The organism is Serratia sp. B501 (assembly GCF_051172315.1).
Taxonomy (GTDB): Bacteria; Pseudomonadota; Gammaproteobacteria; order Enterobacterales; family Enterobacteriaceae; genus Serratia; species Serratia ureilytica.
The window spans coordinates 1-114558 of the sequence record NZ_JBPIZB010000008.1; the positions used below are offsets into that span (position 1 = coordinate 1).

The 114558-nt window shown below is 59.5% G+C and carries 105 protein-coding genes, 1 tRNA gene, 1 other RNA gene and 2 pseudogenes (1 of these 109 only partly in view); 73 read left to right on the top strand and 36 right to left on the bottom strand.

Annotated features, from left to right (window positions below):
• Positions 1-73 (top strand): annotated as a pseudogene (locus ACSBQV_RS20335) (transketolase-like TK C-terminal-containing protein); the annotation flags it as partial.
• Between the two features lie 69 nt (positions 74-142).
• Here the strand turns inward: ACSBQV_RS20335 and brnQ are convergent.
• Positions 143-1465 carry a branched-chain amino acid transport system II carrier protein gene (gene brnQ, locus ACSBQV_RS20340; RefSeq protein WP_099783383.1) on the bottom strand — a complete coding sequence of 441 codons (1323 nt, stop codon included), beginning with the start codon at positions 1463-1465 and terminating at the stop codon, positions 143-145.
• Positions 1466-2034: 569 nt separating this feature from the next.
• On the opposite strand from brnQ, the gene ACSBQV_RS20345 reads away from it, so the two are divergent.
• The 3 genes from ACSBQV_RS20345 to ACSBQV_RS20355 all read left to right on the top strand — a co-directional run bounded on the left by ACSBQV_RS20345 (position 2035) and on the right by ACSBQV_RS20355 (position 6034).
• Positions 2035-3123, top strand: a complete 1089-nt coding sequence (locus ACSBQV_RS20345) for an ABC transporter substrate-binding protein (protein ID WP_033644933.1) — start codon at positions 2035-2037, stop codon at positions 3121-3123.
• A 78-nt stretch (positions 3124-3201) separates the two neighbouring features.
• Positions 3202-4971, top strand: a complete 1770-nt coding sequence (locus tag ACSBQV_RS20350) for an ABC transporter permease (protein ID WP_099783385.1) — start codon at positions 3202-3204, stop codon at positions 4969-4971.
• Complete coding sequence (locus ACSBQV_RS20355; RefSeq protein ID WP_033652192.1) at positions 4964-6034, top strand: ABC transporter ATP-binding protein; 1071 nt, start codon at positions 4964-4966, stop codon at positions 6032-6034. The genes ACSBQV_RS20350 and ACSBQV_RS20355 overlap by 8 nt, the downstream gene beginning before the upstream one ends.
• A 30-nt stretch (positions 6035-6064) precedes the next feature.
• On the opposite strand, the gene ACSBQV_RS20360 is transcribed toward ACSBQV_RS20355, so the two are convergent.
• From ACSBQV_RS20360 to ACSBQV_RS20380, 5 genes are all read right to left on the bottom strand, one after another.
• Positions 6065-7030, bottom strand: a complete 966-nt coding sequence (locus ACSBQV_RS20360; RefSeq protein WP_099783387.1) for a PDR/VanB family oxidoreductase — start codon at positions 7028-7030, stop codon at positions 6065-6067.
• 41 nt (positions 7031-7071) lie between these two features.
• Complete coding sequence (locus ACSBQV_RS20365; protein ID WP_193160567.1) at positions 7072-8520, bottom strand: NAD-dependent succinate-semialdehyde dehydrogenase; 1449 nt, start codon at positions 8518-8520, stop codon at positions 7072-7074.
• A 46-nt stretch (positions 8521-8566) separates the two neighbouring features.
• Positions 8567-9691: an aromatic ring-hydroxylating oxygenase subunit alpha gene (locus ACSBQV_RS20370; protein WP_099783391.1), complete on the bottom strand. Its 1125-nt coding sequence runs from the start codon at positions 9689-9691 to the stop codon at positions 8567-8569.
• Positions 9692-9717: 26 nt separating this feature from the next.
• Entirely contained in the window at positions 9718-11328 is a 1611-nt protein-coding gene (locus ACSBQV_RS20375) for a BCCT family transporter (protein ID WP_033644733.1), read from the bottom strand.
• Between the two features lie 364 nt (positions 11329-11692).
• Positions 11693-12778, bottom strand: a complete 1086-nt coding sequence (locus ACSBQV_RS20380; RefSeq protein WP_033652189.1) for a tartrate dehydrogenase — start codon at positions 12776-12778, stop codon at positions 11693-11695.
• A gap of 82 nt (positions 12779-12860) precedes the next feature.
• Here ACSBQV_RS20380 and ACSBQV_RS20385 point away from each other — a divergent pair, with 82 nt between their 5' ends.
• From ACSBQV_RS20385 to fbaA, 4 genes are all read left to right on the top strand, one after another.
• Complete coding sequence (locus ACSBQV_RS20385; RefSeq protein ID WP_162493839.1) at positions 12861-13820, top strand: LysR substrate-binding domain-containing protein; 960 nt, start codon at positions 12861-12863, stop codon at positions 13818-13820.
• A gap of 312 nt (positions 13821-14132) precedes the next feature.
• Entirely contained in the window at positions 14133-15149 is a 1017-nt protein-coding gene (epd, locus tag ACSBQV_RS20390) for an erythrose-4-phosphate dehydrogenase (protein WP_004931582.1), read from the top strand.
• Between the two features lie 70 nt (positions 15150-15219).
• Positions 15220-16383 (top strand): phosphoglycerate kinase, encoded by a 1164-nt coding sequence (gene pgk / locus ACSBQV_RS20395; RefSeq protein ID WP_025160206.1) that lies wholly within the window; start codon positions 15220-15222, stop codon positions 16381-16383.
• 116 nt (positions 16384-16499) lie between these two features.
• On the top strand, positions 16500-17579 hold the full coding sequence (fbaA, locus tag ACSBQV_RS20400) for a class II fructose-bisphosphate aldolase (protein ID WP_025304179.1): 1080 nt from the start codon (positions 16500-16502) through the stop codon (positions 17577-17579).
• Positions 17580-17638: 59 nt separating this feature from the next.
• On the opposite strand, the gene ACSBQV_RS20405 is transcribed toward fbaA, so the two are convergent.
• Positions 17639-18307 carry a DUF1345 domain-containing protein gene (locus tag ACSBQV_RS20405; protein WP_096242579.1) on the bottom strand — a complete coding sequence of 223 codons (669 nt, stop codon included), beginning with the start codon at positions 18305-18307 and terminating at the stop codon, positions 17639-17641.
• 204 nt (positions 18308-18511) lie between these two features.
• Between ACSBQV_RS20405 and mscS the strand changes: the two genes are divergently transcribed.
• Together mscS and ACSBQV_RS20415 are read left to right on the top strand one after the other, a co-directional pair.
• The gene (mscS, locus tag ACSBQV_RS20410; RefSeq protein ID WP_015378992.1) at positions 18512-19378 is read left to right on the top strand and encodes a small-conductance mechanosensitive channel MscS; all 867 of its coding nucleotides are present in this window, start codon (positions 18512-18514) and stop codon (positions 19376-19378) included.
• A gap of 366 nt (positions 19379-19744) precedes the next feature.
• On the top strand, positions 19745-20761 hold the full coding sequence (locus ACSBQV_RS20415; RefSeq protein WP_241900204.1) for a hypothetical protein: 1017 nt from the start codon (positions 19745-19747) through the stop codon (positions 20759-20761).
• A gap of 97 nt (positions 20762-20858) precedes the next feature.
• On the opposite strand, the gene ACSBQV_RS20420 is transcribed toward ACSBQV_RS20415, so the two are convergent.
• From ACSBQV_RS20420 to ACSBQV_RS20430, 3 genes are all read right to left on the bottom strand, one after another.
• Complete coding sequence (locus ACSBQV_RS20420) at positions 20859-22208, bottom strand: MFS transporter (protein WP_099783393.1); 1350 nt, start codon at positions 22206-22208, stop codon at positions 20859-20861.
• A 187-nt stretch (positions 22209-22395) separates the two neighbouring features.
• Positions 22396-23427 carry a methionine synthase gene (locus ACSBQV_RS20425; RefSeq protein ID WP_033644741.1) on the bottom strand — a complete coding sequence of 344 codons (1032 nt, stop codon included), beginning with the start codon at positions 23425-23427 and terminating at the stop codon, positions 22396-22398.
• A gap of 25 nt (positions 23428-23452) precedes the next feature.
• Positions 23453-24430: a DUF1852 domain-containing protein gene (locus tag ACSBQV_RS20430; RefSeq protein ID WP_033644742.1), complete on the bottom strand. Its 978-nt coding sequence runs from the start codon at positions 24428-24430 to the stop codon at positions 23453-23455.
• A 316-nt stretch (positions 24431-24746) separates the two neighbouring features.
• Between ACSBQV_RS20430 and ACSBQV_RS20435 the strand changes: the two genes are divergently transcribed.
• Positions 24747-25286, top strand: a complete 540-nt coding sequence (locus ACSBQV_RS20435; protein WP_033644743.1) for a DUF2058 domain-containing protein — start codon at positions 24747-24749, stop codon at positions 25284-25286.
• 7 nt (positions 25287-25293) lie between these two features.
• On the opposite strand, the gene ACSBQV_RS20440 is transcribed toward ACSBQV_RS20435, so the two are convergent.
• On the bottom strand, positions 25294-25992 hold the full coding sequence (locus tag ACSBQV_RS20440; protein ID WP_099783395.1) for an RluA family pseudouridine synthase: 699 nt from the start codon (positions 25990-25992) through the stop codon (positions 25294-25296).
• Between the two features lie 214 nt (positions 25993-26206).
• Between ACSBQV_RS20440 and argO the strand changes: the two genes are divergently transcribed.
• Together argO and ACSBQV_RS20450 are read left to right on the top strand one after the other, a co-directional pair.
• Positions 26207-26824 (top strand): arginine exporter ArgO, encoded by a 618-nt coding sequence (argO, locus tag ACSBQV_RS20445; protein WP_025304159.1) that lies wholly within the window; start codon positions 26207-26209, stop codon positions 26822-26824.
• A 121-nt stretch (positions 26825-26945) separates the two neighbouring features.
• A complete protein-coding gene (locus tag ACSBQV_RS20450) occupies positions 26946-27677 on the top strand; it encodes an oxidative stress defense protein (RefSeq protein WP_099783397.1) in 732 nt (243 codons plus the stop codon).
• A 48-nt stretch (positions 27678-27725) separates the two neighbouring features.
• Here the strand turns inward: ACSBQV_RS20450 and ACSBQV_RS20455 are convergent, their stop codons facing one another.
• The gene (locus tag ACSBQV_RS20455; RefSeq protein ID WP_004931613.1) at positions 27726-28619 is read right to left on the bottom strand and encodes a LysR family transcriptional regulator ArgP; all 894 of its coding nucleotides are present in this window, start codon (positions 28617-28619) and stop codon (positions 27726-27728) included.
• Positions 28620-28823: 204 nt separating this feature from the next.
• Here ACSBQV_RS20455 and rpiA point away from each other — a divergent pair, with 204 nt between their 5' ends.
• Together rpiA and serA are read left to right on the top strand one after the other, a co-directional pair.
• The gene (gene rpiA, locus ACSBQV_RS20460; RefSeq protein WP_099783399.1) at positions 28824-29480 is read left to right on the top strand and encodes a ribose-5-phosphate isomerase RpiA; all 657 of its coding nucleotides are present in this window, start codon (positions 28824-28826) and stop codon (positions 29478-29480) included.
• A 292-nt stretch (positions 29481-29772) separates the two neighbouring features.
• Positions 29773-31011: a phosphoglycerate dehydrogenase gene (gene serA, locus ACSBQV_RS20465; protein WP_025304156.1), complete on the top strand. Its 1239-nt coding sequence runs from the start codon at positions 29773-29775 to the stop codon at positions 31009-31011.
• A 48-nt stretch (positions 31012-31059) separates the two neighbouring features.
• On the opposite strand, the gene ACSBQV_RS20470 is transcribed toward serA, so the two are convergent.
• From ACSBQV_RS20470 to zapA, 3 genes are all read right to left on the bottom strand, one after another.
• A complete protein-coding gene (locus ACSBQV_RS20470; RefSeq protein ID WP_033644747.1) occupies positions 31060-31668 on the bottom strand; it encodes a 5-formyltetrahydrofolate cyclo-ligase in 609 nt (202 codons plus the stop codon).
• Positions 31669-31719: 51 nt separating this feature from the next.
• A non-coding RNA gene (gene ssrS, locus ACSBQV_RS20475) (6S RNA) lies at positions 31720-31902 on the bottom strand.
• Between the two features lie 41 nt (positions 31903-31943).
• Positions 31944-32273 (bottom strand): cell division protein ZapA, encoded by a 330-nt coding sequence (gene zapA, locus ACSBQV_RS20480; protein ID WP_004931621.1) that lies wholly within the window; start codon positions 32271-32273, stop codon positions 31944-31946.
• 319 nt (positions 32274-32592) lie between these two features.
• Here zapA and ACSBQV_RS20485 point away from each other — a divergent pair, with 319 nt between their 5' ends.
• The 8 genes from ACSBQV_RS20485 to ACSBQV_RS20520 all read left to right on the top strand — a co-directional run bounded on the left by ACSBQV_RS20485 (position 32593) and on the right by ACSBQV_RS20520 (position 43086).
• Positions 32593-33171, top strand: coding sequence for a YecA family protein (locus ACSBQV_RS20485; RefSeq protein WP_004931622.1), 579 nt, complete (start codon positions 32593-32595; stop codon positions 33169-33171).
• A gap of 55 nt (positions 33172-33226) precedes the next feature.
• Entirely contained in the window at positions 33227-34543 is a 1317-nt protein-coding gene (pepP, locus tag ACSBQV_RS20490) for a Xaa-Pro aminopeptidase (RefSeq protein WP_033652182.1), read from the top strand.
• Between the two features lies 1 nt (position 34544).
• Positions 34545-35723, top strand: coding sequence for a 2-octaprenyl-6-methoxyphenyl hydroxylase (ubiH, locus tag ACSBQV_RS20495; RefSeq protein ID WP_047573764.1), 1179 nt, complete (start codon positions 34545-34547; stop codon positions 35721-35723).
• A gap of 78 nt (positions 35724-35801) precedes the next feature.
• Positions 35802-37004, top strand: coding sequence for an FAD-dependent 2-octaprenylphenol hydroxylase (ubiI, locus tag ACSBQV_RS20500; RefSeq protein ID WP_099783401.1), 1203 nt, complete (start codon positions 35802-35804; stop codon positions 37002-37004).
• Between the two features lie 505 nt (positions 37005-37509).
• Positions 37510-38607, top strand: a complete 1098-nt coding sequence (gcvT, locus tag ACSBQV_RS20505; protein ID WP_004931631.1) for a glycine cleavage system aminomethyltransferase GcvT — start codon at positions 37510-37512, stop codon at positions 38605-38607.
• A 46-nt stretch (positions 38608-38653) separates the two neighbouring features.
• The gene (gene gcvH / locus ACSBQV_RS20510; protein ID WP_025304150.1) at positions 38654-39040 is read left to right on the top strand and encodes a glycine cleavage system protein GcvH; all 387 of its coding nucleotides are present in this window, start codon (positions 38654-38656) and stop codon (positions 39038-39040) included.
• A gap of 92 nt (positions 39041-39132) precedes the next feature.
• Entirely contained in the window at positions 39133-42012 is a 2880-nt protein-coding gene (gene gcvP / locus ACSBQV_RS20515; RefSeq protein WP_015378983.1) for an aminomethyl-transferring glycine dehydrogenase, read from the top strand.
• A 108-nt stretch (positions 42013-42120) separates the two neighbouring features.
• Entirely contained in the window at positions 42121-43086 is a 966-nt protein-coding gene (locus ACSBQV_RS20520; protein ID WP_033652179.1) for a quinone oxidoreductase family protein, read from the top strand.
• 9 nt (positions 43087-43095) lie between these two features.
• Here ACSBQV_RS20520 and ACSBQV_RS20525 read toward each other — a convergent pair whose 3' ends face one another.
• From ACSBQV_RS20525 to ACSBQV_RS20535, 3 genes are read right to left on the bottom strand one after another with little or no spacing between them, the layout of a single operon-like run.
• Positions 43096-43623: a GNAT family N-acetyltransferase gene (locus ACSBQV_RS20525; RefSeq protein WP_241900205.1), complete on the bottom strand. Its 528-nt coding sequence runs from the start codon at positions 43621-43623 to the stop codon at positions 43096-43098.
• On the bottom strand, positions 43623-45041 hold the full coding sequence (locus tag ACSBQV_RS20530) for an ATP-binding protein (protein ID WP_099783405.1): 1419 nt from the start codon (positions 45039-45041) through the stop codon (positions 43623-43625). The genes ACSBQV_RS20525 and ACSBQV_RS20530 overlap by 1 nt, the downstream gene beginning before the upstream one ends.
• A gap of 4 nt (positions 45042-45045) precedes the next feature.
• Positions 45046-45705, bottom strand: a complete 660-nt coding sequence (locus ACSBQV_RS20535) for a response regulator (RefSeq protein WP_033652176.1) — start codon at positions 45703-45705, stop codon at positions 45046-45048.
• Between the two features lie 189 nt (positions 45706-45894).
• Between ACSBQV_RS20535 and ACSBQV_RS20540 the strand changes: the two genes are divergently transcribed.
• From ACSBQV_RS20540 to rbsK, 12 genes are all read left to right on the top strand, one after another.
• Positions 45895-46128 carry a hypothetical protein gene (locus ACSBQV_RS20540; RefSeq protein WP_046687757.1) on the top strand — a complete coding sequence of 78 codons (234 nt, stop codon included), beginning with the start codon at positions 45895-45897 and terminating at the stop codon, positions 46126-46128.
• Between the two features lie 97 nt (positions 46129-46225).
• On the top strand, positions 46226-46969 hold the full coding sequence (locus ACSBQV_RS20545; protein WP_042785790.1) for an SDR family oxidoreductase: 744 nt from the start codon (positions 46226-46228) through the stop codon (positions 46967-46969).
• A 77-nt stretch (positions 46970-47046) separates the two neighbouring features.
• Positions 47047-47412: a BrnT family toxin gene (locus tag ACSBQV_RS20550; protein ID WP_434991515.1), complete on the top strand. Its 366-nt coding sequence runs from the start codon at positions 47047-47049 to the stop codon at positions 47410-47412.
• The gene (locus ACSBQV_RS20555; RefSeq protein WP_016929995.1) at positions 47375-47692 is read left to right on the top strand and encodes a BrnA antitoxin family protein; all 318 of its coding nucleotides are present in this window, start codon (positions 47375-47377) and stop codon (positions 47690-47692) included. The genes ACSBQV_RS20550 and ACSBQV_RS20555 overlap by 38 nt, the downstream gene beginning before the upstream one ends.
• A 381-nt stretch (positions 47693-48073) precedes the next feature.
• Positions 48074-48892: a DeoR/GlpR family DNA-binding transcription regulator gene (locus ACSBQV_RS20560; protein WP_033644759.1), complete on the top strand. Its 819-nt coding sequence runs from the start codon at positions 48074-48076 to the stop codon at positions 48890-48892.
• Between the two features lie 48 nt (positions 48893-48940).
• On the top strand, positions 48941-49924 hold the full coding sequence (locus ACSBQV_RS20565; RefSeq protein ID WP_025304134.1) for a substrate-binding domain-containing protein: 984 nt from the start codon (positions 48941-48943) through the stop codon (positions 49922-49924).
• Between the two features lie 2 nt (positions 49925-49926).
• Positions 49927-51444, top strand: coding sequence for a sugar ABC transporter ATP-binding protein (locus ACSBQV_RS20570; RefSeq protein ID WP_434991518.1), 1518 nt, complete (start codon positions 49927-49929; stop codon positions 51442-51444).
• The gene (locus ACSBQV_RS20575) at positions 51437-52423 is read left to right on the top strand and encodes an ABC transporter permease (protein WP_099789488.1); all 987 of its coding nucleotides are present in this window, start codon (positions 51437-51439) and stop codon (positions 52421-52423) included. Before ACSBQV_RS20570 ends, ACSBQV_RS20575 begins: the two co-directional genes overlap by 8 nt.
• A gap of 10 nt (positions 52424-52433) precedes the next feature.
• A complete protein-coding gene (locus ACSBQV_RS20580; protein ID WP_047026643.1) occupies positions 52434-53468 on the top strand; it encodes an ABC transporter permease in 1035 nt (344 codons plus the stop codon).
• A gap of 30 nt (positions 53469-53498) precedes the next feature.
• On the top strand, positions 53499-54170 hold the full coding sequence (gene alsE / locus ACSBQV_RS20585; protein WP_033644765.1) for a D-allulose 6-phosphate 3-epimerase: 672 nt from the start codon (positions 53499-53501) through the stop codon (positions 54168-54170).
• 10 nt (positions 54171-54180) lie between these two features.
• Positions 54181-55089 carry an allose kinase gene (alsK, locus tag ACSBQV_RS20590; RefSeq protein WP_033652171.1) on the top strand — a complete coding sequence of 303 codons (909 nt, stop codon included), beginning with the start codon at positions 54181-54183 and terminating at the stop codon, positions 55087-55089.
• Positions 55086-56012, top strand: coding sequence for a ribokinase (rbsK, locus tag ACSBQV_RS20595; protein ID WP_033644768.1), 927 nt, complete (start codon positions 55086-55088; stop codon positions 56010-56012). The genes alsK and rbsK overlap by 4 nt, the downstream gene beginning before the upstream one ends.
• A 40-nt stretch (positions 56013-56052) precedes the next feature.
• On the opposite strand, the gene ACSBQV_RS20600 is transcribed toward rbsK, so the two are convergent.
• The gene (locus tag ACSBQV_RS20600) at positions 56053-56661 is read right to left on the bottom strand and encodes an HD domain-containing protein (RefSeq protein WP_047573791.1); all 609 of its coding nucleotides are present in this window, start codon (positions 56659-56661) and stop codon (positions 56053-56055) included.
• Positions 56662-56844: 183 nt separating this feature from the next.
• Here ACSBQV_RS20600 and trhA point away from each other — a divergent pair, with 183 nt between their 5' ends.
• Both trhA and ACSBQV_RS20610 read left to right on the top strand, forming a co-directional pair.
• A complete protein-coding gene (gene trhA, locus ACSBQV_RS20605; protein ID WP_099783411.1) occupies positions 56845-57519 on the top strand; it encodes a PAQR family membrane homeostasis protein TrhA in 675 nt (224 codons plus the stop codon).
• A 150-nt stretch (positions 57520-57669) separates the two neighbouring features.
• Positions 57670-58167 carry a DUF2165 family protein gene (locus tag ACSBQV_RS20610; RefSeq protein WP_033644774.1) on the top strand — a complete coding sequence of 166 codons (498 nt, stop codon included), beginning with the start codon at positions 57670-57672 and terminating at the stop codon, positions 58165-58167.
• Positions 58168-58205: 38 nt separating this feature from the next.
• Here the strand turns inward: ACSBQV_RS20610 and ygfZ are convergent, their stop codons facing one another.
• Complete coding sequence (ygfZ, locus tag ACSBQV_RS20615) at positions 58206-59198, bottom strand: tRNA-modifying protein YgfZ (RefSeq protein ID WP_099783413.1); 993 nt, start codon at positions 59196-59198, stop codon at positions 58206-58208.
• A 320-nt stretch (positions 59199-59518) separates the two neighbouring features.
• Here ygfZ and sdhE point away from each other — a divergent pair, with 320 nt between their 5' ends.
• The 5 genes from sdhE to creD all read left to right on the top strand — a co-directional run bounded on the left by sdhE (position 59519) and on the right by creD (position 63743).
• On the top strand, positions 59519-59785 hold the full coding sequence (sdhE, locus tag ACSBQV_RS20620) for an FAD assembly factor SdhE (protein WP_019455657.1): 267 nt from the start codon (positions 59519-59521) through the stop codon (positions 59783-59785).
• The gene (locus tag ACSBQV_RS20625; RefSeq protein WP_099783414.1) at positions 59766-60188 is read left to right on the top strand and encodes a protein YgfX; all 423 of its coding nucleotides are present in this window, start codon (positions 59766-59768) and stop codon (positions 60186-60188) included. Before sdhE ends, ACSBQV_RS20625 begins: the two co-directional genes overlap by 20 nt.
• A complete protein-coding gene (gene creB / locus ACSBQV_RS20630) occupies positions 60188-60883 on the top strand; it encodes a two-component system response regulator CreB (protein ID WP_025304122.1) in 696 nt (231 codons plus the stop codon). Before ACSBQV_RS20625 ends, creB begins: the two co-directional genes overlap by 1 nt.
• Positions 60880-62298, top strand: a complete 1419-nt coding sequence (creC, locus tag ACSBQV_RS20635) for a two-component system sensor histidine kinase CreC (RefSeq protein WP_099783416.1) — start codon at positions 60880-60882, stop codon at positions 62296-62298. The genes creB and creC overlap by 4 nt, the downstream gene beginning before the upstream one ends.
• A gap of 80 nt (positions 62299-62378) precedes the next feature.
• Positions 62379-63743 (top strand): cell envelope integrity protein CreD, encoded by a 1365-nt coding sequence (gene creD / locus ACSBQV_RS20640; RefSeq protein WP_033652165.1) that lies wholly within the window; start codon positions 62379-62381, stop codon positions 63741-63743.
• A 37-nt stretch (positions 63744-63780) separates the two neighbouring features.
• Here the strand turns inward: creD and fldB are convergent, their stop codons facing one another.
• On the bottom strand, positions 63781-64299 hold the full coding sequence (fldB, locus tag ACSBQV_RS20645; RefSeq protein WP_033635825.1) for a flavodoxin FldB: 519 nt from the start codon (positions 64297-64299) through the stop codon (positions 63781-63783).
• Between the two features lie 106 nt (positions 64300-64405).
• On the opposite strand from fldB, the gene xerD reads away from it, so the two are divergent.
• The 6 genes from xerD to ACSBQV_RS20675 all read left to right on the top strand — a co-directional run bounded on the left by xerD (position 64406) and on the right by ACSBQV_RS20675 (position 70803).
• Complete coding sequence (gene xerD / locus ACSBQV_RS20650; protein WP_033644935.1) at positions 64406-65305, top strand: site-specific tyrosine recombinase XerD; 900 nt, start codon at positions 64406-64408, stop codon at positions 65303-65305.
• A 26-nt stretch (positions 65306-65331) separates the two neighbouring features.
• Positions 65332-66048 (top strand): bifunctional protein-disulfide isomerase/oxidoreductase DsbC, encoded by a 717-nt coding sequence (dsbC, locus tag ACSBQV_RS20655; RefSeq protein ID WP_042785306.1) that lies wholly within the window; start codon positions 65332-65334, stop codon positions 66046-66048.
• Between the two features lie 6 nt (positions 66049-66054).
• Complete coding sequence (recJ, locus tag ACSBQV_RS20660; protein ID WP_099783418.1) at positions 66055-67788, top strand: single-stranded-DNA-specific exonuclease RecJ; 1734 nt, start codon at positions 66055-66057, stop codon at positions 67786-67788.
• Positions 67789-67956: 168 nt separating this feature from the next.
• Positions 67957-69055 (top strand): peptide chain release factor 2 gene (gene prfB / locus ACSBQV_RS20665; RefSeq protein ID WP_099783420.1). Its coding sequence is split into 2 segments (ribosomal slippage): positions 67957-68031 and positions 68033-69055, totalling 1098 coding nucleotides; the frame shifts between segments, so codons are not numbered across the junction.
• A 9-nt stretch (positions 69056-69064) separates the two neighbouring features.
• The gene (gene lysS / locus ACSBQV_RS20670; protein WP_004931697.1) at positions 69065-70582 is read left to right on the top strand and encodes a lysine--tRNA ligase; all 1518 of its coding nucleotides are present in this window, start codon (positions 69065-69067) and stop codon (positions 70580-70582) included.
• Between the two features lie 147 nt (positions 70583-70729).
• Positions 70730-70803: transfer RNA gene (locus tag ACSBQV_RS20675), tRNA-Gly, on the top strand.
• Between the two features lie 171 nt (positions 70804-70974).
• Here ACSBQV_RS20675 and ACSBQV_RS20680 read toward each other — a convergent pair.
• From ACSBQV_RS20680 to ACSBQV_RS20705, 6 genes and pseudogenes are all read right to left on the bottom strand, one after another.
• A pseudogene (locus ACSBQV_RS20680) lies at positions 70975-72971 on the bottom strand (BCCT family transporter).
• Positions 72972-73135: 164 nt separating this feature from the next.
• Positions 73136-73483 carry a hypothetical protein gene (locus ACSBQV_RS20685; RefSeq protein WP_232094424.1) on the bottom strand — a complete coding sequence of 116 codons (348 nt, stop codon included), beginning with the start codon at positions 73481-73483 and terminating at the stop codon, positions 73136-73138.
• A gap of 149 nt (positions 73484-73632) precedes the next feature.
• A complete protein-coding gene (locus tag ACSBQV_RS20690; protein WP_099783422.1) occupies positions 73633-74865 on the bottom strand; it encodes a cysteine desulfurase-like protein in 1233 nt (410 codons plus the stop codon).
• Complete coding sequence (locus ACSBQV_RS20695) at positions 74862-75476, bottom strand: 2OG-Fe dioxygenase family protein (RefSeq protein ID WP_223524591.1); 615 nt, start codon at positions 75474-75476, stop codon at positions 74862-74864. Before ACSBQV_RS20695 ends, ACSBQV_RS20690 begins: the two co-directional genes overlap by 4 nt.
• Positions 75477-75735: 259 nt before the next feature.
• Complete coding sequence (locus ACSBQV_RS20700; protein ID WP_033644790.1) at positions 75736-76074, bottom strand: hypothetical protein; 339 nt, start codon at positions 76072-76074, stop codon at positions 75736-75738.
• Between the two features lie 136 nt (positions 76075-76210).
• Positions 76211-76780, bottom strand: a complete 570-nt coding sequence (locus tag ACSBQV_RS20705) for an HdeD family acid-resistance protein (RefSeq protein WP_099783424.1) — start codon at positions 76778-76780, stop codon at positions 76211-76213.
• Between the two features lie 148 nt (positions 76781-76928).
• Between ACSBQV_RS20705 and actS the strand changes: the two genes are divergently transcribed.
• A complete protein-coding gene (actS, locus tag ACSBQV_RS20710; protein ID WP_033644792.1) occupies positions 76929-77684 on the top strand; it encodes an amidase activator ActS in 756 nt (251 codons plus the stop codon).
• Between the two features lie 34 nt (positions 77685-77718).
• On the opposite strand, the gene ACSBQV_RS20715 is transcribed toward actS, so the two are convergent.
• A complete protein-coding gene (locus ACSBQV_RS20715) occupies positions 77719-78576 on the bottom strand; it encodes an AraC family transcriptional regulator (RefSeq protein WP_033652160.1) in 858 nt (285 codons plus the stop codon).
• A gap of 181 nt (positions 78577-78757) precedes the next feature.
• Between ACSBQV_RS20715 and ACSBQV_RS20720 the strand changes: the two genes are divergently transcribed.
• The gene (locus tag ACSBQV_RS20720) at positions 78758-80527 is read left to right on the top strand and encodes an ABCB family ABC transporter ATP-binding protein/permease (protein ID WP_099783526.1); all 1770 of its coding nucleotides are present in this window, start codon (positions 78758-78760) and stop codon (positions 80525-80527) included.
• Positions 80528-80536: 9 nt separating this feature from the next.
• Here the strand turns inward: ACSBQV_RS20720 and betI are convergent, their stop codons facing one another.
• Entirely contained in the window at positions 80537-81133 is a 597-nt protein-coding gene (betI, locus tag ACSBQV_RS20725; RefSeq protein ID WP_033644794.1) for a transcriptional regulator BetI, read from the bottom strand.
• 158 nt (positions 81134-81291) lie between these two features.
• Between betI and ACSBQV_RS20730 the strand changes: the two genes are divergently transcribed.
• On the top strand, positions 81292-82836 hold the full coding sequence (locus ACSBQV_RS20730) for a BCCT family transporter (protein ID WP_042785300.1): 1545 nt from the start codon (positions 81292-81294) through the stop codon (positions 82834-82836).
• Positions 82837-82842: 6 nt separating this feature from the next.
• On the opposite strand, the gene ACSBQV_RS20735 is transcribed toward ACSBQV_RS20730, so the two are convergent.
• Complete coding sequence (locus ACSBQV_RS20735) at positions 82843-83274, bottom strand: VOC family protein (protein ID WP_099783426.1); 432 nt, start codon at positions 83272-83274, stop codon at positions 82843-82845.
• 158 nt (positions 83275-83432) lie between these two features.
• Positions 83433-84350: a TIGR03571 family LLM class oxidoreductase gene (locus tag ACSBQV_RS20740; protein WP_099783428.1), complete on the bottom strand. Its 918-nt coding sequence runs from the start codon at positions 84348-84350 to the stop codon at positions 83433-83435.
• 670 nt (positions 84351-85020) lie between these two features.
• On the opposite strand from ACSBQV_RS20740, the gene ACSBQV_RS20745 reads away from it, so the two are divergent.
• Complete coding sequence (locus tag ACSBQV_RS20745) at positions 85021-86286, top strand: MFS transporter (RefSeq protein ID WP_434991525.1); 1266 nt, start codon at positions 85021-85023, stop codon at positions 86284-86286.
• 36 nt (positions 86287-86322) lie between these two features.
• Positions 86323-87132: a MoaF C-terminal domain-containing protein gene (locus tag ACSBQV_RS20750; protein WP_060660288.1), complete on the top strand. Its 810-nt coding sequence runs from the start codon at positions 86323-86325 to the stop codon at positions 87130-87132.
• Position 87133: 1 nt separating this feature from the next.
• Here the strand turns inward: ACSBQV_RS20750 and lldD are convergent, their stop codons facing one another.
• The 3 genes from lldD to ACSBQV_RS20765 all read right to left on the bottom strand — a co-directional run bounded on the left by lldD (position 87134) and on the right by ACSBQV_RS20765 (position 91142).
• Positions 87134-88273 carry an FMN-dependent L-lactate dehydrogenase LldD gene (gene lldD, locus ACSBQV_RS20755; protein WP_033632193.1) on the bottom strand — a complete coding sequence of 380 codons (1140 nt, stop codon included), beginning with the start codon at positions 88271-88273 and terminating at the stop codon, positions 87134-87136.
• A 42-nt stretch (positions 88274-88315) separates the two neighbouring features.
• Positions 88316-89899, bottom strand: coding sequence for an L-lactate permease (locus ACSBQV_RS20760; RefSeq protein ID WP_099783432.1), 1584 nt, complete (start codon positions 89897-89899; stop codon positions 88316-88318).
• A gap of 322 nt (positions 89900-90221) precedes the next feature.
• The gene (locus ACSBQV_RS20765; RefSeq protein ID WP_099783434.1) at positions 90222-91142 is read right to left on the bottom strand and encodes a LysR family transcriptional regulator; all 921 of its coding nucleotides are present in this window, start codon (positions 91140-91142) and stop codon (positions 90222-90224) included.
• 425 nt (positions 91143-91567) lie between these two features.
• Between ACSBQV_RS20765 and ACSBQV_RS20770 the strand changes: the two genes are divergently transcribed.
• From ACSBQV_RS20770 to ACSBQV_RS20850, 17 genes are all read left to right on the top strand, one after another.
• Complete coding sequence (locus ACSBQV_RS20770; protein WP_055313389.1) at positions 91568-91771, top strand: DUF4762 family protein; 204 nt, start codon at positions 91568-91570, stop codon at positions 91769-91771.
• 293 nt (positions 91772-92064) lie between these two features.
• The gene (locus tag ACSBQV_RS20775; protein WP_226886111.1) at positions 92065-92613 is read left to right on the top strand and encodes a DsbA family protein; all 549 of its coding nucleotides are present in this window, start codon (positions 92065-92067) and stop codon (positions 92611-92613) included.
• The gene (locus ACSBQV_RS20780) at positions 92613-93557 is read left to right on the top strand and encodes an ABC transporter (RefSeq protein WP_099783438.1); all 945 of its coding nucleotides are present in this window, start codon (positions 92613-92615) and stop codon (positions 93555-93557) included. The genes ACSBQV_RS20775 and ACSBQV_RS20780 overlap by 1 nt, the downstream gene beginning before the upstream one ends.
• 19 nt (positions 93558-93576) lie before the next feature.
• Complete coding sequence (locus ACSBQV_RS20785) at positions 93577-95694, top strand: peptidase domain-containing ABC transporter (RefSeq protein WP_099783440.1); 2118 nt, start codon at positions 93577-93579, stop codon at positions 95692-95694.
• 70 nt (positions 95695-95764) lie between these two features.
• Entirely contained in the window at positions 95765-96859 is a 1095-nt protein-coding gene (locus tag ACSBQV_RS20790) for an efflux RND transporter periplasmic adaptor subunit (protein ID WP_232095690.1), read from the top strand.
• The gene (locus ACSBQV_RS20795; RefSeq protein WP_099783444.1) at positions 96849-98807 is read left to right on the top strand and encodes an ABC transporter permease; all 1959 of its coding nucleotides are present in this window, start codon (positions 96849-96851) and stop codon (positions 98805-98807) included. Before ACSBQV_RS20790 ends, ACSBQV_RS20795 begins: the two co-directional genes overlap by 11 nt.
• The gene (locus tag ACSBQV_RS20800; protein ID WP_415640562.1) at positions 98804-100183 is read left to right on the top strand and encodes an efflux transporter outer membrane subunit; all 1380 of its coding nucleotides are present in this window, start codon (positions 98804-98806) and stop codon (positions 100181-100183) included. Before ACSBQV_RS20795 ends, ACSBQV_RS20800 begins: the two co-directional genes overlap by 4 nt.
• 2 nt (positions 100184-100185) lie before the next feature.
• Positions 100186-101448, top strand: a complete 1263-nt coding sequence (locus ACSBQV_RS20805) for a beta-ketoacyl-[acyl-carrier-protein] synthase family protein (protein WP_099783446.1) — start codon at positions 100186-100188, stop codon at positions 101446-101448.
• A gap of 11 nt (positions 101449-101459) precedes the next feature.
• A complete protein-coding gene (locus ACSBQV_RS20810; protein ID WP_099783448.1) occupies positions 101460-101702 on the top strand; it encodes an acyl carrier protein in 243 nt (80 codons plus the stop codon).
• A 530-nt stretch (positions 101703-102232) separates the two neighbouring features.
• Entirely contained in the window at positions 102233-102781 is a 549-nt protein-coding gene (locus ACSBQV_RS20815; RefSeq protein WP_099783450.1) for a tyrosine-type DNA invertase, read from the top strand.
• 480 nt (positions 102782-103261) lie between these two features.
• Positions 103262-103783: a fimbrial protein gene (locus tag ACSBQV_RS20820; RefSeq protein WP_099783452.1), complete on the top strand. Its 522-nt coding sequence runs from the start codon at positions 103262-103264 to the stop codon at positions 103781-103783.
• Between the two features lie 98 nt (positions 103784-103881).
• Positions 103882-104559 carry a fimbrial biogenesis chaperone gene (locus ACSBQV_RS20825; RefSeq protein ID WP_099783454.1) on the top strand — a complete coding sequence of 226 codons (678 nt, stop codon included), beginning with the start codon at positions 103882-103884 and terminating at the stop codon, positions 104557-104559.
• Positions 104560-104664: 105 nt separating this feature from the next.
• Positions 104665-107214, top strand: coding sequence for a fimbria/pilus outer membrane usher protein (locus ACSBQV_RS20830; RefSeq protein ID WP_099783456.1), 2550 nt, complete (start codon positions 104665-104667; stop codon positions 107212-107214).
• A 10-nt stretch (positions 107215-107224) separates the two neighbouring features.
• Complete coding sequence (locus ACSBQV_RS20835) at positions 107225-108283, top strand: fimbrial protein (RefSeq protein WP_232100095.1); 1059 nt, start codon at positions 107225-107227, stop codon at positions 108281-108283.
• Positions 108284-108343: 60 nt separating this feature from the next.
• Positions 108344-108871, top strand: a complete 528-nt coding sequence (locus ACSBQV_RS20840) for a fimbrial protein (protein WP_226886109.1) — start codon at positions 108344-108346, stop codon at positions 108869-108871.
• Between the two features lie 51 nt (positions 108872-108922).
• Positions 108923-109618, top strand: a complete 696-nt coding sequence (locus tag ACSBQV_RS20845) for a response regulator transcription factor (RefSeq protein ID WP_099783458.1) — start codon at positions 108923-108925, stop codon at positions 109616-109618.
• A 46-nt stretch (positions 109619-109664) separates the two neighbouring features.
• Positions 109665-110348 carry a response regulator transcription factor gene (locus ACSBQV_RS20850; RefSeq protein WP_099783460.1) on the top strand — a complete coding sequence of 228 codons (684 nt, stop codon included), beginning with the start codon at positions 109665-109667 and terminating at the stop codon, positions 110346-110348.
• 224 nt (positions 110349-110572) lie between these two features.
• On the opposite strand, the gene ACSBQV_RS20855 is transcribed toward ACSBQV_RS20850, so the two are convergent.
• Entirely contained in the window at positions 110573-111124 is a 552-nt protein-coding gene (locus ACSBQV_RS20855; RefSeq protein ID WP_099783462.1) for a tyrosine-type DNA invertase, read from the bottom strand.
• 379 nt (positions 111125-111503) lie between these two features.
• Here ACSBQV_RS20855 and ACSBQV_RS20860 point away from each other — a divergent pair, with 379 nt between their 5' ends.
• The 3 genes from ACSBQV_RS20860 to ACSBQV_RS20870 all read left to right on the top strand — a co-directional run bounded on the left by ACSBQV_RS20860 (position 111504) and on the right by ACSBQV_RS20870 (position 113844).
• The gene (locus ACSBQV_RS20860) at positions 111504-113156 is read left to right on the top strand and encodes a multidrug ABC transporter permease/ATP-binding protein (protein WP_099783464.1); all 1653 of its coding nucleotides are present in this window, start codon (positions 111504-111506) and stop codon (positions 113154-113156) included.
• A gap of 389 nt (positions 113157-113545) precedes the next feature.
• Positions 113546-113659 carry a YmiA family putative membrane protein gene (locus ACSBQV_RS20865; RefSeq protein WP_071845171.1) on the top strand — a complete coding sequence of 38 codons (114 nt, stop codon included), beginning with the start codon at positions 113546-113548 and terminating at the stop codon, positions 113657-113659.
• Between the two features lie 23 nt (positions 113660-113682).
• Positions 113683-113844: a hypothetical protein gene (locus ACSBQV_RS20870; RefSeq protein ID WP_162997249.1), complete on the top strand. Its 162-nt coding sequence runs from the start codon at positions 113683-113685 to the stop codon at positions 113842-113844.
• On the opposite strand, the gene ACSBQV_RS20875 is transcribed toward ACSBQV_RS20870, so the two are convergent.
• Positions 113841-114558, bottom strand: the 3' portion of a protein-coding gene (locus tag ACSBQV_RS20875) for a CynX/NimT family MFS transporter (RefSeq protein WP_099783466.1). Its footprint extends 506 nt past the window's final position; the window shows 718 of its 1224 coding nt (coding positions 507-1224); its start codon lies off the right edge, out of view; it ends in the stop codon at positions 113841-113843. The genes ACSBQV_RS20870 and ACSBQV_RS20875 overlap by 4 nt on opposite strands.

Sequence of the window (114558 nt, forward strand, 5' to 3'; positions counted from 1 at the left end):
GGAGCAGCTGTTCGCCGAGTTCGGCTTCACCGTGGACAACGTGGTGGCCAAGGCGCAGGCGCTGCTGAAGTAAGCCGCCGGGCGCAAGCCGATAAAAAAGCCGGTCATCATGACCGGCTTTTTTTATGGGCGGAAATCGCGATTACGACGCGGCCTTGACGTTTTCGGCGCTGCGCAACCGGTCGTAAGCCGCCGCCAGCAACAGCACCAACAGCGTAGGCTGCAGCCAGACCAGACCCTGCTCGGCCAGCGGCAGCTTATCGAACCCGGCGGGCAGCAGGCTGCTGAAGCTGGAGGCTTTCAGGCCGTCGGCGAGGCCAAACACCAGGCTGGTAGCGATCACCGGCGCGAAGACGCGCTTGGCGCTGCGCCAGCGGTTCTGGCTGAAGCTGAGCAATACCAGCGCGATGCAGGGCGGGTAGATCGCCGTCAGCACCGGCAGCGAGACGCGGATCAGATTGGCCAGCCCCATGTTGGAAACCAGCATGGCGAAGAGGGCGAGGATAACCACCAGCGTGCGGTAAGAGAGCGGCAGGTAGCGGGAGAAGAAGTCCGCGCAGGCACAGGTCATGCCGACCGCCGTCACCAGGCAAGCGATGAACATCAGCACCGCCATAAAGACGCTGCCCAGATCGCCGAAGGTGTGCTGCACATAGGCGTGCAGGATTGCCGCACCATCCTGAGCATCGTTCCCGACCAGGCTGCCGCTGCCGGCGCCCAGCTTGAACATGCAGATATAGACCAGCGTCAGGCCGACGCCGGCGATCAGGCTGGCCCAGAGGGTGTAGCGCAGCAGCAGGCCGCTGTCGCTGACGCCGCGCGAGCGGGCGGCGGTGACGATAATCGAGCCGAACATCAATGCCGACAGCGTGTCCATGGTTTGATAACCCTGAACGAAGCCGGTGGAAAACGCCGCGGCCTGATAGCTGCCGACGGCGGAGACCGGCGCACCGGCGGGCCACACCAGGGCGGCGATGCCGAGCGCGGCCAGCGCCAGAATTTTCAGCGGCGCCAGAATATGGCCTACGTTATCGAGCAAGCGGCCGGGATACAGCGACACAACCATCGCCAGGGTAAAGAACAGCAGGCTGTAGATGAACTGCGGCAGGGCGCCGTCGCCGGTGAAGGGCGCGATGCCGAGGGCGAAAGAAACATTGGCGGTTCGCGGGGTGGCGAACAGCGGGCCGAGCGCCAGATAGCAGACGGTCGCCAACAGCAGGCCGGCGGTGCGGCCGATGGGGCCGGTCAGCAGGCTGATGCTGCCGCCGACGCGCGCCAGCGCGATCACGGCGATCACCGGCAGAGCGACGGCGGTCACCATAAACCCGAGTGCGGCCGGCCACAGATGTTCACCGGACTGCAGCCCCACCAGCGGGGGGAAAATGATGTTGCCGGCGCCGACAAACAGGGCGAAGGTCATAAAGCCCAGGGCGATAATGTCTTTCGGGGATAAACTCTTGGTCATAACGGTATGGCACTGCCTGTATTCGTGAAATAAACGGCCTGGCTGCGAAATGAAGCGCTGCAGAAGGAGGCGCGTGGGGCTGCGTACGCCCGCAAAAATTTTCGTCCGGCAGGATATAATAATTCGGCGATAAAAACCTGATTAATACAGCGCTGTTTATCCTGGCGTGAACCGGCCACACAGAGGGATCATGGCGGCCGACCCGGCAGCGCGTTAGCGCGCCACCCTGTCTATCGACAGCGGAATTTCGATATGCGGCTTGAAAGAGACGTGCCGTCTTCGACCGGTTTACGGGGGAAAAAGATCGGCATATCGCGGGTTGAATGCCGGCTTTGTTCTGACGTTGCCGGGGCGCCATCGTACAGCGAATTCGCCTGCTGCGGCGCTCACGCCTGGCAGAATAGTCTGCGACACGGATGACCGCAAAGCCCGCGCCGCCGGGCGTGGGTATTGACTGAAAAACGTCCAACCTCACAAAACCGAAAGATAACAAGCAACGCCGTTGCCTCGTTGCAATTATTAACTGTATGTTAATTTTTGGTTTATTAAATGTGATCTGGGGATGGATGATGATGAAAAAAATCAGCGCTACCGTGGCTGCAATCACCTTACTGGGCTCCGTTTCCGCCTATGCGGCCTTCCCGGCGGGCTACCCCGCCGACTATCAGAAACTGGTCGACGGCGCGAAGAAAGAAGGCAAGGTGGTGATTTACTCGACCACCGACACCAAGGCGGCGGCGCCGCTGATCCAGGGATTTGAGGCGTTGTATCCGGGCATCAAGGTCGAATACAACGACATGAACAGCACCGAACTGTATAACCGCTTCATCAGCGAGCAGGCGGCCGGCGGCACCAGCGGCGACCTGGTGTGGAGTTCGTCGATGGACACTATTTTGAAACTGGCGGGCGATTACGCGCAGGAGTATGCCTCTCCGGAGCGGGCTCAGCTGCCAAAATGGGCGGTATGGCAAGATAAAGTGTATGGCACCACCTATGAGCCGGTGGTGTTCATCTATAACAAACGCTTGATCCCGCAGGGCGATGTGCCGGATTCGCACGCGGCGTTGGCCAAGCTGATCGCCAGCCAGACGGACAAATTCAAGAAGAAAGTCACCACTTACGACATCGAAAAATCCGGCGTTGGCTTCATGCTGTCGGTGCAGGACTTCAAGGCCGATCCCAACTACTTCAAAACGCTGGCCGACGTGGCCAAGGGCGGGCTGGCGGTGCAATCCTCAACCGGCACCATGATGGAACGCGTTTCCTCCGGTGAAAACCTGATCGGCTTCAACATCCTCGGTTCGTACGCCGAGGCCCGCGCCAAGAGCGATCCGTCGCTCGGCATCGTCTATCCGAAAGACTATACCCTGGTGCTGTCGCGCGTGAGCTTCATCAGCAAAGAAGCCGGTCACCCTAACGCCGCCAAGCTGTGGTTCGACTACGTGCTGTCGGAGAAAGGGCAAAATATTCTCGCCAATCAGGCTGATATCCCTTCGATCCGCAACGATGTCGAAGGCAAGAACGACATCGACGGCATGACCAAGCTGCTGGGCAACGCGCTCAAGCCGATCCCGGTCGACGACAGCCTGCTGGAGTATCTGCAGCCGGCCAAGCGTCTCGACTACATCAAACAATGGCGCGCCGCCGCGGCGAAATAACAGGGACTGCATTCGGACGCGCGCCTGACGTACAGGCGCGCGCCCTTTGGTCGTCGTTTACAACCATAGGGAGCATTTATGCAAGCATGGCGCAGAAAGTGGCAGAGCCTGCCGCGCGGCCTGGTGGTGTTGATAACCGCGCTGGTTATCTATGTCCCCCTGTCGTTTATCATCATTCAAAGCTTCCTCTCGGCTCCGTTTTTCTCTCCCTCCAAGGTCTTCAGCCTGGAGGCCTTCGAGTTCATCTTTACCGATCCGGATTTCTACAAGGCGCTGAGAAGCGGCTTTATTCTGGCATTCGGCCTGGTGATCATCGCTATCCCGCTCGGCGGCATTTTGGCCTTCCTGATGGTGCGCACCGATCTACCGGGGCGGCGGCTCATCGAACCGCTGATTTTGGTGCCGATCTTCGTGTCGCCGATGGTGCTGGGCTTCGGTTACGTGGTGGCGGCGGGGCCGGTGGGCTTCTTCTCGCTATGGGCGAAGGCGCTGCTGGGCTTCGTGCCGTGGAACATCTATTCGATGGCCAGCATCGTGGTTATCGCCGGGTTGACGCACGTGCCCCACGCCTACCTGTACATCTCCTCGGCGCTGCGCAGCGTGGGCTCAGACGTTGAAGAAGCGGCGCGCACCGCCGGCGCTACGCCGCTGCAGGTGATGACCGCCGTCAGCCTGCCGATGGTGCGGCCGTCTATCCTGTACGCCGGGGTGCTGCTGTTCTTCCTCGGGCTGGAGGTGTTCGGCCTGATGCTGGTGCTGGGCGATCCGGAAGGCAACCTGGTGCTGGCGACCTACCTGTATCAGTTGACCAACAAGCTGGGCACGCCGTCTTACCACCTGATGGCGGCGGTAGCGGTGGTGCTGATCTGCATCACCATTCCGTTGGTGATGTTGCAGCGCAGGCTGATGCGTACCGCCAACCGTTTCGTCACCGTCAAGGGCAAAGCCTCGCAGGCGCGCGCGTTGCCGCTGGGCAAATGGCGCTGGGTGGCCGGCGCGGTGGTGATGTTCTGGCTGACCGTGACCATCGGCGTGCCGCTGATCGGCGTGGTGCTGCGAGCCTTTATCTCCAACTGGGGCGTGGGCGTGTCTGTCTGGGACGAACTGTCGATCAACACCTTCCGCACCATCTGGGCGCAGCCCAACCTGCTGCGCGCCATCGTCAACTCGATGGCGATCGGGGTGATCGGCGGGGCGCTGGCGGTCGCGTGCTATCTGTTTATCGGCATCGCGATGCACCGCAAGCCGGACGGCGCCACGCGCTTCCTCGACTACAGCGTGCTGGTGCCGCGCGCGGTGCCGGGGCTGCTGGCCGGTTTGGCGTTCCTGTGGGTGTTCCTGTTCCTGCCGATGTGGCTGGATAAATCGCTCAAGGAAGGCTGGCTGTCCGTGCTGCCGATGGCCGAATGGCTGCGCGAGAACGTGATCGTCTGGCTGCGTTCGCTGCGCAGCACCATCTTCAGCGTCTGGCTGGCCTACACCGTGGTGTGGATGGCCTATGGCCTGCGGCTGATCTCTTCCACGCTGCTGCAGGTGGGACCGGAACTGGAGGAAGCCGCGCGCAGCGCCGGCGCCAGCCGCGGCCAGATCACCCGACACGTTACCATTCCGCTGTCGCGCTACGGCCTGATCGGCTCCTGGCTGCTGATGTTCCTGATCTTTGAACGCGAATATTCCACCGGGGTTTATCTGCTGTCTCCGGGCACGGAAACCATCGGCTCGATGCTGGTTTCCCTGTGGGCCGCGGGCGCCATCGATATCGTCGCCGCGCTGTCGTTCATCAATATCCTGCTGGTGGTGCTGGGGCTGGGGATCGCCTTGCGCTTTGGAGTGAAATTACATGATTGAACTTTCGGTAGAGAACCTGCATTTGACCTATGGCGACAACCCGGTGCTGAAAGGGGTGTCGATGGATCTGAAACGGGGCGAAGTGGTCTCGCTGCTGGGCCCGTCGGGCAGCGGCAAAACCACGCTGCTGCGGGCGGTGGCCGGGCTGGAGAAGCCGAGCCAGGGGCGGATCGTCATCGGCGACAGCGCGGTTTACAACGGCAGCGCGCGCAGCGAAATTCCCGCCGAAGAGCGCAACCTGGGGCTGGTGTTTCAGTCCTACGCCCTGTGGCCGCACAAAACGGTGTTTGAGAACGTCGCTTATCCGCTGAAGCTGCGTAAGACCGCCTCGGCGGAAATCGCCCAACGGGTACAGGCGGTGCTGGATCAGCTCGGGCTGGGGCATTTGGCCAAGCGCCATCCGCACCAGCTCTCCGGCGGCCAGCAGCAGCGCGTGGCGATCGGCCGTGCGCTGGTCTACAACCCGCCGGTGATCCTGCTGGATGAGCCGCTGTCCAACCTCGACGCCAAGCTGCGCGAAGAAGCGCGGGTATTTCTGCGCGAGCTGATCATCAAGCTCGGTCTGTCGGCGCTGATGGTGACCCACGATCAGAACGAGGCGATGGCCATTTCCGATCGCATCCTGCTGCTCAATAACGGCAAAATCGAACAGCAGGGCACGCCGCAGGAGATGTACGGTTCGCCCGCCACGCTGTTCACCGCCGAATTCATGGGCAGCAACAACCGGTTGCCGGGCAAGATCGTGGCGCTGGAAGACGGCCGGGCGCGCATCGAAGGTAAGGATTGGGCGCTGTGGGGCAAAGCGGGCGAAGGCGTGCAGGTCGGACAGGAGGGCACGGCGGTGATCCGCGTGGAGCGCGTGCGGTTGGGTGAAGATCCACAGGGTAATCAGCTTGAGCTGCCGTTGCTGACCAGCATGTATCTCGGCGATCGCTGGGAATACCTGTTCCGCACCGTGGCCGAAGATTTCGTGGTGCGCGCCTATGGCCACGAGGCGCGCGATCGGGCGCTGTGCCGGCTCTCCCTGCCGGCCGAGCATCTGTGGATATTCCCGAAAGCTTAACCAGGACGCCCGCCGTTGCGGGCGCTCCCTTTACAAATCCAGCACCAGCCGGCTGCCTTTGGCGCGCGAGCAGCAGATCAACAGGGTCTGCTGCGCCGCGCGTTCTTCCTCGCTGAGATATTGATCGCGGTGATCGGCTTCCCCTTCGACGATGCGGGTTTCGCAGGTGCCGCAAATGCCTTCGCGGCACAGGCACTCGACCTTGGCCGCCTTGCTGTTTTCCAGCGCCTGCAGGATGGTCATGTCTTGCGCCACTTCAAGCTCAATACCCGATCGAGCCAGCACCAGTGTAAAGGCGCCGCCCGCCGTGTCTTCGGCGGCAAAGGCTTCGCTGTGCAAGCGACCGGCATCGATACCCCGTTCGGCGGCGATCCGGTAGACCGCTTCGTTCAGCGCCGCCGGGCCGCAGACGTAGATATGGGCGCCGGGTTCCACATCGGCCAGCGTGCGCGCCAGATCCAACCGGCCGCCAAGGCTGGAGACATGGCAACTGACGTTGTCTGCGAACGACGCTTGCATCAGCTGCTGCTGGAAGGCGTTGTGCTCTTCACTGTGGAAGCAGTAGTGCAGATGGTAGCGTTGGCCGCTGCGTTGCAGCTCATGCAGATGGGCCATAAACGGCGTGATGCCGATGCCGCCGGCGATCAGCACGTGATGTTGCGCTTCCGGTGCCAGCGCGAACAGGTTATTCGGGGTGCTGATGGTCAGCGTATCGCCGACCGCCAGCCGGTCATGCATGAAGTCGGAACCGCCTTTGGAAGGAGACTCGCGCCGAACGGCGATCTGGTAACGCTCGAGTTCGAACGGTGAGCTGAGCAGCGAATAGGCGTTGCTGTAGCGCTGCTCGCCGTCCTGCATTTGCACGATGATGTGGCTGCCGCCGCTGAAGGCGGGCAGCGGCCGGCCTTGCGGATCCGCCAGGGTAAAGCGCTTGACCCGTGCGGTGACGGTTTCGATGTCGACGACGCGGACATCAAGCATCTGATAGCTGGTCATTCATTGGCTCCAAAGCGCGGGCGTCCCCGCGCATGAAAAAGTTATACCGCCTGGCACAGGTATTTGAGCTCCAGATAGTCTTCGATGCCATATTCGGAGCCTTCACGCCCCAGCCCCGACTGTTTCACCCCGCCGAACGGCGCCACCTCGTTGGAGATAAGCCCGGTATTGATGCCGACCATGCCGTACTCCAGCCGTTCCGAAACGCGCCAGATGCGCGCCGCATCGCGGGTGTAGAAGTAAGCGGCCAAGCCGTAAATGGTGTCGTTGGCCTGGCGGATCGCCTCGGCTTCGTCATCAAACACCACCAGCGGCGCGACCGGGCCGAAGATCTCTTCTTCCAGCAGCAGCGAGCCGGGCTGCACGTCGCCCAGCACCGTCGGGGTGAAGAAATTGCCGCCTAGCGCGTGCGGCGTGGCGCCGGTCAGCACCTGAGCACCTTTGCTCAGCGCGTCATCGAGCAGCTCCAACACCTTATCGCGCGCCTTGCGATTGATCAGCGGGCCAATCTGTACGCCGGCTTCGAAGCCGTTGCCGACCTGCAGCGCCGCCACGCGGGCGACAAACTTCTCGGCGAACTGCGGGTAAACGCCGCGCTGCACGTAGAACCGGTTGACGCAGACGCAGGTCTGCCCGGCGTTGCGATACTTGGCGATCAGCGCGCCTTCCACCGCGGCATCGATGTCCGCATCGTCAAATACGATGAACGGCGCATTGCCGCCCAGCTCCAGCGACACTTTCTTGATGGTGTCCGCGCTCTGGCGCATCAGCAGCCTGCCCACCGGTGTAGAGCCGGTAAAGCTGAGTTTGCGTACCTGCGGGTGGCGAGTCAGCTCGGCGCCGATCGCCTGCGAATTGCCGGTCACCACATTGAATACCCCGGCGGGAATGCCGGCGCGTTCGGCCAGCTCGGCCATCGCCAGCGCCGAATAAGGGGTTTCGTTGGCGGGTTTGACCACCAGCGTACAGCCGGCCGCCAGCGCCGGCGCAGCCTTGCGGGTGATCATCGCCGCCGGGAAGTTCCAGGGCGTGATCGCCGCGCACACGCCGATGCCCTGTTTCAGCACCATCAAGCGTTTATCGCTGCTCGGCGAAGGAATGATGTCGCCGTTGGCGCGCTTGGCCTGTTCGGCGAACCATTCGATAAAGGAGGCGGCGTAGCGGATCTCGCCCAGCGATTCCGCCAGCGGTTTGCCTTGCTCCAGCGTCATCAGGTTGGCCAGATCCTGCTGGTGCTCCAGCATCAGTTCGAACCAGCGCCGCAACAGCTGCGCGCGCTGTTGCGCCGGCAGCGCGCGCCAGCCTTCCAGCGCCTGCTGGGCGGCGTCAATCGCCCGTTGGGTTTCGGCCGTCGCCATGTTGGGCACGCTGCCGATGAGTTGGCCGGTGGCGGGATCGCTCACCGGCAGGGTTTCCTGGTTGTCGGCGTCGCGCCATTGGCCGTAGATATATGCCTGTTGGCGGAATAGCGCCCGATCGGAAATTTTCACAAGAACCTCACAAGTCAGGGGCAAGGGGCCCGCGGGCCCCGTCGCATCAAGGTTGATAAATCTGCGCCAGCAGGTTGTGGAAGTGGGCGATGCCGTGTTCGCTGACGCCGCTGCCGGCGCCGTCGGCCATGATGCGCCCCTGGCCGCGATAGCCGCGCGACTTCAGGCCTTTTTGCACGCTTTCCACCAGCCGCAAATCTTCCGGGCGGAACACGTCGCGGTACCAGTCGATCAGTTTGAGCTGTTCGTCGCTCAAATCGGTGTTGGTGAAGTAGATGTCGTAGTGCTGCAGAGTGGTTTCCGCATCGACCGGGAACTCATAGATCACCGTCATCATGCCTTCCAGCGGCGGCATGTTGAACATGGTGCACGGCCACAGCCAGATGCCGTGGAAGCTGGATTCTTTGCCCTCTTCAAACTTGAACGACTGCTCGGAGGGACGGGCGTAGCCGAACTGCAGCGTCCAGTTGCCGTGCAGGGTGTGCCAGTAGCGATCGACCTGCACCGAGTCGGCGAAACCGGGATGCGCCGGGCCGCAGTGGTAGCACTCGAGGTAGTTGTCGACGATGTTCTTCCAGTTGGCCGGGGTGCGGGTGACGAAACGCGCCGCCAGCTTGAGATCGTCGACCTGCGGGCAGGCTTCGCGCACTTTGGCGCCGAGGCCCGGCAGCTGGTCTTCCACCGTGCCGGCCTGCGAGTCCAGATTGACGTAAATAAACCCGGCGTACTCTTCGACCCGCACCGGCATCAGGTGCGAGTTTTCCTTATCAAAGTTCTGCACGTTTTCGCAGTTGCGCGCGTGCGCCAGTTCGCCGTCCAGCTTGAACGCCCAGGCGTGATAAGGGCAGGTGATGACGTTTTTCGCCCGGCCGTCGCCCGCCAGCAGTTGGTGGCCGCGGTGCGGGCAGACGTTGTAAAAGGCGCGCAGCACGTTGTCGCGGCCGCGCACCACCAGAATGTTTTCACCGATGATCTCGCGGGTGATGTAGTCGTTCGGTTGGGCAAGCTCGCTGCGGTGCGCCACGCAGATCCAACTGGTGGCGAACACCTGCTCTTTTTCGTGCTCGAACGCCGCCTGGTGGGTGTAGAACCGGGCCGGTATGGTGTAAGCCTCACGGGCGTCGGCGCAGAAATCTTTCGGTAAGGTAAATTCAGGGATCAGAGTGCTCATAAGTTAACCTTCCTCTTTTCTTATTGTCATTTCGCCATAGGGCGCGGTTGATACGACGATGGAGCGGAGAGTTCGCCGGCCGGCGGCGCTTCGGGCAGCGTTGGCGGGCTGCTTTCGATCAGGTGCGCCGGGATGGCCGCGTAGTCCTGCTTCAGCCAGCGGGCGAAACCGTAGGTTTTCACCAGCAGCACCAGCAGGAACGGCAGCGCGGTCAGGATCACCGTGGTTTTCATGGTGTCCAGCGAGGCGCCGGTAAACAGGATCGACAGCGGGATCAGGGTGATCACCACGCACCAGAACAGCCGCAGCATCGGGCTGGGATCTTGCCCCTCCTGCAGGTTGCGGGTGCTGGTGGCGGCCATGGTGTAGGCCACGGCGTCCATGTGCGAGGCCAGGAAAATGATCATGATGAACAGATAGGCGGCGAGGAACAGCTTGCCGAGCGGCAGCGCCGTCAGCAGCATCTGCACGGCGGTTTCGCCGCCCTGGGTGCTGAGGATCTCCGGCACGTTGAGCTGCCCGCTGATGAACTGGTGCATGGCGTAGCTTTCCAGCGAGCCGAAGAAGAACCAGCAGCCGAGGGTGCTGCCGAGCAGCAACGCCCAGATCACTTCTTTAATCTTGCGGCCGCGCGAGACGCGGGTGACGAACATCGCCACGCCCGGGGTATAGGAGATCCACCACAGCCAGTAGAACACCGTCCAGCTGCGGCTGAAGCTGCCGTCGCCCATCGGATCGGTGAACAGGCTCATCTGCAGAAAGTTTTGCGCCGTCAGGCCGATGGCGTTGATGGTGTTGTTGATGGTGAATTCGGTCGGGCCGACCAGCAGCACCAGCCCGGCGAAAGCGAATGCGCCCCAGCCGACCATTTTACTCAGGCGCTGCATGCCGCCGTCGATGCCGATGTAAGAGCTGAGACAGAAGATCACCGCTGCCAGCAGGATCACCGTCGCCTGCACCGCGAAGTTGTCCGGGATGCCGGTCAGCGCCGTCAGCCCGCGGGTAAAGGTGGAGGCGGTCAGCACCAGTGAAATGGTGAGGGCGCCGACGGTGGCGACCAGGAAGATCAGATCCACCGCCCGCCCGACCGGGCCGTTGGCGCGCACGCCGGTGATGGCGGAAATGATCCCCGACAGGCTGAGGCCTTTGTTCTTACGCACGTGGAAGTGATAGGCCATGATCAGCGAGGCGAGGGCGTAGGTCGCCCAGGCGCTCAGGCCCCAGTGGAAGAAGGAGTAGCTGATGCTGTATTCCAGCGCCTTCGGGGTGCGCGGCGCGATGTTCAGCCCCGGCGTCTGGTAGTAATACGCCCATTCCATCACCCCCCAGTACAGGGTGGACGAGCCCAGGCCGGCGCAGATGAACATGAACAGCCAGGCCAGCGTGGAGTATTGCGGTTTGCCTTCGCCGAGGCGGATATTGCCGTATTTGCTCAACGCCAGATACAGCACCACCAGCAGGGCGATCAGCACCAGGATTTGAATGGTTGAACCGAACAGCCGGGTGACGCCGTTGAAAATGGTGTTGGCGATAAGCGCGGATTGAGCCGGAAAGAGCATCAGGCAAAGGGCGATCAGCGCAATGCTGCACAGGCTGATGGCGATGAGCGTGACATCCTTTTTGGGATTGCTCTGCATGGGAGTGAACTCCTGTTATCGGTGGTGGGCCGGTGCGCAAAGCGTAGGGTGCGCCCGGGCCTTATTGGCTTGAACCATTTGTTTTGTTACACCGCGAGGAGCAAACCGCCCGGTGGGTCGCTACCGGGAATATTCACTCTTCATTAACATTTTCGAGTGTGCACAAATTACAGGAGGGCCACAATTGGGGCATCTGTAAAAGGATAAAACACAGTATGTAAACAATTTGTTGTGATCTTGACCGGGGTATTGGCGTGCCTTCTGCGGTGGTTTTCAACGGATTTGCGGCAGCGATCGAAGCGGAAAAACGGACGTGGCAAAGCAGGGCGCGGAAGGGCGCCCTGCGCGGGAAAATCTGCGGCGTTCAGCGTTGCAGCAGGGCGGCGATCGCCTGGCCGACTTGCTGGGTGGAGGCGTCGCCGCGCATGTCCGGCGTGCGCGGCCCGTCGGCGATAATGCGCTCAATCGCCTGCAGGATGCCGTCGTGCGCCTGGCGGTAGCGGGCATCGCCGTCGCCGAGGAAGTCCAGCATCATCGCGCCGCTCCAGATCATGGCGATCGGGTTGGCGATGTTTTTGCCGAAAATGTCCGGCGCCGAGCCGTGCACCGGCTCGAACAGCGACGGGAAGTTGCGCTCCGGGTTCAGGTTGGCCGAGGGGGCGATGCCGATGGTGCCGGTGCAGGCCGGGCCGAGATCCGACAAAATATCGCCGAACAGGTTGGAGGCGACCACCACGTCGAAGCGTTCGGGGTTCAGCACGAAACGCGCGCACAGAATATCGATGTGCTGTTTGTCCCAGGCGATATCAGGGTATTGGCGCGCCATCTCCGCCACGCGCTCATCCCAGTACGGCATGCTGATGGCCATGCCGTTGGACTTGGTGGCGGCGGTCAGGCGTTTGCGCGGGCGCTGTTGCGCCAGCTCAAAGGCGTACTTCAGGATGCGGTCCACGCCCTGACGGGTGAAGACCGATTCCTGGATCACCATCTCGCGTTCGGTGCCTTCGAACATCCGTCCGCCGAGCGAGGAGTATTCCCCTTCGGTATTTTCGCGCACCACGTAGAAATCGATATCGCCCGGCTGCTTGTTCGCCAGCGGGCAGGGCACACCGGGAAACAGCCGCACCGGACGCAGGTTGACGTACTGTTCGAAGTCGCGCCGGAATTTCAGCAGAGAACCCCACAGCGAGATATGATCGGGCACCGTGTCCGGCCAACCGACGGCGCCGAAATAGATGGCGTCGAAGCCTTTCAGTTGCTCGAACCAGTCGTCCGGCATCATCTGGCCGTGGTGCTGGTAGTAGTCGCAGCTGGCCCACTCGAAGGTGGCGAATTCCAGCGACAGATCCCAGCGCGCCGCCGCCGCCTGCAATACTCGTATGCCTTCCGGCAACACTTCCCGCCCGATCCCGTCCCCGGGGATGGCGGCAATCTTGTAAGTTTTGCTCATACAGAGGTCTCATTTGTAGGTAGGGGAGATTGACAACACTGTTATCCTATAATTGACTAACTGTTAATCAATCCTGAAAACGGTGAAACATAAAACACGAATCATGAACAATATGCCGATCCTGAGTGACCTGCGGGTGTTCGTGCTGGTGGCGCGCCGCGCCGGGTTTGCCGCCGCCGCCGAAGAGTTGGGCGTTTCGCCGGCCTTTATCAGCAAGCGCATCGCGCTGTTGGAGAAGACGCTGGACGTGTCGTTGCTGCACCGCACCACGCGGCGGGTGGCGATCACCGAAGACGGCGAGCGCATCTACGAATGGGCGCAGCGCATTCTCAACGATGTCGATCAGATGATGGACGAGCTGTCCGAAGTGCGCCAGGCGCCGCAGGGCATGCTGCGGGTGGTCAGCAGCTTCGGCTTTGGCCGGCGTTTCGTCGCGCCGGCGCTGTCGGCGCTGGCGCGGCAGTATCCGCAGCTGGAACTGCGGCTCGACGTTTCCGATCGGCTGGTAGATCTGGTCAGCGAAGGTTTCGATCTGGATATCCGCATCGGCGACGATATCGCCCCCAATCTTATTGCGCGCAAGCTGGCGGACAACCAGCGCATCCTGTGCGCTTCGCCGACGTACCTGCAGCGCCACGGGGCGCCGAAAAACCCGGCGGAGCTGGCGGGCCGTTCCTGTCTGGTGATCAAAGAACGCGATCATCCGTTCGGGCTGTGGCGGCTGCAGGGGCCGAGCGGTGAAGAAACGGTAAAGGTGACGGGCGCGCTGGCGTCGAACCACGGCGAAATCGTGCATCAGTGGTGCCTGGACGGGCAGGGCGTCGCGCTGCGTTCCGCCTGGGACGTGAAAGAGAACATCGACAGCGGCCGACTGGTGCACATCCTGCCGGAGTATTATCAGCCGGCCAATATCTGGGCGGTGTACGTTTCCCGGCTGGCAACGTCGGCGAAAGTGCGGGTGACCGTCGAATTTCTGCGCGACTATTTTCGTGAGCACTACGGCGAAACGGTGCCGGCGAGTGAAAATCCGTCGCGGTCTTAAGGCCAAAAATGTGCGCCAGATCATCTTATGCTCGTAAAATTCCCGTCCGTTACCTGAGGAACTGTCGCACGTGTTCCTTTTGCCAAAACTTTGGTTTATGCTCAGCTGAAGCGTTTCAGTTGAAGCACTCTTCGACAGAAATGCCGATGTGACGGCGGTGAAAAACCGCTGAAGCGCGGGAATAATGCAAACTCGGCGATTCACAGCGGGCGGTACGATCCACTACTCTATGCGGGTTAGTGAGACAACCAGTCAGCGCCGGGCGGCGCCGGTGAGTCAACCCGGCGTGGACGGCCCTTTTTCAGGAGCAGCATGACCATCCGCATAGCGATAAACGGCTTTGGCCGCATCGGCCGCAGCGTATTGCGCGCACTGTACGAATCGGGCCGACGGGCGGAAATCTCCGTGGTGGCGATCAACGAGCTGGCGAACGCCGAAGGCATGGCCCATCTGCTGAAGTACGACTCCAGCCATGGCCGCTTCGCCTGGGATGTGCGGCAGGAGTGCGACACGCTGAGCGTCGGAGACGACGCGATTCGTCTGTTGCATCAGCCGGCGGTGGAGCAGTTGCCCTGGGGCGAACTGGGCGTCGACGTGGTGCTGGACTGCAGCGGCGTGTACGGCAGCCGGGCGGATGGCGAGGCCCATCTGGCGGCGGGGGCGAAGAAAGTGCTGTTCGCCCATCCGGGCGGCAACGATCTGGACGCCACCATCGTGTTCGGCGTCAACCATCAGACGCTGCTGGCGGAACATCGCATCGTGTCCAACGCCTCGTGCACCACCAACTGCATTATTCCGGTGATCAAGCTGCTGGACGACGCCTACAGCATCGAGTCCGGCACCGTGACCACCATTCACTCGGCGATGAACGATCAGCCGGTGATCGACGCGTATCACGCGGATTTGCGGCGCACCCGCGCGGCGAGCCAGTCGATCATTCCGGTCGATACCAAACTGGCCGCGGGCATCACCCGCATCTTCCCGCAGTTTTGCGATCGCTTCGAGGCTATCTCGGTGCGCGTGCCGACCATCAACGTGACGGCTATCGATCTTAGCGTCAGCGTGAGCGCCGCGGTGAAGGTGGCGGAGGTCAACCAGCTGTTGCAAAAGGCCGCACGGGAATCATTTCGTGGTATAGTTGACTACACGGAATTACCATTGGTCTCGATCGATTTTAACCATGACCCGCACAGCGCTATCGTCGACGGTACGCAGACCCGGGTCAGCGGGCAGCACCTGATAAAGACCTTGGTCTGGTGCGACAATGAATGGGGCTTTGCCAATCGGATGTTGGATACAACACGGGCAATGGCCGCCAGCGGTTTCTAGTACGGCGGCGCCGGCGTGATTGGCGCGCTGCTCAGGCAATTTTATAGAGATTCAATAAAGAGGGTTCACCATGTCTGTAATTAAGATGACCGATCTGGATCTGGCGGGTAAACGCGTACTGATCCGCTCCGATCTGAACGTGCCGGTAAAAGACGGTAAAGTGACTTCCGACGCGCGTATCCGCGCTTCCCTGCCGACTATCGAAGCTGCGCTGAAGCAAGGCGCCCGCGTGATGGTAACCTCCCACCTGGGTCGTCCTACCGAAGGCGAGTACAACGAAGAATTCTCCCTGCTGCCTGTGGTCAACTACCTGAAAGATCACCTGAAATCCCCAGTGCGTCTGGCGAAGGATTATCTGGATGGCGTCGACGTCGCCGAAGGTGAACTGGTGGTGCTGGAAAACGTCCGCTTCAACAAGGGCGAGAAGAAAGACGACGAAACCCTGTCCAAGAAATACGCGGCGCTGTGCGACGTGTACGTGATGGACGCGTTCGGCACCGCGCACCGCGCGCAGGCTTCCACCCACGGCGTGGGCAAGTTCGCGCCTGTCGCCTGTGCCGGCCCGCTGCTGTCCGCCGAGCTGGAAGCGCTGGGCAAAGCCCTGGGTAACCCGGCCCGTCCGATGGTCGCCATCGTGGGCGGTTCTAAAGTCTCCACCAAACTGACCGTGCTGGATTCCCTGTCCAAAATCGCCGATCAGCTGATCGTCGGCGGCGGCATCGCTAACACCTTCGTGGCGGCGCAGGGCAACAACGTGGGCCAGTCCCTGTACGAACCGGATCTGATCCCGAACGCGCAGAAACTGCTGGAAACCTGCGACATTCCGGTGCCGACCGACGTGCGCGTGGCGACCGAGTTCTCTGAGACCGCGACCGCGACCGTGAAGCAGGCCAACGAGATCCAGGACAACGAGCAAATTCTGGATATGGGCGACGTCTCTGCCGAGCGTCTGGCCGTTATCCTGAAGAACGCCAAAACCATTCTGTGGAATGGCCCGGTTGGCGTATTCGAGTTCCCTAACTTCCGTAAGGGCACCGAAATTGTCGCCCGCGCGATCGCCGATAGCGACGCTTTCTCTATCGCTGGCGGCGGCGACACTCTGGCAGCCATCGATCTGTTCGGTATCGCTGACAAAATCTCCTACATCTCCACCGGCGGTGGCGCATTCCTGGAATTCGTTGAAGGGAAACCGCTGCCTGCAGTCGTGATGCTGGAAGAGCGCGCTAAACAGTAATTCAGACAACGGGAGGCGAAAGCCGCCCGTTTGTTTTATACCGCACGGCAAATGCTGCGCGGCGTGAAAACATCGATTTACATCCATCTACGGCCGACGAAACAGGACAAAGTAACATGTCTAAAATTTTTGATTTCGTAAAACCGGGTGTCATCACGGGTGATGACGTTCAGAAAGTCTTCGCAGTTGCTAAAGAGAACAACTTTGCGCTGCCAGCGGTAAACTGCGTGGGTACCGACTCCATCAACGCAGTGCTGGAAGCCGCGGCTAAAGTGCGCGCGCCGGTCATCGTTCAGTTCTCCAACGGCGGCGCCGCATTCATCGCCGGCAAAGGCGTGAAGACCGATGTGCCTCAGGGCGCAGCGATTCTGGGCGCTATCTCCGGCGCACACCACGTTCACCAGATGGCTGAACACTACGGCGTGCCGGTGATCCTGCACACCGACCACTGCGCGAAGAAACTGCTGCCATGGCTGGACGGCCTGCTGGACGCCGGCGAGAAACACTTCGCCGCTACCGGCAAACCGCTGTTCTCTTCCCACATGATCGATCTGTCTGAAGAGTCTCTGGAAGAAAACATCGAGATCTGCAGCGCCTACCTGAAGCGCATGGCCAAAATCGGCATGACGCTGGAAATCGAACTGGGCTGCACCGGCGGTGAAGAAGATGGCGTGGACAACAGCCATATGGACGCTTCCGCTCTGTACACCCAGCCGGAAGACGTGGCTTACGCGTACGAAAAACTGAACGCCATCAGCCCGCGCTTCACCATCGCTGCATCGTTCGGTAACGTGCACGGCGTGTACAAGCCAGGCAACGTTAAGCTGACTCCAACCATCCTGCGCGATTCTCAGGATTACGTGTCCAAGAAATTCAACCTGCCGCACAACAGCCTGAACTTCGTGTTCCACGGCGGTTCCGGTTCTACCGACGCAGAGATCAAAGAGTCTGTGGGTTACGGCGTGATCAAGATGAACATCGACACCGACACCCAATGGGCGACCTGGGACGGCATCCTGCAGTACTACAAAGCGAACGAAGCTTACCTGCAGGGCCAGTTGGGCAACCCGAAAGGCGCCGATCAGCCTAACAAGAAATACTACGATCCGCGCGTATGGCTGCGCGCAGCGCAGACCAGCATGGTGACGCGTCTGGAGCAGGCCTTCAAAGATCTGAACGCGGTAGACGTTCTGTAATCTTCGGCACCTGTTGCATGATGTACAAGGCTCCCTCCTGCGGGGAGCCTTTTTCGTTTTCAGCCCAGCAGGCCGGCGCCGACGTTGATCGACAGGCCCAGGATCAGCATGTTGAACACGAACGAAATAACCGACTGCACGAGCGCGATTTTACGTACCTCCGCGGCGCCGACCGCCACATCGGCGGTTTGCGACGCGACCGCGATGGTGAAGGAGAAGTAGGCGAAATCCAGATAGGTGGGATCGGCGAGATTGCCGGGGAACAGCAGCGGCAAAGGATCCTGCTGTGCGCCCTGGCGATAAAACTGATGAGCATAGTGCATGGTGAAGGCGGTCGGCAGAAGCAGCCAGGAGACCGCCAGCGTGGCGCCGGTCAGGAGCAAATGCAGCGTTTTCAGAGAGCCGGCCACCTGTTTGGCGCTGCTCAATTCAAACAGGATCGCCAGTAAGCTGACCAGGCAGCCGAGGCTGACTAACGCCAGCACCATGCTGGCGCTTTCGTCCTGCCGCCGGGCGATTTGGCGAATGTGCTGCGGCGTGCTGACCAGCATCAGCCGCCAGAGAAACAGCAGGTAGAGCCAGGCCAGCGTATTCCAGCCGATCATCAAGCGTTGCAGCAGCGAGAGCTGGGCGGGCAGCAGCAGAAAGCACAGCAGCCCGGCGCCGACGGAAAACAGCAGCCTGGGCCGCACTTGCCAATAGTGTTTGAGCGAAGAGCGAATGTGCATGAAGAACGGATCCCTTGTCGTGAAATGGCCAACGCGCTGTTCTCAGCATAGAAGAAGCGGCGGGCGGTTTCGGCTATTTTTAATGCTGATGGTTGGCATGAGCCTTTAATGTTGGTTACCCTTAGGCGTGGTTTCCTACTGGCCGCCGAGGCCAGTGTATTTTTGCGAGTTTCTCCCGTTAGGGACTGAGTTAGGACGACACGAATGAAAGATTTGAATGTAGTAGACGGCATCAACGGTGCCGGCGACTGGTTGGTGAAGAATCAGGATCTGTTGATCCAGTACGCGGTGAATATCGTCGCCGCCATCGTTATCCTGATCATCGGTTCGATCGTGGCCCGCGTGGTCGGCAATGCGCTGAACCGCGTGATGAAGCTGCGCGGCATCGACGCCACGGTGGCCGACTTCCTGTCGGCGATCGTGCGTTACGGCGTGCTGGCGTTCACCTTCATCGCCGTGCTGGGGCGCGTCGGCGTGCAGACAACCTCGGTGATCGCGGTGCTGGGTGCCGCCGGTTTGGCCGTCGGCCTGGCGCTGCAAGGCTCGCTGTCCAACTTCGCCGCCGGCGTGCTGCTGGTGATCTTCCGTCCGCTGCGCGTGGGTGAATATGTCGATCTGGGCGGCGTGGCCGGTACCGTCGATCAGGTGCAGATTTTCTCCACCACCCTGCGCACCGCCGACAACAAAACCATCGTGGTGCCGAACGGTAAAATCATCGCCGGCAACATCATCAACTACTCCCGCGAACCGAACCGCCGCGTGGATATCGTGGTGGGCGTGGCCTACAACGCCGATATCGACGTGGTGAAGAAGGTGCTGGGCGACGTGATCGCCGCCGACAAACGCATCATGCACGCCAAAGGCGTGACCGTGCGTCTGAACGAGATGGCGCCGTCCTCGCTGAACTTCGTGACCCGTTCCTGGACCACCAATGCGGAATACTGGAACGTGTACTTCGATCTGATGGAAAACTTCAAGCGCGCGCTGGATGCCCACAACATCGGCATTCCGTTCCCGCAGATGGATGTGCACCTGTATCGCACCGAAGACGCTTCCGCCAAGGCGGAATAACACAGAAGGGGGCCTTGCCCCCTTTTTTATTGCTATTTTCCCCGTATTAGCCAGGCAGCCATTCAATCTGTCTCCGCTGTATCGATATTGGCGCCAAGCCGATATGCGCCTTCGGAAATTGCGGCCTATGACAAGTAGATGCGGGCGTAATAACGAGAAGCTCAATAAGTCGCGGTAAAAACGACTTTTCGTTGTTACTGTTTCCTTCTCTGATAGCATAACTTTCTTGTGGATTGTCGATAGGAAAGGGATGAAATGAAAAGGGCTGTTATTGCCGCATTATTGAGCGTCTTGATCTCTGGATGTGGGCCAAAAGCATTGTCGCCTGAATAAATACAGCAAGTAGACGATTTAAAGTCAGAGCTGGTGAGTACGGATGCCGAGATTGAAAACGCAGCTAAACAGCAGGACACGTTAAACGGCGGCTTGATTAAATCTCTGGTGATGGCGCGACTGGAAATTCTGAAAACGAACAAGGCGCTTATTCAGCAACGAATCAATGCGATCGAGTCTGGATCAAAGGTTGAGATTGTCACGAACCAGACCGCGCCAGACCTGAAGCTGGCGGAAAAGCTCACCGCCGAATTGGCAATGCTGACTCGGGAAATATCGACCGCTAAACAAGAGGCTGCACAATACGATGGTGGTCTGGTGGGGTCGATAAAAAAGGCAACGATAGCCACTCAAGAGCAAAGTCTGGCGATGTTGCAGCAAAAATTGCTGTCGGCGAAATATGGCCTGGCCGTTCCGACGATAGCCCATCATGCAACATCAACCGCTTCAAAATCCAATCAGCGGGAAGAACCGGTGGCGAAAGACGCGTTGCTTCCGCCCGGCATTGGGCCGTTTGGACTGCAAATGGGGTTGACGAAAAAGAACGTCGAGGACATGACAGGCGTTACCTTAACGGCAATACCGAATCGTCTTAATATTTATACTACGGAGGTCGTCCCCAAAACGTATTACGCCTTTGAAACCTACATTTTGCTCATCTCTCCCAAGGTTGGTTTATGCCGAATTCGCGCGCTTAGCGGTGATATCAATACAGACAGTTATGGGGTGGAGTTAAAGTCTAGGGTGAAGGACATTACTAAATCATTGACCGCTAATTATGGCAAAGGAAATGCTACTGATTTGCTGCTGCCGGGGTCGTTATGGAAAGAACCTGGTGATTGGATGATGGGGCTGCTTAAAAAAGAACGCTATTTCGGTATTGACTGGGAAGAGAAAAAAGATAAACCGTTCAAGAACGATTTGCAGGGGATTATGCTTGAAGCGACCGCCGTCAATAGTGGGGTTGGGAGCGTTTATCTGCAATATGATTTTAAAAATGTCGATGAGTGCATAAAGGAAGCCAATGACAAGGAAAACAGTGCACTATAGCGGCAAGCGCTTTTGAAAAATAACCGATAGGTTAAGGGTTTCTCATGAGAGGCCGAGATGCTACCGATGGCGTCTCGGCCTTTTATTTTCCGCGAGGTCAGATGCCCGCAGCCGGTTCGGTCAGCGGCGTGCGGCGGCGCAGGCTGAGGCGATAGAGCAGGAAGATGGCGGCGGCGCCCAGCAGCGCCGGCAGCGCCAGCCAGAGGAAGAACACTTCTGTCGAGCCGGCGGCGGCCATCATCCAGGCGCCGAGCATCGAGCCGACGATCGAGCCGAAGCGGCCATTAGCCATGGCCCAACTGACGCCGGTGACGCGGGCTGTGGTCGGATAAAGGGTGGCTGAAACCAGGTTCAGGCCGTTTTGCGCGCCGGCCACACCGAAGCCGATCAGGAACACGACGGCGGCCAGCGTGTAGACGTCGCCCATCAGATACCCGGTCGCGCCGATCACCAGCGCGGCGCCCAGGTAGGAGACGGCCAGTACGCGGTAAGGCCCGATCCGATCCATCAGCAGCGCCATCAGGATGGCACCCAGGGTGCCACCGAGCGGCACCATCGCGCCGATGCGCGAGGCGTGGGCGATGTCGTAACCGGCGTCTTTGAGCAGGGTCGGCAGCCAGCTGGTGAGCAGGTAGAACACGAACAGCGAACAGAAGAACGCCACCCACAGCAGCAGGGTGCGCACGGCGCGGCCTTCGATAAACAGGTGTGATATCGGCGACCTGGCCTGCGCCGGGCGCTCGTCATCGACGATGGTTATCCCCGTCCAACGCTGGCCGGTGATACGCTCAACCACCCGGCGTAGCCGCTCGGCATGTTTGGCGCTGGCGGCCATAAAGCGTACCGATTCGGGCATCTGCCAGGCCAACAGCGGCAGCAGCGTCAATGGCGCAATGCCGCCGACCAGCAGCAGGCCGCGCCAGCCGAACGCCGGGATGATCTGCCCGGCCAGCAGGCCGCCCAGGGCCAACCCGGCGGTAAAGCCGCTCCAGCTCAGGGTGACCATCAGCATGCGGCGGCGCGCCGGTGAGTACTCCGAGCTGAGGGTGATGCAGGTCGGTATCGCGCCTCCGAGGCCAATGCCGGTGATGAAGCGCAGCAGGGTCAGGGATTCGATCGAATGCGTATAGGCCGAAGCCAGAGTACAGCCGCCAAACACCAGCACCGCGACGAGCAGCACGCGTTTGCGGCCGAGGGCGTCGGCGATCGGCCCGAACAGCAGGCTGCCGATCAGCAGGCCGAACAGCCCCGCGCCGAAGGCGGGAGAGAGCTGAGCGGGCAGCAGATCCCACTCTTCGCGCAGCGCCGGCGCGATATAGCCGATGATGGCGGTATCGAAGCCATCCAGCAGGGCAATGAGGAAACACAGGGTCAGGATCAGGATTTGGTAGGGGGAGATCCTGGCGCGATCGATGATTTCGCTGATGCGAGCGGTATTTGGGCTCATGGTTATTCCACTGTTATTCGGCTTGTGTGGGCTGGCTGAGGGCTGTTCAGGCCAGGCCTGAACCAAAACCGCTGTGGCTGGCATCGCGTAGAAATCCGAGTATACACCAGAGCGGGGGCGTTGCGGGGAGGGGGAATTGCTGATAATCGCCCGCCGCAGGAGGTGTCTGTGGCGGGCGCAGGCAAGGTTATTTGGCTAACAGCTCTCGGCGCACGATCTCGGCGCCTGCGCTTAACGCATTCAGCTTGCCGCGGGCGACCTGACGGGGCAGGGGGGCCATGCCGCAGTTGGTCGACGGATAGAGCTTGTCGGCATCGACAAATTGCAGCGCTTTGCGCAGCGTGTCGGCCACTTCCTCCGGCGTCTCAACGGCATGATTCGCTACGTCGATGGCGCCGACCATCACCTTTTTGCCGCGGATCAGTTCAAGCAGATCCATGGGCACGTGCGAGTTATGGCACTCCAGCGAGATGATATCGATGTTAGACGTTTGCAGTTTCGGAAACGCCTCTTCATATTGTCGCCATTCCGAGCCCAGCGTCTTTTTCCAGTCGGTATTGGCTTTAATCCCATATCCATAGCAGATATGTACGGCGGTTTCACACTTAAGCCCTTCAATGGCTCTTTCCAGGGCGGCGATGCCCCAGTCATTCACCTCGTCAAAGAACACGTTAAATGCGGGCTCATCAAACTGAATAATGTCGACGCCTGCGGCCTCGAGCTCTTTGGCTTCCTGATTGAGGATCTTCGCGAACTCCCAGGCTAATTTCTCGCGGCTTTTATAGTGGTTGTCATAGAGTGTGTCGATCATGGTCATCGGCCCCGGCAGGGCCCATTTAATCGGCTGTGTGGTCAACTGGCGTAAAAATTTGGCGTCTTCAACGAAAACGGGTTTTTGACGCGAGACTGCCCCCACGACCGTCGGCACGCTCGCCTCATAGCGATTGCGGATTTTAACCACTTCGCGTTTTTCGAAATCGACGCCGCTGAGATGCTCGATAAACGTCGTGACGAAGTGCTGACGGGTTTGTTCGCCATCGCTGACGATATCGATGCCGGCCTGTTGTTGCTCTGCCAGTGACAAACGAAGGGCGTCCTGTTTCCCTTCGATGAGTTCTTCATTCTGCAATTTCCAGGGCGACCACAGGGTTTCCGGTTGGGCCAGCCAGACCGGCTTGGGCAAGCTGCCGGCGGTCGATGTGGGGAGCAATATTTTCATGATAGGTGACCTGTATTTAAGTGAATCAAAGCGCGTAGTGAGCAGACCATTGCTCAAGAATAGGCTTGTAGGGTTTGATAAATTGCTCTTCCGTAAATTTCCCCTGCTCAATCGCTAACTGGCTACGCTCTTCGCGATCGTAAACAATCTTGGTTAATGAATGATCCTGGTTATTCAGGCTTGGCTGATAGCATTGCCCCGCCGCCGAATTGGCATTGTAAATTTCAGGCCGATAGATTTTCTGGAAGGTCTCCATCGTGCTGATGGTGCCGATCAGTTCCAGGTCGGTGTAATCGCTCAGCAAATCCCCGGGGAAATAAAAGGCCAGGGGCGCAACGCTATTTTTCGGCATGAAATAGCGCACCTGCAGGCCCATTTTTTTAAAATACCGGTCGGTCAATGAAGCGCCGTCTTGCCGATACTCGTCGCCCAAGACCGGGTGTTGATTGCCCGTCCGATGGTAGGTGTCTTTGCTGGATACGCTGAGGCAGATCACCGGCGGTTTGCTGAAATTTTCATGGTATTCGTTTGAATTGACGAAGTGCTTAAAGATATTGCCGTGCAAATCGCCAAAATCATCCGGAATGGTAAATTCCGCCGTGTTTTTATTGTGCGCCGGCAGCAAGACGCTAAAGTCGTAATCGCGCACGTAAGACGAGAAATTGTTCCCGACGATGCCCTCGATACGCTTTTGCGTTTTTTTATCGATGATGTTGGTTTTCAGGATTTCGATAACCGGAAAGCTGGCGCCCTGATCTTCGATGCGCATCTCAACCGAGATGATTTCCAGCTCGACGGAGTAGCGATCGGCCTTGGGGTTATCCCAATAGGCTAATGCATTAAAGCGATTGTCGATCATCACCAACGTGTTGCGCAGGTTCTCCCGGCGGTTTTTCCCTCTGGCCAAATTGGCAAAGTTGGTGGTGATACGCGTATTTTCAGAAGGGTTATAATCTTCGTCGAAAGAACTGCTCTTAATCGTAAAGGTAAAGTCTGTATTCATCGTCTTATAGCATCCTGTTATATGATATGAAGGCTGGATTTATCCATTTCTTTCAATGGCTTGTTTTTCTATTTTTTTATTCAGCCGATTTCATATTGTCTGTCGTTAATGAGGTCTATTTTTGCCAGAGTCCCGGAGGGAGTGAAAGAGACTTAATTTCATTACCACATGAGCGGTATTCATGATCGGGCGTTCGGGCCGTTTTACCGCCGTTGCTCTGCGGCGCAAACCGCCGGTGGGTTGGGCCGGCAACCTGGTGCAGCCTGAAAAATTACGGGTATAATCCCTCCATGATCCCACGGCTTCAGACACGAACATGACAAAACTCACCTTACAAGAGCAGATGCTCAAAGCGGGCTTGGTAACCAGCAAGAAAATGGCCAAAGTCCAAAGAACGGCTAAAAAATCACGCGTTCAGGCCCGCGAGGCCAGAGAGGCGGTGGAAGAGAATAAAAAGGCGCAGCTTGAGCGCGATAAGCAGCTGAACGAGCAGCAAAAGCAAGCCGCGCTGTCCAAAGAATACAAGGCGCAGGTGAAGCAGCTGATCGAGATGAATCGCATCGTGCTGGCGAAAGGCGATATCGGTTTTAACTTTACCGACGGCAACCTGATCAAAAAAATCCTGGTGGATAAGGCGACGCAGACCCAACTGATCAATGGCCGCCTCGCCATTGCGCGTTTGCTGATCGAGAACCGGGAAGAGTGTGAATACGCGATTATCCCCGCGAGCGTCGCCGATAAAATCGCGCAGCGCGATGCGGGCAGCATTGTGTTGCACAGCGCGCTGAGTCAGGAAGAGCAGGATGAAGACGATCCGTACGCCGACTTTAAAGTGCCTGACGATTTGATGTGGTAAGCCGCGTTCAGAACGGCGCGGCGTGACGAGCGGTTATCCGCTCTCCGCGGATGGGGTGCACAAAGTCCAGTTCGCTGGCGTGCAGCATCAGCCGTGGCGTCTGTTCGGTGCCCGGCAGCAGGCGTCCGCCGTAAAGATCGCAGCCTAAAATAGGGTGGCCCAATTGCCGGCTGTGAATACGTAGCTGGTGGGTGCGCCCGGTCTCTGGGGTGAGCTGCACCCGCGTCAGCGGCAGCGAGATCCCGCCTTCCGTTTCACGATAAAAACGCTCGACGACCCGATAGCGGGAGCGGGCGGGCTTGCCGTGGAGGGCGCAAATCGACATCAGCGGGAACAGCGCCGGATCTTTGGCGATCGCCGCGTCTATCACCCCTTCGTCATCCGCCACATGGCCGCAAAGCAGCGCGCTGTACACTTTGCTGACGGTGCGCTCGCTGAACTGCCGGCAGAGCGCGGCGTTGGCGGCTTTGTTGCGGGCCACCACCATCAACCCGGACGTGCCGAAATCCAGGCGATGCACCAGCGTGCAGCCGGGGAAGATCTGCACCAGCCGATAGTGCACCGAGTCGAGATTTTGCGGATTTTTGCCCGAAAGGCTGAGCAATCCGGCGGGTTTATTGATCAGTGCCAGATGATCGTCCTGATAGAGGATCTCTATCTGGTCATGACAGGGCGGGGCGATGAAGGTATCGGTAATCGTAGACATCGGTCGGCCGGCTGGAGGGAGGAGGGGCGGATGATAGCGAATTTTTCGCCGATGGGCGAATCTGGCGGCGCTGGCCTGGCGCCCACAGGGTATTAGTATCTCTGATACTTGATTAGAAACATCAATTTCACCTAATGATCTCTTCCTCGTATGATGCGCGTGTTGACCGATACGCGCCCACGTCCGGCGCCTTTTATCATTCGAGGAATTTCCCATGCTAGCCGTCTTCCTGCAGGGCTTTGCCCTGAGCGCCGCCATGATCCTGCCGCTGGGCCCGCAGAACGTATTCGTGATGAATCAGGGCATTCGCCGTCAGTATCATCTGATGATCGCCTCATTGTGCGCGCTGAGCGATATCGTGCTGATCTGCGCCGGTATTTTCGGCGGCAGCGCGTTGCTGACCCGCTCGCCGCTGCTACTGGCGTTGGTGACCTGGGGCGGGGTGGCGTTTCTGCTGTGGTACGGCTGGGGCGCGTTCCGTTCCGCCTTCAGCCCGCAACCGGCGCAGGCCGCGGCGCAGGAGCTGGCGCAGAGCCGCTGGCGCCTTGTGGTCACCATGCTGGCGGTCACCTGGCTGAATCCGCACGTCTATCTGGATACCTTCGTGGTGCTCGGCAGCCTGGGCGGACAGCTGACGGCGGACGTGCGTTCCTGGTTCGCGCTTGGCGCGGTCAGCGCGTCGGCGGTGTGGTTCTTTGGCCTGGCGCTGCTGGCCTCCTGGCTGGCGCCGTGGCTGAACACCCAGCGGGCGCAGCGCATCATCAACGCGCTGGTCGGTCTGGTGATGTGGGGCATCGCGCTGCAGCTGGCCTGGCAGGGGGCAAATTTATAAGAATTTGTCACTAATCCGAATTCAAAACGCCGTGCGATATGCTACGTTTGATGCCAGGAAACCGGCGGTTCTCGCAGGGAAAAGCCGGCGATCAGAGACAGCCTGTCATTAAGGAGACACTGTGAAGCTAAAAGCATTGGCTATGGCCGCAATGGTCGGATTAGGGACGCTACCGATGGCGCTGCAGGCGGCTGAATTGCCTGAAGGGCCGCACGTCGTCACCTCCGGCACCGCCAGCGTGGACGCCACGCCGGATATCGCCACCCTGGCGATCGAAGTGAGCGTTTCCTCCAAAGACGCCGCCCAGGCGAAGAAGCAGGTGGACGAGCGCGTGGCGCAGTACTTTGATTTCCTGCAGAAAAACAACATCGAGAAGAAAGACATCAGCGCCGCCAACCTGCGCACCCAGCCGGAATACGATTACCTGAAAACCGGCGAGTCGGTGCTGAAGGGCTACCGGGCGGTGCGTCAGGTGCAGGTTACCCTGCGCCAGTTGGACAAGCTGAACGAGCTGCTGGACGGCGCGCTGAAATCCGGCCTGAACGAGATCCGCGCGGTGGAGCTGGGCGTCGCCAAGCCGGACGTGTATCGCGAGCAGGCGCGGCAAAAAGCGATCGAGAACGCGACTCAGCAGGCCGAGTCCCTGGCCAAGGGCTTCCACGCCAAGCTGGGGCCGGTGTACAGCATTCGCTACCGGGTCGCCAACTACCAGCCGATGCCGGTGGCGCGGATGTATAAGACGGCCGGCGCGGCGGCGGAAAACGACGCGGCGCAAACCTATGAACAGCAAAGCATTCACTTCGACGATCAGGTGGATGTGGTGTTCGAGCTGCAGCGCAACGCTGCGCAGTAAGGGTGTTGTCATGAAGAAAAGGTTCGCTGCGGCGAACCTTTTTTCGTTTTAATCCTGGCGCAGCACCTGGTGACCGTGCTCCAGCAACGCGTCGGTTACTTTACGCATCATGCGGCTCTCCGGCGCGAAGCGGTGCCAGTACAGCATGCGGCGCTGGTACAGCCCCGGCGTCAGATCGATCAGTTCGCCGGATGCCAGCTCTTTTTCGATCTGCAGATGCGGGATCATACAGCAGGTGGTGCCCTGACGGGCCAGCTGCACGAAGGCTTCCGATGAGTTCACGATGTGGCAGGGCACGCTGCCTGGCGACAGATCGAAGTTCTGCTGCAGAAATGCCTGGTGCATGTCGTCGAGATGATCGAAGGCCACCGCCGGCGCTTTCAACAGCGCGGAGCGGGTGACGCCGTTCGGGAAATAGCGCTCGGCGAAGCCGCTGGAGGCCACGAACAGGTAGTCTAGCGCCCCCAGCCGATCCACCAGGCAGCTCGGCAGCGGCTGCGGCTGAATACTCACCGCGCCCACCACCTCGCCGCGGCGCAGCCGCTCCTGGGTGCGGGTTTCATCTTCCACCTGCAGATTCAGACGAATGGGGGAGTCCGCCAGCACCGGCTTCAGCGCCGGCAGCAGCCAGGTCGCCAGACTGTCGGCGTTGACCGCCAGCGACAGCAGCAGCGGCGTATCGACGCCGGTGTCGTTGCCCAGCCACTCTTCTTCCAGCAGCTCCACCTGATGCAGCAGCGCCAGCAGCTTTTGCCCCTGTTCGGTCGGGCGCGGCGGCACGGTGCGGACCAGCAGCGGTTGGCCGAACAGGTTTTCCAGCTGTTTGATGCGTTGGGATACCGCCGATTGCGTGATGCAGAGTTTTTGCGCGGCGCGCTCGAAGCCGCGCTCACGGATCACCGCGTCCAGCGCTTGCAGCGTACGATAGTCTGGGCGTTTCATCGGAAAGATATCCCTTAAATTAGAATGATACCGGCACTATGCCACATTTTGCGTGCGGCGCAGGTGGAAAAATCACGCCCCCAGCTCGCCGCCAAGCGGGTAAAAATGCGGGCTGCGGTAAATAAGTGTGATCCTGCCGGCGTGAAAAACAGCGTTTTACCCTATAATACGCACACGTTTTCGTACAGAGGCAAGGGACATATTATGACGCAGGATGAACTGAAAAAAGCGGTGGGCTGGGCGGCGCTGGAATACTTGACGCCGGGCACCATCGTCGGGGTAGGCACCGGCTCTACCGCCGCCCACTTTATTGACGCGCTGGGCTCCATCAAGCACCAGATTGAAGGCGCGGTGTCCAGCTCAGACGCCTCCACCGCCAAGCTGAAAAGCCTCGGCATCCACGTGTTCGACAGCAACGAAGTGGACTCGCTCGATATCTACGTGGACGGCGCGGACGAAATCAACGGCCACATGCAGATGATCAAAGGTGGCGGCGCGGCGCTGACGCGCGAGAAGATCATCGCCGCCATCGCCAAGAAATTCATCTGCATCGTTGACGCCAGCAAGCAGGTGGACGTGCTGGGCAAGTTCCCGCTGCCGGTGGAAGTGATCCCGATGGCCCGTTCCTATGTGGCGCGTGAGCTGGTGAAACTGGGCGGCCTGCCGGAGTATCGCCAGAACGTAGTGACCGACAACGGCAACGTGATCCTCGATGTGCATAACCTGAACATCACCGACGCTATCGCGCTGGAGAACAAGATCAACGGCATCGCCGGCGTGGTGACCGTGGGGCTGTTCGCCAACCGCGGCGCGGACGTGGCGCTGGTCGGCACCCCGGAAGGCGTGAAAGTGGTCAAATAAGCCTCTGCCGTCTGTGGCCCGGCAGTGCCGGGCCGCATAATTCTTCGGTTAAAATATCTTTTCTGAAAAACGGCAAATTTGGTGACTTATGTCACATTGTGAAAACTGACTCCCCAAAGCTTCTGCCGAAAACTTTCCCTATGGCATTTTCTGCCGTAAACCGCCATCAACGCTGCGCCTTGTCCTGCCGGGCAGGCAATCGTTTGTATTGCCGCCTGCGTTATTTTTGTTATGTTGGATGGGAGCTGTGTCGTCACAGCCGCTTCTGAAGTCTGAACATAGGGTCGGGTAAATGGCAAAAGTATCATTGGAGAAAGACAGGATTAAATTCCTGTTGGTGGAAGGGGTTCATCAGAGCACGGTCGATAATTTGCGTGCCGCCGGTTATACCAATATCGAATACCACAAGGGTGCGTTAGACACCGAATCGCTGAAGGCCTCCATCCGCGATGCGCACTTCGTCGGCATCCGATCGCGCACGCATCTGACCGAAGAGGTGTTCGCCGCCGCAGAAAAACTGGTGGCGGTGGGCTGCTTCTGCATCGGCACCAACCAGGTTGACCTGAAAGCGGCGACCAAACGCGGCATTCCGGTCTTCAACGCCCCGTTCTCCAATACCCGATCCGTGGCCGAAATGGTGCTGGGCGAGCTGCTGTTGATGCTGCGCGGCATTCCGGCCGCCAACGCCAAGGCGCACCGCGGCGTGTGGCACAAACTGGCCGTGGGCTCCTATGAAGCGCGCGGCAAAAAACTGGGCATCATCGGCTACGGCCATATCGGCACCCAGCTGGGCATTCTGGCCGAAGGGCTGGGCATGAAGGTGTTCTTCTACGATATCGAGAACAAGCTGCCGCTGGGCAACGCGCAACAGGTGCGTCATCTGTCCGATCTGCTCAATATGAGCGACGTGGTGACGCTGCACGTGCCGGAAACACTGGCGACCAAGAACATGATGGGGGCGGAAGAGCTGGCGCTGATGAAACCGGGCGCTATTCTGATCAACGCCTCGCGCGGCACCGTGGTGGATATCCCCGCGCTGTGCGACGCGCTGGCCAGCAATCACCTGGCGGGGGCGGCGATCGACGTCTTCCCGGAAGAGCCGGCGACCAACAGCGATCCGTTCAACTCGCCGCTGTGTGAGTTCGATAACGTGCTGCTGACGCCGCATATCGGTGGTTCTACGCAGGAAGCGCAGGAGAACATCGGTGACGAAGTGGCCGGCAAGCTGGCGAAATACTCCGACAACGGATCGACTCTGTCGGCGGTCAACTTCCCGGAAGTGTCGCTGCCGGCGCATGGCCCGAACGCCAGCCGTCTGCTGCACATCCACGAAAACCGTCCGGGCGTGCTGACGCAGATTAACCAGATCTTCGCCGAAGAGGGGGTTAACATCGCCGCGCAGTATCTGCAAACCGGGCCGGAAATCGGCTATGTGGTGATCGACATCGAAGCGGAAACCGCGCGCGCCGACGCCGCGCTGCAGCGCATGAAGGCCATCGACGGCACCATTCGCGCCCGTCTGCTGTTCTGATTCGACGGCTCGCCGCAACGAAAAAGGCCGGAGCGATCCGGCCTTTTGCTATTTGGGCTCCCGCCACGCCCAGCTGCAGAGCGGGGTGAGGATTTCCGGCAGCGGGATATCCCAATGCTCGGTCGGCAGGTGCTCCACCTGTTGGCAATCATGGGCCAGGCCGATGGGATAGGGGCCGCCGCTGCGCCAGTTTTGCAGGGTGCGATCGTAAAAACCGCCGCCCATGCCCAGACGCTGTCCGGTATGATCGAATGCCACCAGCGGCGTCAGCACCACCTCCAGTTCACCCAGCGGCAACACCTGGCGCACATCGAGACGCGGCTCGAGAATATTGAAGCGATTGCGCACCAGCGGCGTTTCCGGCGCATAGCGCAGGAACAACAGGTGTCCCGGGCTGAACGGATGCAGCACCGGCAGGTAAACCCGTTTGCCGAGCGTCCACAGACGCTCGATCAGCGGCCCGGTATCGAGTTCGCCGTCAAACGACAGGAAGACCGCGATGTTGTGCGCCGCTTGAATGCGCGCGTGTGCGGTGAGGCGTTCGGTTATCTTTTCTGCGGCAAAGCGTTGCTGCTCGGGCGTAAGCTCGCGCCGACGTTGGCGAATGAGTTGACGAATGGCTTGGCGCTGCTGCGCGAATTGGGATTGAAAAGACATCGTATCAGGCTTGCTTAGTGTGGCGTTCAGCACACAAAACCGCTGAGAAGGGGAATCTCCGAGATGCCGTCGCAGGCTGTAACCCTTGAACCCATGGTTCAAGGTGAACGTGCCGTCGCAATCTTAAGGCTTCTCGGCGCACCGAGCGTGCTCACCGATCGCGGAGCAACACATTCTGTTTGTACTAAATATCGGCTCAGGGGACTGGCCCGCTGGCGAACATCTCAGAGAAATTTTGTACTCGTTGCCGAAAACTTGGATTTCAACAACTTAAGTTATTCGAATTGTGCATCCTGACGTTCAGAGATGCGACCTTGTTCAAGCAGCGCTTGTTCAATGGTCTGCTGCAGCATCCGTATGCGTTGTTCCATATTGGACGCATAGTCACGGGTTTTCAACCGTTCTTGAGCAAGTTCGTGACAGACGTTCAATGCCGCGATGAAAACCAGTTGCTCAGTATTGGAGACTCTAGTGCGAACTTTAAGATCTTGCAACCGTTGGTTAAGATCGTCCGCCGCCATATTCAACGCATCTTGTTGTTCTGGCGGGCAATTGACTCTTAACGAGCGGCCAAAAATTTGAATATCTACCGGTTGTGCAGACATGCCACCTTCCTGCCTAAATTTCGCGCCAGCCTTGTCCGCCCGGGCCGGGCCGTCAAAGCGGGCGCCACTATATATACCTCGGTACCAAGATACAACCCCTTTTTCAGTACCTGGTTGTAATCTACTGTGGCGCACATTGCCAGTCAAAAAAGGGTTTCAAAATGCGTATTTACCGCACTTTCGTCACCCGCCGGCGCAGTGTGAAACCTGCCACATCGCGATTATAACTAGCCACTGAGGTGTCGCGCTTATCTGGTATAGCGACGGACCTTGGTGGTAGCATAACACGAACTTATCCTGCCAACGATGACGAATGCGCATGTCTATACAGAATACATTTCCAAGTTACCAATCTTTGACCGTGGCCCTCAACCAGCAGTCGGTGGCGCTGACCGCGGCAGAAATGCACGGCCTGATCAGCGGCCTGCTGTGCGGCGGCAGCCGTGATGCCGGCTGGCAGGCGCTGGTGCACGATCTGACCAACGAAGGCGTCGCTTTCCCGCAGGCGCTCAGCCAACCGTTGCAGCAGCTGTATGAAGCGACGCGTGACACGCTGGAAGATGACGAATTCCTGTTCCAACTGATGCTGCCTGAAGGGGAGATCGTCAGCGTGTTCGATCGCGCCGACGCGCTGGCCGGTTGGGTCAACCACTTCCTGCTCGGTCTGGGCATGATGCAGCCGAAGCTGGCTCAGGTGAAAGACGAAGTCGGTGAAGCGATCGACGATCTGCGCAACATCGCGCAGCTGGGCTACGACGAAGACGAAGACCAGGAAGAATTGGAACAGTCGTTGGAAGAAGTGGCGGAGTATGTGCGGGTCGCCGCCATCATGTGCCACGGCGAATTCACCCGTCACAAACCGACGGCGCCGGAAAATATCAAACCGACGCTGCACTAAACGTTCTATCGCCCTTCCGCCGGCGGTGCGGATGGCATGATTTCAGGAGAAGGTAATGACTCAGCAGGAATTCAACAACCGCCGCCAGGCGCTGTTGGCGAAAATGGCGCCGGCCAGCGCGGCGGTTATTTTCTCTGCGCCGGAAACGACGCGCAGTGCAGATTCAGACTATCCCTACCGGCAGAACAGCGATTTTTGGTACCTGACCGGCTTCAATGAGCCGGAAGCGGTGCTGGTGCTGATTAAAAGCGATGAAACGCACAACCACAGCGTGTTGTTCAACCGGGTGCGCGATTTGACGGCGGAAATCTGGTTTGGCCGCCGCCTGGGGCAAGACGCCGCACCGGCAAAGCTGGGCGTGGATCGCGCGCTGCCGTTCGATGAAATCAATGACCAACTGCACCTGCTGCTCAACGGCCTGGACGTGGTCTACCACGCGCAGGGCGAATACGCCTATGCCGATCAGATCCTGTTCAGCGCGCTGGACAAGCTGCGCAAGGGGTTCCGCCAGAACCTGCAGGCGCCGGCCACCGTTACCGACTGGCGGCCGTGGCTGCACGACATGCGGCTGTTCAAGTCGCCGGAAGAGCTGGCGGTGATGCGCCGCGCCGGTGAGATCAGCGCGTTGGCGCACACCCGCGCGATGGAAAAATGCCGTCCGGGCATGTTCGAATACCAGCTGGAAGCGGAAATTCATCATGAGTTCACCCGCCTCGGCGCCCGTTACCCGTCTTACAACACCATCGTCGGCAGCGGCGAAAACGGCTGTATCCTGCACTACACCGAGAACGAGAGCCAGATGCGCGATGGCGATCTGGTGTTGATCGACGCGGGCTGCGAGTACCAGGGGTACGCCGGCGACATCACCCGCACCTTCCCGGTCAACGGCAAGTTCAGCCGGCCGCAGCGCGCGGTGTACGACATTGTGCTGGCGTCGCTGCAGCGCGCTTTGGAACTGTTCAAACCCGGCACCAGCATTCGCGAAGTCAATGACGAAGTGGTGCGCATCATGGTGGTCGGGCTGGTGGAGCTGGGCGTATTGAAAGGTGAAGTCGACCTGCTGATCGCCGAGCAGGCGCACCGTCAGTTCTTCATGCACGGGCTGAGCCACTGGCTGGGTCTCGACGTGCACGACGTTGGCCACTACGGCACGCCGAGCCGCGATCGGCTGCTGGAGCCGGGCATGGTGCTGACCGTGGAGCCGGGGCTGTACATCGCGCCGGATGCGGACGTGCCGGCGGAGTACCGCGGCATCGGCATCCGCATCGAGGACGATATCGTGATCACCGCCGACGGCAATGAAAACCTGACCGCCACCGTGGTGAAAGACGCCGATGCCATCGAGGCTTTGATGGCGGCGGCAAGGTCGTAGCATGAGCGTTATTATCGTTGGCGGCGGTATGGCGGGCGCGACGTTGGCGCTGGCCATTTCGTCGCTCACTCAGGGAAGAATGGCGGTGGATCTGGTCGAGGCGACCCGGCCGGACGACCGCAGCCATCCGGGCTTTGACGCCCGCGCCATCGCACTGGCGCAGGGCACCTGCCAACAGCTGGCGCGCATCGGCGTTTGGCCGGCGCTGCGCGATTGCGCTACGCCGATCACTCAGGTGCACGTCAGCGATCGCGGGCACGCCGGGTTTGTGAATCTGCAGGCGCAAGATTATCAGGTCGATGCGCTCGGCCAGGTGATCGAACTGCACGACGCCGGGCAGCGGTTGTTCGCGCTGCTGGCCAAGGCCCCCGGCGTTACGCTGCACTGCCCGGCGCGGGTGGTGGACGTGATTCGCACCGCAGAGCGGGCGGAAGTGCTGCTGGACAACGGCCAGCGTCTGCGCGGGCAATTGCTGGTGGCGGCCGATGGCTCGCGCTCTGCGCTGGCGCAAGCCTGCAATATGCAGTGGCGACAGGAGGACTATCCGCAGTTCGCCACCATCGCCAACGTCACCACGGCGGAAGATCCGCAGGGGCGCGCCTTTGAGCGCTTTACCCGCTATGGGCCGCTGGCGCTGTTGCCGATGTCGCAGGGGCGCAGTTCACTGGTATGGTGCCATGCGCGCGAAGATCGCGCCCAGGTGGATGCCTGGGACGACGAGCGGTTTATCGCCGAGCTGCAACAGGCCTTCGGCTGGCGGCTGGGGCGTATCCTCAAAGCCGGTAAACGGCACAGTTACCCACTCGGTCTGCTGACCGCCGATCGCCATGTCAGCCACCGGCTGGCGCTGGTGGGCAATGCGGCGCAAACGCTGCATCCTATCGCCGGGCAGGGGTTCAACCTTGGCCTGCGCGACGTGATGTCGCTGGCGGAAACGCTGGCGGAAGCGGCAGACAGTGGCGAAGACGCCGGCGGTTACGCACTGCTGAGTCGTTATCAGCAGCGGCGGCAAAACGATCAGCGGGCGACGATCGGCGTGACCGATGGGTTGATTCATCTGTTCGCCAACCGTTATGGCCCGCTGGTGATCGGCCGCAATCTGGGGCTGATGGCGATGGAACGTTTGCCGGCGATACGCGATGCCTTCGCCAAGCGTACGCTGGGCTGGGTGGAACGTTAGAGACATGGTCGGGCGCTTTAACGCGCCCAAAGCGCGGCGCGGCAAGGCGTCGCGCGTTATTTAAGGAAATCGAGCAGCATGCAATCATTTGACGTGATTATCGCCGGTGGCGGTATGGTGGGGCTGGCGTTGGCCTGCGGCCTGCAGGGCAGCGGACTGCGCGTGGCGGTGCTGGAGCAGCGCCAGCCGGAGATGGCGCCGCCGTCGGAACAGCCGGCCCTGCGCGTCTCCGCCATCAATGCCGCCAGCGAGCGGTTGCTGCAGCACATCGGCGTGTGGGACGACATTCTCCAGCTGCGCGCCAGCGCCTATAACGCGATGGAAGTGTGGGATCGCGACAGCTTCGGCAAAATCGCCTTCCGCGGCGACGAGTGCGGCTTCAGCCATCTCGGCCACATCATCGAAAACTCGGTGATCCAGCAGGCGCTGTGGAAACGCGCCGAAAGCCTGTCGGACATCACGCTGATTACCCCGGCCGCGCTCAAGCAGGTGGCGTGGGGCGAGAACGACGCCTTCGTCACGCTGGAGGACGGCCGCATGCTGACCGCCCGGTTGGTGATTGGCGCCGACGGCGCCCAGTCGTGGCTGCGCCAGCATGCCGATATCCCGCTCACCTTCTGGGATTACCGCCACCACGCGCTGGTGGCCACCGTTCGCACCGAAGAACCGCATCAGGCGACGGCGCGGCAAATTTTCCACGGCGACGGCATTCTGGCGTTCCTGCCATTCAGCGATCCGCATTTGAGCTCTATCGTCTGGTCGGTGACGCCGGAAGAAGCCGAAAGGCTCAAACGGCTGGAACCGGCGCAGTTCAACCGCGAACTGGCGATGACCTTCGACATGCGCCTGGGGGCTTGCAGCCTGGAAAGCGAACGGCTGGCCTTCCCGTTGACCGGCCGCTATGCGCGCAGCTTCGCAGCGCACCGCCTGGCGCTGGTGGGCGATGCGGCGCATACCGTGCATCCGTTGGCCGGCCAGGGCGTTAACCTGGGCTTCATGGACGCCGCCGAGCTGATTTCCGAACTGCGCCGCCTGCAGCGGCAGGGCAAGGATATCGGCCAGCACCTCTATCTGCGCCGTTATGAGCGCCGCCGCAAACATGGCGCGGCGGTAATGCTGGCCAGCATGCAGGGTTTCCGCGAACTGTTCGACGGCAATCACCCGGCCAAAAAGCTGCTGCGCGACGTGGGCCTGCGGCTGGCGGACAGCCTGCCGGGCGTCAAACCGAAGCTGGTGCGTCAGGCGATGGGCCTGAACGATCTGCCCGAGTGGCTTGCCTGATCCCTTCCTTTGCGGGCCCGCATCGGGCTCGCGCTTCTCGCCTTATTCCATCGCTTTTCCTTATATAACCCTTCATTTGAAATAATCTAATTTCAGCCGCTTTTTATCATTACTTTTTCTAATTCCATGTTCGGTTATCAAAAGTCCGGATCCCATGTGAGGCCATAGGTTTGTTATATAAGTTCGGTGTTTTGCCGCTTTAATTGTTAATTTTGTGCCTTAAGGCGCATTTTTCCAGTGAAAAACTCTGCACACTAGCCCGGCGTTTTACCGCCCCGGAACGGCAATGAGCCTATTTTAACTTATGGTTAATGTGGTCGTTCGGTGATAAGTTCGAGGGAAAGGTATCGTTTGCGTCACGGCGGTTGCACGCAGTTTCCGCCCGTCCCGGCGCAGCATTTGTGTTGAGCAGTCAGTGCGCCATGGCGATCGGGCCGCGAGCCAGGCTCCGCCGCATTGCGTGGCAGCACCCTAACTTCTAGCGACGAGTGGAAAGAGGGAAAAGATGGCAAAGCAAACCCCACTGTACGACCAGCACGTGGCGTGCGGTGCGCGCATGGTAGACTTTCACGGCTGGATGATGCCGCTGCACTACGGCTCGCAGCTCGATGAGCACCACGCGGTGCGTCAGGATGCCGGCATGTTCGACGTGTCTCACATGACCATTGTGGATCTGCACGGCGCCCGCACCCGCGAGTTCCTGCGCTACCTGCTGGCGAACGACGTCGCCAAACTGACCCAACCCGGCAAAGCGCTGTACACCGGCATGCTGAATGCCTCCGGCGGCGTGATCGACGACCTGATCGTTTATTTCCTCACTGAAGACTATTTCCGCCTGGTGGTGAACTCCGCCACCCGCGACAAAGACCTGGCCTGGATCGAAGAGCACGCCGCGCCGTATGGCGTCGCGCTGACGGTGCGCGACGATCTGGCGCTGATCGCGGTGCAGGGTCCGCAGGCCAAAGAGCGCGCCGGCACCCTGTTCACCCCGGAGCAAAAAAGCGCGGTCGAAGGCATGAAGCCATTCTTCGGCGTGCAGGCCGGCGAGCTGTTCATCGCCACCACCGGTTACACCGGCGAGGCCGGCTATGAGATCGCGCTGCCGAAAGAGCAGGCGGCGGATTTCTGGCAAAAATTGCTGGCCGCGGGCGTCAAGCCGGCCGGTCTGGGCGCGCGCGACACCCTGCGCCTGGAAGCGGGCATGAACCTCTACGGGCAAGAGATGGATGAAGGCGTTTCGCCGCTGGCCGCCAACATGGGCTGGACCATCGCCTGGCAGCCGGAAGATCGCCGTTTCATCGGCCGCGAAGCGCTGGAACAACAGCGCGAGCAGGGCACCGAGCAACTGGTCGGCTTGATCATGACGGAAAAAGGCGTATTACGTAATGAGCTGCCGGTGCGTTTCACCGACGCGGCGGGGCAAACCCACGAAGGCGTGATCACCAGCGGCTCGTTCTCTCCGACGCTGGGCTTCAGCATCGCGCTGGCGCGCGTGCCGGCAGGCATCGGCGAGCAGGCTATCGTGCAGATCCGCAACCGTGAAATGCCGGTCAAAGTGACCAAGCCCGGTTTCGTTCGCGCCGGCAAGCCGCTGACAAATTGATTTTTTATTGATTGATTCTTTTATTTCTTCGAAGGAGTAACCGGCGATGAGCAATGTGCCAACAGAATTGAAATACGCATCCTCCCACGAGTGGGTTCGTGCAGAAGGTAACGGCGTTTACACCGTAGGCATCACCGAACATGCGCAGGAGCTGCTGGGTGATATGGTGTTTGTCGATCTGCCGGAAGTGGGCCGCAGCGTCGCCGCCGGTGAAGATTGCGCCGTGGCGGAATCCGTCAAGGCGGCATCGGACATTTACGCGCCAATCAGCGGCGAAATCGTGGCGGTGAACGGCGAGCTGGAAAGCTCTCCGGAGCTGGTGAACAGCGAACCTTACGGTGACGGCTTCCTGTTCCAGATTAAAGCCTCCGACGAAGGCGAGCTGGCGAACCTGCTGGACGCCGCGGCTTATCAGGCCTCGATCGACGAGTAATCGTGACCACGCCCCAGGCCTTTCGGCCGGGGCGTTTTAGTTACCGTTCAAGCTATATCCCGTATCACGCAAGCATTCAGGAATTTGTAGCAATGACTCAGACACTCAGCCAACTCGAACACAGCGAAGCGTTCATCGAACGCCACATCGGCTCTTCTGCGGAACAACGCCAGGAGTTGCTGGCAGCGGTGGGCGCTCGCTCGCTCAGCGCGCTGATCCAACAGATTGTGCCGGCGGACATTCAGCTGCCGGGGCCGCCGCCGGTCGGCGACGCGGCGACTGAACATCAGGCGTTGGCTGAGCTGAAGGCGATCGCCTCGCAGAATCAGCGCTACAAATCCTATATCGGCATGGGCTACAGCGCCGTGCTGACGCCGCCGGTGATCCTGCGCAACATGCTGGAAAACCCGGGCTGGTACACCGCTTACACCCCCTATCAGCCGGAAGTGTCGCAGGGCCGTCTGGAAGCGCTGCTGAACTTCCAGACCGTGACCCTCGATCTGACCGGTCTGGATCTGGCCTCCGCTTCGCTGCTGGATGAAGCGACCGCCGCCGCCGAGGCGATGGCGTTGGCCAAACGCGCCAGCAAGCTGAAAGACGCCAACCGTTTCTTCGTGGCTGACGACGTGCATCCGCAGACGCTGGACGTGGTGCGCACCCGCGCCGAAACCTTCGGCTTCGACGTCATTGTCGATAAAGCGGAAAAAGTGCTGGAGCTGGACGGCGTGTTCGGCGTGCTGCTGCAGCAGGTGGGCACCACCGGTGAACTGCACGACTACAGCGCGCTGCTGGCCGAACTGAAATCGCGCAAAATCATCACCAGCGTGGCCGCCGACATCATGGCCCTGGTGCTGCTGACCGCGCCGGGCAAGCAGGGCGCCGACGTGGTGTTCGGCTCCGCGCAGCGCTTCGGCGTGCCGATGGGCTACGGCGGCCCGCACGCCGCCTTCTTCGCCTGCCGCGACGAGTTCAAGCGTTCGATGCCGGGCCGCATTATCGGCGTTTCCCGCGATGCCGCCGGCAACACCGCGCTGCGCATGGCGATGCAGACTCGCGAGCAACATATCCGCCGCGAGAAAGCCAACTCGAATATCTGTACCTCGCAGGTGCTGCTGGCCAACATCGCCAGCCTGTACGCGGTGTATCACGGCCCGCAAGGCCTGCAGCGCATCGCCGGGCGCATCCATCGCCTGACCGACATTCTGGCCGCCGGGCTGCAGAAGGCCGGCCTGACGCTGCGTCACCACACCTGGTTCGACACCCTGACCGTCGAAGTGAAGGACAAGGCCGCCGTGCTGGAGCGCGCGCTGAGCTTCGGCATCAACCTGCGTACCGACATTCACGGCGCCGTCGGCATCACGCTGGATGAAGCCACCTCGCGTGAAGACGTGCAAACGCTGTTCGCACTGTTGGCCGGCGACAATCACGGTCTGGACATCGACGCGTTGGACGCGGCGGTGAGCAAAAACAGCCAATCGATCCCGGCCGCCATGCTGCGCCAGGATCCGATCCTGACCCACCCGGTATTCAACCGCTATCACAGCGAAACCGAGATGATGCGCTACATGCATCGCTTGGAGCGCAAGGATCTGGCGTTGAACCAGGCGATGATCCCGCTGGGTTCCTGCACCATGAAATTGAACGCCGCGGCGGAAATGATCCCGATCACCTGGCCTGAATTCTCAGAGTTGCATCCGTTCTGCCCGCCAGAGCAGGCGGCCGGTTACCAGCAGATGATCGGCCAACTGTCCCAGTGGCTGGTGCAGCTGACCGGCTATGACGCGGTGTGCATGCAGCCGAACTCCGGCGCGCAGGGCGAATACGCCGGCCTGCTGGCGATCCGCCGCTACCACGAAAGCCGCAACGAAGCGGGCCGCCACGTCTGTCTGATCCCGAGCTCAGCACACGGCACCAACCCGGCCTCCGCCCAGATGGCGGGCATGAGCGTGGTGGTGGTGGCCTGCGACAAGAACGGCAACATCGATCTGCACGATCTGCGCGTTAAGGCGGAGCAGGCAGGCGAAGAACTCTCTTGCATCATGGTGACCTACCCGTCGACCCACGGCGTGTATGAAGAAACCATCCGTGAAGTGTGCCAGATCGTGCATCAGTTCGGCGGTCAGGTGTATCTGGATGGCGCCAACATGAACGCCCAGGTGGGCATCACCACGCCAGGCTACATCGGCGCGGATGTTTCGCATCTCAACCTGCATAAGACCTTCTGTATCCCGCACGGCGGCGGCGGCCCGGGCATGGGTCCGATCGGCGTGAAAGCGCACCTGGCGCCGTTCGTGCCGGGCCACAGCGTGGTGCAGATCGACGGCGTGACCACCCAGCAGGGCGCGGTCTCCGCGGCGCCGTTCGGCAGCGCCTCCATCCTGCCTATCAGCTGGATGTACATCCGCATGATGGGCGCGGAGGGCCTGAAGCAGGCCAGCCAGATGGCGATCCTGAACGCCAACTACATCGCCACCCGTTTGAAAGACGCGTACCCGATTCTGTATACCGGCCGCGATCACCGCGTGGCGCACGAATGTATCCTCGATATTCGTCCGCTGAAGGAAGAGACCGGCATCAGCGAAATGGACATCGCCAAGCGCCTGATCGACTTCGGTTTCCACGCCCCGACCATGTCGTTCCCGGTGGCGGGCACGCTGATGGTCGAGCCGACCGAGTCGGAAAGCAAGGTGGAGCTGGATCGCTTTATCGATGCGATGCTGGCGATCCGCAGCGAAATCGACCGCGTCGCCAAGGGCGAATGGCCGCTGGAAGACAACCCGCTGGTGAATGCGCCGCACGTGCAGGCGGAGCTGGTCAACGACTGGCAGCATCCGTACAGCCGCGAACTGGCGGTGTTCCCGGTGGCCGGCGTACGCGAGAACAAGTACTGGCCGAGCGTTAAGCGTCTGGACGACGTGTACGGCGACCGTAACCTGTTCTGCTCTTGCGTGCCGATGAGCGATTACGAATAACACGTTCGGCAAAGTTTGTGTTCGGGGGACACCGCATCATGCGGTGTCCCTTTTTATTTTATAGCGGCCTATTCTTTCCTGTACGTTCCCACGATTTGAGGAGTCACCATGCAAGCGGCAATCGTAACAGCGCTGGGGCAACCCCCGGTTTTCGGCACCTTTGAGGAGCCTCAGGCGCAGGCGAATGAAGTGCCGATCGACGTTCTGGCGGCCGGCATCAAACAGCTGGATCGCGCCACCGTCGCCGGGACCCACTATTCCAGCCCGAAGCAATTGCCGATCGTGCCCGGCACCGATGGCGTGGGCCGTACGGCGGACGGGCAACGGGTGTACTTCGCCTCTTTCCGTCGCCCTTACGGCGCGATGGCAGAGCGCAGCGTCGCGTCCTGGACGGTGCCGGTGCCGGCGACGGTGGACGACGCCACGGCGGCCGCGCTGATCAATCCGGCCTTCGCCGCCTGGCTGCCGCTGCGCTGGCGGGCGGATCTGCAGCCCGGTGAAACGGTGCTGATCATCGGCGCCACCGGCACCTCGGGCAAGCTGGCGGTCGCGGCGGCGCGTCAGGCGGGGGCCGGACGCATTGTTGCCGCCGGCCGTCGACTGAGTGTGTTGGAGGCATTGGGTGTAGACGCCACGGTGGATCTGAGCCTGCAGGGCGAGGCGCTGACGCAGGCCTTCGCGGCGGCGGCGGGGCCGGGCGGTTATCAGGTAATCGTCGATTACATCTGGGGCCCGGCGACTGAAGCGCTGCTGGCGACGCTCAATAATCACGATCTCTCGTCTTACGCCGGCGGACGCGGCATTCGCTTGGTCAATGTCGGTTCGATGGCCGCGCCGGACATCCGGCTGCCGGCGGCGGTGTTGCGCAGCAATCAGCTGCAGATCCTCGGCAGCGGTACCGGCAACTTCCCGCCGATCCCGGAGATGCAGCGCTACGCGACCGAGATTTTGGCGCTGGCGGCGACCGGAGCGCTCACTATCGAGACGCAGGAGCACGCGTTGGCGGAGATCGCCGAGGTGTGGGATCTGAACAAGAAAAGCGACGTGCGTTCGGTGATGCGCATCGCCCGTTAACCCCGGCCGCTAGAGGCAAGGGCAGACCAGGTGAATGTCTTCCGGCTCACGGGCGAACAATTCGGTATCCGGCTGTTCGATGAGCCGGCAGCCCTGCGCCAGATAGAAGTCTACGGTGCTTTTATTGGGGATGGAGGAGACATACAGCCCGGCGGCGCCGTCTTGCGCCGCCTGACGCAGGCAGAGCTGGAACAGCTGCCTGCCTAACCCCTGGCCGCGTTTGTGCGCGCTGACGTAAAAGAACAGCAGCTGGCGCAGATCCCGCTGTGGGCCGCGCGGCTCGGTGTCCAGCGCCGCCGCCGCCACGATCTCCTCGCCTTCGAACAGCGCGAAGAACGCGCCGCCGCGATCGAAGCACGCTGCGTGGATTGGCGTATAGGTTTCCCGATCGTGCGGATCCCAGCCGCGCACGTCGTAGTACTCCGCATAGGATTGCAACTTGCCGTCCTGCAGGCGATACAGAGTGTCGATAATTTCGCTGCGGTCGATATCCCATAGCCGGTCGAGTTGCTGCCGTTGCAGCAGAACAGGGGCAATCATGATCGTGGTTCACTCTCAGTCTGTGGCCGATAACTTTCCGGCAAATCGATGATGAAGCCGATGCCGCGATCGTCAAGGCCTTCGGTGACGCGCAGCTGCGCGCCGATTTTGTCGGCCAGGTTTCGGGCGATGGCCAATCCGAGCCCGCTGCCGGTTTGCTGCGTGCCGGGCACGCGGTAAAAGCGTTCAAACAGGCGGGAATGGTGTTCTTCGCTCACCCCCGGGCCGTTATCGCGCAACGTAATATAGCAGCCGAGCGGCGCCAGCGAGCGAATATTGGCCTCGATGCGGCTGCCGGGCGGCGCGTACTTGAGCGCGTTATCCAGCAGGTTGGTGAAGATGGCGATCAGCGCATGGCGGTCGGTACTCACCACCACATCCTCGCTGCCATCGAGCGACAGTTCGACATCTTTTTCCAGCGCATAGGGGACGTGCTGTGCGATGCATTTGCCGATCTCCGCATAGATGTCCACCGCCTCAATCTTCAGCGGAAAATCTTCCGCCTCCAGCTTGGCGAGGTTGATCAGCTGGCGTGACAGCGACGCCGCGCGATCCAGCCCTTGCTGCATGTCGCCGATGATTTCCCGGCGCTCCTGCTGCTCGCTGACCTGGGTCAGCAAATGCAGCTGCGCCAGCACGGCGGCGATCGGCGTGCGCAGTTCGTGCGCGGCGTCGGCCATAAAACGTTTCTCGCGCTGATTGGCCGCATCGATGCGCGCCATCAGCTTGTTGACTTCCACCACCACCGGCCGGATTTCCTGATATTGCTCGCTGACGTTGATCGGCGACAGGTTGCCCGGCTGGCGATCGGAGATGGTACGGGCGATCTGGCGCAGCGGCCGCAGGCTGAAGTAGGCGGTAAACAGCAAGGTGATGATGATCGCCGCCAGAATGCCCAACAGCGGTACGGCGGTGCTTTCCGCCGGATTGCCGAACAGCGTGGTGCGATCGTTGAATGACTCTCCGACGATCACCCGGTACTGGCGCTTTTCGCTCCAGCTGCCGGCAAGGTGCCAGTTGGCGCCGGCGTAATTGACGGAGCCGGACAGCACCGAAGGCGGCAGGCGCAGCGGTTCTTCCTGCGTTTGTGAACTGTAAAGCACCCGGCTGTCCCGATCGTAAACCACAAACAGCGGGTGATAGTCGATTTGATCCTGCATGCCGTTATTGATGGAATCAATGTACATGCCTTCAATGGTCTTGATGATGCCGCGGTAATCGATATTATCGATGCCGGTTTCATCGAGAATATTGGCGATGCCTGCGGCGACGATGCGCTGCTGGTTATCGAAATATTTCTCCATGTCGGGGTAATACCAATATTTCACCCAGGCGACGAGGATCCCCCACAATAATAAAATGGCCAGGACCTGGAAAATAATGGTGCGCATAAAGAAGGATTTGAAACCGATCATCCCGCTACTCTTTTTTCAGCAAATAGCCAATGCCGCGTACGGTAATGATTCTTTCTTTACCGATCTTGCGGCGTAAATTATGCATATGCACTTCCAGCGAGTTGCTTTCCACACTGTCGCCGTGGCCGAACAGCCGCTGTTCCAACACCGCTTTGCGCACCACGGTGCCGGCGCAGCGCATCAGTTCGTGCAGCAGGTGATACTCTTTTTTCGACAGCATCAGCAGTTCGTTATCCAGCATGACCTGATGGTTGACCGGATCGAGATACAGCGCGCCGAGGCTCCAGGTTTGAGAAGCGAAGCCCGCCATGCGCCGGTTGACCGCCTTGACGCGCGAGATGAGTTCGGGCAGCGCGAAAGGTTTGGCCAGAAAGTCGTCCGCGCCGGAGTCGAGGCTGTTCACCAGGCTCTCGATGCGATCGCGGGCGGTCAGGATGATGATCGGAATATTTTGCCCGGCGGCGCGCCAGGCGATCAGCTTCTGCAAACCGTCGCCGTCCGGCAGCGTGAGATCCAACAGCATCAAATCGAACCCGCCGGGTGAAAGTTTATTTTCCGCGTCGGTGAGCAGACGCACCCAGCACAAATTAAAGCCGGCCAGCTCCAATGCTCGGCACAGCGCCTTGCCTAATTGCAGGTCGTCTTCCACCAACAGTATGTTCACGTTATTTCCGCTGAGAGCCTTGAGTCGCGATTATCTAACTATAACGCTGACGGGAAGACAACGAGGAAAACCGCTCTGCCTGCGCGTTCTTAAGCAAACCTTAATCTGGCTTTAATCTCGCGTTAAGGGAGCGGGGGGGAATTTCAGTTATTTTGCTGCCATTCGAAATCATGGCTGAGGGAGCGAAACATGCAGACTGAAGGTTTCCCGAACGCGGGCGCCTCGCGGCGGCTGATGTATTCAGGCGTGGCGATGCTGCTCGTTCTGTTGATGCTGTCTTTTCGCGGTGATGCGCAGAGCCATAGCCACGGCGGCCATCATGCTTCCGCTTTGCAGCGGGTGCATCAGGCGGCGGCGACGGACGCTTACGGCTGCGCCAAGTCGCGCATTAAAAAGCAGCTGCGCCGCCTGGCTCAGCTTTGAAGCGTTTTTTAGGGTGCCGCTCTATACTCTGACGGGCAAACGGAAGGCCTGTGCGCAGGCCGTTGTCGACATCGCCAACCAGAGAAAAAATACGATGATGAAAGTGGCATTGGTGACCGGCGCAAGCCGGGGAATTGGCCGCGCGACCGCTTTGCTGCTGGCCCGGCAGGGCTATGCGGTGGGCGTGAATTACCTGCGCGACGAAAGTGCGGCGCGGCAGGTGGTGGCGGAGATTGAGGCGCAGGGCGGCAAGGCGCTGGCGCTGCAGGCCGACGTGGCCGATGAAGCGCAGGTGATGGCGATGTTCAGGGCGCTTGATGCCGGGCTGGGCACGCTCAGCGCGCTGGTCAACAACGCCGGCATTCTGTTCCGGCAGGCGAACATTGAACAGTTGACCGCCGAGCGCATCAATAAGGTGCTCGGCACCAACGTCACCGGGTATTTCTTGTGTTGCCGCGAGGCGGTGAAGCGCATGGCGCAGCGCCATGGCGGGCAGGGCGGCGCTATCGTCAATGTGTCCTCCGCCGCTTCCCGTTTAGGCGCGCCGGGGGAATATGTGGATTATGCCGCCTCGAAAGGCGCCGTCGATTCGTTGACCATCGGGCTATCGCTGGAGGTGGCGGCGCAGGGCATCCGCGTCAACGGCGTGCGGCCTGGGCTTATCTATACCGAGATACACGCCAGCGGCGGTGAACCCGGCCGGGTGGATCGCGTGAAGAGCAGTTTGCCGATGCAGCGCGGCGGCCAGCCGCAGGAAGTGGCGGAGGCGATCGCCTGGCTGCTTTCTGACGCCGCGTCTTACGTGACCGGCACCTTTATCGAGGCCGCAGGCGGGCGTTGAACGCATCCGGAGAATTTTGACATCCCTTCGGAGGTGATGTATTTTGATTAAATAACAACCAAAATGTAGTTACAAAAATGTATGTTTATTTTGAATGGAATCAGGATAAAAATCACAGTAACCAGCGCAAACACCGTGTCAGTTTTGAGATAGCGCAACGGGTTTTTCTGGATCCCAACCATTTGGCTGTGCTGGAAAGGATCGAGGATGGAGAAGAACGTTGGCAAACGATCGGTATGGTCGAATCCTGTTTGCTGTTTGCTGTTTGCTGTTTGCTGTTTGCTGTTTGCTGTTTGCTGTTGCTGGTGGCACATACGACGATCGAAACGGATGTCGAAGGCGATACAGTAGAGATCGTGCGTATCATTTCAGCACGCAAGGCCGATGCCAAAGAGAGGGGAAGATATGAAGCGCAAAAATTCCGCCAAAAATCTGGCCCATAGCGTACTCCCGCCGTTGACGGAGGAGCAGAAAGCGCAAATTGCTTCACTGAGTGCGTTGCCGGACGAGGGAATCGATTATGCCGATGCGCCGGCGCTGGGGGAAGAAACGTGGCAGACTGCGGTTCAGGGGCGTTTTTATAAGCCGATGAAAGTATCAAAAACCATCCGAATCGATGCGGATGTGTTGGCTTGGCTTCAGCGACCAGGCAAAGGCTATCAGAAACGTCTGAACGCCGTGTTGCGTGAGGCGATGTTGAAAGAGCATGAGCACGAGGAATAATTTGTGTCAGGCGGCTAACGATCCGGTGAGATTCTCACCGGATTTTTTTTGCTGTTTTTTCAGGTAATGCGTTATCAACGCCGGCTGTCTCCTTGCGGCGCTCGGTCAAAACCACACAAACGGTCATTAACGGTCATTCCGCGGAACGTGGAATTGTGACCGTTTACCGTTTCTCTCCTGTCTGTCTCAGGCGTACGCGCATCATAACTGTCTGTTACTCCACACTTTCGTAATTATTCATTTCATTTCCTTCCCGATTTTTTTGACAACTATCACAGCGCGATCGTTGACCGATCGCGGGGCGATGCGCTTTGCGTCTGCGCGCAAAACGCGGCGCGGCAAATCGATATCGTAATCATCGTCGTGGAGGAGAAAAGAAACATGCTGCCTGTAGAACGTCATCGCTTTATTACCGAAGTCTTGAGCCAGCGCGGCCGCGTGATGGTGCAGGAGGTGGCGCAGCTGTGTCACATCTCTATCGAGACGGCGCGGCGTGATCTGGCCCTGCTGGAACGGCGCGGCCTGCTGCTGCGCAGCCACGGCGGCGCGGTCTTCGTCGAGCCGCCGGCGGTGGAAAAAACCTATGTGCCCGCCGAGATAGATCAGGGGGAGTCCTTCCGCCAGCGCAGCAATGAGTCGCCGGAGCAGAAGACGCGCATCGCCAAACGCGCGCTGGAGTTTATCGCGCCCGGGGATTGCCTGCTGCTGGACAGCAGCTCCACCAGCTGGTTTTTGGCGCGCCAGCTGCCGGATATCTCGCTGGTGGTGCTGACCAACTCGCTGCACATCATCCAGACGCTGGCCTGCAAGGCCAACGTGCGCACCATCGGGCTGGGGGGCGAGTATTCCGCCAAGTACGAGGATTTTATCGGCGTGCTGGCGGAGCAGATGCTGAAAGAGTTCGTGATCAACAAGCTGTTTTTCTCCTGCCACGGCATTTGCCAGGACGGCGGCATCCGCGAGAGCAATGAGCACCATGCGCGGCTGAAGCAACAGATGCTGCTGGCCTCGGAGCGCAAGTTCCTGCTGGTGGACAGCAACAAGTTTGGCCGCCGCTCGTTCGCCCGCATTTGCCATTACCGGGAAATAGATACGCTGATCACCGACAGGCTTGGCGATGACGAGTTTCGTCAGGAATTGGCCTGGAACAACGTCGATGTGATTGAAGTTTCACCCGCCGCGAAAAGGGCGGCGCGATAACAACAACGAAAACCTTTTATTACAGCCAACACTTGTGGAGAGAGAACAATGAAAAAATCCGTACTGGTCGGTCTGTTTGCCTCGCTGCTGCTGTCGGTCTCCGCGCAGGCGGCGGACAAGCTAAAGATGGGCGTAGTGGTGAAGATCGGCGGCATTCCCTGGTTCAACGCCATGGAGGCCGGCATCAAAAGCGAGAGCGCCAAACGCGGCATCGACGCCTGGATGGTCGGGCCGACGGCGGCGGATCCGGCGCTGCAGGTGCGCGCCATCGAGGATCTGATCGCGCAGAAGGTGGACATCATCGGCGTGGTGCCGAACGACGCCCGGGTGCTGGAGCCGGTGCTCAAGCGCGCGCAGGAGGCGGGCATCAAGGTGATCGTGCACGAGTCCCCCGGCCAGAAGTACGCCGACTGGGATTTTGAGCTGGTGGACGCCTCGCAGCACGGGGTCAACCACATGAAAGCGCTGGCCGCCTGCATGAAAGAGCAGGGCAAGTACGCGGTGTACGTCGGCAGCCTGACGGTGCCGCTGCACATCACCTGGTCGGACTCGGCCATCAATTACCAGAAGCAGCACTACCCGAACATGCAGCTGGTGGGCGACAAGTTCGGCGTGGGGGAATCGCTGGATGACAGCGTGCGCACCACCAACGATCTGATGGCCAAATATCCCGATCTGAAAGGCGTGTTGGCGTTCGGTTCGCAGGGGCCGATCGGCGCCGGGCGCGCGGTGCTCAACCGCGGCAAAAGCAACGATATCTGCGTCATCGGGCCGTTCAGCCCAGGGCAGGGTGCTTCGCTGGTCAATCGCGGCGCCATCAAGGGCGGTTATATCTGGAACCCGATGGTGGCGGGCGAAGTGTTCGTGCGCATCGCCGACATGATGCACAAGGGCGAAAAAATCACCGATGGCATGACCATCGAAGGCATGGGCAAGGTGCAGGTTGATGCGCAGCAGCACACCATTCTCGGCAACGCCACCGAAAGCCTGGATAAGCAAAACCTGCCGAAGCTGGTGAAGATGGGGCTGTAATCATGGCGATTTCCGGCAATACGGCAACGCGGGGCGCGCCGCTTATCGAACTGCAACAGCTGTCGATGACCTTCGGCGGGCAGCGCGCGCTGAACGATATTTCATTGGCGCTGATGCCGGGGGAGGTGCACTGCCTGGCCGGCACCAATGGCTGCGGCAAGAGTACGTTGATCAAGGCGATCGCCGGCGTGTATCAACCGGATGACGGCAGCCGCATTACCTTCGATGGGCAAACCTTCGGCCGGCTATCGCCGGATCAGGCGCGCGCCTTCGGCATTCAGGTGATCTATCAGGATCTGTCGCTGTTTCCCAACCTGACGGTGGCGGAAAACATCGCCTTTGAGCACAACCTGCGCGGGCTGTTGGGATGGCACCGCCCGGCGAGGCTGCGGCGCACCGCCGAGCGCCTGCTGCAGGAGCTGAATTTCAATCTCGATCTTGACAAAACGGTGGCGGAACTGCCGATCGCCCAGCGCCAGCAGGTGGCGATCTGCCGCGCGCTGGTGGCGCAGGCACGGCTGGTGATCATGGATGAGCCGACCGCCTCGCTGACCCGCACCGAGGTCAACCAGCTGCTGCGCACGGTGGATTATTTGAAAGCGCAGGGCATCTGCGTGGTGTTCGTCAGCCACCGGCTGGACGAGGTGCTTGAGATCTCGGATCGCGTCACAGTGATCCGCGATGGCAACAAGATCGGCACCTGGCCGGCGGCGGAGATCACCGGCGATCGTCTGACCGAACTGATGACCGGCCTGACGCTGGACTATCGCCTGAAGTCACCGAGCATGAATAAGGATCGGGTGATGCTGGAGGCGGAGCGCCTCAGCCGCGCCGGGCAGTATCACGATGTCAGCTTCCGCCTGCATCAGGGCGAGGTGCTCGGGCTGTGCGGGCTGCTCGGTTCCGGGCGTACCGAGCTGGCGCTGAGCCTGTTCGGCATGACCCGGCCGGACAGCGGCAAGCTTTACCTCGACAGCAAACCGGTGCGCTTTCGCGGCCATGAGGACGCGATCAAGGCCGGCATCGGTTATGTCTCGGAGGATCGCCTGACGCTGGGGCTGGTGCAGCAACAGTCGGTGGCGGACAACGCGGTGCTGACCATTCTCGATAAGCTGCGCGGGCGTTTTCGCCTGATCGACGACTACCGCAAGAATCGTATCGTCGCGGAGTGGATCGCCAAACTCGGCGTGCGGGCGGCGGATCCGGAGCAGGCGGTTTCGACGCTGTCCGGCGGCAATCAGCAAAAGATCGTGCTGGCCAAGTGGGTGCTGACCCAGCCGCGGATCCTGATCCTCGACTCGCCGACCGTCGGTGTCGACGTCGGCGCCAAGGCCAGCATCTATCAACTGATTCATCTGCTGGCGCAGGAAGGGATCGCGATTCTGCTGATCTCCGACGAGGTGCCGGAGGTGTATTACAACTGCGATCGGGTGCTGCACTTTAGCGGCGGCAGCGTGATCGGCGAGTACCTGCCGGAGCAGGTGAGCCAGCAGCAGCTGGCGGAGGCGGTTAATGCGTAGATTCAGTCTGAAACCGCGCGGCAACGAAGGCTACCTGGCCTGGGTGCTGCTGCTGACGGTCATCGTCTTTTCGCTGCTCAGCGATCAGTTTTTGACGGTGCAAAACCTGCTCGATCTCAGCGAAAGCTACGCGGTGAGCGGCATATTCGCCCTCGGCCTGTTCGTGGTGCTGGTGACCGGCGGCATCGACATTTCCTTCGCCGCAGTCGCCTCGGTGGTGCAGTACCTGATCGCCACGCTGGCGACGCATTACGGCCTGGTCAGCCCGGCGGGCAGTATTTTGCTGGCGTTGGCGATCGGCGCCGCGCTCGGCATGGTCAACGCGCTGTTGATCTACTGCCTGCGCATCGTCTCGATCATCGTCACCATCAGCGTGCAGGCGTTGTTGTTCGGCATGCTGATGTGGCTGACCAACGGCCGCAGCCTGTACGCATTGCCGGACTGGTGGACGCTGCCGCGCAGCGTGCTGCCGTTCCAACTGGGTGAGCAGAGCTATCAGCTCGGTTTGCCGACGCTGGTGATGCTGGCGGTGGCGCTGCTGACCTGGCTGCTGCTGAACAAAACGCACCTCGGGCGCCAGCTGTTTGCCGTGGGCGGGGATGCGGAATCGGCGCGGCGCATCGGCATTCGCGTCGGCCTGCTGCATCTGTTCGCCTATGGCTATCTGGGCGCGATGGCGGCGATCGGCGGCCTGGTGCAGGTGTATCGCATGGGGGAAGTGGTGCCCAACGCGCTGGTGGGCGGCGAGCTCGACGTGCTGGCGGCGGCGGTGCTGGGTGGCGCCAGCCTGAACGGCGGCAAGGGCAGCGTTGTCGGCACGCTGATGGGCGTGTTCCTGATCGGCGTGCTGAAAAACGGCCTCAACCTGATCGGCGTGTCCAGCTACTTCATGAACGTGGTGATCGGTCTGGTGATCGTCGCGGCGATCACCGTCACTCACTACAAGAAACGCAAAGAAACCGACGTTGGTTTCGCCTGAGGAGCGCTTGATGGGCAACAACCTGAAATTTCGTCCTGACGGGGCCGCCGTCGGTTTGCTGGCCTTGCTGCTGGCGGTGGTGCTCGCCTTCAGCCTGCTGATGCCGGGGCGCTTCTTCAGCGGCGCCACCTTCACCAGCGTGGCCTTCCAACTGCCGGAGCTGGGTCTGCTGACGCTGGCGATGTTCATCCCGATCCTCAGCGGCGGCCTGAACCTGTGCATTATCGCCAGCGCCAACCTGACCAGCCTGCTGATGGCCTGGCTGTTCATCAGCTACCTGCCGGCGGACGCCGGGCTGGGCTTGCAGGCACTGTGGCTGGCCTTGGCGCTGGCGGCGGCGATGCTGCTGGCCGGGTTTATCGGCGCGGCGACCGGCGCACTGGTGGCCTACGTCGGCGCGCACCCGATTCTGGTGACGCTGGCCACCATGACCACGGTTAACGGCATCGGCATCTACCTGACGCGCGGCGCAGCCCTGAGCGGCATGCCGGAGATCGTGCGGTTTATCGGCGCCGAGAGCGTGCTGGGCGTGCCGGTGCCACTGTGGATCTTCCTGGCGGTCGCCGCCTTGCTGGCGCTGTTCCTGCAGAAAACCCGGCTCGGCAAATGCATCTACATGAGCGGCAGCAACATCAACGCCACCCACTTCAGCGGCGTGAATACCCATCGGGTGTTGATCGCCATTTACACCCTCTCCAGCCTGCTGTGCGTCATTGCCGGGCTGGTGATGATGGCGCGCTTCAACTCGGCGCGCATGGGCTACGGCGACTCTTACCTGCTGCTCACGGTGCTGGCGATCATTCTGGGCGGCACCGATCCGTTCGGCGGTTTTGGCCGGGTCAGCGGCGTGGTGCTGGCGCTGATCGTGCTGCAGGTGATCGCGACCGGTTTGAATCTGATGAACGTCAGCCCGCATTTCAGTCTGGCGATGTGGGGCGCCGTGCTGATCGCGGTGCTGGCGCTGAAGTTTTTCCGGCATCGCTATCGGCAGCGGCGGGCGATGCGCCGCAGCGCGGCCCAGGCCAGAACCGCGGCGGGCCACTGATCCTTTTCCCTTTTGCGCAGGATAACGCTAATGAAATACCAGATTTCGCCTTCACTGATGTGCATGAACCTGATGGATATCCGCCAGCAATTGGCGGTGCTGAACCGCCGCGCCGATATGCTGCATATCGACATCATGGACGGGCATTACGTTAAAAACATCACGCTGTCGCCGTTCTTTATCGAACAGATCCGCCCGCACACTTCGTTGTTGCTGGATGTGCATCTGATGGTGGAGAACCCGACCGACTTTATCGAGCCAATCGCCCGCGCCGGCGCGGACTTTATCTGCCCGCACGCTGAAACCATCAACCGCGACGCGTTTCGGGTGATCAATCAAATCCGCGCGCTGGGCAAAAAAGTGGGGGTGGTGCTGAACCCGGCCACGCCGGTGGAGTTTATTCGTCACTACCTTCACCTGCTGGACAAGGTCACCGTCATGACCGTCGATCCGGGCTATGCCGGGCAGCCGTTCATTCCCGAAATGCTGGAAAAGATCCGCCAATTGCGCGACCTGAAAAGCCAACAAAATCTGCGCTATCTGATCGAGATCGACGGATCCTGCAACCAGCGCACTTACCGCGATCTGATGGGCGCCGGTGCAGAAGTGTTGATCGTCGGCAGCTCCGGGCTGTTCAATCTCGATCCGGATCTGGAGACGGCATGGGAAAAAATGCTGGATCAGATGCGGCAGGCGGCCTGAGGCGGGGGACATGATGCGGTATTTTCTTGGCGTTGACGTCGGCGGCACCAATACCCGCCTGCTGTTGATGGATGATGAAGGTGAATTCAGCGGTTACCGCAAGATAGCGACCGCCGACTGGGCGCGGCAGGCCGATCCGCTGGCGGCGTTGGGCCGGCTGATCGCCGGACATTGCCAAGATCGTCAGGTGGCGCAGGTGATGCTGGGGCTGCCGGGGATCCTCAGCCGCGATCGCTCGCGGGTGCTGTCGCTGCCGTTTATCCCGGCGCTGGACGCTCAGCCGGTGGCGGCGCTGTTGGCCGATTTGCTGGCGCTGCCGGTGCGAATGGACAAGGACGTCAATCATCTGTTGTGGTGGGATCTGCAGCAGCTGCCGGCGTTGCCGCAGGTGGCGGTCGGGCTGTATCTGGGCACCGGCATGGGCAACAGCCTGTGGCTGAACGGCGATTTTTACCACGGCGCGCACGGCGCCGCCGGCGAGCTGGGGCACATTCCCTGGCCGGGCCATCAGGGCGAATGCCCGTGCGGTAAACGGGGCTGCGTCGAGAGTCTGACGTCCGGTCACTGGCTAACCGGCTGGGCGCGCGCCAACGCGGCGCAAACGCCGTTCGACCGGTTGTTCGAACGCCACGGCGATCATCCGGATCTGCAGCGCTTCGTCGAGCGATTGGCGCAGACCATCGCCGTCGAAATGAACGTGATCGACCCCCAGCGCCTGATCCTGGGCGGCGGCGTGATCGCCATGCGCGGTTTTCCGCTGGCGCGGCTGGAGCAGGAGATCCGCCGTCATCTGCGCGCGCCGCAGCCGGCGCAGGGGCTGACGATCTCCGTCAGCCGCCTCAGCGATGAAACCGGCAGCAAAGGCGCCTGTCTGGCCGCCCGGCGCCACCTCCAATTGAGCAGGGAGTACCAGCAATGAAAGGCAAAGTCTGCGTGTTCGGTTCGTTCAACCTGGATATCGTCGCCGGCATGGCGCGCTTTCCGCAGCCCGGCGAATCGCTGATCGCCCGCAACAGCATGATGGGGGCGGGCGGCAAGGGCGCCAACCAGGCGACCGCCGCGCTGCGCGCCGGGGCGCGGGTGCATTATATCGGCAAGGTGGGGCGCGACGACTTCGGCACCTTCGCCCGGCGCCACCTCGCCGCCGCCGGTTTCGATGCGGTGACGCTGTTCTCTACCGGCGATTGCCCCACCGGCAATGCGCTTATCTACGTTGCCGGCGAGGATGCGGAAAACATGATCGCCGTCGATCCCGGCGCCAACCTGACGGTCAGCGAAGACGAGGTGCGTCAGTGCCGGCCGGCGATCGCCGCGGCGGATATTCTGCTGACTCAATTGGAGAACAACCTGCCGGCGATCGAGCAGGTGATCGCCATTGCCCGCGAAGCGCAAACGTTCATCATACTCAACCCGGCGCCGTTTCAGCCGGTGCCGGACAGCCTGTTGGCGCAGGTCGATCTGCTGACGCCCAACGCCACCGAGTGCACGTTGCTGACCGGCGTGCCGGTGCGCGATGTGGCTTCGGCGCGCCAGGCAGCGCAGGTGTTGCACGCCAAGGGCATTCGTTTGCTGATCGTGACGTTGGGCACGCAAGGGGCGTTGTTCTCGGACGGGGAAAACAGCGAACTGATCCCGGCGTTTCCGGCACAGCCGAAAGACACCACCGGCGCGGGGGATGCGTTTAACGGCGCCCTGGCGGCGCAGTTGGCGAATCAGGTGCCGTTAGCCGAGGCGGTGCGCTTCGCCGCCGCCTATGCGGCGGTCTGCGTGGAGCGCGCCGGTGCGGCGGGGTCGATGCCGAGCTATGAGGAGGCGTTGGAACGCCAACGGACGTTCGCGTGACGATAACGGGCTGCGGCGCGGAGGCGGCAGCCCGGTTCCCTTATTTCAACCAGCCTTTGCGCTGCGCGTCCCGCAGATGTTGCTCCAGGTGGCGCCACAGCTCGGGATGCACGTCGGCGATCGCCGCATTGCGCGACAGTACCTGCTCCAGGCTGATGCCGTTTTCCACCCAGCTCTGGCCTTCGTTGTGCAGGTTCATCAGCATCGGCATGGTGCGATCCAGCAGCAAGGCGAAGCGGGCATCGGCGCTTTCGCCATCTTCATACTCCTGCCATAAAGCGGTGAAATACTCGCGCTGTGTCTGCGGCAGCATGCCGAACAGACGGCGCGCCGCCGCCACTTCCTGATCGTGGATCGCCGCGCGGGCGGCCAGATCGTAGACCAGTACGTCACCGGCGTCGATTTCCACGATGTCATGCAGCAGCGCCATCTGGATCACGCGCTGAATGTCTACGTCATCACCGGCGTACGGGGCCAGGCTCATGGCGGCGATGGCGAAGTGCCAACTGTGTTCGGCGGAGTTTTCCTGGCGCTGGGTGCCCAGCACTTTGGTGCGGCGTTGCACGCCTTTCAACTTATCGATTTCCATCAGGAACTGGATGGCCTGGGTCATTGAACCGAAATCTAACGCGGGTACAGCGGATGACATGGTGTAAACCTCAAGGTGGGTGGGTTGAAGCCTGACGATTGTAGACCACCGGGCAGGGGATTTCGATGGTTACACGCGTTCACATTTTTATTTTAGCGTACACGTGTACACTGGAATTATTCTCAGTTAAGCTGCTTTGCGTTAATTTCGAACAAAGCAGGGCATTTTGAGGGGTTGCGCGTTATGGGGAAAACGGACGTAGTGAAAGCCGGGACCAATAAGATTGTCGCCGCGGCTTATCCGTGGGCGGAAGAGATCGCCAACAGCATCAGCCACGGCATCGGGCTGGTGTTCGGCATCGTCGGCCTGGTGTTGCTGTTGGTGCAGGCGGTGGATACCGGCGCCGATGCGACGGCCATCACCAGTTACAGCCTGTACGGCGGCAGCATGATCCTGCTGTTTCTCGCTTCCACGCTGTACCATGCGATTCCGCATCAGAAGGCCAAGCATTGGCTGAAAAAGTTCGATCACTGCGCCATTTATCTCCTGATTGCCGGCACTTACACACCGTTTTTGCTGGTGGGGCTGGATTCGCCGCTGGCGAAGGGATTGATGGCGGTAATCTGGGGGTTGGCGCTGCTCGGCGTGCTGTTCAAACTGGCCTTCGCCCACCGTTTTGAAGCCCTGTCGTTGGTGACCTACCTGACGATGGGCTGGCTGTCGCTGATCGTGATTTATCAGTTGGTCACGCGGCTGGAGGCCGGCGGCGTCACGCTGCTGGCGATCGGCGGGGTGGTCTATACCCTGGGCGTGATTTTCTACGCTTCCAAGCGCATTCGCTTTGGCCACGCCATCTGGCACGGCTTCGTGCTCGGCGGCAGCGCCTGCCATTTCATGGCGATCTACCTGTACGTCTAAGCGTTGCCGCTACGTCTGAATGCGTATTGAACTGGCGCCTCTTTTGTTTTAAAAAAGAGGCGCTTGCTTCTTTCGGGTATCCAGCAAGCCCGTTCCTTCATTTCTGAGCCCGCATACCGTTTCTTTAACCTCTGTTCAGGACTCACCAAGATGATCGTTCGCTTATCCAAAGCGCTGCTGGTCTGCGCTATCGCTTTGTTCGCTTCGCTGGTCGCCTTCGGCAACATCACCGACTACGGCTCCAACTTCGCCTTCGTGCGCCATGTCTTTATGATGGACACGATTTTCCCCGACGCCACCATCGGCTATCGCTCGATACAGACACCGTGGCTGCATCACGCCGGTTATATTTTCATCATCGCGCTGGAAAGCCTGACCGCGCTGCTGTGCTGGATCGGCGGCCTGCGACTGTTGGGCGGCCTGAAACTGCCCGCCAGGGCCTTTAACGGCCGCAAAAAGCTGGCGGTGGTCGGCCTGACGCTGGGCTTCCTCACCTGGCAGGTCGGTTTCATGTCGATAGGCGGCGAGTGGTTCGGCATGTGGATGTCGAAGCAATGGAACGGCGTTCCCGATGCCTTTCGTTTCTTCATTACCATCATTTTGGTGCTGATTTATCTGGTGCAGCGCGACGGGGAGTTGGACGAGTAACGAAGATGGCCGCAGGCAGGGCGCCTGCGGCCGACGGATTATTTCTCTTCGGCCAGCGAGTAGGGCAAGGGTTTGATCGCCAACTGGCTGGCGGCATCGTCGCGCACCCGCAGCTTGCTGTCGGCGTCCAAATCGTTGTTCATCACCACCTGCACCCACAGCGTGCCGTCGGCCAATTGGCTCGACGCCAGTACGGTGCCGGTGCGGCGCCAGTTTTCACCCAGCTGCAGCTCCAGATCTTCCGCCGCCTGCGGGGCGCGAGCGGCTTTACCTTCCAGCCAGTAGAGCGCGCGTTTGTTGGCGCCGCGGAATTTGGCGCGCGCCACCATCTCCTGGCCGGTATAGCAGCCCTTGCTGAAGCTGATGCCTTCCAGCGCCTGCAGGTTGGTGGCCTGCGGGATCAGCTGCGCGCTGTTGGCGGCGTCGATAACCGGATAACCGGCTTCGATCTCCAGCGCCAGCCACTGGCTGCTGTCATTCAGTTCCGCCTGATCATGCAGTTTGCCGATCAGCTGTTCGGCTACGGCGGGGCGGGTCACCAGCAGAAAACGTTCCGCCGGCGCAGCGAAGTGCAGCAGCGTGGTTTCGCCTTCCTGCACCACCGGGTGCTCGGCGCTCGGCAGCGTGGCGAACAGGCCCGCCAGCGCGGCGCGCGCCTGGAAACCGGCGACCCCCAGCAATACTGCGTCATTATCGGCGGCGATGGTGACTTTGGAGAACACCGCATATTTTTTGATTTCAGCCAGTTGGCTGTCCAGCACGCTGCGGCGCTCCAGATAGGCGAAGCCTTCGCCGCGGTGGAACAGACGCAGGTTGCTCCACATTTTGCCCTTGGCGTCGCAGTGGGCGCACAGCACGTGTTGATCGGCCGCCAGCGCGTCGATGTCCGCCGTCACCTGGCCCTGGAGATATTTCACCGCGTCCGGCCCGTTCAGCGTCACCAGCGCCCAATCTTCCAGCGAGATCAGCGTCAGGGGCAGATGGGTGGAAGCGGAGGGCTGACGGGGTGGGAATGGAATGTTATGCGCCATAGTAAGTTCCTGCTCAACGTTTAGCTTACCTGAAGGGTATTGAACCCATGGTAAAAGAGGCGGCGGGCTTTGCAAACTGTTATTCGCGCCGCGGCGCCGGGGGGCGCTTTTTTTGGCATTTTGCGCTTTATTGCGTTTTCCGCCACAAAGCGCCTTCCCGGCGTGTATGTCAAATTGTTACTCTATAGGCTTGCGGCCAGGGCACCCTTGCAGACAGATCCCCGGTTGATGGAATTATATTGCGACGGCGTTGCCATACAGTGTGTCATTTGAACCCTGCGCTGGCGCTGCCGCGCTGAAAAGAGGTGAGTCATAACAACATGGATATTAACAACAAAGCACGTATTCACTGGGCTTGCCGTCGTGGCATGCGCGAGCTGGACATCTCCATCATGCCGTTCTTCGAATACGAATACGACAGCCTGAATGACGCGGACAAGGCGCTGTTCATCCGTCTGCTCGAGTGCGACGATCCCGATTTGTTCAACTGGCTGATGAATCATGGCGCGCCGCAGGACAGCGAGCTGCAAAGAATGGTGACCCTGATCCAAACGCGAAATAAAGATCGTGGCCCAGTGGCGATGTGATATCCGCATTTCCTGGCGCACCCAGCTGTTCTCTCTGTTGACCCACGGCGTCCTGATCCTGCTGATCCTGATTTCGCCCTGGCCGGAAGGCTTTGGTCCGCTCTGGCTGGTGTTGCTGACGCTGGTGGTGTTTCAGTGCATTCGCAGCCAGAAGCGCATCGCTGCGGTGCAGGGTGAACTGCGGCTGCTGGCGGACAGGTGTTTCAGCTGGCACGGCCGAGAATGGCAGCTGGCGAAAAAGCCCTGGATGCCGGGCTACGGCCTGCTGCTGACGCTACAGCCTATGGAGGGCAAAAAGCGCCGTCGGCTGTGGCTGGCTTCCGACTGCATGAGCAAAGAGGAGTGGCGCCACCTGCGGCAGCTGTTGCTGTATCCGCCGGCGGGTGACGGCGAGGAACCCTGATGAAACCCGTACTCTGGTTGGTGGAGGATGAACCCAGCATTGCCGATACGCTGGTTTACACGCTGGAGAGCGAAGGCTTCGAAGTACGCTGGTTCGAACGTGCGGAACCGGCGTTGCAGGCGCTGGCGCAAGGCGCGCCCGCGCTCGCTATCCTCGATGTCGGTTTGCCGGATATCAACGGCTTTGAATTGTGTCGCCGCCTACTGGCTCAGGCGGCTGACCTGCCGATTCTGTTTCTTACCGCCCGCAGTGATGAAGTGGATCGCCTGATCGGGCTGGAGATCGGCGCCGACGACTATGTCGCCAAGCCGTTCTCCCCTCGTGAGGTCAGCGCCCGGGTGCGCACCATTTTGCGCCGCCTGCATAAGCAGCAGCGCCTGCAACAGAGCGCGCGCTACCATTTCGGTGCTTTCACGCTCGATGAAGATGCGGCCACCATCTCCTACCATCAGCGGCCGCTGCCGCTGACCCGTTACGAATACCTGCTGCTGAAGACGTTGCTGTTGGCGCCGGGGCGGGTGTTCTCGCGGCAGCAACTGATGGAAAGCGTTTGGGCGCAGGCGGAAGAAAGCCTGGATCGCACCGTCGATACCCACATTAAAACGCTGCGCGCTAAGCTGCGTGCGGTTGAGCCCGGTGAGCCGCCGATCCACACCCACCGCGGATTGGGCTACAGCGTGAGCCGCCAGCCATGAAAATTGGCCTGCGCCTGCTGCTGGGATATTTTCTGATCGTGGCGGTGGCCGGGTACTTTGTGCTGAGCATTTTCGTCCAGGAAGTGAAGCCCGGCGTGCGGCGCGCTACCGAAGGCACGCTGGTGGACACCGCCAACCTGCTGGCGCAGATCGCCCGTCAGGACATGCAGCACGGCGATGCGGCGCATGGCCAACTGGCGCAGGCGTTCACGCAGCTGAACCAGCGGCCGATCGGCGCCAATATCTCCGGCATCCGCAAGGATCGCAGCGAATACCACGTCTATCTTACCGATGCCCAGGGGTGGGTTATCTTCGATTCTGCCGGCCGCGCGCAGGGGCAGGACTATTCGCGCTGGAATGACGTTTATCGGACGCTACGCGGTGAGTACGGCGCTCGCAGTACCCGCAGCGATCCAGAAGATGAAAACAGTTCGGTGATGTATGTGGCCGCGCCGGTGATAGAACAAGGGCGTATTATCGGCGTGCTCACCGTGGGGAAACCCAACAGCACCATGGCGCCGGTGATCAAACGCAGCGAACGGCGCATTCTGTGGGCCGGCGCGTTGCTGCTGGGGATTGCGCTGCTGATCGGCGCGGTATTCGTCTGGTGGATCAACCGTTCGATAGGCCGGCTGGTGCGTTATGCCGACGGGGTGGCGCAAGGGGAAATCGCGCCGCTGCCCAAAGTGGGCGGCCGGGAATTGACGCAGCTGGCGCAGGCGTTGGAGAGCATGCGGCTGAAGCTGGAAGGCAAAGCTTATATCGAACAGTATGCACATACCCTGACGCATGAGCTGAAAAGCCCGCTGGCGGCGATCAGGGGCGCGGCGGAGCTGTTGCAGGAACTGCCGCCGCCGGAGACCGCCCGGCGTTTTCTTACCAACATCGAGCAGCAAAGCGCACGCATCCAGCAGCTGGTGGACAAACTGCTGGTGCAGGCGCGGCTGGAGAGTCGGCCAGACATGGAGACCGCGCCCATCGCGATCGCGGCGCTGGTCAGCCAGACGATGGCGGGCAAAGAAGCGCAGGCGACGCAGCGCGGCGTCAAATTGCAACTGGAGGCGTTGGCGGAGGTGACGCTGAACGGCGATGCGTTGCTGATCAGCCAGGCGCTGACCAACCTGCTGGACAATGCGATCGACTTTACTCCGCCGGGCGGTTGCGTCAGCGTGCGAGGCGAACGGCGGGAACAGCATTACTGCATCAGCGTTTGCGATGACGGCAGCGGCATTCCGGACTATGCGCTCGATAAGGTGTTCGAGCGTTTTTATTCGCTGCCGCGCGCCGAACGGCCGAAAAGCAGCGGGCTGGGGCTGAACTTCGTGCAGGAGGTCGCCCGTCTGCATCATGGCGGCATTCACCTGTGCAACCGCCGGCCGCACGGGGTGGAAGCGACTTTCATGTTATCGCTGTAACTTCACCTTCCCTTCACATAACCACATTCTGATTTCACCTGCGGATTTTATCGTGGCCTCATAACCTACGAGGAGCGAGCATGATGAAATCGGTACTTTTCTGGAAAATAACCACGCTGCTGGGATTGATGGTAGTGATGTTGATCCCCATCGCCCAACTGATGAGCGTGATCGACGAGCGCAGCGGCTATCGGCAAAGCGTGGTCGGGCAGGTGAGCGAAAGCACCAGCGGGGCGCAGCGCGTGCTTGGCCCGTTGATTGTCATTCCCTATGTCGAACGCGAAGAGAAGAAAGACGAGAAAGGGCAAACGGTAGTGCAGCGGGTGCAGCATTACCGCTATTTGCTGCCTGAGTCGCTTCAGGTGCAGGGGGCGCCGAAAGTAGAGGTGCGCAAACTGGGTATTTATCAAACGCAGGTTTACCAGGGGCCGCTGAGCTTCAAGGTGCGTTTCGGCCAGCCGGAGCTGACGGATTTGCAACGCGCCAACGTGACCGTCGGCCAGCCGTTCCTGCTGGTGGCGCTGAGTGACTCCCGCGGCATCAAGAGCATTTCTCCGCTGGCAATGCCGCAGCCGGTGGCGTTTGAGCCGGGCACCGGCGTGGGATCGTTGCGCCAGGGGATCCACGCCCCGCTGACGCTGGCGATGCTACAACAAAAAGAGGGGCTGAACGCCGACTTCACCCTGACGTTGGCGGGCACCAGCAGCCTGTCGCTGGTGCCGCTGGGGCGCAGCAGCGAGCTGCAGTTGCAAAGCAACTGGCCGCATCCGAATTTCCTCGGCAACTTCCTGCCGGACGAACGCAAGGTGACGGAGCAGGGGTTTAGCGCTCGCTGGCGCAGCACCTGGTTTGCCAACAACATCAACAGTGCGTTCTATTACGACGATGGCATTATCGACGAGGACAAACTGCCGGCCTTCAGCGCCAGCCTGGTCGAACCGGTCGATCATTATCAGCTGACCGAGCGCGCGGTCAAATACGCGCTGCTGTTTATCGGGCTGACGTTTATGGCATTTTTCCTGTTCGAAACTCTGACCGGGCTGCGGGTGCACCCGATTCAATATCTGTTGGTCGGCGCGGCGCTGGTATTGTTCTACCTGATTCTGCTGGCCTTCTCCGAACACCTGGGATTCGCTCTCGCTTACCTAGCTGCCAGCATCGCCTGCAGCGGACTGATCGGCTTTTATCTGAGCGCCGTACTGCGCGGCAAGCTGCGCGGTGCGCTGTTCGCCGCGAGCCTATTGCTGTTGTACGGCGTGCTCTATTTGCTGTTGCAGTCGGAGGACAATGCGTTGGTGCTGGGAGCAGGGCTGCTGTTCGCCATTCTGGCGGGCATTATGCTGTTGACGCGCAAACTGGACTGGTATCAGGTGGCTGATCCGGCGCGTTTGACCAAGGAAACGCCAGCTGCGGAAGACGAGCCACGCTTCCGTCTGTGGAAATAAGCGAGGGGGATCGGGCGCGCTACGCGCCCGATAGCGGCTACAGCAGCGGCTCCATTTCCAACAGGATCTGTTCGCACCATTGCTGCAGGCGCTCTTCGCTCAGATCGTATTGGTTGACCTCATCGAGCGCCAGGCCGACGAAGTGTTTGCCGTCGGCGCTCAGCGGTTTGGGGCTGGTGAACTCGAAGCCCTCAGTTGGCCAGAAGCCGATGAACTGCACGCCCAGCGGCGCGATGTGATCGTGCAGCATGCCCAGCGCGTCGAGGAACCACTCGCCGTAACCGAGCTGATCGCCCATGCCGTACATGGCGACGATCTTGCCTTTCAGATCCAGCGCCGGCAGCTGCGGCCAGATCGCTTCCCAGTCTTCCTGCAGTTCGCCGAAATCCCAGGTCGGGATGCCGAGGATGAGAATGGAATAGTCCTCCATCAGCTTGGGCGAGACGTCTTTCAGGTTGTGCAGGTCGACCAGGTCTTCACCCAGAATCTCACGGATTTTTTCTGCCGCCATCTCGGTGTAGCAGGTGCTGGAGCCGTAAAACAGACCAATCTTCATGTGTAAACCGTTACGTTGCTGTTTAGAGAATTGCAGCGAGTATACCTGATTTGCGTCGGCTTAAGGCATAATGGCGCGGGTGGAAATGCAACGAAGAGAGGACCGCGTGCAACAGCAAGACAATGCGCTGATTGAACAATTCCTGGATGCGCTGTGGCTTGAGCGCAATCTGGCGGAAAATACGCTGGCCTCCTACCGGCTGGATTTGCAGGCCCTGGGCGCCTGGCTTGGCCAGCAAAACACCGACTTGCTGCAGGCGCAGGCCTTGGATCTGCAGGCGTTTCTCGCCGAGCGGGTGGACGGCGGCTACAAGGCCACCAGCTCCGCGCGTTTGTTGAGTGCCATGAGGCGCCTGTTTCAATATCTGTACCGCGAGAAGCTGCGCGCCGACGATCCCACCGCGCAGCTGGCGTCTCCCAAGTTGCCGCAGCGTTTGCCGAAAGATCTGAGCGAGGCGCAGGTCGATGCGCTGCTGCAGGCGCCCTGCGTCGATCAGCCGCTGGAGCTGCGCGACAAGGCGATGCTCGAGGTGTTGTACGCCACCGGGCTGCGGGTCTCTGAGCTGGTGGGGTTGAACATCAGCGACGTCAGCCTGCGTCAGGGCGTGGTGCGGGTGATCGGCAAGGGCAACAAGGAGCGGCTGGTGCCGCTGGGCGAAGAAGCGGTCTACTGGATCGAAAATTATCTGGAGCACGGTCGCCCGTGGCTGGTCAACGGCCAGACGCTGGATGTGCTGTTCCCCAGCAACCGGTGTCAGCAAATGACCCGACAGACGTTCTGGCATCGCATCAAACACTATGCCATCCTTGCGGGCATCGACAGCGAGCGTCTGTCGCCGCATGTGTTGCGGCACGCGTTCGCCACCCATTTGCTGAACCATGGGGCCGATCTCCGTGTCGTACAGATGTTGTTAGGCCACAGCGATCTCTCGACCACGCAAATTTATACTCATGTAGCGACCGAACGACTGAAACAGCTACATCAACAGCATCACCCGCGCGCCTGAGCGGCGGGTTCGAAAGGATTGGAACAATGAAAAAAGGTTTAATGCTGCTCTCTCTGCTGGTGGCTTCGGTGGCCGGCGCCGCCCATGCCGATGACGCGGCGATCAAAAAAGCGCTCGCCAGCCTGGGCATTCAGCAGGCGGACGTGCAGCCTTCGCCGGTCAACGGCCTGAAAACCGTGCTGACCGACAGCGGCGTGCTGTACGCCTCCGAAGACGGCAAGCACATCCTGCAGGGCCCGCTGTTCGACGTTAGCGGCAAAGAGCCGGTCAACGTGACCAACCAACTGCTGAGCACCAAGATGGAAGCGCTGAAAGATCAGATGATCGTTTACAAAGCGCCGAAAGAGAAACACGTGATCACCGTGTTCACCGATATCACCTGCGGTTACTGTCACAAACTGCATCAGCAGATGAAAGAGTACAACGACCTGGGCATTACCGTGCGTTACCTGGCGTTCCCGCGCCAGGGGCTGGCTTCCCAGGCTGAAAAAGACATGCAGTCGATCTGGTGCACCGCCGACAAGGCCAAGGCGTTCGACGCCGCCATGAAGGGCGACGCCGTTTCTCCGGCGACCTGCAAAACCGACATCAGCAAGCATTACGAGCTGGGCGTGCAGTTCGGCATTCAGGGCACGCCGGCCATCATCCTGGAAAACGGCATGATGATCCCGGGCTATCAGGGGCCGAAAGAGATGGCCGCCATGCTGGACGCGCATCAGGCCGCCACCAAAGCCGGTGGTTAATCGCCGGTGAGTATCAAAACGCAACTACGCCGCCGCCCGGCGGCGGACGACACGCATCTGCCCGCCAGTTTGCCGCCGCTTCTGCGTCGGCTTTACGCCCTGCGCGGCGTGCAGGCTGAGCAAGAACTGGAGCGCGGCGTTAAGGGCATGCTGCCCTGGCAACAGCTGGACGGCATCGACGCCGCCGTCAGCCTGTTGCAGCAAGCGCTGGCCGACGGTCGCCGCATCATGGTGGTGGGCGATTTCGACGCCGATGGCGCCACCAGCACCGCGCTGACGGTGCTGGCGCTGCGCAGCATGGGCGGCGCAGCCGTCGATTATCTGGTGCCTAACCGTTTCGAAGACGGTTACGGCCTGAGCCCCGAAGTGGTGGAGCAGGCGGCGGCGCGCGGCGCAGAACTCATTGTTACCGTCGATAACGGCATCTCCTCCCACGCCGGCGTCGACGTGGCGCACGCCAAAGGCATGCAGGTGCTGGTGACCGATCACCACCTGCCGGGCGAGACCCTGCCGGCGGCTGAAGCGATCGTTAACCCCAACCTGCGCGGCTGCGCCTTCCCGTCCAAATCGCTGGCGGGAGTAGGCGTCGCGTTCTACCTGATGCTGGCGCTGCGCGCCCGGCTGCGGGACAGCGGCTGGTTCGAGCAGCGCGCGCTGGCGATGCCGAATCTGGCGGAACTGCTGGATCTGGTGGCGCTCGGCACCGTGGCCGACGTGGTGCCGCTGGACGCCAACAACCGCATTCTGGTGTATCAGGGATTAAACCGCATCCGCGCCGGCAAATGCCGACCGGGCATCCGCGCGCTGCTCGAAGTGGCCAACCGCGACGCCCGCCAACTGGCGGCCAACGATCTTGGTTTCGCCCTCGGCCCGCGGCTCAATGCCGCCGGCAGGCTGGACGACATGTCGATCGGCGTGGCGCTGCTGTTGAGCGACGACATCGCGCAGGCGCGCATGCTGGCCAACGATCTCGATGCGCTGAACCAGACGCGACGCGAGATAGAGCAGGGCATGCAGGTGGAAGCCCTGCAGCTGTGCGATCAGTTGGAGCGCACCAGCACCGAGCTGCCTTACGGGCTGGCGATGTATCATCCGGAATGGCATCAGGGCGTGGTGGGCATCCTCGCTTCGCGCATCAAAGAGCGTTTCCACCGTCCGGTGATCGCTTTCGCGCCGGCGGGCGAAGGCATCCTGAAAGGCTCCGGCCGTTCGGTGCCCGGCTTGCACATGCGCGACGCGCTGGAGCGGCTGGATATGCTGAACCCCGGGCTGATGATGAAGTTCGGCGGCCACGCGATGGCGGCCGGGCTGTCGCTGGAAGAGGCTAAATTCGACGAGTTCCGCCAGCGTTTCGGCGAGCTGGTGGGCGAATGGCTCGATCCGGCGATGTTGGAAGGGGTGATCTGGTCCGATGGCGAACTGGCGATGCAGGAGCTGTCGTTGACGACGGCGGAGCTGCTGCGCGAGGGCGGCCCGTGGGGCCAGGCGTTCCCGGAACCGACCTTCGACGGCAAGTTCCGCATCCTGCAGCAGCGGTTGGTGGGTGAGAAACACCTGAAGCTGATGGTGGAACCGCTTGGCGGCGGCCCGTTGCTCGACGGCATCGCGTTCAACGTGGACACCACGCTGTGGCCGGACAGCAGCGTGCGCGAAGTGGAACTGGCCTACAAACTCGACGTCAACGAGTTTCGCGGCAACCGCAACGTGCAACTGCTGATCCAGCACCTTTGGCCGCGCTGAGGCGAAATTGAACACAACTCGGGGATTGGGCTCTCCAATCCCCGGCATCCTTCCCGATCGCCACAAAAACTGACCAACTCGCTATAAACTGCCGCCCGGATCCGTTAGAATTAGCGGTTCCAATGGCATTCCGCCATCGACGACATCAACGTAAAAGAACGCAAAACCATGTTTGAAATTAACCCGGTAAAAAACCGAATTCAGGACCTGTCCGAGCGGACTGCGGTTCTTAGGGGGTATCTTTGACTATGATGCCAAGAAGGAACGCCTAGAAGAAGTCAACGCCGAGCTGGAGCAGCCGGACGTTTGGAACGAACCGGAGCGCGCACAGGCGCTCGGCAAAGAGCGCGCCGCGCTGGAAGCCATCGTTGAAACCATCGATCACCTGCAGCAGGGCAGCGAAGACGTCAGCGGTCTGCTGGAGCTGGCGGTGGAAGCCGACGATGAAGAGACCTTCAACGAAGCGGTCGCCGAACTCGATCAACTGATCGCCAAGCTCGAGCAGCTGGAATTCCGCCGCATGTTCTCTGGCGAATACGACAGCGCCGACTGCTATCTGGACATTCAGGCCGGCTCCGGCGGCACCGAAGCGCAAGACTGGGCCAGCATGCTGCTGCGCATGTACCTGCGCTGGGCCGAAGCCAAGGGCTTCAAGACCGAAGTGATCGAAGAGTCCGACGGCGACGTTGCGGGCCTGAAATCGGCCACCATCAAGATCATCGGCGACTACGCGTTCGGCTGGTTGCGCACTGAAACCGGCGTTCACCGCCTGGTGCGCAAGAGCCCGTTCGACTCCGGCGGCCGTCGCCACACCTCGTTCAGCTCGGTGTTCATCTACCCGGAAGTGGACGACGATATCGACATCGATATCAACCCGGCGGATCTGCGCATCGACGTGTACCGCGCCTCCGGTGCGGGCGGTCAGCACGTCAACAAAACCGAATCCGCCGTACGTATTACTCACCTGCCAACCAACATCGTGGTGCAGTGCCAGAACGATCGTTCTCAGCATAAGAACAAGGATCAAGCGTTTAAACAGCTGCGAGCCAAGCTGTACGAGTTTGAGATGCAAAAGAAAAATGCTGATAAACAGGCGATGGAAGACAACAAGTCCGACATCGGCTGGGGCAGCCAAATCCGTTCTTACGTGCTGGATGACTCCCGCATCAAGGATTTGCGCACCAACGTCGAAACGCGTAACACGCAGGCCGTACTGGATGGCGACCTGGATAAATTCATTGAGGCAAGTTTGAAAGCCGGGTTATGAGGAATAGAAATGTCTGAACAACAAGTACAGGGCGCCGATCAGGCGCTGGATCTCAATAACGAGCTGCAGTCCCGCCGCGAGAAACTGGCCGGCCTGCGTGAGAACGGCATTGCGTTCCCGAACGACTTCCGTCGCGACTCCACCTCCGACAAGCTGCACGCCGCGTACGGCGATAAAGACAACGAAGAGCTGGAAGCGCTGGGCGTAGAAGTGACCGTCGCCGGCCGCATGATGACTCGCCGCATTATGGGCAAGGCATCCTTCGTTACGCTGCAGGACGTGGGCGGCCGCATTCAGCTGTACGTCGCGCGCGACGATCTGGCTGAAGGCGTGTACAACGAGCAGTTCAAGAAGTGGGACCTGGGCGATATCCTCGGCGCGCGCGGCAAGCTGTTCAAAACCAAGACCGGCGAACTGTCGATCCACTGCACCGAACTGCGTCTGCTGACCAAAGCGCTGCGTCCGCTGCCGGACAAATTTCACGGCCTGGCGGATCAGGAAACCCGTTACCGCCAGCGTTACCTGGATCTGATCGCCAACGAAGAATCGCGCAACACCTTCAAAGTGCGTTCTCAGGTGATGTCGGCTATCCGTAACTTCATGGTGGAACGCGGCTTCATGGAAGTCGAAACCCCGATGATGCAGGTGATCCCGGGCGGCGCGTCGGCGCGTCCGTTCATCACCCACCACAATGCGCTGGATATCGACATGTACCTGCGCATCGCGCCGGAACTGTATCTGAAGCGTCTGGTGGTCGGCGGCTTTGAGCGCGTGTTCGAAATCAACCGCAACTTCCGTAACGAAGGCGTTTCTCCGCGTCACAACCCAGAGTTCACCATGATGGAACTCTATATGGCTTACGCGGATTACAAAGACCTGATCGAGCTGACCGAGACGCTGTTCCGCACCCTGACCGAGAAAGTGCTGGGCACCTCTCAGGTGCAGTACGGCGACGAAGTGTTCGACTTCGGCAAGCCGTTCGAGAAGCTGACCATGACCGAGGCGATCAAGAAATACCGTCCGGAAACCGATCTGGCTGACCTGGCCGATATGGGCAAAGCGGTGGCCATCGCGGAATCCATCGGCATCAAGGTTGAGAAGAGCTGGGGCCTGGGCCGCGTCGTGACCGAGATCTTCGAAGAAGTGGCGGAAAGCCATCTGATTCAGCCGACCTTCATCACCGAGTACCCGGCTGAAGTGTCGCCGCTGGCGCGCCGCAACGACGTGAACCCGGAAATCACCGACCGCTTCGAGTTCTTCATCGGCGGCCGTGAAATCGGCAACGGCTTCTCGGAGCTGAACGACGCCGAAGACCAGGCGCAGCGCTTCGCCGATCAGGTGAACGCCAAAGACGCCGGCGACGACGAAGCGATGTTCTACGACGAAGACTACGTCACCGCGCTGGAGCACGGCCTGCCGCCGACCGCCGGTCTGGGCATCGGCATCGACCGCATGGTGATGCTGTTCACCAACAGCCACACCATCCGCGACGTGATTCTGTTCCCGGCGATGCGCCCGCAGAAATAATCGCGTTTAGCGTGAAACCACCGGTGCAGGCAACTGCGCCGGTTTTTTTTCGCCCACCGGACTTAACCGCTTAAAACATCGACAGTTACGCGCCATCTCCGCTTGCCCGCCGCCGATAACCGGTTATAATGCCTGTCGCACACCGATGCGGGTGTAGTTCAATGGTAGAACGGCAGCTTCCCAAGCTGCATACGAGGGTTCGATTCCCTTCACCCGCTCCAGTACCCCCTCGTGAAAGCATCCTGATTCTCCAAAACGTTACCCCAACCCAATCCTTTGCACATGTAAGCATTATTTATTTCTGGTCGCCCGCCATCCCACCCGCATCATCAGCGCCGTGGTGAAGAAAGCAGGGCAAAAAAATGCCGCCCCTGGGGACGGCATGTCGGCATTCAGCGCACCAGATGCAAGAAATGCAGATGCTTTTCGTACTGGTCGAGAATATCGTTGATCAACTGCTCCTGATTCCAGCCCATGACATCGTAGTTCTGGCCGCCTTCTTTCAGGTAGATCTCCGCGCGATAATATTTGTGCTGCTCGGCTTGCTGTTCATCATTATCCAGCCCGGCCAGGGCGAAGGTCGGCGAGCTGTAGCCGCGCAGTCTGACTTCATAGATAAAGTTAAGCTCATCGCCTAAATCAACCTCGAAACGAATGCGATCTTCCGCGCCGGTGTTGATACTGCTGAGCGTGCCTTGCTTACTCAGCTCCTCCTGCACCAGCGTCATGGCCGACTGGATGACTTCGTCCATAAAGCGCTTAACCAGCGAGCGCTTTGGCAGATAAGCGATATTACGCAGCCTGCGCTGCCAGGGGATAGGATTGCGGGCGGCGGTAGGGGCGATGGTGGCCATATTCTGGCTGTCGCGCTTGGTCAGATCGCGACGCAGCGCCTTAAGCAAACCGTAAATGGATATCAGCAAGATGGCCGAGAAAGGCAGCGCGCTGGCGATGGTGACGGTTTGCAGCGCGCTGAGCCCCCCGGCGATCAGCAAGGCGATGGCGACGATGCCCATCAGCGACGCCCAGAAAATGCGTTGCCATACCGGCGTGTTGCTGGAGCCGCCCGAAGCCAGCGTATCCACGACATGGCGCCGGAGTCGGCGGACGTGACAAAAAAGACGATAACCATCGCCATGGCGATAAACGAAAGCACGCTGGAGAATGGGAAATGCTCCAGGAAGTTAAACAACGCCAAGGCCACGTCTTGTTGTACCGTAGCGGCGAGATCTGTCGCGCCCTTTTCCATGATGAGGTAAATGGCGCTGTTGCCGAACACGGTCATCCACATGAGGGTGAAGCCGGCCGGGACGAACAGCACGCCCGTGACAAATTCGCGGATGGTTCGGCCGCGGGAAACCCGTGCGATGAACATCCCGACGAAAGGCGACCAGGAGAGCCACCACCCCCAGTAGAGCAGCGTCCATCCGCCTAGCCAGTTGCTGGATTTGGGTTCATAGGCATACAGGTTGAAGGTTTTGCTGACCAGCTCGGACAGATAGCCGCCGGTATTTTCCACAAAGGATTTCAACAGCAAAACGGTTGGCCCCAACAGCAAGACCAAGGCCAGGAGCAACAGCGCCAGGCTGAGGTTCAGCTCCGACAGAAAGCGTATGCCCTTCTCCAGCCCGGAAACCACGGAAATGGTGGCCAGCCCGGTAATCACTACGATTAATATCACCTGAACGGTTTCGTTGATTGGCACGCCAAACAGGTGGTTAAGCCCGGCGTTGACCTGCAATACGCCATAACCCAGCGAGGTCGCGACCCCGAATACGGTGCCGATGACGGCGAAGATATCGACGGCGTGGCCGATAGGGCCATAAATGCGATCGCCGATGATCGGATAAAGCGCGGAGCGCAGGGTCAACGGCAGGCCATGCCGATAGCTGAAGAAGGCCAGAATCAACGCCACGATGGCGTAGATTGCCCAGGCATGCAGCCCCCAGTGGAAAAAGGTCAGGCGCATGGCTTGTTTGGCCGCCTCGATGCTCTCGGGCGTGCCGACCGGCGGCGAGAGATAGTGCATAACCGGTTCCGCCACGCCGAAGAACATCAGACCAATGCCCATCCCCGCCGAAAACAGCATGGCAAACCAGGAGTGGTAGCGAAAATCGGGTTGCGCATGATCGGGGCCAAGTTTGATGTCGCCGTAACGAGAAAGCCCCAGAAACGTCACGCTGAGCAATATGAGCGCCACGGCCAAAATATAAAACCAGCTGGCGTTGGTGAAGATTTGTTGCTGCAGAAGCTTGAAGTTTTTGTCAGCGACGTCGGGGAAAAAGGCGGCGAAGGCGACCAGAAGAAAAATGAGGACTGCAGAGGTGAAGAATACCGCTTTGTTGATATGGCTTTGCGGCTTATTTAAGGAGGTGTCTTTCTCACTCATAAATTGATTTATTCCATTTGATTGATTATCGCCCTGAATGGAGGAAAGGTGGTGACTGTAATATCGTAGCAAAATAGTCGGGCTGGCGCAGGAGGCCGACGCCGCTCTATAGAGCGGAATTACCGCTGTCTCTGTGCGGTAATTCCGAATAATTCACGTTGCCGTTAGTTAAATAAAAAGGCCAATAACCCCGTCACCTTATTCTTATTTTCCCATCCCTCCAATTTCATGCAGGCATTAACGTGTTCTTTTCTGCGCATTTCATTACGGTCCGAAGGAAAAACGACGCCGTGAGTATTGGGGATATCCGCACCGTTGATATTCATGGAGGAGAATACAGGCGAGCGGGTGTCTAAAGACAGGCTCACGGGATAGCGTTGTTCGGCTTCTTGTCGGCAGCTTGCTCTGGCGGCTTCAAGGGGTGTCGGAGCCGCCGTTTGCGCTTCCCACTTTTCCGGCGTGGCGCAGGAAGACATCATCAACGCGGTGGTGATAACGGCATATTTTCTCAACGTTAAAATCCCTTTTCAAAAAAATCCCGCCTATTCTACCCAACCCCTCAAACAGGGGGAGCGTTATTCACGTTTAACGCCTCCGGCGACACGCACGGCTATTTATGCGGTGTGGCCCGCCGGAAAACCGGGCGGGCCGTTATGGCGCATTAACCGAGGATCTCCTTGGCGAGTATTTCAAACAGCGTATCGATCTCATCAAGGGTGTTGTAGTGCATCATGCCGATGCGCAGCACGCCGCCGTCCTGCAGCCCCAGTTGCTGAATCAGGCCCAGCGCATAGAAATGTCCGCTGCCGGCGCAGATGTTGTGGTGCCCCAGCCGTCGGGCGATCGCGTCGGGCGCCTGGCCGCTGAAGGTCAGGGCGAAGGTCGGCGTGCGGCGTGCGCTGTCCGCCTGCGGATTGCCGTAGAGCCGCACGCCGTCGAGTTGCTGCAGCCGTTGCAAAAAGTGGCGGCACAGCGCCTCTTCATGCCGGTGGTAGGCGGCGAAGCTCTCCTGCAAGCGCTGCCTTAACGGCGCGCCGGGCGTGCCCCACTGCGCCAAATACTCGATAGCGGCCGCGACGCCGGCCAGCGCTTCGAAGCTCTGCGTGCCGGTCTCGAAACGGCCGGGGCCGACGTCAGTGGCCGGCTCGACTTTGTACGGCCGCAGGCGCTGCAGCCACTGCGGCGCGATGTAGGCCATGCCGACGTGCGGGCCAAAGAATTTGTAGGCAGAGCACACCAGGAAGTCACATCCCAACGCCTGCACGTCGATAAAGTTATGCGGCGCGTAATGAACGGCGTCGACATACACCTGCGCGCCCACCCGATGCGCGGCTTCAACGATGGTTTTGATATCGACGATGCTGCCGGTGACGTTGGACGCGTAGCTGACCGCCACCAGACGCGTGTTGGCGTTGATGCGCGCGCACACTTTTGCCGCGTCGAGAGAACAATCGGCGTTCTCCAGCGCTATCTGATGCACCACGGCGCCTTTGTCGGCGGCGGCCTGCTGCCAGCTGGAGACGTTGGCGTAGTGATCCAGCGCGGTGACGATGACCTCATCGCCGTCCCGCCAATCGCGACTGATGATGCGGCTGAGATGAAAGGTCAGCGTGGTCATGTTCATGCCGAAGACGATGTTGTCGGGCGACGGCGCATTTAACAAGGCGCGCACCGATTCGCGCGCCTGGCCCATCACCTCGCCGGTAACCCGGCTGGAGAAGTAGTGCCCGCCCAGGTTGGCGTTGTACTTCCCCAGATAGTCGGTCATTTTTTCCAGCACGCCCCGGGAAACTTGCGCACCGCCGGGGCCATCGAAAAAGATCGCCGGTTTGCCGTCGATCTGCCGGGACAGGGCGCTGAACTGGCGTCGGGCGAGCTCGGGGGTAAAGGTCATGCTTTCTCTCCCCGAGCGGTGAGGACGAAGAGATCCAGATAGCCTTCTTCATTCGGGCTTACGGTATTGATCGGCGTGGCGTTGTGCCACAGTTTGCTGTCCGCCAACAGCACGGCTTCACCGTCGGCCAGCGCTTTTTTGAAGAAAGGATCGTGGCGGCTGTCGTCGTACAGCATGATTTCGCCGCCGACGATATTGTGGCGGTGAATGGCGATCATCGCGATATGGTCGAAACCGTCCTGGTGAATGCCTTCCGGCGCCACCAGGGTATCTTTTTGGATGGCGACCACGCGCATCTGGTGGATCTCTATCTCGGCGCCTTCCGGCAGTTCGTTATTTTCGGCAAACAGGTTGCACATCTCCGCCATGCCGGCGCTCTGCAGCACGGCGCTGTCGATAGGCTCGAAGCGGCGCACCACGTTGCCCTGGAAATGGTTGATCTGATCCGACTGCATGAAGGTGCGCGGCCCCACTTCGGCGATGTTGGGGTTGAGGTATTTCACGACGGAATAACGGCGCAGGCGATATTTGCCGTCGGCATGTTGCGTGTGGGGCAAGGAAGAAAATGAGGGCATCAGCTCTTGGGTGGCTTGCGGGCTTAGTACAGTCATACTTATTACGTTTTCGTGTTTCTGTAACATAATCACCTCTAATAATAATAATTTCTGATGTTGTAGGGGGTAATTCGATTGAATTGTAGACGACTCTATAACCAACGCAATGTGGGGTTGGCGAGGTGTGATGGCGGTCGTAAAGTGGGGTGAACGCGAAGAGATAAAGTGGCGAAAAGTCGGCTGGTGCGGCGGTGAAACGGTGCGGCATCTTGCCCGCACCGGCAGGTATCAAGCGATGGGCGCGCGGCCCTCGTGTTCAGAATGTCTCGAAATAAAGCTCGCGCAACAGCCAGGAGATTTCGTTATTGGTGCGGTTCAGGACGTCTATTCTGTGAACCCCTATCGCTTCTGCGCGCAGGTCGAGCAGCAGGTTGCGAATCTGCCGGAATAACGGGGTTTGCGGGTTGGGTTTGGCCAACTGCTGTCCACACAGTTTGATACCGGCGTCGCAGCCGGTGGCGATGTCCGTCAGGCAGCACGGGCAAGCGGTTTTTTGGCGCGCCATATTGCGGCATTGTTGCCCGATTACCTGGTTGAAGTGGCGTAATTGCAGGCAGACTTCCCGCGAGTTCAACGGTTTGGAATGGGTTGTCATCGGTTTCAGCTCCCTTGTCTTCGCCTATATTGGCACTTACCGATGAAGATAACCACGGACAAGCTGAGGGGGTATCGCCTTGTTTTGTTTGCAAATGGGGAGGGGATGGCGGCCCGCCGTCGGCGGGCCGTTACGATCAGGCGCGTTTAAACAGATTCGCCGCCTGGAACAGGGCAAAGGAACTGACCAGCATCTCGATGCCGACGATCGCCGTCACCAGCGTCACCGACGCCGCCGGGCCTGAGCCGATCAGCATCCAGGCGATGATCAAATCGAGCACGCCGATGACGAACTGCAGCCAGTTGCCCGGCAGGCCTCGGCGCATATAGCCTGCCGCCAGGCGCGCGATGCCGCCGAGCGCAAACAGCACGGCGAGGTAGACCGCCAGCGCCAGAATGCCCGCCAGCGGGCTGGTGATGAACACATAGCCGATAATCAGGTAGGCCACGCCCAGCAGAATGCCGCCGATCATCGGCCAGGTATTCTGCGCCCGGTTGGCTATCATGGCGATAATCAGCCCGGCGCCGCTCAACAGCAGCAGGATGCCCACTACGATGCTCAGCGCTGCGCCGGAGGCGAAAGGATTCACCAGGCACAGTATGCCGCCCGCCAGCAGCAGGAAGGCGATGATCAGCAGGGTGGTGCGTTGCTTTTTGAGCAGATCTTCGCTCAGGAGGGGCAGATTATTGCGGTCGAGGTTCAACATGACAGTACTCCATTTCGTCGTTGGGTAATTAATCAGTCATCCTTACCTGTTTAGCATAGACCGTCTGGGGGTTTTTGACTGACCCGGCGCAAATGTTACACTGTGCGGCTGACGCGTATCAGAACCGAAAGACGATTGGGGACAGGATTTGAGCACAGGAAGCAAGCTGGCAAGGTGGCGCCGCATCGCGGTGTGTCTGACATTGGGGCTGCTGTTGGCCGGGTGTTCGGGTAAAAACACCTACAACCGCGACTACGACAAACTGCCGAAGGGCAGCTACACCGGCAAGTCCTACACCGTCAAACGGGGCGATACGCTGTACTACATCGCCTGGATCACCGACAGCGAAGTCGGCGATCTGGCCAGAATCAACAAGATACGCCCGCCCTATAATCTGGAAGTGGGGCAAAAACTGCGGCTGAGCGGCGGCGCACCGACCAAAACCGCCGCTACGCGCCGTAAAACATCCTCGTCTTCCGCCGCGATCGCCAAGCAAACGCCGCCGCCGGGCGCCGCACGTTGCTGGCGCTGGCCGACCAGCGGCCGGATCGTGCAGGCGTACTCCAATGCCGATGGCGGCAACAAGGGCATCGACATCGCCGGTAAACGCGGCCAGCCGATCTATGCTTCCGCCAAGGGCAAAGTGGTGTACGTCGGCAACCAATTGCGCGGCTACGGCAACCTGATCATGATTAAGCACGGCGAAGACTTTATTACCGCCTATGCGCACAACGACACCACGCTGGTGCGCAACGGCCAGGATGTGAAAGCGGGGCAGAAGATTGGCACCATGGGCAGCACCGGCACCGATTCGGTGTTCCTGCATTTCCAGATCCGCTACCGCGCCACCGCGCTCGATCCGCAGCGCTATCTGCCGCCGCAGGGATCGTCGCCGTCCTGTTAACGTCAATCCGGCTCCTTGCGGGGCCGGATGTCAGCTATTTCAGCGGCAGATAAAGATCGGTCACCAGTTCATATTCCGCTACCTCGTGCACGAAGTTGTGGTAGTGGAAATAGAGCGGAAAGTCGCGCAGCTCCTCGCCGCTGGCCGGCAACCACTCGCTGTAGAGATAGCGGGCGCTTTCCGAGAGCCCATCCAGCGATCCGAGATGGCGCAGCACCGCGCAGCGTCCGGCCGGCAGCATGCTGTTCACCACGCCGAAGGCGTTGTCCTCCGGGATCGGCGCCGTGACCTCCCCGCAGAGGTAGAAGCGGAAGTCCTGCGCTTCGGTGGTGGCCGGATCGTGCGGCGCGATGCCGTACGTGCGGCTGCTTCTGACCGGCGACAGGCCGCTGGTTTTACGCCACTCGATAAAGCGCGCGGCGGTTTCATTGACCAGCGCGGACGGGCCGCGATGTTCGAGCATCGCCACCGGCGTGGCCGGGCAGTCGACAATGTCTACCTTCATGGGGTGTTTCCTTCTGTGTTTCGGTTCGGGAAAGCGCTGCTGCCAATCGATCCAGGCCGGCTGTTTGCGAAACTGGCTCGGCGTTTGGCTGAACGCCTGTTTGAAGGCGCGGCTGAAGGACTCCGGGTTTTGAAAGCCGGCGTCCAGCGCGATGTCAATCACCGGCTCCAGCGGGTTATACGCCAGGCGGTAAGAGGCGCGTTTAAGCCTCATCCACTGGATATAACGCCACACCGAGATGCCGCAATACGCGCTAAACTGGCGTTGAAAGTGAAAGCGCGAAAAATGGGCCACTTCGCTCAGCTTGTCGACGGTAAGCGCCTCGTCCAGGTGGCGGTCGATATAGTCAAAGACCTGCGCAAAGCGCTTTGCATACGTCTGGGTCATGTGATTGTCTCCTCCATGCCTGAACTTTGCCCGAGTCGCCGCCGCTTCTCCTGACGGATGATGCTGAGTTGCCATCGCAGGAAAACGGAATGGCTGCGGCGTTCGCCGCCGGCCAGGCCAAACTCATAACCCCCGCGCGGCCATGCGCCGCGAGCCCGACCGAGAAGATGAATATTACATGATGGATCGTTCCCGCTTGCTGAAATTCCTGCTGCCCTATCTGTGGCCGAAAGACAACCCGCGGCTGCGGGGGTATTTGGTGGTGGCCTTCGTGTTCATGGTGGCGGCCAAGGTCAGCACCACGCTGGTGCCGCTGGCCTACAAAGCGATGGTCGATGCGCTGAGCGGCGAGACGGCGAAAATGCTGGCGGTGCCGCTGGGGCTGATCGTCGCCTACGGCGTGGCGCGGGTGGGCGGCGCGCTGTTTGAGGAACTGCGCAACGTGATGTTTATCCACGTCAGCCAGAACGCCACGCGCCTGTTGGGCGTGCGGGTGTTTCGCCAGCTGCATGCGCTGAGCCTGCGCTTCCATCTGGAGCGCCAGACCGGCGGGCTGTCGCTGTCTATCGAGCGCGGCACCCAGGCGGTGTCCACGGTGCTGTCGCGATTGTTGTTCTCCATCGTGCCGATCCTGTTCGAGCTGACGCTGGTCACGGCGATCATGTGGCATATGCTGAACGGCTGGTTCGCGTTGGCGATCCTGACCACGGTCGGCTGCTACATCCTGTTCACCGTGCTGGCGGTGAGCTGGCGCACCCGCTTTCGCCGCGAGCTCAACAAGGCCAACGCCGACGCCAACAGCAAATCCATCGACAGCCTGCTGAACTATGAGACCGTGAAGTACTTCGGCAATGAAGCGTTCGAGGCTGAGCGCTTCGATCTGTCGCGCCGGCTATACGAATACGCCGCCATCAAGAACCAATTCAGTTTTACCGCGATCAACCTGGGGCAAACCGCCATTATCTCGATCGGGCTGATCGTCATGATGGCCATGGCGGCGCAGGGTATTACGCAGGGGACGATGACGGTCGGCGACTTCGTGCTGGTCAACGCCTACCTGCTGCAGCTGTACCAGCCGCTGAACTTCTTCGGCTTTATCTACTCGGAGGTGCGCCAGGCGCTGATCGACATGGAGAACATGTTCGATCTGCTGCAGGAAAAGCGTGAGATCGTCGATAGCCCGGATGCGCAGCCGCTGCGCCTCGACCGCGGCGAAGTGCGGTTCGACGCGGTCAGCTTCGGTTACGACACGCGCCGGCCGATCCTCAAGCAGGTGAGTTTTACCATTCAGGCGGGCCACACGGTGGCGGTGGTCGGCGCCTCCGGCGCGGGCAAGTCCACGCTGTCGCGCCTGCTGTTTCGCTTTTACGACGTGCAGGGCGGCGCCATTACCCTCGACGGCCAGGACATTCGTCAACTGACCCAGGCCAGCCTGCGACAGGCGATCGGCATCGTGCCGCAGGATACGGTGCTGTTCAACGATACGCTGCGCTACAACATCGGCTATGGCAAAACCGGCTCCAGCGATGAAGAAATCGAGCGTGCGGCGCGGCTGGCGCATATCCATGATTTTATCGTCGGTCTGCCCGACGGTTACGACACCCGGGTGGGCGAGCGCGGGCTGAAGCTGTCGGGCGGTGAAAAGCAGCGGGTGGCGATCGCGCGCACCATCCTGAAAAATCCGGCCATCCTGGTGTTCGACGAGGCGACCAGCGCGCTGGATACCCAGACCGAGCGCGAAATCCAGGGGCACCTGCGCGAGGTGAGCCGCAACCACACCACGTTGGTGATCGCCCATCGGCTCTCCACCGTGGTGGACGCCGATGAGATCATCGTGCTGGAGGCAGGGGAGATCGTCGAGCGCGGGGGGCATGAGGCGCTGTTGGCGGCGAACGGCCGCTACGCCGCCATGTGGCAAACCCAGTACAGCGAAGAGCAGGAACCGCGCTGACGCTGCCGTTCACACCATCGATGGCGCGGCCTTGAGCCGTTGTATCACGTAGTCGCAGGCGATGCGGTAATCCTGTTGCAGATCGGTGTCATCCCCGGCCAGGCTGCCGCGCAGCCAGAGCCCATCGATCATCGCCGCCAGCCCGCGCGCCGCGTCGCGCGCCTGCTGCAGCGGCAGCTCGCGGCGGAACTGGCTGCATATATTGGAATAGAGCCGCCGATCGTTGGCGCGCTGCAGGCGGCGCAGCACCGGCTGGTGCATGCTGGCGGCCCAGAAGTCGAGCCAGGCGCGCATGGAAATGGCGTTGGTTTGACTGGGGTGGAAGTTGCCCTGAATGATGGCGCACAGCTGCGACTGGCTGTCGCTCGCCGCCTGAGCGCGGCACTCGGCCACCGCGTCGCGCAGATCGCGCAGGATCTTGCGCATGGTCGCGCTCAACAATCCCTCCTTATCGCCAAAATAGTGGCTGACGATGCCGGTCGACAGCCCGGCTTCTTTCGCCACCTGCGACAGGGTGACGCCGGCCAACCCCACCACGCTGATGGTTTCGAAGGCGGCGTTAATCAACTGCTCCTTGCGCTGCTCAGGAATGTCTCTGCGGTACATATTTTCCCCAACTGATAGGCAAATCACACTTTGAATTTGATTGATTGAACGGTCAATCAATACTCTATATGCTGCGAAAATGTCAAATAAATGACGATAAAATGTTAATCAAAAGTTGCATTTAAATCGTCTGTCTTTCGCATCATGGAAGCCTGCCAATGACAATAAAAACTCCTCCATCGCTTGACGAAGAACCTGTCAGATTGAATGTCCCGGTATTTTTCGGCTCAGCCGCGGTGATCTTGCTGCTGGGGGCGCTGATTGTGCTGTTTCCCGCCGCCAGCAAACAGTGGCTGAATGTCGCGCAAAGTTGGGTGGCCGACGTGTTCGGCTGGTATTACATGCTGTTGATGGTCGCCTGTATGGTGTTCGTGTTCTGGCTGGCGCTGTCGCGCTTTGGCCATATTCGCCTCAGCCAGGATGATGAGCCGCCGCAGTTTAGCTATCCCTCCTGGGTGGCGATGCTGTTCTCGTCGGGCATCGGCATTGCGCTGGTGTATTACGGCGCCTATGAGCCGTTGGATCACTTCCTGTCGCCACCGGAAGGCGACGGCGGCAGCGTACAGGCGGCGCGGCAGGCGATGGCGCTGACCTTTTTACACTGGGGGCTGCACGGTTGGGCGCTGTATGCGTTGATCGCCACCGCGCTCGCCTATTTCGCCTATTGTCGCGGTTTGCCGCTGGCGCTGCGTTCCGCGCTGTACCCGATCTTCGGCGAGCGCATCCACGGCGGCGTTGGCCATCTGGTGGACAGCTTCGGCATTCTGGTGACGGTTATCTCGATGGTGACCAACCTGGGGATCGGCGCGCTGTTGGTGAACTCGGGGCTGTTCTACCTGTTCGATATCCCGCAAAGCACCGGCGTGCTGCTGGCGCTGATCGTGGTGATGATGGTGGTGGCCACGCTGGCGGCGGTCACCGGCGTCGAGAAGGGCATTGCCATGCTGTCGAACATCAACGTCGGCTTCCTGTGCCTGCTGTTGCTGTTCGTGTTTCTGGCCGGCCCGACGCTGAACCTGCTCAACGGCATGTTGCAGAACATTGGGGATTATCTGACCTCGCTCGTCAGCCGCAGCTTCGATATGTATCTGTACGGCAAGGCGCGCCAATGGCAGGGCGCCTGGACGCTGTTCTATTGGGCCTGGTGGGTGGCGTGGGCGCCGTTTGTCGGGCTGTTTATCGCGCGTATTTCCAAAGGGCGCACGATCCGTGAACTGATCTTCGGCGTGTTGTTGATCCCGCTGGGGTTCACGCTGGCGTGGCTGTCGATCTTCGGCAATACCGCCATCAGTCTGGTGCTGGAGGGCGGGCAAGCGATTCTGGGGCAGGTGGCGCAAAGCGATCCGCCGATGGCGGTGTTCAAGCTGTTCGAATACCTGCCCTATACCCAGCTGACCGCCGGTTTTGTGGTGGTGATAAGCTTCGTGCTGTTCCTGACGCCGGTCGATTCCGGCACGCTGATGATAGCGAATCTGTCCTGCCAGGGCGGTTCCGCCCACGATGACGCGCCGGCCTGGCTCCGGGTGTTCTGGGCGGCGGTCACCACGCTGGTGTGCGCCGGGCTGCTGTACGCCGGCAGTTTCAGCGCGATGCAGACTGCCGTGGTGCTGTGCGGCTTGCCTTTCTCGGCGGTGATCGTGCTGTACATGCTCAGCCTGCGCAAGGATCTGCGCGGCTACGCCATGAAGCCGGCGCTCCCCTGAGGCGGCTTATTCGTCCGCGCGCGGCCGATGATGCACGTATTCGATAATCGTGCCGTCCGGCAGGCGCGCATTGAAACAGGCGCCGGTGGGCACTTCCACCGGGCCAAAGAAGATATCGGCGCCGGCGGCCTGTAGCCGCTGGTGGTAGGGATAAATGTCATCGACCAGCAACGTGCCGACGGTGCTGCGAAAAGGACGCAGGTTTTCTTCCGAGCCTTCCAGGATCAGAAATGGCCCCACCGCCGCCAGCACCAGCCGATGCTCGGGGAAGTCGAAACGCATATCCGCTTTCACGCCGTGCAGCTGCTCGTAAAACGCGATGGCGCGGTCAATCTCGCCTTCGTCGACGTAGACTCGGATCAGCACGCGCGGCTCGCGCAGCGATGAAGAGTCGGCGGTTTTGCGCCAAAAGCCTGCTTCTGTCAGTTTTGCCGTCATTGCTCATTCCTCATGGTGGCTCGTTTCCTTGTCATCATGCCGCCGTTTGACGACAGGGATTAGACCGAGTTGTTATGAACCAGCAGCGGCGGAAATAAAAAAGCCCCGGTAACGGGGCAAAGTCCAGCTCAGGTCGGAATAGCGGGCTAAAGCGGGCGTCAGGCGCGATGGAATTCCGGCAACACCCATTGGCCGATCTCCTGCATCGTCTCTTCCAGCGGCCGCTGGTTGCGGCGAAAATGCAGGCCGATGTGATTGACCCCGGCGTCACGCATGGCGCTCAGTTCCTGAATCAATCCATTGCGGCCGCTCTTGATGCCGAAGCGATGGCGCTGAATCGGCGCGTCGGCGTTATCGGTGAGGTCGAGATGAATAAAGCTGACGTAGGGCTTGTCATCGGCTACGTTGCGCCAGAGTTTGACCCGCGAAACGTGGTCCGCAGGCGTGCCGGGATACGACAGCCAGCCATCCATATTTTTCCCCACCCACTCGGGCGTTTGTTGCGCCAGCCCGGCGACCAGCAGTGGCGGCGGCGGCGTGGCCGGCAGCAGGCGCAATCCCGGTTGCAGTGCGCTGTCGGCTTCCCCTTTGAGAATGCCGACGCTGGCGCGGAAGCTTTCACCGCGCGCGGCGTAATCGGCGCCGAACAGCGGGTACTCCACGGGGCGATCGCCGCTGGCGACGCCGAGCAACAGACGATCGCCGCTCAGCGTTTGCAGCGTGGAAGCCGCTTTGCGCACCAGCCACGGCTGTCGCAGCGGCAGAACCACGGCCGCGGTACCGAGCAGAATATTGCGCGTCAGGCTGGACAGGTAGCCGAGGTAGGTAAAGGTCTCAAACACCTGCGCGGCGTCGCCGAAGTCCGGATCATACAGCGGCACGTCGCGAACCCAGGCGGCGCGAAAGCCGAGCTCATCGGCCAGCTTGATGCGCGCAGCGTGTTCGCTCATGTCCGGCACGCCGAACGGCCGCCCGTCCTGCTGGCGTTTCAGCTGCCCGCTGGTGGACCAATCGTTGTCCAGCGGCAACTCGATGCCGATGGAAAGCGGCTCCCGGGTTAATTTTTCGATGCTCATGTGTCACTCCGTCTCAGGCCTTGCGGCGCGGTGTCGAACGATGGCACGAAGTGTTGCATGGCGCTTAATTGAGATAAACAGCCCTAATCGCAATAGATAATTGCTGTTGCGAGCATAATTGCTTTGCAGGATACGGCATATTTGTCGTGATTTACGTCACGCTCTGCGCTTTTGTTATTGTCCAGACGGGGTTATATAACCCCGCCGTTGGCCTTTCCCTCGTAAGAGTTAGTTTTTTCTGCGGCCTTAAAATAAAACGAGATGATTCAATAGATAAAAATGGCTCTGAAGCGCGAGCGGCGATCATTCAATGCCGATGAAAAATTAATAAGCCTGAAGCGTCATCGATGGGATTATTCGCAAATAACGCGCAAACAGGTTTTTTTTAATCGCAAGAAAGTACCGGACATTATTTTATATGTATCAAGAACAGAAGGATAAATAACCTGAAGGTGATAATGCGATATTGAAATAGTACCCGTTCAGAATTTCATTTGTCTCTCGAAGAGCGCCGGTTGACAGACCGCCGGCTTGCGATAATTTTATGTCATTAACATGTTAATGAGTTGTTGTCGTGACGGAGGGCCAATTTCTCTCTTGGCCGAGCGCTTAACACACTTATGCCATGGCGGGTCGCCATTCATAAGTTAACTTATGGACAAATGACGCTATGAATACATCGCCAGCGGCACGCAGAGCATTAAGTGAAGAGAACCGGTTGCTGATTATTTTGTTTTTCGTGTTCGGCTGCGTGTTCGTCGATCGTCTGACCATCTCGTTTCTGTTTCCGATGATTGCCGCCGACCTCAAGCTCAGCAACGTGCATCTCGGCACGCTGTCGGCGGTGTTGGCGCTAACCTGGGCGCTGTCCGGCGCTGGGTTGGGGGCGATAGCCGATCGCTTTAATATCCGTAAGCCGATGCTGATCCTGTCCATCTTGGTGTTTTCGCTGTTCTCCGCGCTGTCGGGGCTGGTCAGCGGGTTTGCCATGTTATTGATCTTCCGGGCGCTGATGGGGATTGCTGAGGGGCCGGTATTGCCGATCGCGCAGTCGTTGATGGTGGAAAGATCGCAGCCGCAGCGCCGCGGTTTCAACATGGGATTGATCCAGGGCGCGGCGCCGGGGCTGTTGGGCGGCATCATCGCGCCGCCGCTGATCATCTATCTGGCGCAGAAGTGGGGATGGAGCATGGCGTTTCACCTGACCGCCGTGCCGGGCATTATTCTGGCGTGGCTGATCTATCGCTATGTGAACGGCAAAAAGGATCCCGCTTTCAGCGCCGCGCCGGCGGCCGGTAAGCCGGCGGGCAAGGCCGCTTACGGCGAGCTGTTCAAAATCAAGAACGTGGCGCTGTGCATTCTGATCTCCTGCGTGTTCGTCACCTGGTTCATGATCATCATAACCTTCACCCCTAACTTTTTGGTGACCGACCGTGGCTTCGGTGAAGGCACGATGGGCGGCATCATGAGCGCCATCGGCGCCGCCTGGGTCTTCTGGGGCGTGGCGGTACCGGCGATCTCCGATCGCCTCGGGCGCAAACCGACGCTGATTTTCTTTTCGCTGCTGGCGGTGTGCTGCCCGCTGTTCCTGAGCTACGTCGCCAATCCGTGGCTGCTGGGCGTGCTGGTGTCCCTGTCTTATACCGGCCTTGGCTGTTTCACGCTGTTTATGGCCACCATCCCGTCGGAAACGGTGTCGCCGGCGCGCATCGCCACCGCGTTGGGGCTGGTGATGGGGATCGGCGAGGTGATTGGCGGCTGCCTGGCACCGTTTATCGCCGGGCTGATCGCCGATCGCTACGGCCTGGTCAGCGTAATGTGGCTGGCGGCCGCCGGTGCCGTGTGCGCCGGGGTACTGAGTTGTTTTCTCGATGAAACCGCCCCTGCTGTGGTGAACCGCCGAGCGGTGAAGCCGGCGGGCGTCACCGACGTTTGAGACGAGTTTTATCCCATTCAATCAAGGAGAGCGAAGATGTCAGCAGAATCATCCGTACTGAATCAAAATGCCGAGCCGGACTGGAAGAATTACGACGATTTCGCGCGCGGCATCGATACCAACCGGTTGCCGGGTACCCAGGACTGGCGCGGCAAAACGCTGCAGATCGCCTTTGAAGACGGCGGGGACATCACGCTGCGTTTCAGCGCCGACCGGCAACGGGTGCTGTGGGCCTGGGGAGGGGAGAGCGGTGAGGACGCTTACGAAGAGGTGCAAACCTCCGCCGCGCGCTATTTCTTCAATATTCCGCTGCAGTCGCCGGGCAACGAATGCCTGACGCTGGTGCTCAACCGCGACAGCGGCCGGGCGCTGCTGGTGCGCAGCACGCTGTTGCCCGAACAAACGGTGGAAAAGGGATCCCGCCTCAAGCAAAGCTTCCACGTTGGGCTGATTGCCGGCGTCACGCCGGGCGGCATCGCGCCGCATTTGACCCGCGAGCTGATCGGTTATCGCACGCTGAATGTTTACAGCCCCAACCATTACTATGAGCACTTCTACGTCAACACCGAGCGTTACGCCTGGCAAAACCTGCGCGGCGAGCAGTTCGGGCACGGCGACATGGATTACGCCACTTACTACAAGTTTGAGGACGAGATGTTCCTGTTCACCTTCCGGGAAAAGATTATCCCGGTGTGCTCGGTGTTCTTCTTCGACTTTATCTCCGGGCGCTGCACCGGCACCTTCCTCGGGTTGGACGCCGCCGGCCGGGTGTTGGTGTCACCGGCCGGGGCCTTCATCAGCAAGATGAGCTACAACGCTTATCCGGATGGCGTGCAGCCGCTGTGAGTCAGGCGTTTCTGACCAGCGATCCGGCGTTGATCTCCGCAATGGTTTTCGCGCCGGTGAGCGTCATGGCGACGCGCATTTCCTTGTCGATCAGATCCAGCAAGTTAGCCACCCCGGCTTCGCCGGCCGCCGCCAGCGCATAGACGAAGGCGCGCCCCAGCAGCACGCTGTCGGCGCCCAGCGCGATCATGCGCACCACGTCCAGGCCGCTGCGGATGCCGGAATCGGCCAGTAAGGTAATGTCGCCTTTCACCGCGTCGGCGATCGCCGGCATGGCGCGCGCGGTCGACAGCACGCCGTCCAGCTGGCGGCCGCCGTGGTTGGAGACGATGATGCCGTCGGCGCCGAAGCGCACTGCGTCTTTGGCGTCTTCCGGATCCAGAATGCCTTTGATGATCATCGGGCCGTCCCAGAATTCGCGGATCCACTCCAGATCTTTCCAGGAAATCGACGGATCGAAGTTGGCGCCCAGCCAGCCGATGTAGTCTTCCAGGCTGGTCGGTTTGCCGCGGTAGGCCGAGACGTTGCCCAGATCGTGCGGCTTGCCGAACAGGCCGACATCCCAGGCCCACTGCGGATGGGTAAACGCCTGCAGCACGCGGCGCAGGGCGGCGTTGGGGCCGCTCATCCCCGAGTGGGCGTCGCGGTAACGGGCGCCGGGCACCGGCATGTCGACGGTGAACACCAGCGTTTTCACGCCGGCGGCTTTGGCGCGTTCCAGCGCGTTGCGCATAAAGCCGCGGTCTTTCAGCACGTAGAGCTGGAACCACATCGGCCGATCGATCGCCGGGGCCACCTCTTCGATGGGGCAGACCGACACGGTGGACAGCGTGAACGGAATGCCTTTTTTGGCCGCGGCGCGCGCGGCCTGCACTTCGCCGCGGCGGGCGTACATGCCGGTCAGCCCCACCGGCCCCAGCGCCACCGGCATCGCCAACTGCTCGCCGAACAGCGTGGTCTCCAGGCTGAGTTCGGACATATTGCGCAGCACGCGCTGGCGCAAGGCAATATCGGCCAGATCTGCGGTATTGCGCTTCAGCGTATGCTCCGCGTAGGCCCCGCCGTCGATGTAGTGAAACAGAAACGGCGGCAGTTTGGCCTGGGCGGCGGCCCGGTAGTCGGTTGACGCGGAGATGATCATAGTGTTTACCTTCTTGTCTTCTTGCAAATAACGAGTTGTCAGTCAGAGCGAGAGGATCGCCGCCATAGCGGCCGCGATCCCGCCGTACGCCAGCATCGGCAGCGCGGTCTTTCTGATGATTTTGCCTTCGGCGTTGCCGATCCCGAGGATCGAACAGACGGCGATAATGTTGTTCAGGCACACCATGTTGCCCATGGCGCCGCCGACGGACTGCAAGGCCAGCGTCAGATTGACGTCAACGCCGCTGCTCTGGGCGATCGACTGCTGAATGCCGCCGAAGGTCAGGTTCGAGACGGTATTGGAACCGGAGAAGAACGAGCCCAGCGCGCCGAGGAACGACGAGAACAGCAGCCAGCTCTCGCCGGTCAGCGCCGCCAGCGCTTTACCGATCAGGATCACCGGCGCGTTGTCGCCGCCCTGCATCATCAGGTTGACCATCACCAGCGCGCCGAACAGCGCGATAAAGGGCCGCGCGATGCGCCCGCCGGTTTCGCTGAACATTTGCCGCACCTGGCCGCCATTCAGACGGAACAGAGGAATACACAGCAGCACCACCAGCAGGAACGGGATCAGCGCCGGGACATACAGCGTTTTGTAGCCGGCGGCGGCGGAGGTGCCCAGCACCTGCTGCAGTTCGACGATCAGCGCTTGGCTGATGCGCAGCTCCCCGAGCCAGCCGAGGTTTTCCTGCCACAGCAGCGCGGTGTTGTTGAGCAGCGCCTTCAGGCCCAGCTGGTGGACGCGCGTCACTATCAGAATAGCAATCAGCAGCAGGGTCGGGGTCATGGCCTTGACCACCTGCAAGAACGGCACCGCCTGCCCGGCGCTCTGCGATTTGTCGCTGCGGGTGAGGCCGATGCCGCCGCGTGCCAACAGCACCGACAGCGCCAGGCCGATCGCGCCGCCGACCAGCGCCGGGAATTCATAGTTCACCTGGGCCAGCAGCAGATAGGGGACGGTGCAGCTCAGCACGCTGAGCAAGATAAACGGCAGGTTGCGGCGAATATCCTGCCAGGAAACGATAAAGCGCAGCGCCAGCAGCGGAATGACGAAGCCGGCGACAACGTGGATCAGCGCGGTTTGCCGGCCGATCTCCAGCAGGCTGGCGTCCGACAGGCCGAGATTGGCGAAGCCGAACCAGGTGGGGGTGCCCACGGCGCCGAAGGAAACCGGCACCGAATTCATCACCAGCGTCAGCAGGGCGACGCGCAGCGGGTTGAAGCCCAGCCCGACCAGAATCGGCGCGGCGATGGCGGCCGGGGTGCCGAAGCCGCTGGCGCCCTCGATCATAAAGGCGAACGCCCAGCCGATAATCATCAATTGAGCCACCGGGTTGGGGCTAACGGTTTCCAACCAGCGGCGCACCACGTTTTCCGCACCGCTTACCTGCATCAGTTTGTTGAGCAGAATGGCGCCGGCGATGATGGTGATCGGCGTCAGCGTCGAGACCAGCGCGGTGATGATATTGGCATGCAGTAGCCGCAGTGAGGCATCGAACCACCAGAGCTGTACGGCATATACCACGACGGCCGTCAGCGGCAGGGCCAGATAAGAGGGCACGCCATTCCTTTTGGTCATCATCCATATCAGCAGGACGATGGGCGCAATACTGAAAAGCAGGGGCATAAAATCCTCGGGTTATTATTTTTATGGGCAGAGATATGTAACTGAAAGGTTAATTACCGCAACATTTTCATTCTAATCACAACGTTGGCGATGATGCCACGCGATAATTTTTTAACATCGGCGAATGGCGTCGGCGGTAGGAAAAATGCGGGCTGTTGAGGCTTAATTAAATTGGTTTAAAATCAATTGGATGGGTTTTTATGTTGTGTAATGAATGCGCTGGATCACATTAATTAGGCGTTAATGTTCACGAGTTCATGTCCAAAAATGCGGTAATCCACGCGGTACTTTACGACGCGTGGAAATAATCAGGAGTGGAAACTTAAAAGTAGTGGCTGATATTTTGGTAGGAACCGATGATATGTTCGATCAGCAGGCGGGTTTTTAACGGCAGATTGCGGGTATAAGGATAGACGGCGTAAATGCCCAATACCTTGCCGCAATGACCGGCCAGGATCTCCGTCAGCTTGCCGTCCTGCAAATCTTCATACACCATGCAGCGCGGCACCATGGCGATGCCGTGGCCGCCGATCACCGCTTTGCGGATCGCCCGCGCATTGTTGGCCGACAGGTTGCCGTCAACCTGCAGCTCGTAGATTTCGTTGCGCCCTGGCCGTTTCATCAGCCAGTTGGCGGTGCCGCTCTCCTGATAGGTATAGGTCAGGCAGTTATGGCCGAGCAGGTCTTCGGCATGGCGCGGTTCCGGATGGCTCTCCAGATAGCCAGGCGAACAGACGATCACCCAGCGGGAATCGAAGATTGGCCGGGCTATCAGGCTCGAATCCGGCATAGTGCCAGTGCGGATCGCCAGATCGATGCCTTCTTCCACCAGATCGACGAAGCGGTTTTCCAGCCGCATCTCGACCTTCAGGCTGGGGTGCTGAGCGCAAAACTCCGCCACGCTCTCGCTCAGCAGCAGCTCACCCGAAATGGTCGGCACCGACATGCGAATTGTGCCGGTCAGCTCTTCGCTCTTTTCGCTGACGGCGTACAGCGCTTCCTGCACTTTGGCGCCGATTTCCTTGGCCTGCTGGTAGAGCGCCTGGCCGCTTTCGGTCAGCGTCAGGCTGCGGGTAGTGCGGTACATCAGCCGGGCGCCGAGCGATTTTTCCAACCGCCCGATGCGTTTGCTGACCACCGAACTGGTGATGCCGGCGCTCTCCGCTGCCTTGCTGAACGAGCCACAGTCGACAATCAGGGCAAACAGAATCAGGTCGTTGGCGTATTCGTGAGTCGCGAGCATGGGCATCCTAAGAGTGAGAATCCTGTTGCCCAGTGTAAGTCCGGCGCGGCAGGAAGCAATCTTTTCAGCCTGTTTCCAGCGCCGGCTAACTGGTCGGATCTGAATTTTTCTTGGTTAATTACCTCTTAAACTGAGAATTATCCTTCAAATAAATCATGGCTATTCCGGGGGAGGAATTAACTTTCATGTTTTTATAAGCGATTAAATTAGAATAATCCTTATATCAAACGTTACTTATTCCACTAATCCTGCGGTGTAGTGTAAATAATTGTATTGATCTGCTTGTGTGAGGGGGCTATTCTTTTTCTCGCGGCGCTCTCATTGTTATCAATTAAATGTTTTTCAATGTATTGAAGAATTACTCTGTCTTGCAGGCAGAGTGATGGGTAGTGTGTTTATATTTTAATATATATAAGGATATTGTAATGAAGAAAATCAATTTGTCTGAAGCGGAAAACATCGTCGGCGGTACTTTTGTATGCACCAAGGAATTTGCCTGGGTGGGCAGCGGCAATAACAGAACCTGCCAGTTGGTGAAAACCTGTGCGAATAAATTCGGTGGCGTTCAGAAGTTCTATTACCCAGCGCCAGTGGCGAGCTGCCCGAGCAACCCAACCACGCCAAGCTAATGTGCGTGACCACCCGCATCTAGAATAGCGGTGGACAGGCGGGCAGCGTTCGCGTTGTTCCGCCTGATATCGGGCGAAAAAGCCGTTTTTACGTCCTCATTATTTACGGTGTTCACTCTTTTTTACGCGTTCACTCTATCGGGTGAACATGAGTTTATGCGCAGGATGCGTCCATTATGTACAAACGTCCCTTGCTTTTTATCAGCTACACGCTCGTTATTATTTGTGCCTCTTCTTTTTTGACCGCGCTTTATTTTCAGCACTATGTCATAAAGCCGCCGGAGGCGGAAAGCTTGAGTTTTATTTCTCCGGAAAAAATAGAACAAAGCCCGTTGCAAGACGATAATGCCATTGTCGAAGTCTTCTCTTACGCCTGCCACTATTGTGAAGTCAACGAGAGCGGCGTAGCCGAGCTGGAAAAACGCTTACCGGCGGGGGCCAAATTGGTGCGCCTGCATCTCAGCGACGACGATCACGCCGGCATGGCGGCCTTTGCGCCCCTTTTCGCCACTCTGACGGTCATGGGGATCGAGGCGCAGCATCGTCCCGCCGCTTACCGCGCCATTATCAAAGAAAACCTCAACCTGGCGGACGAAAAGCAGCTCAGCGCCTGGCTGATGGCCAACGGCATCGACGAGGCCACCTATCAGCAAACCAGAGATTCAGAGCGGGTCAAGGAGTTGTTGGCGTATATGACGGCGGTGAGCCGTTATTACCAGGTCAACGCGACCCCCAGCTTTATCGTTAATCGCAAATGGCTGGCGCTGCAAGACCGCGAGTTTTCCGCTTTCAGCCAGCAACTGCTATCGCTGTTGCAGCACGATAAACCGCTGGTCCCCTGATGCGTCTGCTCGCGGTTCGGGGATATTTGGCCTGGCGCAACGGCCTGGACGCCGTGGCCCGCTTGTCGGCTGCCGGTGCCGGGATGGGCAACCGCCTGACGTGTGCCCTGCTGAGGCGCGTGGATTATCGCCTGTGGCTGGAGGTGCGCCGGCGATTGAGGGGAAGCAGACCGCAACGTCGTTTTCGCCACCGGCATGCGGTAGCACGGGCGAACCGCCAAAGCCTGTTGGGTGAGGGAAAGCTGGACTTCGCCTGGCTGATGCAACGGCGGCAATGGCTGGATGTCGCGGCGGTCTATGCCCGCAATACGGCGTTGATGAATCATTTGGCTGACTGTTCTGCGCAGCTTGACCAGGTCGTGGCACCGCTGCATCGCGCGGGTGTGCCGGTAGTGCTGGCGCCGATGCATACGGTCTCCGACGTATTGGCGACGCTGGTCGGCGCGGGCGTTTATCCCGGCCGGGCTACGGTGATCGTTTCCGGTGATGCGCAGGAGTTCGTGCGGCGGGCGCCGGAAGGTGAATGGCGGCAGCGGCTCGACTATTGTTCGATTCACGACGATCCGCGCCAAATCGCCGGCGCCTTGTCGCAGGCGATGCTGGAAGCGGCGGAGCATCGGCGCAATATCATCCTCTTCCCGGACATCACGCCGGATTACACCCTGAACAGCAATCAGGATCCAGCGGCCAAGCTGGCCTGCCATCTGTTCGGCCGGCCGGCGCATCTGCACAGCGGCATCGTTCGGCTGTCCCGGGCGTTGCGGGCTCAGGTGGTGTTCTATTCGCTTTATTTCGATCGCGGCGTTCGCATTCGCATAGAAGAACCGATTGCCACAGAGCAGGTCGGCCGCGCCTTGCCGGAGATCGTCGAGCGCACCCTGCGGCGGCATGCGGATGATTGGCTGCTGTGGCATTCGCACTCTTTATTTTTTATCAATGATTAAGTCAGGGATATCACTACGCATGGAAAACACCCTCCCTACGCCGGTCTTGCAGAGCGAAATCAATGAATGCGGGCTGGCCTGCATTGCCATGCTGGCGGAAACGCAGGGCGTTCGCGCGCCATTGACGGAGCTGCGGGAGCGTTACCCCGCTTCGCAACACGGCACTTCGCTGGCGACGCTGTGCGCCATTTTAGGGGAGCTGGCGTTGCCGGCTTATCCGGTGGCGTTCGAGCACCGGGATCTGGCGGCGCTGCCTTTACCGGCGATTCTGCATTATGGCGCGGGCCACTATGTACTGCTGGCATATCGTCAGGGCGGTTACGTGTGCGTAATGAATCCGGCATTGGGGCAACAGCTGCTGCCGTACGCCGCTCTGAAAGCGGAAATCAGCGGCTACGCATTGGTGCTCGATCGCGACGATTTACCGTCCACCACCCCCGCCGTGCGGAGCCACCGACGCGGTGCTTTCGCCAGTTTAAGCCTGAAGGATACCGCCGGCATCGCCGGCATTTATCGCCTGGCGGCGATGACGTTTCTTATCTCGCTGACGCTGTTCATCATGCCGATGATGGTCGCCAGCGCGATCAATCAGGTGTTCGCCATGGCCGGTGAGGTCGCGTTTCCTTACGCCTACTATCTGCTGGCGTTTGTGGCATCCACGGCGCTGGCCCTGATGGCGCGCATCATCACCGAGCGCTTTATCAAGAACTTCGTGTTGCTGCACGGCGCCGCCGGGTTTTCCCGCCTGCTGGAAAATTCGCTGAATTTCTTCAGCAAGCGCGCGCCCGGCGAGATTTTCAGTCGTTTCACCAGCTGGCAGATGGCCGCCGGCCAGAAAATCGAGCTGGATAACGGCCTGCGCACCGACTGGATCATCGGTGCTATCGCGCTGGCGGTGATGGGCTATTTGAGCCCAATGTTGGCGCTGGTGCCGATTGCCGGCGTACTGCTGATGGGGGCGATCAGCGTTTGGGCCATTTATCGCGATCGCCACTTCACCCAGCAGCTGCAGGTGAGAGGGGCGGCGCAGAATGATTTTATTCTGGAAACCATTCAGGGGTTTTCGACCATCAAGTCCGCCGGGCTCGCCGGCCAGCGGCAAGAGGGCTTTGCCGAGCATGCCCGTTCGCTGTTCAACTGCCTGCAGCGGCAAAAAGTCTATGAGCAGGTCAAGGGCAGCATTTATCAACTGATTGGCAGCCTGGAAATGGTGGTGTTCATGCTGCTGGCGCTGCCGCTGCTAAAGGGTGGCGAACTCAGTCTGGGGGCATTCTTCGCCTACAGCTTTCTGCGCGAAATTTTTACCTCTTACACCAGCAAGATCTTTTTTGCCGTCCTGCAGAAAAACCAACTGCACGTGATCGATGAGCGCGCGCGGGATCTGTTTCCTGCCGTATCTCTGCGTACCGGGTCTGGCGACGAAAGCGTGAACCATTTTGATGTGCAGTTGGCGTATCGGGGGGTGAGCTTCGCGTACGACGCCGGCCAACCGGTTTTGCGCGACCTGTCGCTGACGCTGGAACGGGGCGAGTGTATCGCCATCTGCGGCGGTTCCGGCGCGGGCAAGAGCACCTTGCTGAAGGTGCTCGCCTGTCTGTTGACGCCGCAGCGGGGGGAACTGACGCTGGATGGCCGCGTGCTGGCTAACGCCGCCGCGCAGCGGCTGTTCTTCCTGCAAAGCCAGGAGGACATTCTGTTCAATGCCTCGGTGTTGCAAAACATCACGCTGTTCGCCCCGTCGGCGCCGGGCCAGCAGAGACAAGTGGAACAGGCGCTATGCAGTTTGGGGCTGGCGGATGCGGTGGCGCAGCTGCCCGGGGGCGTGAACGCTCTGGTGCGAGAGAGCCATGCCGGGTTGTCGCTGGGGCAACGGCAGCGTCTGTTGCTGGCGCGTGCCATGTACAGCCGTTGCCCGGTGTTGGTGCTGGATGAACCGACGGCGAATCTGGATGAAAAAACCGCTGCGGCGGTGATGTCGGCTTTGGTAGCGCATTGCCGTGAGAAGGGTAAAACCCTGGTGACCGTGACGCATAACCCGCGGCTGCTGCCGTTGTTTGATCGGGTGCTGCACTTGTCGCAGGGCCGGTTGTTGGCCGCCGTCGACACCAGGATGAATGACTGTGCTGAGGTGGAGTGACGTGCCCGGAAAGAAACGCTGGCGGCGTGTGGCGCTGGTGGCGATCGTGTTGGGGGGGCTGGCCGGCGGGCTGTTAGGGTTGAATCGAGCGCCTGACGTATCACCGCCGCAGACGGCGCGCGTCGATCGCGGCGACATCGAAAAAAGCGTGTTGGCTACCGGCATTTTGAAACCGGCCCGGCAGGTGAACGTTGGCGCGCAGGTCAACGGCCAACTGAAAAAACTGTATGTCAAACCGGGGGACAGAGTGGCTCAGGGCCAGCTGTTGGCCGAGATAGATCCGACGTTGCAACTTAACGAACTGCGCAAGTCGCAGGCCGAATTACGCAGCGCGCAGGCGCAGAAATTGGCGAGCCAGGCGCAGCTCAAGCAGTACCAACTGGAGTTGACGCGGCAAAGGGTGTTGGCGCGAGATCGTGCCGGCGTGGCCAGCGATTTGGAAAAAGCGCAGGCGCAGCACGACGCGCAACTGGCGCAGTTGAAAGTGAACGAGTCGCAGATCGTTCAGGCCGAAGTCGCGCAGGAAACGGCGAGGGCCAACCTGGCTTTTACCCGTATTACCGCGCCTATCGACGGCGAAGTGCTGGGTATCGTCACTCAGGAAGGGCAAACCATCGTCTCATCGCAAAGCGCACCGACCATTTTGGTGATGGCGGACGTGGATACGATGATGGTGCATACCCGCATATCGGAAAATGACATCTTGCAGGTGAGGGCGGGGCAGCCGCTGTGGTTTTATGTCGCCGCCGATCCCCGCCGCCGATATGAGGGGGTCATGGGCGCGATACAGCAAGCGCCGGCAGAAGCGCTGGAAGCCGATCCGCTGGGCAGAAATTCAAGCCAGCAAACGGCGGCGGTGTATTACAACGGCGTATTTGCCGTCGCCAACGGCGAACGTCGATTACGCACCTCGATGACGGCGCAGGTATTCATCATTACCGAACGCGCCACGGGGGTGGTGCGGCTGCCGATGGCGGCATTGGGAGAGGCGCTGGATGGCGAGCGCTATCAGATCAGAGTGTTGGAAGGCCAGCGGGTTGTCGCGCGCAGCGTGCGCATCGGGAAGCGCGATCGCCGCTATGCGGAAGTGTTGGAAGGCGTGAGAGTGGGTGAGCAAGTGCTGCTGGAACACCAGCCAGATACGGAGGGTGAGCATGTCAGCTAGCACGGATCCCATTATCGTTTTGGAGAACGTTTCGCGCGAGTTTCAAGCCGGAGAGCAGAAAATCACGGTCCTCAAACGCGTTTCCCTGAGCATTCAGCGGGGAGAAATGGTCGCTATCGTCGGCGCCTCCGGCTCCGGAAAATCGACGTTGATGAATATTATCGGTTGTCTGGACAAGCCTTCTCTGGGGGACGTGTACATTAACGGGGTGGCGATTGGGCAAGCCGACGGCAATCGCCTGGCGCGGCTCCGCAGTCGGCATATCGGCTTTATTTTCCAGCGCTATCATCTGATGCCCTATCTGACGGCCAGTGAGAACGTGGCGATCCCTGCATTGTATACCGCCATGCCGGCCGCCGAGCGCCGCCTGCGGGCCGCGCATTTGTTGGCTCGCCTCGGGTTGGCGCAGCGCGGTGGCCATCGTCCGGCGCAGCTTTCCGGTGGGCAGCAGCAGCGGGTCAGTATTGCCCGAGCTCTTATGAACGGCGCGGAAATCATTTTGGCCGATGAGCCTACCGGCGCGTTGGATAGCGCCAGCGGTCAGGCGCTGATGGCCATTTTGCATGAGCTGAACGCAGTCGGACACACCGTGGTCATCGTGACGCACGATCGGCGGATCGCCGAGCAGGCGCAGCGGATCATTGAGATCGGCGACGGCGAGATCGTGGCGGATCGTCGCCACGATGCCGCCCGACAGCGTTTTGCGTTCGAGAGGCCGCTGGCGTTGGCTGCGCCGCTGAAACGCATGAGCCCTTGGGCGGCGCTGCGAGAGGCGCTCGGTATGGCTTGGCGGGCATTATTAGGGCATCGGGTCCGGGCATTATTATCGATGCTCGGCATCATCATCGGCATTGCGGCGGTCGTTTCCGCCATCGCCATCGGTGAAGGCACGCGCCAAAGCATCCTCAGGGAAATCAGCCAGCTCGGCTCCAGCACGTTGGACATTCGTCCCGGATTGGGATGGGAAAAAACGCGTCCTGATTTTGCGCGTTCGCTGAGTGCGCGGGATGCAGCGCTGCTGGCGGCCTTGCCTTATGTCGACAGCGTTTCGCCGGTTATCAGCACTCAACTGTCGGCCGTGCGCGAAGGCAAGCAGGTGCCGCTCGCCGTGATGGGCGTCGGCGAAGGGTATTTCCGCACGCAGGGCATTCGGCTGCTTTCCGGTGGCCTGTTTACTACGCAGGATCTGAGTGACCGCGCACCGGTGGCGGTGATCGATCCCTTGCTGCAACAGGCTCTGTTTTCTTCCCGGCAAGATCCGGTGGGCGCGGTTTTGCTGATCGCGGGTGTGCCTTATCGGGTGATCGGCGTCGCGCAGCGCCGCGGCGCCCAATACGCCGGTTCTCAACCGCTTGCCTGGCTGCCCCATACCTCCCTGACTGGCCGCATCGCCGGCGATATGCCGCTGGAATCGATTGTGATGCGAGTGAATGAAAAATTGACGTTGGAAGCGGCAAGGCGGGATGTGACCCGGCGTTTGACCGTAGAACATGGCCGGCGGGATTTTTTCACGCTGACCGACGATCAGCTGACGCAATCCATTCAGCGTGCCTCCGACTCCATGCGATTGCTGATTACCGCGATTGCCGCCATCTCGCTGCTGGTCGGCGGGGTGGGGGTGATGAACATCATGTTGGTTTCGGTGACGGAACGAACCCATGAGATCGGCATTCGATTGGCGGTGGGGGCCGCTGAGAAAGACATTATGCGGCAATTTTTGATTGAGGCGGTGGTGATCTGCAGCCTGGGGGGCGTGTTGGGGATCGCCTGCGCCGCGCTGGTTAAAGGGATTCTGAGCGGCTTGGCGCCGCAGGTGACGATGATCTTTACCTGGCCGCCATTGCTGCTGGCCTGCGGGTTCTCGGCGTTGATCGGCGTCGGGTTCGGCTTCTTTCCAGCCCGTGCCGCCGCGCGCCTGCAGCCGGTGGAGGCGTTGGCGCGAGAATGAACCGACTTTTGATTTATGGACTGGTCATGCTGTCTTTGAGCGCTTGCGGAGGGCGGCCGATCGACGCCACGGCGCCACCGTCGTTGCCGCAGCAGTGGCGCGTGGTCGATGAACGTTCCGGTTCATTGCGGGCAGGCGTTGCCTGGTGGGAAAACTTCAATGATCCGCAGCTTTCCTCGCTGATCGATGGCGTGCTCATCGCGAATCAGGATCTGGCGCTGGCTGGATTGCAGTGGCGTGAGGCGATGTTGGAGGCCGGATTGGTAGCCGGCAATGCGACCCCCGACCTGGCAGCCAGCCTGAGTGGCCGCAATACCAGGGCGTTGCGCGGCGCGACGCGGCCGCAAGAAAGTTACCGCGCAGGGCTGTCATTGAGTTATGAACTGGATTTATGGGGCAAGCTGGCGCGCATTCGCGAGCAGGCCCAGTGGCTGGCCGTCGCTTCGGAGTTGGATCGGCGCAATACCGCGTTGACCTTGATCGGCGCTACCGCTCGCGGATATTGGCAGATCGCCGATTTGAATCAGCAAGTCACCCATCAGCAACAGGCGGTGGCGATCGCGCGTGAGACTTTACGGTTGGTCGCGGCACGTCACACCGCCGGCGACGTTGGCCGATTCGAGTTGTTGCAGGCGGAGCAAAGCCTATTGGCGCGGGAGAATCAACGGGATGAACTGGCACGGCAGCGGGAAGACGCGCGCAACTCGCTGGCGCTGTTGTTCGGCCGTTCGCCCTTGCTGCGATATAGCGAAAGGCGAGCGCTACCGATCAACGAGGTGCCCATTGCGCCACGCTTGCCGGCGGCGGTGATGGCGCGGCGGCCGGATGTGCAGGCGGCGGAGCGGCGCCTGCGGGCGGCGCTGGCCGGTGCGGAGGCCGCTAAATTGCGTTTTTATCCGGCGCTGAGTCTGGATGCCGCACTGGATGCCGGCAGCACGCTTTTCCGCCAATGGTTCAGTGAACCTTCGCGCTCGCTGGGCGCGACGTTGACGCTGCCGTTCATCGAGTGGCGCAAGATGCGCTTGTCCAGCGATAAAGCGGCGTTGCAGGCGCAGCGCGCGGAGATTCAATTTCGCGATGCGGTTTACCGCGCGCTGGCTGAAGTAGACAACGCCATGCGGGAACGTCTGGAAGCGCAGCGGCAAATTGGCAATCAGCAGCGGCATCTGGCGATGGGGCGGCAAGCCGTGACATTGGCCCGCCATCAATATCAGGCCGGTTCCGTCGCGTTGCAAACGTTGCTGGACGCGCAAGAGGCGGTGTTAGCCAGCGAGAATTCGCTGTCGGCACTGCAATATCGCTACCTGAACGCCACGATGCAGCTCTGGCTGGCGCTGGGAGGCAACGAGGCTTTCGCATCCGGGCAAGGGGAGTAAGCATGGACAGAGAATGGAATACAAGACGCGTGGTGGTCACCGGTTACGGCGCCGTCACCGCGCTGGGTGGCAACGCGCCGCAAAACTGGCAGGCTATCATGGCCAACCGTTTGGCCTATCGCTATCACGATAAATCGGCGGCGGGGATCCACGCGCGCTTTTTTGCTTTGCTGGGGGCCGAACCGGCGCTGGAAGGCGTTGCCGCGCGGGTAAGCCGCCGTCTGCCCAGATTCGCCAGGCTGGCGTTGGCCGCCGCCACGGAAGCGATCGACATGGCATTTTCATTTGGCCACGTGAGGCCCGGGCACTTTTATTCGTCGTTGGACTGCGGGGTGATTATCGGCAGCGGCTGGGGCGGCCAGGATGAGATCATGCAAAACAATGCGGACTATCTGCAATCCGGCATGGGGCAGCTGTTTGGCTGTTTTCACGCAATGCCCAATATTGCGACCGCCATATGCGGCCAACATTGGCTGTTACGGGGCTATCAAAGTTCGCCGGCGGCGGCCTGTGCGACCGGCGGCATCGCGATTGGCGATGCGTTTGAGGTGATCCGCAGCGGCCGCGCTTCAATGATGTTGGCTGGCGCATCGGAATCACTGATCGGCAATGGCGCGATATGGAATATCGACGCGCTGCGTTTGCTGAGTCGGGAGCAAAAGGATATCACCAAGGCCAGTTGCCCGTTCAGCCGGGAGCGCAGCGGTTTCGTGTTGGCGGAAGGGGCCGCCGTGCTGTGTCTTGAGGAGCGAGAGGCGGCTTTAGCGCGCGGCGCGACAATACTGGGGGAGATCAAGGGATACGGCAACTTTTCAGACGCTTTCGACCTTACCGCACCGGCGGAGGATCCGCAGGCCAAGGTGAAAACCATTCGGCGAGCTTTGGAGCAGGCGGGGCTCGGTAGCCATGAGATCGACTATATCAATGCGCATGGCACGTCTACGCAGCAAAGCGATGTGAACGAAACCGCTGCGATCAAGGCGGCTTTGGGGCGTGATGCTTATCGCACACCCATTTCCAGCACGAAATCCTATACCGGGCATTTGCTCGCCGCATCCGGCAGCTTTGAGGCGATCGTCTGCCTACAGGCATTGCAGCAGCAAATGATGCCGGCAACCTGCCATTTGCACGAGAGCGATCCCGAATGCGATCTCGATTATATCCGCGAGGGGCATCGTCGCGGTCGTTTGCGCAATGTCATGAGTCTCAACTTCGGTTTCGGCGGTGCTAATGCAGCGCTGGTATTCGGCAATCACAATGGATAACGGTAGGGCATATGGAAAAGTATGATCGATTGTATGAGGCGATTTGCGGCCTGTTGTATGAAGCCAAAGGATTGGACGGAACGCTGCTGTCGGCCGATATGCCGCTGCAACAGTTGGGATTGGACAGCCTGGATTATATGGAGTTGATGCTACTGGTTAGGCGGGAGTTCAATATTCCGCTTACTGCGGAAATATTTATCGACAATCCCGCGTTGACTCTCGGGGAATTGTGCCGCGTGATGGTCAGCCAATAATTTCAGCCCCAGGCGTTCGCTTGCCGAGATCAGGCCTGGGTTTTTCCATTGGTTGTGACTTCCTTTTCATCTCTTTTTCCTCCTGTTATCGATATTCATAAATATTAATACTTATCCATGAGGCTAACATGCATCAGTGGTGATGGTATTTTGTCCGTTTTTTAGCGGCGCTATTAATGACACATGTTAATAAAGTGGCGACATGTTTTAGGAATATTCTTTGTTTAGCCGGTTAATTTATCAATATTGCTCTGCAGTGCACTCGACAGTGATAACGCAAACTAAAGCGAGGCGAGCTCTTGATTTATGAGTGAACCGTAAACCTGCTGAATCCATAGTGGCCTCGCCTCCCGAGACAATTTATGGCTGTGATAATAACGCCAGTGCACTGTTCGTGCTTGGCAAATCCGCTATACTCCGCGCTGGATGCAGGGACCTATCCATAAGCCAGGGGCTGCCCTGAGTGTCCATTGTGGTGATGTAAAAGGAAAATGACAGCCACATTTTTCCGATCAAAGTAATGAGGTTGTATGTCTAATCGTAAACATCTGACGCCTTCCGAAGTGGAGAGACTGCTTGAGGTTACGCTGCATGGAAAGAATCCAGAGCGCGATTATTGTTTGATTTATATGTGTTTTATTCATGGTTGTCGCGCCAGCGAAATAGGGGGGTGGCGTTTATCGGATATCGATTTGGAAGGCGGTAATATCTATGTGCATCGGTTGAAAAACGGCTTTTCCACCGTGCATCCGCTCTATCTGCGCGAAAGGCAATGTTTGCGGCGCTGGTTGGATAAACGCCGGCGGCATCGCTGGGCCGATCAGGAATGGCTGTTCCTGTCCAATCGCGGCGGGCGCCTGTCGCGTCAACGTATTTATGGGTTAATTCGTCATTACAGCAAAGCGGCTAAATTGGAGGTCAATGCCCACCCACATATGCTGCGGCATGGTTGCGGATTTGCCTTGGCGGACCGCGGTATAGACACCCGTTTAATTCAGGATTACCTCGGACACCGAAATATCCAGAACACGGTGATTTATACCGCCAGCAATGCGCAGCGTTTTAAGGAAATTTGGTAAGTGTGACTTAAGTTAATAACGTGAAGGAGTCACTTTGAACTAAACTGAAACATACTGTAAGGACGCGTAAAAACAATGTCAATATTCCCACACCTTCTTTCCGCTCCAAAGGCTAATTATTTTTAAAAACAGTGCATTACGAATCTCCCTTCTGCTGAGTGCTCCCGCGTAGTCTAAGTAAATTCCTAATGAAAAACAGACGGCTTTAAATCGCTGGGTTACCTGCTTGGTTTTTTAGTCTGATTTGTAGATTGGCTGTCTACCTGTTGGTTTTAAATTCCAAAAAAACATAATTTATTAGATTTAAAAACTAAAGGAGTCACTTTAGTTCAAAATGAATCGTTTGGGTGAATAAGCCTGACGGCATTAATCAGTCTGGCTAAGGCACTTCACATTCAAGGAACTAAATAAAAGGAATGACATTAAGGATATGTCGGAAATAAACCCATGCATGTTTTGCATAAATTTAAGGAAAGTAGGATGAAAAAGAATCTGTTGGCTGTAGCTGTATTGACCGCGTCTGCATTTAGCACCTCTGTATTTGCTGCTGACGGCGCGCTGAATATCACTGGCACCATCACCGATCAGTCTTGCACCGTCGATCCGGACTCACAAAACAAACAGGTTGCTCTGGGCAAGATCGCCAAAGATGCGTTCACCCTGTCTAAAACCGCCGGCGCCAAGGCGTTCAATCTGGTGCTGAAAAACTGCCCAGCCACCGTCACCGGCGCTACCGTACGCTTCGACGGCACTCAGGTGCAGGGGCAGTCCGGGCTTCTGCAACTGACCGGCGCCGGCACCGCCGGGGTGGCAGGCGGCATTGGCGTGCAGCTGCTGGACGACGGCAGCAATGTGCTCAATATCGGCAACGACTCCCGCGTCTACACGTTGGCAGAGAACAAAGACAACGTTCTGGGCTTTGTCGCACGTTATTTCGCTTATGACAACGTTTCCGTTGGTAGCGCCAACGCTACGGCCAACTTCACCATTGTTTATCAGTAAGACCATGCCGCTACGGTGGCGTAATAGTTAGAAAAATGAGCCAGGGGGCGTGTTCTCTGGCTCTTTATTCATCGGTGATGGAAACGGGAAGAAAGAGAATGAAAGCTGGATATTTTGCGCTGGCGGCAGCGCTGTTATTGACGCTTTGGACTCCGGTACAGGCCGGCGTGGTGGTGGGGGGAACACGCCTGATCTACGACGGCGGCAAAAAAGAGTCCGCTCTGAATATCAATAATCCGGATGCGGTGCCTTACCTGATCCAATCCTGGGTCGATGCGCAAGAAGGCGATAGCGCGAAAGCGCCTTTTATCATCACGCCGCCGCTGTTTCGTTTGGACGGCGGCCAAAATAACCTGCTGCGCGTGGTGCGTGCAGGTGGCAACTTACCGACGGACAGAGAATCACTGTATTGGTTGAACGTGAAAGCGATCCCTTCGGTGGAAAAGAAAGAGAACACGCTGCAAATCGCGATCAAGACCCGTATCAAGCTGATTTATCGCCCGCAGGGGCTCGCCGGCAACCTGGAGGAGGCGGCCGGTAAAGTGACATGGCGGCGCAGTGGCGATCGTCTGCAGGTAACCAACCCTTCTCCCTACTACCTCACCTTTTTCAATTTGAAGCTGAATGGCAGCGCCATTACCGGCAACACCATGGTAGCGCCTCAGGCGAGCGCCAGTTTCCCGTTGCCAACGGCGAATGGTGCGGGAGGCAGCTTAAGCTGGCAAATCATCAACGACTATGGCGGAACCGGCCAGACCTTCACCAGCACGTTATAACCGGGCTGCGGTGCGTATTTTTTGCTCCGGAATAACGCTGGGGCAGGCGTTCGGCTTACCTGATTTTTAGTCGGGCCAAGCCAATCGGGACAGGGAGTTAAAAGGATGAATAACCCGAATTGCATTGGTTTACCAGGAGTACGATCGGTCCTTGCCAGCCTGATATCTTGTCAAATAGCGCTACTGAGTTCGATTGGCACGGTTCACGCTCGCGACTATTTCAACCCGGCGCTGTTGGAGATTGATAATCCGGCGCTGCGCGGTGCCGATCTCTCCGTATTTGAAGAGAATAGCAGCCAGGCGCCCGGGCGCTATCGGGTCGATCTTTACCTGAACGGCGAGCAGGTCGACAGCCTTGACGTCGAGTTTCGGCTTATGCCAGGGGCCGGTGGGAAGCAAACGCTGCAACCTTGTTTCAGCACGGAAAAGTTGGCTGAATTGGGCGTGAGGGTCGCCATGTTCCCGGCAATGGTGCCTGGGGATAGCTGCGTCAACCTCGCGCAGGCCATTCCGCAAGCCTCGTCGGTATTCCTGTTCAATCAGCTGAGGCTGAATTTGAGTATCCCGCAGGCGGCACTGCGCTTGAATGCGCGCGACTACGTTTCCCCGGATAAATGGGATTCCGGCATACCTGCGCTGTTGGTCAATTACAACTTCAGCGGCGCCAATAGCCAGGTGCGCGACAGCGAACGGCAAAACAACAATAACTATTACCTCAATCTGCGCTCGGGCATCAACTGGGGCGCTTGGCGTTTGCGTAACTATTCCATCTGGAATCACTACACCGGCGGCGCTTCTTCCTGGCGCTCAATCAATACCTACCTGCAACGCGATATCGTTGCGTTGCAAAGCCGCCTGACCCTGGGGGACAGCACAACGCCCAGCGATGTGTTCGATAGCGTGCAGTTCCGCGGCGGGCAGTTGGCCTCAGAGGACGACATCCTGCCGGACAGCATGAAAGGGTACTCGCCGGTAGTACGCGGGATCGCACGCACGAATGCACAGATCGTCATCCGGCAAAACGGCTACGTGATTTATCAAAGCTATGTGCCGCCGGGGGCGTTTGAAATTACCGATTTGTATCCCACGGGCGGCAGCGGCGATCTGAATGTGAACGTGCGTGAGGCAGACGGCCAAGAACAGCATTTTGTGGTGCCGTACGCCGTGGTGCCGGTATTGCAGCGCGAGGGGCGGTTTAAATACAGCTTAACCAGCGGGAAATACCGTTCATACGGCGGCGGTGTTGATGAACGCCCGTTCAGCCAGGCGACCGGGATCTATGGCCTGCCGTGGGGAGCTACGCTGTACGGCGGCGTGCAGGCAGCCAGTAAATATCAGGCGCTGGCGCTGGGATGGGGGCAGAACATGGGGGCGGTGGGCGCGCTGTCCGCCGATGTCACCCAGGCCTGGACCAAACAGGAAACCCGGCCTAAGGAGCAGGGGCAATCATGGCGTCTGCGCTACGGCAAGAACTTCATTGAGACCGGCACCAACTTTAGCTTGGCCAGTTACCGCTACTCCACGCGCGGTTTTTACAACCTGCAAGAGGCGCTGGAGAGCTACGGCGGCAACAGTGCGATTTATAACGATCACAAGAAGAGCCGCGCCGAGCTGACGATGAGTCAGAGTCTGTGGGATCAGGGGGGGACACTGTCGCTCAGCCTGTTTAACGAAGACTACTGGGATGACAATCGCCGTTCGCAGTCGGTCAGCCTCAGTTACAACAACAGCTGGGAAGCCGTCAGTTACGGGCTGAATTACACCTTCAACCAGAACGGCTACGACAGTAACGGCAATCGCAGCAGTATTCGTGACCATATCGTGGCTTTCAACGTCAGCGTGCCGCTCAGCAAATGGTTGCCGGGCAGTTACGCCACTTACAGCATGAACGCCAGCCGCAATGGCGCCACCAGCAACAACCTTGGGTTGAGCGGTACCGCCCTGCCGGACAATAACCTCAACTACAGCATCAGCCAGGGCTATACCGGCAGGGACGTGGGGGCGAACGGCAATATTCAGGCGGACTATAAAGGCGCCCTCGCCGAGTGGAACCTGGGGTATGGCTACGATCGCCATCGCCGGCAGGTGAACTACGGCGTACAGGGCGGTGTTCTGGTGCACCAAAACGGCGTCACGCTGTCGCAGCCGCTGGGCGATACGGTGGCGCTGGTACAGGCGCCGGGCGCTGCGGGGGCCAAGGTATTGAACCAGACCGGGGTCAGCACCGACTGGCGCGGCTACGCGGTCGTGCCTTACCTGACGCCTTATCGGCGCAATATCGTCGGATTGGACGGTGAATCTTTTGCCGAGGATGTTGACATGACGCTGAGCAGCCAAACGGTGATCCCAACCCGTGGTGCCGTGGTGCGCGCCCGCTTCAATCCGGACGTCGGTGCCCGCGTGTTGCTGACCTTGCTGAGGCGCAGCGGTGACCCGGTGCCATTCGGTGCCACAGTCAGCCATCTCAATAGCCCCTCTGACAATGCCGGCATCGTCGGCGACGGTGGCCAGGTTTATTTGGCCGGTCTGGCGGAGAGCGGGCGGCTGCAGGTTAAGTGGGGCAATAACGCGGCTCAGCAATGTCAGACCAACTATCAATTGGCTAATCAACCCGAGAGCGGTGGCATTCGCCTCGTTAACGGGCAGTGTTTATAAGGTGCATATGATGGCGACAGGAATATCGATTCAACGAGGGATCATCGTCGGCGGGCTATTGGCGTGCACAACGTTGGGCGCACAACAGGCACAGGCGGCTTTCGGACAGTGTGTCCCTATTTCGGGGACACATGGTTTTTCATTCCTTTTTTCCCCGGTTTTAACCGATCCGTCGCAAAACGTGATGGGTCGGATTATCAAGAATGCAGACGGTGGTAATTGGAACCTGCCCGGTTCTTATCGGGTGAAGTGCGAATGCCAGACGCGTACGGCTTCTTATGTCACCGCCAAAATGCTGCTGAGCGAGCCGGTATTCAGCAGCGGAGGATTAACGTATTACGCGTTAAATGAATACCTGGGCGTGGCCAGTGAGGTTTTTGTGGCGGGGTATCGCAATGAATACATTGCTGCACCGTTTGCCAATCAATCGAATTATAAAACAGACATGGATGGCGATGATGAATCCTGTGCCAGTACGCCCTACAACAGCGGTGCTCGCGGGCGAATTCATCTGTATTTCCGTCGCCCTTTCGTGGGGGTGACCACGATCCCCAGCACTCGGCTGGTGGACACCTATGTCTCTGTGGCGAGCGGGGTGAAAAGCGATGTGCCGGTTTCCACTATCTCCATGAGCGGCACAGTCACCGTGCCGCAGAGTTGTGAAATCAGCCCGCAAACGGTCACGATCAATTTTGGCGATATCTTGACGTCGAATATCCAAACCAAGGGGGCGATGGCGTCCGGTATTACGCCGGAAGAGAGAACGCTGACGTTGGCTTGCCGCAATATTTCCGCTGGCGTCAAGGTCAGCCTGTCATTTCGCGGTGAGGCGGACGGCAGCATGCCCGAAGCCCTGAAGACCAGCAATCGCGACATTGGCGTGATGATTAAGGATATGCAAGGCAATGTTATTCGGCCGCAGAACGGGCGTTTGCCGATCGATAACTTCCAATATCCCAACCAGAGTGGCAGCTCGCGGATCAGCGTATATCCGATCAACACCACCGGCCAACCTCCAGCCGTGGGGCAGTTCAATGCAACGGCGACCATTCAGGCAGAAATTCAATAACGGATATTTCAACGGTAGCGGGCCGGGATTGCCCCGGCGTTTAACGAGAAGGAGCAGATTATGGTGAAAATGTTTAATCGTTTTGGTTGCAACTTGGCGCTGACCGGCATGTTGCTTTTGATGGTCCCGGCGGTGCACGCGGTATCGAAAATAGTGATTACCGGCAACATCAAAGCGGCGCCCTGCGAAATCGACGGCGCGAACGACACGGTTTCGGTCAATCTGGGGGATGATATTTCCGCCGCCGTCCTGGCGACCTCTGGAGCCTTTAGCCCTTGGGTGGAGTTCCCTTTGACGCTAAAAAACTGCCCGAGCACCACCACGTCGGTCGTCGCGACCTTCAGCGGGACGGCTGCTGAGGAAAGCGCCGGTTTATACAAGAACGCTGGCGGTTCTCGTCGGGTACAAATTGAGTTGCAAAACAGCCAGGGGGCAAACCTGGGCAATGGCAAGAGTATGACCCAGTCAGTTAATCGGGCGACGAATGAAGCCAAATTCAATTTGCGGGCGCGGGCATACAGCACCAATGGCGGTTCTACGCCCGGCTCGATAGAGGGTGTCCTGCAGGTCACTTTCGTCTATCAGTAGACAAAGAGACTGTCCTCAATGGAATGCTAACGACAGATTTAAGGTGATGATATGAATATTAATTATCCCTATGGAACAACTTTAGCGGCCGGCAATGCAGCGATGGGGGCCGTGGCCATCATGGAACCTTGCCTTATCACGGCATTGGGGATGAGAAACCGATTGATCGAGTCCTGCGGTCTACAGCCCGACAACGTTCGGCAGGTGACAAACCTGGCGGCGCTGAGAGCCTTATTCACGCAACACGCGCATCGTTTATTGGTGATGGATTTGTGCGGCAAATCAGAGTCGGTATTGGACGGCTTTAGATTGATTGCTGAAGTGCGTGAAAGTTCGCCGGACACCGCGCTAGTCATTTGCACGGCACTGGATGAACCGAGGCTGTTACGGCAACTGATCGCCTCCGGCATCCACGGCTTAATGCTGAAGCAGGAGCCGGCCATTGCGTTGACTCACTGTGTCCAACAGGTCTTGACGGGTTGCAACAGTTTCAGCCACCGGGTGCGCCAGCGTCAATTGCATGAGGCGACGGCTGACAAGCCTCTGACGGCGAAAGAGCTGGATGTGCTGACCCAGTTGTTCTCCGGTAAAAGCGTAACCAACGTGGCGTTAACGATGTGCCGTGATATTCGTACCGTCAGCACGCATAAACGCAATGCGATGTTGAAGCTGGGGTTTCGCAGCGATGGGGAGTTGTACCTTCAGGGCAAATGGATGGCAGCGCAAGGTTCATTCTTTGTTCGCTAGGCAAGCGCGCGGTGCCTCTCGAGTAAGCAAGCAATAGGAGTAGATTATGCATTTATGGCGTCAGCAACCGCTGAATATAGCATTAATGGATAGGTGTCCATTGACGCTGGAAGGGTTGGCGAGTTTTTTAAAAACGCTGCCAACCCAGACAAAAGTCGTCGTAAAGGAAACCAGCGTGCGCGCGGTGGCGGATAGCGTGGTCTACCAGCAGGCCGACGTGCTGATTACCGAGATGGACGGTGAAGATGAGACGGTTGCTCAGGGCAGAGAAACGTTGCTCGCCTTGTGCACGCAGTTGCCTGAATTACGGGTGATAGTTTATACCCGCTGCCAGAATGCAGAAGAAGTGGGGCGTTTGTTGAACCAGCCCACAGTTAGCCTCGTCGCCAGAGATGACGCTTTGCCGCTAGTGGCGGAGTTTTTTAATCGCGTATTGCTTGGGGAACGTGTATTGAGCCCGCAGATAGGGGCTTTTCTGGTGCCTTCCGCTCGCGGAGAGGAAGCAGCCGCGCGGAAGCTGACCCGCTGTGAGAGCGACGTTTTAGCCTTTTTATTCAACGGAATGAGCCTGCGGCAAATCGCCGAATTGCAACGCCGCAGCATCAAGACGATCAGCGCGCATAAATGCAGCGCCATGCGTAAACTGCAGGTGAAGAATGACAGCGAACTGTTTTCTTTGCACGGCAATATTACGCGGCAATTGGGTGGGAAATGGTCAAAGGGCACTTAGCCTGAAACGGTATGGGGCTATGATTTATCGGCAGGTTTGCCGCTAAAAGCTTAACCAGTGAGGCGTGTCTCTGGACCTGATGTATGGAAAGCAGCTCGGCGTTAAAATAGTGCTGGAGTAGGCCGCTGATCACGTGCCGGGCTGCATCTTCCCATCTGAGTTTTATACCGTAATGCGTTGTTTAACAGAGACAGCGGTCCTGCGTAGTTATTCTCATTGTGAGATTAAATGCTAATCGCGCGGAACCGTTCTACGTTGGTCGCGGTATAGATCACCGTATTCTGGATATTTTTGTGTCCTAAATAATCTTGAATCAAACGCGTATCGATCCCCTTATCCGCAAGGGCGTAGCCGCAGGAGTGCCGCAGCATGTGAGGATGGACCTGAACGCTAATGCCGGCCATTTCACCATACATTCTCATTAATCGATACAGCTGCTGACGTGATATTTGTCCGCCGTGTCGCGACAGGAATAACCAGGGCATCTCAGTGTCGGGATAGTTCGCCCGTTGGGACAGCCAATTTAGTAGCGCCCGCCGTTCCCGCGGTTGAATAGGATGCTGAACGGAAAACCCGTTTTTTAGTCGGGATATATGGATCCGATTGGAGGTAAGATCAATATCCTCCAAGCGTAAAGCACGCAGTTCGCTCACCCGCAAACCGTGAATAAAGCACATTAATAGTAGACAACGATCCCGAGTGTTATTTTTCCCCTCATGTACGGCGGCAATCAGCTGCTCAATTTCAACCTGACTGAGAAATTTCCTTTTTTTCATTCTTCTTTCCTGCGTGTTTGATGTGGGCGATTTTTATCATGAAATTTTATTAAAGCATCGGAGCCTGATGGGCGGCAAAGGAAATAAGTAATTTCATTTGTGAATGCATGGGGTATATTTATATTTTACATTTTCTTTATTTTTCAAGTGAATGACTTTTCATTCATATATGTTTATTTTATTCATCCGAGCAGGCTATTTAATTAGCGAATATTTAGCGTCCTGTATGAGTCATGTGGAGCAGTGGCCGCCGCCAGGCGGCTACAGGGATACCGCTCATCTCACGTCCGTGCTTGATAAGCTGTGATGAGAATTCGTCTTGATCTCATTCTCGCGCCGCTTACAATGCCTGCCAGATCGCGACTTCAGAGGTTTGTTCATGGAACTGCTACGGGTGGTTTATCGCCAGTATCGTTGGCCATTTCTGGCGGTTATGGCATTGACCATGGCCAGCGCCGGTTTAGGCATCGGTATCATTGCTTTTATCAATCAATATCTGATGGACGTCAGCGGCAACCCATTGGCCGTGTTGCCGATGTTTCTCGTCCTGCTGGCATTGTTGATAGCGGTCACGTTGGGTTCACAGCTGGCGCTGACCACATTGGGCCATTACTTCGTCTATCGGCTGCGTGGGCAACTGGTGAAGCGCATTCTGGATACCGAGATCGAGCGCCTCGAACAGTTAGGCAGCGCCTCATTGCTGGCCAGTCTGTCCAGTGACATCCGCAATATCACCATCGCCTTCGTGCGCTTGCCCGAATTGGTGCAAGGGGTGATTTTGACCTTGGGGGCAGCGGCCTATCTGGGGTGGTTATCGCCGAAAATGCTGGCGGTCACGGCGGTTTGGGTGGCGGTGACCGTGGTGGGTAGCGGCTGCCTGGTGTCACGGGTTTATCGCCATATGGCCAGTTTGCGCGAGTCAGAAGAGCGTCTCTATCATCGTTATGAATCGGTGATTGACGGCCGTAAGGAACTGACGTTGAACCGCAAACGGGCGCAGGCGTTATACGAGCAGGCCTATCAGCCCGACGCGCAAGCCTATCGTTACCATATCATTCGCGCCGATACCTTCCATTTGAGTGCGCTCAATTGGTCAAACATCATGATGTTAGGGGCGATCGGGCTGGTGTTCTTTATGGCCAACAGTTTGGGATGGGCGGACTCGACGGTGGCCGCGACCTACTCGCTGACGCTGCTGTTCTTGCGCACGCCCTTACTGCAGGCCGTGGGGGCGTTTCCGACGCTGGTCGGCGCCGAAGTGGCCTTCAACAAGCTGAAAGCGCTGCGTTTGGCCGAGTATCAGTCGGGGTTTCCAGCCGCCGTTGGCCGTTCCTGGCAGACGCTGGAGCTGCGCGACGTGGTTTTTCACTATGCAGATGCGGAACAACAGCCCGGTTTTACCGTCGGGCCGCTCAATCTGACGCTGCGGCGCGGTGAGCTGGTGTTTCTTATCGGCGGCAACGGCAGCGGCAAGTCAACGCTGGCGATGCTGTTGACCGGATTGTATCGGCCGGTAAGCGGGCACATCGTTCTGGATGGTGTCGTACAGACCGCGGCGGATATGCCGGACTATCGCCGGCTGTTTTCAGCGATTTTCACCGATTTTCATCAGTTTGATCGTTTACAAGGACCGGAAGGCGGCGAACCTGATACGGCGCTGGTCGCGCATTGGCTTGAACGGTTGAATATGAAAAGCAAATTGCAGTTCGACGGCGCCAGAGTGACCAACCCGCAACTGTCGCAGGGGCAGCGCAAACGTCTGGCCCTGTTGCAGGCGGTGGCGGAACAACGCGATATTTTGCTGTTGGATGAATGGGCCGCTGATCAGGATCCGCAGTTCCGGCGCATTTTCTATCGCGAACTGTTGCCGGCGCTGCGCGCGTTAGGCAAAACGGTGTTCGCCATCAGCCATGACGATCACTATTTCGAACACGCCGATCGGTTGCTGGAGATGCGCTCAGGCCATTTACGCGAGTTGACCGGCAGCGAGCGTGAACACGCCAGCCGGGATTCCGTCAGCAGAATCGGTTAACTTACGCCGGCCCGTGCCAGACCAAAACGGGCCGGCGCTTCTCCCGAGCATTATTTCAGTGCGTCGCTTCATTTTCTCTCGCTCCTCCAATGCTGTCTGCTGCCGATTTGGCTTACGACCAGTCAAATAATTGATGTTTGAATTATTTACCGGTGGTTTAATTTTGACCTTTAAAGGTGTGGCACACTGCGCATTCGTTCGCCTATCAAAACACGTTCTCGCCTGCCGATAACAGTGATATCCACGGTGCCGTTGTGGCTGATTCGGCAATGCAGACCTATGGGTAGCAGCATTTTTTTAAATTTCCATAGGAAAAAACGACTTTATTGATCGTTAAAATAGATCAATAATTTTATTTTGAGTGGTTTAATCTATTGGTTAGGGGCGCTGTGGTGAGCAAGGATGGATCAAATATCAAACGTAAAGCATGGCTGTGTGTGTTTATCGGTAGCGGGCTGTTCTGGCTGCTAACCGCTGCCGTGATTTACTGGTTACTGAGTTAGCAGGTTAAGCAGGAAGACGATTCGTGAACAAGAAGCAGGCTAAAAACCGTGAGGGCGTTCAGCGTCGCGCGCAGTCAAAAATTCCGCCTTCATGGGGGCTGAGCGATGAGCAGCGCGCCTTTATTGAAGATTTATGGCAGGATACCGCTCCCGAAGCGGCGCGGCCCATCGTTCAGCGACGTTAGCCGATCACGCGGCTGCGGCCGGCCAGCGCGCCGAACAGCATTTGCAAGACGGTCAGGCATAGCAGAGCGATCAACGGCCAGCGCCAGCCTTCCGTCAGATCGTGCAACAGGCCGAATAAGGTGGGTCCCAGCGCGGCCAACAGATAACCGACGGATTGCGCCATGCCCGACAGCAGCGTCGCCTGATGATGATGCTGACTGCGCAATCCAAAGAACGACAGCGCCAGCACCAGCGAACTCCCCGCTCCCAACCCGGCAAACGTCAGCCACACCAGTGAACTGGCGGGTTGCACCAATAATCCCCCGACGCCGATAAAGATCAGCAGAGAACTGCCCAGCGCTATCGCCCGCTGATCGCGCGCCCGCGGCAAAATCACCACCATGACAAAGTTGGCGACGATCGCCACCACCTGATAAACGAACAGCTCGAAGCCCGCCTGCTGGGCTGAGGCGCCGTGGCTGACGGCAAAGGCGCTGAACCAGCCGATAATGGTGTAGAAGGCGATCGATTGCAGCCCCATGAACATCGCCACTTGCCAGCCCAGCGCGCTGCCCCAGGGAGAGCGATAGCGTTGCGGCTCTGCCGATTGTGGCTCTTTGGCTGCGGGTGTGGCTGTGCGCCGCAGCTGCGGCAACCAGATCAACAGCGCCAACAGCGCAGGTAATCCCCAGCACAGCAAGGAGAAGCGCCAGCCGAGATCGGCCAGGGAAGCC

Bases quoted from the DNA above. Each gene is read 5' to 3' on its own strand.
- brnQ (WP_099783383.1), bottom strand. From the start codon at position 1,465: ATGACCAAGAGTTTATCCCCGAAAGACATTATCGCCCTGGGCTTTATG.
- ACSBQV_RS20345 (WP_033644933.1), top strand. From the start codon at position 2,035: ATGATGAAAAAAATCAGCGCTACCGTGGCTGCAATCACCTTACTGGGC.
- ACSBQV_RS20350 (WP_099783385.1), top strand. From the start codon at position 3,202: ATGCAAGCATGGCGCAGAAAGTGGCAGAGCCTGCCGCGCGGCCTGGTG.
- ACSBQV_RS20355 (WP_033652192.1), top strand. From the start codon at position 4,964: ATGATTGAACTTTCGGTAGAGAACCTGCATTTGACCTATGGCGACAAC.
- ACSBQV_RS20360 (WP_099783387.1), bottom strand. From the start codon at position 7,030: ATGACCAGCTATCAGATGCTTGATGTCCGCGTCGTCGACATCGAAACC.
- ACSBQV_RS20370 (WP_099783391.1), bottom strand. From the start codon at position 9,691: ATGAGCACTCTGATCCCTGAATTTACCTTACCGAAAGATTTCTGCGCC.
- ACSBQV_RS20375 (WP_033644733.1), bottom strand. From the start codon at position 11,328: ATGCAGAGCAATCCCAAAAAGGATGTCACGCTCATCGCCATCAGCCTG.
- ACSBQV_RS20380 (WP_033652189.1), bottom strand. From the start codon at position 12,778: ATGAGCAAAACTTACAAGATTGCCGCCATCCCCGGGGACGGGATCGGG.
- epd (WP_004931582.1), top strand. From the start codon at position 14,133: ATGACCATCCGCATAGCGATAAACGGCTTTGGCCGCATCGGCCGCAGC.
- pgk (WP_025160206.1), top strand. From the start codon at position 15,220: ATGTCTGTAATTAAGATGACCGATCTGGATCTGGCGGGTAAACGCGTA.
- fbaA (WP_025304179.1), top strand. From the start codon at position 16,500: ATGTCTAAAATTTTTGATTTCGTAAAACCGGGTGTCATCACGGGTGAT.
- ACSBQV_RS20405 (WP_096242579.1), bottom strand. From the start codon at position 18,307: ATGCACATTCGCTCTTCGCTCAAACACTATTGGCAAGTGCGGCCCAGG.
- mscS (WP_015378992.1), top strand. From the start codon at position 18,512: ATGAAAGATTTGAATGTAGTAGACGGCATCAACGGTGCCGGCGACTGG.
- ACSBQV_RS20420 (WP_099783393.1), bottom strand. From the start codon at position 22,208: ATGAGCCCAAATACCGCTCGCATCAGCGAAATCATCGATCGCGCCAGG.
- ACSBQV_RS20425 (WP_033644741.1), bottom strand. From the start codon at position 23,427: ATGAAAATATTGCTCCCCACATCGACCGCCGGCAGCTTGCCCAAGCCG.
- ACSBQV_RS20430 (WP_033644742.1), bottom strand. From the start codon at position 24,430: ATGAATACAGACTTTACCTTTACGATTAAGAGCAGTTCTTTCGACGAA.
- ACSBQV_RS20435 (WP_033644743.1), top strand. From the start codon at position 24,747: ATGACAAAACTCACCTTACAAGAGCAGATGCTCAAAGCGGGCTTGGTA.
- ACSBQV_RS20440 (WP_099783395.1), bottom strand. From the start codon at position 25,992: ATGTCTACGATTACCGATACCTTCATCGCCCCGCCCTGTCATGACCAG.
- argO (WP_025304159.1), top strand. From the start codon at position 26,207: ATGCTAGCCGTCTTCCTGCAGGGCTTTGCCCTGAGCGCCGCCATGATC.
- ACSBQV_RS20455 (WP_004931613.1), bottom strand. From the start codon at position 28,619: ATGAAACGCCCAGACTATCGTACGCTGCAAGCGCTGGACGCGGTGATC.
- rpiA (WP_099783399.1), top strand. From the start codon at position 28,824: ATGACGCAGGATGAACTGAAAAAAGCGGTGGGCTGGGCGGCGCTGGAA.
- serA (WP_025304156.1), top strand. From the start codon at position 29,773: ATGGCAAAAGTATCATTGGAGAAAGACAGGATTAAATTCCTGTTGGTG.
- ACSBQV_RS20470 (WP_033644747.1), bottom strand. From the start codon at position 31,668: ATGTCTTTTCAATCCCAATTCGCGCAGCAGCGCCAAGCCATTCGTCAA.
- zapA (WP_004931621.1), bottom strand. From the start codon at position 32,273: ATGTCTGCACAACCGGTAGATATTCAAATTTTTGGCCGCTCGTTAAGA.
- ACSBQV_RS20485 (WP_004931622.1), top strand. From the start codon at position 32,593: ATGTCTATACAGAATACATTTCCAAGTTACCAATCTTTGACCGTGGCC.
- pepP (WP_033652182.1), top strand. From the start codon at position 33,227: ATGACTCAGCAGGAATTCAACAACCGCCGCCAGGCGCTGTTGGCGAAA.
- ubiH (WP_047573764.1), top strand. From the start codon at position 34,545: ATGAGCGTTATTATCGTTGGCGGCGGTATGGCGGGCGCGACGTTGGCG.
- ubiI (WP_099783401.1), top strand. From the start codon at position 35,802: ATGCAATCATTTGACGTGATTATCGCCGGTGGCGGTATGGTGGGGCTG.
- gcvT (WP_004931631.1), top strand. From the start codon at position 37,510: ATGGCAAAGCAAACCCCACTGTACGACCAGCACGTGGCGTGCGGTGCG.
- gcvH (WP_025304150.1), top strand. From the start codon at position 38,654: ATGAGCAATGTGCCAACAGAATTGAAATACGCATCCTCCCACGAGTGG.
- gcvP (WP_015378983.1), top strand. From the start codon at position 39,133: ATGACTCAGACACTCAGCCAACTCGAACACAGCGAAGCGTTCATCGAA.
- ACSBQV_RS20520 (WP_033652179.1), top strand. From the start codon at position 42,121: ATGCAAGCGGCAATCGTAACAGCGCTGGGGCAACCCCCGGTTTTCGGC.
- ACSBQV_RS20530 (WP_099783405.1), bottom strand. From the start codon at position 45,041: ATGATCGGTTTCAAATCCTTCTTTATGCGCACCATTATTTTCCAGGTC.
- ACSBQV_RS20540 (WP_046687757.1), top strand. From the start codon at position 45,895: ATGCAGACTGAAGGTTTCCCGAACGCGGGCGCCTCGCGGCGGCTGATG.
- ACSBQV_RS20545 (WP_042785790.1), top strand. From the start codon at position 46,226: ATGAAAGTGGCATTGGTGACCGGCGCAAGCCGGGGAATTGGCCGCGCG.
- ACSBQV_RS20550 (WP_434991515.1), top strand. From the start codon at position 47,047: ATGTATGTTTATTTTGAATGGAATCAGGATAAAAATCACAGTAACCAG.
- ACSBQV_RS20555 (WP_016929995.1), top strand. From the start codon at position 47,375: ATGAAGCGCAAAAATTCCGCCAAAAATCTGGCCCATAGCGTACTCCCG.
- ACSBQV_RS20560 (WP_033644759.1), top strand. From the start codon at position 48,074: ATGCTGCCTGTAGAACGTCATCGCTTTATTACCGAAGTCTTGAGCCAG.
- ACSBQV_RS20565 (WP_025304134.1), top strand. From the start codon at position 48,941: ATGAAAAAATCCGTACTGGTCGGTCTGTTTGCCTCGCTGCTGCTGTCG.
- ACSBQV_RS20570 (WP_434991518.1), top strand. From the start codon at position 49,927: ATGGCGATTTCCGGCAATACGGCAACGCGGGGCGCGCCGCTTATCGAA.
- ACSBQV_RS20575 (WP_099789488.1), top strand. From the start codon at position 51,437: ATGCGTAGATTCAGTCTGAAACCGCGCGGCAACGAAGGCTACCTGGCC.
- ACSBQV_RS20580 (WP_047026643.1), top strand. From the start codon at position 52,434: ATGGGCAACAACCTGAAATTTCGTCCTGACGGGGCCGCCGTCGGTTTG.
- alsE (WP_033644765.1), top strand. From the start codon at position 53,499: ATGAAATACCAGATTTCGCCTTCACTGATGTGCATGAACCTGATGGAT.
- alsK (WP_033652171.1), top strand. From the start codon at position 54,181: ATGATGCGGTATTTTCTTGGCGTTGACGTCGGCGGCACCAATACCCGC.
- rbsK (WP_033644768.1), top strand. From the start codon at position 55,086: ATGAAAGGCAAAGTCTGCGTGTTCGGTTCGTTCAACCTGGATATCGTC.
- ACSBQV_RS20600 (WP_047573791.1), bottom strand. From the start codon at position 56,661: ATGTCATCCGCTGTACCCGCGTTAGATTTCGGTTCAATGACCCAGGCC.
- trhA (WP_099783411.1), top strand. From the start codon at position 56,845: ATGGGGAAAACGGACGTAGTGAAAGCCGGGACCAATAAGATTGTCGCC.
- ACSBQV_RS20610 (WP_033644774.1), top strand. From the start codon at position 57,670: ATGATCGTTCGCTTATCCAAAGCGCTGCTGGTCTGCGCTATCGCTTTG.
- ygfZ (WP_099783413.1), bottom strand. From the start codon at position 59,198: ATGGCGCATAACATTCCATTCCCACCCCGTCAGCCCTCCGCTTCCACC.
- sdhE (WP_019455657.1), top strand. From the start codon at position 59,519: ATGGATATTAACAACAAAGCACGTATTCACTGGGCTTGCCGTCGTGGC.
- creB (WP_025304122.1), top strand. From the start codon at position 60,188: ATGAAACCCGTACTCTGGTTGGTGGAGGATGAACCCAGCATTGCCGAT.
- creC (WP_099783416.1), top strand. From the start codon at position 60,880: ATGAAAATTGGCCTGCGCCTGCTGCTGGGATATTTTCTGATCGTGGCG.
- creD (WP_033652165.1), top strand. From the start codon at position 62,379: ATGATGAAATCGGTACTTTTCTGGAAAATAACCACGCTGCTGGGATTG.
- fldB (WP_033635825.1), bottom strand. From the start codon at position 64,299: ATGAAGATTGGTCTGTTTTACGGCTCCAGCACCTGCTACACCGAGATG.
- dsbC (WP_042785306.1), top strand. From the start codon at position 65,332: ATGAAAAAAGGTTTAATGCTGCTCTCTCTGCTGGTGGCTTCGGTGGCC.
- lysS (WP_004931697.1), top strand. From the start codon at position 69,065: ATGTCTGAACAACAAGTACAGGGCGCCGATCAGGCGCTGGATCTCAAT.
- ACSBQV_RS20690 (WP_099783422.1), bottom strand. From the start codon at position 74,865: ATGACCTTTACCCCCGAGCTCGCCCGACGCCAGTTCAGCGCCCTGTCC.
- ACSBQV_RS20695 (WP_223524591.1), bottom strand. From the start codon at position 75,476: ATGACTGTACTAAGCCCGCAAGCCACCCAAGAGCTGATGCCCTCATTT.
- ACSBQV_RS20700 (WP_033644790.1), bottom strand. From the start codon at position 76,074: ATGACAACCCATTCCAAACCGTTGAACTCGCGGGAAGTCTGCCTGCAA.
- ACSBQV_RS20705 (WP_099783424.1), bottom strand. From the start codon at position 76,780: ATGTTGAACCTCGACCGCAATAATCTGCCCCTCCTGAGCGAAGATCTG.
- ACSBQV_RS20715 (WP_033652160.1), bottom strand. From the start codon at position 78,576: ATGACCCAGACGTATGCAAAGCGCTTTGCGCAGGTCTTTGACTATATC.
- ACSBQV_RS20720 (WP_099783526.1), top strand. From the start codon at position 78,758: ATGGATCGTTCCCGCTTGCTGAAATTCCTGCTGCCCTATCTGTGGCCG.
- betI (WP_033644794.1), bottom strand. From the start codon at position 81,133: ATGTACCGCAGAGACATTCCTGAGCAGCGCAAGGAGCAGTTGATTAAC.
- ACSBQV_RS20730 (WP_042785300.1), top strand. From the start codon at position 81,292: ATGACAATAAAAACTCCTCCATCGCTTGACGAAGAACCTGTCAGATTG.
- ACSBQV_RS20735 (WP_099783426.1), bottom strand. From the start codon at position 83,274: ATGACGGCAAAACTGACAGAAGCAGGCTTTTGGCGCAAAACCGCCGAC.
- ACSBQV_RS20740 (WP_099783428.1), bottom strand. From the start codon at position 84,350: ATGAGCATCGAAAAATTAACCCGGGAGCCGCTTTCCATCGGCATCGAG.
- ACSBQV_RS20745 (WP_434991525.1), top strand. From the start codon at position 85,021: ATGAATACATCGCCAGCGGCACGCAGAGCATTAAGTGAAGAGAACCGG.
- ACSBQV_RS20750 (WP_060660288.1), top strand. From the start codon at position 86,323: ATGTCAGCAGAATCATCCGTACTGAATCAAAATGCCGAGCCGGACTGG.
- lldD (WP_033632193.1), bottom strand. From the start codon at position 88,273: ATGATCATCTCCGCGTCAACCGACTACCGGGCCGCCGCCCAGGCCAAA.
- ACSBQV_RS20760 (WP_099783432.1), bottom strand. From the start codon at position 89,899: ATGCCCCTGCTTTTCAGTATTGCGCCCATCGTCCTGCTGATATGGATG.
- ACSBQV_RS20765 (WP_099783434.1), bottom strand. From the start codon at position 91,142: ATGCTCGCGACTCACGAATACGCCAACGACCTGATTCTGTTTGCCCTG.
- ACSBQV_RS20770 (WP_055313389.1), top strand. From the start codon at position 91,568: ATGAAGAAAATCAATTTGTCTGAAGCGGAAAACATCGTCGGCGGTACT.
- ACSBQV_RS20780 (WP_099783438.1), top strand. From the start codon at position 92,613: ATGCGTCTGCTCGCGGTTCGGGGATATTTGGCCTGGCGCAACGGCCTG.
- ACSBQV_RS20785 (WP_099783440.1), top strand. From the start codon at position 93,577: ATGGAAAACACCCTCCCTACGCCGGTCTTGCAGAGCGAAATCAATGAA.
- ACSBQV_RS20795 (WP_099783444.1), top strand. From the start codon at position 96,849: ATGTCAGCTAGCACGGATCCCATTATCGTTTTGGAGAACGTTTCGCGC.
- ACSBQV_RS20800 (WP_415640562.1), top strand. From the start codon at position 98,804: ATGAACCGACTTTTGATTTATGGACTGGTCATGCTGTCTTTGAGCGCT.
- ACSBQV_RS20805 (WP_099783446.1), top strand. From the start codon at position 100,186: ATGGACAGAGAATGGAATACAAGACGCGTGGTGGTCACCGGTTACGGC.
- ACSBQV_RS20810 (WP_099783448.1), top strand. From the start codon at position 101,460: ATGGAAAAGTATGATCGATTGTATGAGGCGATTTGCGGCCTGTTGTAT.
- ACSBQV_RS20815 (WP_099783450.1), top strand. From the start codon at position 102,233: ATGTCTAATCGTAAACATCTGACGCCTTCCGAAGTGGAGAGACTGCTT.
- ACSBQV_RS20820 (WP_099783452.1), top strand. From the start codon at position 103,262: ATGAAAAAGAATCTGTTGGCTGTAGCTGTATTGACCGCGTCTGCATTT.
- ACSBQV_RS20825 (WP_099783454.1), top strand. From the start codon at position 103,882: ATGAAAGCTGGATATTTTGCGCTGGCGGCAGCGCTGTTATTGACGCTT.
- ACSBQV_RS20830 (WP_099783456.1), top strand. From the start codon at position 104,665: ATGAATAACCCGAATTGCATTGGTTTACCAGGAGTACGATCGGTCCTT.
- ACSBQV_RS20835 (WP_232100095.1), top strand. From the start codon at position 107,225: ATGGCGACAGGAATATCGATTCAACGAGGGATCATCGTCGGCGGGCTA.
- ACSBQV_RS20840 (WP_226886109.1), top strand. From the start codon at position 108,344: ATGGTGAAAATGTTTAATCGTTTTGGTTGCAACTTGGCGCTGACCGGC.
- ACSBQV_RS20845 (WP_099783458.1), top strand. From the start codon at position 108,923: ATGAATATTAATTATCCCTATGGAACAACTTTAGCGGCCGGCAATGCA.
- ACSBQV_RS20850 (WP_099783460.1), top strand. From the start codon at position 109,665: ATGCATTTATGGCGTCAGCAACCGCTGAATATAGCATTAATGGATAGG.
- ACSBQV_RS20855 (WP_099783462.1), bottom strand. From the start codon at position 111,124: ATGAAAAAAAGGAAATTTCTCAGTCAGGTTGAAATTGAGCAGCTGATT.
- ACSBQV_RS20860 (WP_099783464.1), top strand. From the start codon at position 111,504: ATGGAACTGCTACGGGTGGTTTATCGCCAGTATCGTTGGCCATTTCTG.